Below are 115,343 nucleotides of genomic sequence, written 5' to 3'. Positions count from 1 at the left end.
ACCGAATTGCTTTTCGATCTGGCCCAGTGCTGCCGCCAACGCTTTCTGTTTGTTTTCGTCGATAGCCATTATTACTCCTGTCATGCCGGGAGAAGCAACTGCGCTTCACCATGGACTTCTGTTCTGTTGAGGCAATTATACTGTATAGTCATACAGTATCAAGTGTTTTGTAGAAATTGTTGCCAGAGCGTTTTTAACGCGTATTCCGTTGCCTGACGACGCACGCTTTCGCGATCGCCGCTGAAGCATTCCCGGCGGGTGATCCCTTCACCTTTTGAGGTGGCAAAGCCAAACCAGACGGTGCCGACAGGCTTCACGTCGCTGCCGCCGTCCGGCCCCGCGATACCGCTGATGGAGATAGCGTAATCTGCGCGCGCCTCTTTCAGCGCGCCAATCGCCATCTCGATCACCACCGGTTCGCTGACCGCGCCATGCTGCTCAAGCGTAGCTTCACGCACGCCAATCATCTGCGCTTTAGCCTCGTTACTGTAGGTCACAAAGCCGCGTTCAAACCAGGCGGAACTGCCAGCAATATCGGTAATTGCTTTCGCCACCCAGCCGCCGGTGCAGGATTCTGCGGTCGTGAGAGTCGCGCCGCGCTGTTTCAGCGCCAGCCCCACCACTTCGCTTAGCTGCATCAATTCATGGTCAGTCATTCTCGCTCCAGGCCTTAGAAAAACATGCAGCACAAGATAGCACTTTCTCATCAAATATGGGGATGCGCGTCGGGTTTTACGAGGGGGCTTCAGAAAAAAGCCGATGCGGGCGCACCGGCCAGAGAGACGCTTATTTCATGCTGTTAGCGAGGGTGTCCACATTGTGGCGAAACGCCTTGACGTAGGTGTCCGCCACGCCGCCCTTCGCGGACAGCGCTTCCGGGTAAAGTTCACCGCCCGGCTGGGCGCCCGTGGCGGTCGCAATCTGCTTCACCAGACGCGGGTCAAGCTGGTTTTCCATGAACCAGGTTTTCACGCCGTCAGCTTTAATCTGGTTGATGATCTCCGCTACCTGCGCCGCGCTGGCTTCACTCTCAGACGACAGCCCCTGCGGCGCCATAAACGTCACGCCGTAGGCGCGGCTGAAATAGCCGAAGGCGTCGTGGCTGGTCAGCACTTTGCGCTTCGCCTGTGGGATGTCGCTGAAACGCTTTTTAGCCCAACCGTCCAGCTGAGAGAGCTGCGCAATATAGGGTTTACCGGTAGCTTCAAGCGCCGCCGTATCTTCAGGATCGGCCTTCACCAGCCCTGAGAGAATATTTTGCGCATACAGCGCGCCGTTCGCCGCGCTGTTCCACGCGTGCGGATCGGTCACGGTTTTACCGCCCTCTTCCAGCGTGTGCGTTTTCACGCCGTCCGAGGCAACCACCAGCTGGCCTTTGAATCCAGAAGCTTTTACCAGACGATCGAGCCAACCCTCCAGCCCCAGCCCATTGACCACCACCACGTCAGCTTTACTCAGCGCCGCGCTGTCTTTGGGCGAGGGTTCGAAAGTATGGGGATCACCGTCCGGCCCCACCAGCGTCGTCACCTTCACACGATCGCCGCCAACCTGCTGCGTGATGTCTCCCAGGATGGAAAAGCTGGTCACCACATTAAGCGTTTTCGCCATTACGCCGTGCGTCATCATGCCGAGCGCGAGCGCCACGGCTAACCCTGTACGTTTCATCGTTTCCCCTTGCGTTAAAAAAGCGCCCGCAGGCTATCCGCCAGCCTGCTGCGCGTGCCAAATAAAACTGAAATAAAGAACAATGCGCTGGCGGTCAGCACAATGGAGGGCCCGGCGGGCAGACTCACTGCCCAGGAAAGACTTAAGCCCAGCCACGCGCAAAAAATACCGCTGATACCCGCCATCAAAAGTAACCCTGGCAGTGTGCGCACCCAGCAGCGTGCCGCCACGGCGGGTAACATCATCAGCCCGACGGCCATCAACGTGCCGAGTACCTGAAAACCGGCCACCAGGTTGAGAACCAGCAGCGCCAGAAACAGACCGTGTAACATCCCGGGCAGCCAGCGCGCGTTCACCTGCAACCACGCAGTATCGAACGCTTCGCTGACCAGCCCACGATAAAAAATCGCCAGCGTGAGGAGCGTGAACATGCAAACCCCCGTCACGAACAGGGCTGACGCGCTATCCACGGCGAGAATGGAGCCAAACAGAAGATGAAGCAGATCGACATTTGAACCGCGCAGCGACACCAGCGTGACGCCCAGCGCCAGGGAACCCAGGTAAAACCCCGCGAAGCTGGCATCCTCTTTAAGAGGTGTACGGCGGCTGACCAGCCCGGCCACCAGCGCAACGGCGATACCGGCAATAAACCCGCCGACAGTCATTGCCAGCAGCGACATTCCGCTGAGCAGATAGCCCACCGCGACACCCGGCAAAATGGCGTGAGAAAGGGCGTCCCCCATCAGGCTCATCCGACGCAGCTGAAGGAATACACCCAGCGCAGTGGTGCTGACGGAGAGCGCCAGGCAAACCACCAGCGCGCGCCGCATAAAGCCGTACTCAATAAACGGCTGGAAGAAGAGATGCCAGATCATGCCACCCTCACCCGCTCGGTTTTCCAGTGCGGCGTATCAGCGTCCAGCCGCAACGTTTGTGGGAAGTGGCGCGAGACGCGTTCGCTGTCGTGCAGTACCGCCAGCAGGGTCTGCCCCTGCATATACATCTCCAGCATCAGATCCATCAGCACGTTGCAGGTCGCTTCATCGACGCCAGTGAAGGGTTCGTCCAGCATCACCAGCGGTGCCTGCTGCACTAAAACGCGGGCAAACAGCATGCGCTGGAATTGCCCGCCGGAAAGTTCATCAATAGTGGAGAACGCCATGGACTCCAGCCCCACGCGCTCCAGCGCGCCTGCAATGCGCATGCGGGCATCCCGACGAAAACCGGCAAACAGAGAGATTGCTGGCCAGCAGCCCATGCTCACCACGTCCTGCACGGTCAGAGGAAATTGCGCCTCCAGCGCGTGACGCTGCGCCAGCCAGCCCACCACCGGACGTCTCCCCTGCCAGCGAAACGTACCGCTGACGGGCGGAAGAAAGCCGGCGAGCGTTTTCAGCAGCGTGGATTTGCCGCAGCCGTTGGCCCCGACGATGGCGGTCATGCTCCCGCGTTCAATCACGCCGGACAGCGCGCGCGTAACGGGCTGGCGATCGTAACCCGCCACCAGGTCGTTCATCACGATCATGGCAACGCCACCGCCCAGCGCACGGCCAGGCCGAGAAACAGAATGAGCACCAGCGCCAGCAGCAGCCGAAGCGAGGATGAGAGAGAAAACAGGGACATGGATATCTCAATTCAATAATGTTATAACATAACAATAATGAAAGGCGATTGAGATGTAAACGGCGGGAGTAAAATGGGAGTGTGGCGAAATGTTTCTGCGGGAAACAGGTGCGGGCGGGTGCCCTCACCCCAGCCCTCTCCCACAGGGAGAGGGAGGCATCAGGGGACTTACTGGCTAAACGGTGACGCTGCTGGCACACGCGCCTGAGACACCGCCAGCCCCAGCTGCCACACCGCCATCGCATAGTGCGTGCTGTGGTTGTAGCGGGTAATGGTGTAGAAGTTCGGCAGCCCGAACCAGTACTGATAACCGGTTCCGACATCCAGGCGCAGCAGGCTCACCTGGTCAACATTGCCCAGCGGCTGAGACGGCGTTAAGCCTGCCGCAGCCAGCTGCGCCACGCTGTATTTGGTTTTAAATCCGTTTTCCAGACCAAACGCTTCGCCGTTCGCCTGTACCGCCACCTGGCCGCCCGGCGTCCAGCCATGCGCTTTGAAGTAGTTGGCCACGCTGCCAATAGCGTCTTCGGGATCCCACAGGTTGATGTGACCATCCCCGTTAAAATCTACCGCGTACTGCTTATAGGAGGACGGCATAAACTGGCCGTAGCCCATCGCACCGGCGAACGACCCTTTCAGATCTAACGGATCGTCCTGTTCGTCTCGCGCCATCAGCAGGAAGGTTTCCAGCTCGGAAGAGAAATACTCCGCGCGACGCGGGTAGTTGAAGGAGAGCGTCGCCAGCGCATCGAGGATGCGGGTTTTACCCATAATGCGTCCCCAGCGGGTCTCAACCCCAATAATACCGACGATGATCTCCGGCGGCACGCCATAGACCTGCCACGCGCGGTTCAGGGCGTCTTCATACTGATTCCAGAACACCACGCCATTTTGCACGTTGTCCGGGGTAATAAACTGTTTGCGATAACGCAGCCACGCCCCGTTTGGCCCGGTCGGCACCTGGGCCGTCGGCGCCTGCCTGTCCATCAGGCGCAGCACGTAGTCCAGACGCTTCGCCTGAGACAAAATGGCATGAAGCTGCTGGCGATCAAAACCGTGCTTGCTCACCATTTTATCGATGAACTGTTCGGCCGCAGGGTTATTCGCGAAGTCGCCGCCCATCTGCATCATATTGTGCTGCGGCTCCAGCAGGAATCCTCCGGAAGGCGCGCCCGCCGTTGGCTGAACGGCTTCGGTCTTGGGTTTGCTACTACAGGCGGACAGGAGAATAAGCGCAGGCAACAGCGCTGCATAACGACGCTTGAACATGTGGCATCCATTTAACGAGTTCGGTAAGAACCCAGTATGGTAAAGCATCCCCAACTCCTCAAGGAAGCGGTACGCACCTCCCCAACGCAAATCCGTGCCTTTTTCCACCAAAAATTATTCACCTCACCAATAAACTTTCAAAATAATACATTTTTCTTTCATTGTGAGATCTAATTAACACTTTAAAACCTTTCAAAGTGATTATTATTAGCCGCAGATAGACAAAAACAAACGCCCTACAGGAGAGAAGAATGATAGAAACCATCACCCATGGCGCCGAGTGGTTCATCGGGCTGTTTCAGAAAGGCGGAGAAGTGTTTACTGGCATGGTGACCGGGATCCTGCCCCTGCTGATCAGCCTGCTGGTGATCATGAACGCGCTGATTAACTTTATCGGCCAGCAGCGCATTGAGCGCTTCGCCCAGCGCTGCGCCGGAAACCCGCTGTCCCGCTACCTGATACTGCCCTTCATCGGCACCTTTGTGTTCTGCAACCCGATGACCTTAAGCCTCGGCCGCTTTATGCCAGAGAAGTACAAGCCGAGCTATTACGCCGCCGCCTCCTACAGCTGCCATTCCATGAACGGCCTGTTCCCGCACATCAACCCCGGCGAACTGTTTGTCTATCTCGGGATCGCCAGCGGCCTGACCACGCTTGGCCTGCCGCTCGGCCCGCTGGCGGTGAGCTACCTGCTGGTCGGTCTGGTGACCAACTTCTTCCGCGGCTGGGTGACTGACCTCACCACCGCCATTTTCGAGAAAAAAATGGGCATCCAGCTTGAACAGAAAGTCCATCTTTCAGGAGCCACAGCATGAACCGGATCCGCATTGAGAAAGGCACGGGCGGCTGGGGCGGCCCGCTGGAGTTCGACGCCACCGAAGGCAAAAAGATTGTGTACATCACCGCGGGCACGCGCCCGGCGATCGTCGACAAGTTGCGCGAGCTGACCGGCTGGGAAGCGGTCGACGGCTTCAAGGAAGGCGAACCGCCGGAAGCGGAAATCGGCGTGGTGGTGATCGACTGCGGCGGCACGCTGCGCTGCGGCATCTATCCGAAGCGCCGCATTCCGACGGTAAATATTCACTCCACCGGGAAATCCGGCCCGCTGGCGCAGTACATCGTTGAAGATATTTATGTGTCAGGCGTGAAGGAAGACAACATCACGCTGGTGAATGGCACATCTGCGCCGCAAAAAGCGGCCCCGCGCGAGTACGACACCAGCAAAAAAATCACCGAGCAGAGCGATGGCCTGCTGGCGAAGGTCGGGATGGGGATGGGGTCCGCCGTGGCGGTGCTGTTCCAGTCCGGGCGCGACACCATCGACACGGTGCTGAAGACCATTCTGCCGTTTATGGCATTCGTCTCGGCGCTGATCGGCATCATCATGGCCTCAGGCCTGGGCGACTGGATTGCCCACGGCCTCGCCCCGCTTGCCAGCCACCCGCTCGGCCTGGTGACGCTGGCGCTGATCTGCTCCTTCCCGCTGCTGTCGCCGTTCCTCGGCCCGGGCGCGGTGATTGCTCAGGTTATCGGCGTGCTGATTGGCGTGCAGATTGGTCTGGGGAATATTCCTCCGCACCTCGCCCTGCCCGCCCTGTTTGCCATTAACGCCCAGGCAGCGTGCGACTTTATCCCCGTGGGGCTGTCGCTGGCGGAAGCACGCCAGGAGACCGTGCGCGTGGGCGTGCCGTCCGTGCTGGTCAGCCGCTTCCTGACGGGCGCGCCGACGGTGCTGATTGCCTGGTTTGTTTCCGGCTTTATTTATCAATAAGAGGTGCCTGCCATGACTGTGATTTACCAGACAACCATTACCCGCATCGGCCAGAGCGCGGCGGATGCGCTGAGCGACCAGATGCTGATCACCTTCCGCGAAGGCGCCCCGGCAGATATCGAAGAGTTTTGCTTTATCCACTGCCACGGCGAGCTGAACGGCGAGCTAAAGGCAGGGAGCCAGCTACAGCTGGGCGAGGCGCGCTATGCCGTGACCGCCGTCGGCGACGTCGCCGAGCAAAACCTGCGCGAGCTGGGGCATATCACCCTACGTTTCGACGGCCAGCCGCAGGCGGAGTATCCCGGTACGGTTCACGTAGTGGGCCCGGTTCCGCAGGCTGTCACCCCAGGCTGCACGTTAAAATTTATTTCGTAATAAAGGAGAGACACATGAGTCAGGTTGCCGTTGTCATTGGTGGGGGACAAACCTTAGGCGAGTTCCTCTGCCATGGGCTTGCCGCAGAGGGCTACCGCGTGGCGGTCGTGGATATTCAGAGTGAGAAAGCCGCCCGCGTAGCGGACGCCATCAACACCGAGTTTGGCGAAGGGATGGCGTACGGATTTGGTGCCGACGCCACCAGCGAGCAGAGCGTGATGGCGCTGGCCCGCGGCGTGGACGAGATATTTGGACGTATCGACCTGCTGGTCTACAGCGCGGGGATCGCGAAAGCGGCGTTTATCAGCGATTTCGAGCTGGGAGATTTTGACCGCTCGTTGCAGGTGAATCTGGTGGGCTATTTCCTCTGCGCCCGTGAGTTTTCCCGGCTGATGATCCGCGACGGTATTCAGGGTCGCATCATTCAGATCAACTCAAAATCGGGGAAAGTGGGCAGCAAGCACAACTCCGGCTACAGCGCGGCGAAGTTTGGCGGCGTCGGGCTGACACAGTCTCTGGCGCTGGATCTGGCCGAATACGGCATTACCGTTCACGCGCTGATGCTGGGTAACCTGCTGAAATCCCCGATGTTCCAGTCCCTGCTGCCGCAGTACGCCGCCAAACTTGGCATCAAAGCTGAAGAAGTGGAACAGTACTACATCGACAAAGTGCCGCTCAAGCGCGGGTGCGACTATCAGGACGTGCTGAACATGCTGCTGTTTTACGCCAGCCCGAAAGCCTCGTACTGCACCGGACAGTCGATTAACGTCACCGGTGGGCAGGTGATGTTCTGATCGAGCAGGGTGATGCCCTCACCCTCCCCCTCTCCCACCGGGAGAGGGAATATAACAAGGAGCCGATATGGTAACCGCACTCATCACCGTCGCCGCCCTCGCCTGGATCTGCCAGATGGCGTTTGGCGGCTGGCAGATCTACCAGTTTAACCGCGCCTTTGATGCGTTGTGTCAGAAGGGACGCGTCGGCGTCGGGCGTTCCGGGGGGCGCTTTAAGCCGCGCGTGGTGGTTGCCGTTGCGCTGGATGAACACAACCGGGTGAGGGATTCCCTCATCATGCGCGGCGTAACGGTGTTTGCCCGTCCGACCAAAATTCAGGCGATCAACGGCATTTCGCTGCATGAATTACAACCTGATGTGATCTTCCCCCATGATTCACTCTGTCAGAATGCACTATCATTAGCGCTTAATCTGAAACATGGATAATTTCGTTGTGAAAGTTATAAACTTGCGGAATTATCATTTCGCAACGTAAGGAACGAAGCGCCTATGAAACCACGTCAGCGGCAGGCGGCCATACTTGAGCATCTGCAAAAGCAGGGAAAGTGCTCGGTAGAAGATCTGGCCCACTACTTTGACACCACCGGCACGACAATACGCAAGGACCTGGTGTTGCTCGAAAACTCCGGCGCCGTCATTCGTACCTACGGCGGCGTGGTGCTCAATAAAGACGAAGCCGACCCGCCTATCGACCACAAAACGCTGATCAATACTCACCAGAAAGCGCTGATTGCCGAAGCCGCCGTCAAATTTATCCATGACGGCGATTCCATTATCCTCGACGCAGGCAGTACTGTCCTACAGATGATCCCGCTGCTCAGCCGCTTTAATAACATCACCGTGATGACCAACAGCCTGCACATCGTCAATGCCCTGTCAGAGTTCGACAGCGAGCAGACCATCCTGATGCCCGGTGGCACCTTCCGTAAAAAATCGGCGTCGTTTCACGGGCAGCTGGCGGAGAATGCCTTCGACCACTTCAGCTTCGATAAGCTGTTTATGGGCACCGACGGCATCGACCTCAACGCGGGCGTGACTACCTTCAACGAGGTGTTCAGCGTCAGCAAAGCGATGTGCAACGCCGCACGGGAAGTGATTTTGATGGCGGACTCGTCGAAGTTCGGCCGTAAAAGCCCCAACATTGTCTGTAGCCTTGAAAGCGTCGATAAGCTGATTACCGACGCAGGTATCGATCCGGCATTTAAAAAAGCGCTGGAAGCGAAGGGCATCGACGTGATCGTAACCGGAGAGAAAAATGAGTGATTTTCTGTTAAACGCAGGCCGTCAGACCCTGCTGCTGGAGCTACAGGAAGCCAGCCGCCTGCCGGAGCGTCTGGGTGAGGATTTTGTTCGTGCAGCCAACACCATTATCCACTGCGAGGGTAAAGTGATCGTGGCGGGTATCGGTAAATCCGGTCATATCGGCAAGAAGATTGCCGCGACGCTTGCCAGCACCGGCACCCCGGCGTTCTTTGTGCATCCTGCCGAAGCGCTGCACGGCGATCTGGGGATGATCGAAAGCCGCGACGTGATGCTGTTTATCTCCTACTCCGGTTCAGCCAAAGAGCTGGATCTCATCATCCCTCGCCTGCAAGAAAAATCGGTGGCCCTGTTAGCGATGACCGGCAAATCCCGATCGCCGCTGGCGCTGGCCGCGAAAGCAACGCTGGATATTTCCGTTGAGCGCGAAGCCTGTCCGATGCATCTGGCACCGACCTCCAGCACCGTCAACACCCTGATGATGGGCGACGCGCTGGCAATGGCGGTGATGCAGGCGCGCGGTTTTAATGAGGAAGATTTCGCCCGCTCCCATCCTGCGGGCGCGCTTGGGGCACGTCTGCTCAACAAGGTTCACCACCTGATGCGCACCGACGATGCCATTCCTCAGGTCAAACTCGACACCAGCGTGATGGACGCCATGCTGGAGCTGAGCCGCACCGGGCTGGGGCTGGTTGCGGTATGCGACAATGACCGCCAGGTGCAGGGCGTCTTCACCGACGGCGACCTGCGCCGCTGGCTGGTGGGCGGCGGCAAGCTGGAGGCGCGGGTATCCGAAGCAATGACCCAGGGCGGACTGACGCTGAATGCCGGCAGCCGCGCCATTGAAGCCAAAGAGGTGCTGATGAAGCGCAAAATCACCGCCGCGCCGGTGGTGGACGAGCACGGCAGGCTGTGCGGCGCGATCAACCTGCAAGACTTCTACCAGGCGGGGATTATTTAACCCTTCAGTCCCAGACGTTTCGCCAGCCTGTGGAGGTTGGCGACGTCCATCTCCAGCGCCCGCGCGCACGCCGCCCAGCTGCGGTTATTCTGCTCCAGCGCGCGGGCGATCATCTGACGCTGGAACGCATTCGTCGCCTCGCGCAGGTTTTCGTTCACGCTCTCAGGTATCACCGGCTTCACGGACGGCGTCGTTTCCTCATGCAGCGCGAAATGGCGCGCATGAATTACCACTTCATCCCCCGAACGCGTAGCCCGCGCCAGCACCACCGCGCGGTGAATCGCATGTTCCAGTTCACGCACGTTACCTGGCCAGCCGTAGCTCAGCAGGTGCGTCCTCGCACCGGGGCTTAGCACCACGCGGGAAAGCCCCATTTTGAGCCGACACTGTTCGCAGAAAAAGCCCGCCAGCAGCACCACATCCTCGCCCCGCTCGCGCAGCGGCGGCACCGTGAGCGGGAACACGCTCAGACGGTGGAACAGATCGGCGCGGAAATTCCCCGCCAGCACCTCTTCGCGCAGATCGCGGTTCGTCGCCGCCAGCACGCGCACATCCACGCGTAAGCTGCGATCGTCTCCCACGCGTTGAATATCGCCATACTGCAACACCCGCAGCAGTTTGGCCTGGAGCGAAAGGGAGAGTTCGCCAATTTCATCGAGGAACAGCGTGCCGTTATCGGCCATTTCGAACTTGCCGCTGCGGTTGCTGATCGCCCCGGTAAAGGCCCCTTTGACGTGTCCGAACAGCTCACTTTCCGCCACGCTTTCCGGCAGCGCCGCGCAGTTGAGATAGACCAGCGGATTCACCGCACGGGGCGAGGCTTCGTGGATCGCTTTCGCCACCAGCTCTTTACCGGTGCCGGTCTCCCCGAAGATCAGCACGTTCAAATCAGACGCGGCGACAATCTCAATCTCTTTTTTGAGCTGCGCCATGCCTGGCGAAAGGCCGATCATTTCGGTGTGCGCCACCTGCTCAAACGCCGTCGGGCTACCCGGAAGAATATTCTGGCTCTCCAGCTGTTCTATCAGCAGGGCGTTGTTCAGCGCCCCGGCCGCCAGCGCAGCAATCAGCCGTAGCTCTTCGTCGCTGAAGGTATCGAACTGATCCGGCGACATGCCGTCGAGGGTTAACGCACCAATCAGGTTCTGCCCGGCAAACAGCGGCAGGCCGATACAGGCGTGCACCTTCAGGCTCTCCTGCCCGGGGATCAGGCCGTCGTAAGGGTCGGGCAGATCGCTGTCCGCCGGGAAACGCACCACGTCACCCGCACGGGCGATGGTTTCCAGACGCGGGTGGCCCTCCAGGGTAAAGCGCCGCCCGAGTACGTCCTTCGCCAGACCGTCGATAGCCAGCGGAATAAACTGCCGCCCTTCGTAACGCAGCAACGCCGAGGCATCGCAATCCAGCACGTGACGCAACGTGGAGATCAGCCGCTGAAAGCGGTCCTGATGACCAATACCGGTTTGCAGTTCTATGGCGATCTTCGCCAGCACATCTACGGAAAAGCTCATCTCTGCCTCACTGTCATTTTGACAATGCATAGTGTCATATTGACAATTTTTAAGATAGTCAAAATGACTACCCATTTGGGAGCATCAAAATATAAATCCATTATTTTCAGTAATTTAAAAAGTTGGCACGCAACTTGATATATGACAGTCATCTTATTTGAGAACGCCGTATTAAGTTGAGGTTGCTATGTCTATTCTGGTTAAAAATAACATTCATTGGGTGGGTCAACGTGACTGGGAAGTACGTGATTTTCACGGGACGGAATACAAAACGCTGCGCGGCAGCAGCTACAACAGCTATCTCATTCGTGAAGGTAAAAACGTCCTGATCGATACCGTCGATCACAAATTCAGCCGCGAGTTCGTGCAGAACCTGCGCAGCGAAATCGATCTGAATGAGATCGACTACATTATCATCAACCACGCGGAAGAGGATCATGCCGGGGCGCTGACCGAGCTGATGTCCCACATTCCGGATACCCCGATCTACTGCACCACTAACGCCATTGACTCCATCAACGGCCACCACCACCATCCGGAGTGGAACTTCCACACTGTGAAAACCGGCGACACGCTGGATATCGGCAACGGCAAACAGCTGATCTTCGTGGAAACCCCAATGCTGCACTGGCCGGACAGCATGATGACCTACATGACCGGTGACGCGGTGCTGTTCAGTAACGACGCCTTCGGCCAGCACTACTGCGACGAACGTCTGTTCAACGACGAAGTGGATCAGACCGAGCTGTTCGAACAATGCCAACGCTACTACGCCAACATCCTGACCCCGTTCAGCCGTCTGGTCACGCCAAAAATCACCGAGATCCTCGGCTTCAACCTGCCGGTGGATATGATTGCCACCTCCCACGGCGTGGTATGGCGTGAAAATCCAACCCAGATTGTCGAACTGTACCTGAAGTGGGCGGCGGATTATCAGGAAGACCGCATTACGATCTTCTACGACACCATGTCCAACAACACCCGCATGATGGCGGACGCCATTGCCCAGGGCATCAACGAAGTTGACCCGAACGTGGCGGTGAAAATCTTCAACGTGGCGCGCAGCGATAAGAATGAGGTATTGACCAACGTCTTCCGCTCCAAAGGCGTGCTGGTGGGTACCTCCACCATGAATAACGTGATGATGCCGAAAATTGCCGGACTGGTGGAAGAGATGACCGGCCTGCGCTTCCGTAACAAACGCGCCAGCGCCTTTGGTTCACACGGCTGGAGCGGCGGCGCGGTAGACCGTCTCTCCACCCGTTTACAGGATGCCGGTTTTGAGATGTCCCTGAGCCTGAAGGCGAAATGGCGTCCGGATCTCGACGCGCTGGAAATCTGTCGACAGCACGGTCGCGACATTGCCCGCCAGTGGGCGCTTGCGCCACTGCCGGAAACCGCACCCGCCGCGGCTGTTGCGCCGGAAGCCGTAGCAGAAGCCGCTCCTGCCGCTGCCGACCTCGGCCCTTGCATGCAGTGCAGCGTCTGCCAGTGGATTTACGATCCTGAGCTGGGCGAGCCGTTGCAGGATGTCGCGCCGGGCACGCCATGGAGCGAGGTGCCGGACAACTTCCTCTGCCCGGAATGTTCCCTCGGGAAAGACGTCTTTGATGAACTGGCAACGGAGGCAAAATGAGCCACGGCATCGTCATTATCGGCTCGGGCTTTGCCGCCCGCCAGCTGGTGAAAAATATCCGCAAACAGGATGCTAACGTGCCGTTGACGGTAATCGCCGCCGACAGCATGGATGAGTACAACAAGCCTGATTTAAGCCACGTCATTAGCCAGAATCAGCGCGCCGACGATCTCACCCGCCAGACGGCGGGGGAGTTTGCAGAACAGTTTAACCTGCGTCTGTTTCCGTACACCTGGGTGACCGATATCGACGCCGACGCCCACGTGGTGAACGCGAAAGATAAAACCTGGCACTACGACAAGCTGGTGCTGGCGACGGGGGCATCGGCGTTTGTGCCGCCGGTTGAGGGCCGCGAACTGATGGTCACGCTCAACAGCCAGCAGGAGTATCAGGCCAGCGAGACCCTGTTACGAGACGCCACGCGGGTGATGATTGTCGGCGGCGGGCTGATTGGCACCGAGCTGGCGATGGACTTCTGCCGGGCGGGAAAATCCGTCACCCTGGTTGACCACGCGGCCAGCATTCTGTCAGCGCTGATGCCGGCAGAAGTAAGCAGTCGCTTACAGCATCGTCTGACCGACATGGGCGTGCATCTGCTGCTGAAATCGCAGTTGCAGAGCCTGAGCAAAACCGAAACCGGCATTTGTGCGACACTCGACCGCAACCGCAGCGTGGAGGTGGATGTGGTAATTGCGGCGACGGGGTTGCGCCCGGAAACCGCGCTGGCGCACCGCGCGGGCGCAGAGATCAATCGCGGCGTGAAGGTGGACAGCTACCTGCAAACCACCCAGCCGGATATTTATGCCCTGGGCGACTGCGCGGAAATTAACGGCCAGGTGCTGCCGTTCCTGCAACCGATTCAGTTAAGCGCCATGTTCCTGGCGAAAAACCTGCTCGGCGGCAACGCCCCGGTGAAATTACCCGCCATGCTGGTGAAGGTAAAAACGCCGGAACTACCGCTGCATCTCGCAGGTGAAACGCAGCGTCAGGATCTGGACTGGCAGATTGCCCTTTCGCCTCAGGGCATGGTGGCGCGCGGCACCGATACTGCCGGTCAGATGCGCGCCTTTGTCGTCAGCGAAGACAGAATGAAGGAGGCCTTCGCGCTGCTGAAATCGTTACCTGCTTAACCCTCGTCATGCCGGGCGGCGCTCCGCTTACCCGGCCTACAATACTGCCACGCTTACTTAACCTTTGGATTTTATTGTCCACCGCCCCGATGTCCCGGGGCTTTTTTTATGGCTACCCTTTCAGCGTCAGGAGCGCACCACCAGCGCGTCATAACCGCGCCAGCGGTAGTTCGCCATCGAGATCAGCCAGCAGGCGACAAACAGCCCGACCACCACAAATCCGGCATCGCCCAGGTTATCGTTCACCGCGCCAATCAGATCCCACACGCCGCCGCTGAGGGAGAACTTGTCCATCAACAGACCCAGCGCTTCCAGGCCGCCGATAAACAGCGCCACCACCACCGAAGTGCCGGTGATGGTCATGTTGTAGTACAGCTTGCGCTGCGGCTTGTTAAACGCCCAGCCGTAGGCACCCACCATCAGCAGGTTATCGAGCGTATCCACCAGCGCCATGCCGCTGGCGAAGAGCGCCGGGAAGATCATGATCGACCACACCGACATCCCGCTGGAGGCGCTGGCGGCGGAGATCCCCAGCACGCCGATTTCGGTGGCCGTGTCAAAGCCGAGGCCAAACAGGAAACCGACCAGGTACATCTGCCAGCTTTTATTGACGAGGCGGAAGGTTTTGCCGAACAGCCAGTTCATGACGCCACCCTGTACAGGCAGCGTGATGTCGCCCTGCACCGGCTTGCCGTGTTTCAGTGTCTGAAAACTGCGCCAGACGCCGCGCAGGATCACCATATTCACCAGCGCCATCGCCAGCAGGAAGGTGGCGGAGACGGCGGTGCCAATCAGGCTGCCGGTTTCGTGGAACCATGCCATGTTTTTCTGAAACGCCGTGGCGGTAGCGGCGATAGCAATGGAGGCCAGCACCACGATGGTGGAGTGTCCGAGGGAAAACCATGCGCCCACGCCGGACGGGCGCTTGCCCTGCTGCATCATCTTACGCGTCACGGTATCAATCGCGGCGATATGGTCGGCATCCACCGCATGACGCAGTCCGTAACACCAGGCCAGCAGGCTGGCCGCCATCAGCGCCGTACTGTCGCTAAAGGTGTGCCACGCCAGCCCCCAGGCCAGCAGGTTAGCCATCCCGAGAGCCAGCAGCAGGCACGCTGCACGAGGTTCATTGCGTAACAGTCGTAACATTTTAAGTCCTTTGTAAACATGATCGGGCGGCAGCAACCACCGCCTGCCCGAAGGAGATCGCTCCGTCACCTGCGGGCAGGCGCGAAGGAAAAAGAAGCGTGAAATCAGAAAGGTAATGACGAAGGCGCGCGCGCAGCAGGCGGTTGTGAAGGACGCCGCCGCTGAAGCACACCGTAGAGAGCGACCGTCGGCGGGCATGCGTTGCCGCCAGTTCGCTCAGCCCTTTTGCCAGCGCATCGTGAAAGGCCCAGGCGCGCTCGCCGGGCTCCGCCCGCCAGGCCAGCCACTGCTGCCAGAACAGCGCAAGGTTATCCGTCTGGAGCGTCACCGGATGATCAACCCCTGCACAGCGTTCGGCCAGCGCCTCCAGCCGGCACGCGGCTTCGCCCTCATAGCGTTGCGTTTCAATGCCCAGCGCACAGGCCACGGCGTCGAACAGACGACCACAGGAGGAGGCCCGCGGCGCATTGATACCGCGCGACACCGCCGTTGCCAGCAGCGGCCAGTTTTGACGCTGTACCACCTCAGTTTCCGGGTACTGCTGCCAGTCAGGTACGAACGCCAGACAGTGGGCGAGCAAATTGCGCCACGGCTGTTTTGCCGCCAGATCGCCCCCCGGTAGCGCAACGGCTGGCAGACCGCCCAGCCGTTCGCAGTCGCGATAGTTCACCCGCAGGCACTCGCCGCCCCACAGCGCGCCGTTCTCGCCCATGCCGATCCCGTCCAGCGTCAGGGCAATAACATCCCCGCCGTCGAGCGGCCAGCCGTTCTCCGCCAGACACGCTGCCGCATGCGCATGATGATGCAGCACGGTCTCAACGGGCAGCGCCTGCGTCCGGGCCCACTGTCGGGCGTGATATCCCGGATGGGCATCGCACACCACACGCTCTGGCTGGAAAGCGTAGATCTCCTGCATCGTCGAGAGCGCACTGCGCCACTGCGCCTCTACGCCCTCGTCGCTCAGATCGCCAAAATGCTGGCTCAGCACCGCCTGGTTGCCACGTACCAGGCAGAAGGTATTTTTCATCTCCGCGCCGGTGCATAACATGGGCGGGATGTCGCGGAATCCGGCGGGCAATGTGATGGCATCCGGCACAAAACCGCGTGCGCGACGCAACATCGTGCCCTCCTGGTCCATCACTGAATCATCCATCCGTTGCAGGATGTCGCGGTTGTGCAGCAGGAAGCCGTCAGCGATGTCACTGAGTTCTTCCAGCGCCTGCTGGTTGTTTATGACGGGTGGATGGCCACTTAGGTTGCCGGAGGTCATCACCAGCGGACGCTGACAGTCCAACATCAGCAAATGCTGGAGCGGGTTCGCAGGCAACATCACGCCGACCGTATTCAGCCCCGGCGCAATCTCCTCAGGAAACGCTGGAAGGCAGGCTTTTGGCGTCAGCATAATCGGCGCAGCGGGTGAGCGTAACAGCGTCTGGATGGTCTTCGGCAGATCGTTCGCATGCGGGATCATCACCGCCAGCGGCCTGGTCGGGCGCTGCTTGCGTGCCCGCAATTTCCGAATCGCCTGCGGGTTAAGCGCGTCGCAGACCAGGTGAAAACCGCCCAGCCCTTTGACCGCCACAATCCCGCCGCCTTCCAGCATCGCCACCGCCGCGCTTAACGCCGATTCGCGGGTGGCGGTAGCCTCCCCGGCTCGCCACTCCAGCTGCGGCCCGCAGTCAGGGCAGGCAACCGGCTGGGCGTGAAAACGCCGGTCAGCCGGGTTGCGGTACTCCGTTTCACAGGGCACACAGAGCGGGAATGGCGCCATTGACGTGGCCGGGCGATCATAGGGCATGGCGCGGATAATGGTAAACCGCGGCCCGCAGTGGGTGCAGTTGATAAACGGGTAGCGGTAGCGACGTTCGCGGGGATCGCGCATCTCCGCCAGGCACGCGGGACAGGTGGCGGCATCCGGGACGATTTGCGTGTCCATCGCCCCACTCTCGCTGTGGCGGATGACAAACTCGTCCGGCAGCGTATTCCAGCTGTACGGCTGCGTTTCAACGCGATCGATGCGCGCCAGCGGTGGGCAGTCCTGATGCAGCCTCGCGGTAAAGTCCCCCCCATTACCCGCGAGACGCACCAGGACACCCTCTCCGTCGTTGCAGACATCGCCCACAAGCTTCAGCCGGTGCGCCAGCTGCCAGACGAAGGGCCGAAACCCCACGCCCTGCACCTTGCCGCGCACCCGCAGCTGAACGCCGTTGCTGCTCATACGGTTCAGAACAGCAGTGATGACGAGGTGTCGAACGCCGCGCGGCGACGTTTTTCGGCACTCATCTGTTCGAGCTTGTCTCGATCGACGCAGACCAGCGCATGCGTCGGACAGGCTTCCATACACGCCGGACCGGCGTCGCGGTGGTAGCAGAGGTCACATTTATTGGCTTCGGCTTTCTCCGCGCGCACGCTCAGCCCGATACCGCTGTTGCGAACCACCGGGCGAACCACCACCTCCATCGCGCCATACGGACACGCCACCACACAGGTTTTGCACCCGATGCAGCGCTCCTGCATCACATGCACGAAGCCTTTCTCGCGCTTAATCGCCCCGTTCGGACAGACGTTGGCGCACGGCGCGTCTTCACACTGGCGACAGATAGCGGCGGTAGAAATATTCACGCCTTTAATGACGTGGATGCGCGGCAGAAAGGTATCAGGGGTGAGAGAGGCGCAATCCTGCTCTGCCTGATGGGACACCACGCACGCCACTTCACAGGTACGGCAACCAATGCATTTGCTGGCATCGGCCATAATAAAACGGTTCATCTGCTTCTCCGGCATAACTGTTATGCGCGAAGCTATTCATAAACCGTGCCAATATTTAATGCGTTGATTTTAAAGCGAAATAAAAAGAAGTAGTTCTGTCATCGTCATTAGTGACGATGACAGATGTCGACGTCAGCGATGCGGGCCGTCAATAACGGAGTCGCGCAGGATAAGCTCGCCGGAGAAGGTTTGCTGAAGCTTAAACTCACCGCCGTCGAGCATGAAAATCAGGCGGCTGATGGTCTCCTGGATCATCTCCGTTACCGGAATACGCACGCTGGAGAGGGACGGCACAATATAGGGCGCGATTGCCACGTCGTCAAAGCCGATGACGGACACCGCGCCCGGCGTGGCGACGCCGCTCTCGTGCAACTGCCTGATGGCGCCAATCGCCATATCGTCGTTACTCGCCACCAGCGCGGTAAACGCTTCGCCGCGGGTGAGCAGCTGAGAGACCGCCGCCGCGCCGCTGGCCGGGCTCCACTTCCCTTCGGCGATCAGCGCGTCACGAACTGCAATCCCGTGCTGCGCCAGCGCGTCCCTGTAACCGGAAAGACGCTCCACCCCGGTGGGTGAATCCAGCGAACCGGTGATAAACGCAATCTCCCGGTGGCCTTTCGCGATGAGCTGCGATACCGCGTCCTGACACGACGCTTTATGATCGGACCAGACGCTGTGGCTGCTGTTTTTCCGCAAACGGCGGTTGAGCACCATGATCGGCTGCTCGCATTTCTCAATGATCTCGTCCAGCGCTTCCACGCTCAGAAAACGCGGGTAGATGATCACCGCGTCGCAGCGCATGTCGAGCAGGTACTGGATCGCCTCGCGCTCCTCTTCGGCGCTGTGCTTGCCGTCCGCCAGGATCAGCTGGCGCCCCTTCTCTTCCGTCATCCGCGCGGCGTTAAACAGCAGCTCGCTAAAGTAGACCCCATGGTACAGGGTGTTCGTCACCACCAGCCCCAGGGTCTGGGTGCGTTTGGTCGCCAGGTTTCGCGCCAGCAGATTGGGGCGATACCCGCTTTCTTCGATGGCCTGAAACACGCGGTCTTTCGTCTCCTGGCTGACGTAACCGTTCCCCGACAGCACCCGGGAGACCGTCGCTTTCGACACGCCTGCCCGCTTCGCCACTTCCAGCATGGTGGTCATAGTGTTATTCCATTCAAAACCGATGAGCCGCAGTGTACTTCACCGCAGAAAAATTGTCGCAGCGGCGTTATCACGCTTTTTACGGCCACGAGTGATCGTCATCACGAAACGAAAAAATGCATAAAAAGCGATCTTGTTTCATTAAAAGAAACTCATGATGATTATGTGAAACCGGTTTCCTACACTTCTCACAACGATAACAGGATCACATCCGATGGCAAAAAATTACGCTGCGCTGGCAAACGACGTTGTTAGCGCGCTGGGCGGTAAAGAGAACATCGTCGCCGTCACCCACTGCATGACGCGCCTGCGCTTCGTTCTGAAAGACGAAAGCCTTACCGACACCGCGCGCCTGAAAAGCATCAGCGGCGTGCTCGGCGTGGTGCGCAACGACAACCAGTGCCAGGTGATCATCGGCAACACCGTGTCCCAGGCATACCGTGAAGTGGTGAGCCTGCTGCCCGCTAACCTGCAACCTGCCGTAGCGGAAGGTCCACAGAAGCTCACGCTGCGCCGGATTGGCGCCGGGATCCTCGACGCGCTGATCGGCACTATGTCTCCGCTGATCCCGGCGATCATCGGCGGGTCGATGGTCAAGCTGCTGGCGATGATCCTTGAGATGACCGGCGTGCTGGGCAAAGGCGACCCGACGCTGACGATCCTGACCGTTATCGGCGATGGCGCGTTCTTCTTCCTGCCGCTGATGGTGGCGGCGTCCGCGGCGGTGAAGTTCAAAACCAACATGTCCCTGGCAATCGCCATCGCGGGCGTGCTGGTTCACCCGAGCTTTATCGAGCTGATGGCCAAGGCCGCGCAGGGCGAGCACGTTGAGTTCGCGTTCATTCCGGTGACGGCGGTGAAATACACCTATACCGTTATCCCGGCGCTGGTGATGACCTGGTGCCTGTCGTACATCGAACGCTGGGTGGATCGCATTACCCCGGCGGTGACGAAAAACTTCCTCAAGCCGATGCTGATCGTGCTGATTGCCGCCCCGCTCGCCATCGTGCTGATTGGCCCGCTGGGGATCTGGATCGGCAGCGCCATCTCCGCGCTGGTCTACACCATTCACGGCTATCTGGGCTGGCTCTCCGTTGCCATTATGGGCGCGCTGTGGCCGCTGCTGGTGATGACCGGGATGCACCGCGTGTTTACGCCGACCATCATCCAGACCATTGCCGAAACGGGCAAAGAAGGGATGGTGATGCCGTCGGAAATCGGCGCCAACCTGTCGCTCGGCGGTTCATCGCTGGCGGTAGCGTGGAAAACCAAAAACCCGGAGCTGCGCCAGACGGCGCTGGCCGCGGCGGCCTCCGCCATCATGGCGGGGATCTCTGAACCGGCCCTGTACGGCGTGGCGGTACGCCTGAAGCGTCCGCTGATTGCGAGTCTGATCAGCGGCTTTATCTGCGGCGCGGTGGCAGGAATGGCCGGTCTTGCCAGCCATTCGATGGCGGCGCCGGGGCTGTTTACCAGCGTGCAGTTCTTCGACCCGGCCAACCCGATGACCATCGTCTGGGTGTTTGGCGTGATGGGTCTGGCAGTGGTGCTGTCGTTTGTGCTGACCCTGCTGTTAGGGTTTGAGGATATCCCGGTAGAAGACGAAGCCGAAAAAGCACGCGCCCTGCAAACCGCACCGGTACAGAACAAAGCAGCAGAAGCATAAACTGAAAGCGAGGTAAGAATGTCTGTTTTTCCACAAGGATTTTTATGGGGCGGCGCGCTTGCCGCCAACCAGAGTGAAGGGGCTTACCGTGAAGGCGGCAAAGGACTGACGACGGTCGATATGATCCCCCACGGCGCAAACCGCCTGGCGGTAAAAGTCGGCAAGGAAAAACGGTTTTCGTTGCGGGACGACGAATTCTACCCGAGCCACGAGGCGATTGATTTTTACCATCGCTACAAAGAAGACATCGCCCTGATGGCGGAGATGGGCTTTACGGTGTTCCGCACCTCGATTGCCTGGAGCCGCCTCTACCCGAACGGCGACGAACCGCTGCCGAATCAGGAAGGCATTGCCTTCTACCGCGCGGTGTTCGAGGAGTGCAAAAAGTACAACATCGAGCCGCTGGTGACCCTCTGCCACTTCGACGTGCCGATGCACCTGGTGACGGAGTACGGCTCCTGGCGCAACCGTAAGATGGTCGATTTCTTCGCCCGCTACGCCCGCACCTGCTTCGAAGAGTTTAACGAGCTGGTGAAATACTGGCTGACCTTCAACGAAATCAACATCATGCTGCACAGCCCGTTTTCCGGCGCGGGGCTGGTGTTTGAGGAAGGTGAAAACGAAGACCAGGTGAAATACCAGGCCGCGCACCACGAGCTGGTGGCGAGCGCGCTGGCGACCAAAATTGCCCACGAGGTAAACCCGGAAAACCAGGTCGGCTGCATGCTGGCGGGCGGTAACTTCTATCCCTACTCCTGCAAGCCGGAAGACGTGTGGATGGCGCTGGAGAAAGACCGCGAGAACCTGTTCTTTATCGACGTGCAGGCGCGCGGCAGCTATCCGGCCTACTCTGCCCGCGTATTCCGCGAAAAAGGCGTCGTGATTGTGAAAGACCCGGGCGATGACGAACTGCTGAAAAATACCGTCGACTTTGTCTCGTTCAGCTACTACGCCTCGCGCTGCGCGTCGGCGGACATGAACGCGGCCAACACCAGCGCGGCGAACATCGTGAAGTCCCTGCGCAACCCGCACATTCAGGTGAGCGAGTGGGGCTGGGGTATCGACCCGCTCGGCCTGCGCATCACTATGAACATGATGTACGACCGCTACCAGAAGCCGCTGTTCCTGGTGGAAAACGGTCTGGGGGCGAAAGATGTCGTTGATGAAAACGGTGAGATTAACGACGACTACCGCATCAGCTACCTGCGCGAGCACATCCGCGCGATGGGCGACGCGATTGAGGACGGCGTTCCGCTGCTGGGCTACACCACCTGGGGCTGCATTGACCTGGTCTCGGCCTCAACCGGGGAGATGAGCAAGCGCTATGGATTTGTCTACGTCGACCGCGACGACGCCGGGAACGGCACGCTGGAACGGAAACGCAAGAAATCGTTTGGATGGTATAAGAAGGTGATTGCGAGTAACGGGGGGGATCTCGAGTAGCCTGTTGCCCTCACCCCAGCCCTCTCCCACAGGGAGAGGGAGATGGGTTTGGTAGGCCGGGTAAGGCGAAGCCGCCACCCGGCACTGCTCAGAGCGGAGAAAAACCTCCATCCCCAACCCACCCGGCAAGCCGTGAATACACCCCCTCCACCGCCTCTTTCACCGGCGGCGTCATCGGGTAATAAAACCCGACAATATCCGGCTGAATGCCCAAAAACAGCACCTCGCCCACGTCGTCTTTGATCTGATCCACCAGGTAGTTCAGCGGCATATTGTGGGTGGTCATCATAAACATCTCGGCGATGTCGTCCGGGTCAATCAGGCGGATCTCGCCGGGGTTAAGCCCCATATCGGTGGCATCGACGATTAACAGCCTGTCCGGATGCAGTTCACGGATGGCGACCACGTCGTTTTCCGGCGCGCTGCCGCCGTCAATCACCACCCAGTTGCCCGGCGGGTTTGCGGCGCACAGTTCCGCCAGCAGCGGACCCGCGCCGTCGTCGCCCATCATGCTGTTGCCGACACACAGTAAAACGTCAGTCACGTAATCTCCTCACCATCAGGTAGATGGCGCTCTCCTGATGAATATCGTGCAGCATGCCGAGCAGCGTTTTGCTCCACGCCTGCTGCGCCGGGGTTTGTACGCTCAGCGCCGCGTCAAAGGCGTTAGCGAGCATCGCAATGTGGTTGGCGTCGATGACGATCTCGCCATACTTCGGCACGCCCTCCATCTTGCGCCGCGCCGTACTGCCCTCCTCCAGCGTGGCGATCCACGCCAGGTATTCCGGCCACGGGCAGGTTAACGCAGCCTCCAGGCAGTCGATCACCCCGAGGTGGTGCCCAATCGCCAGGCTGTAATAGACCACCTGCTGCGCCGCATCCGGCGTGGCATCGTTCTCATCAATAAACTTACGGCTCAACTGGCTGAACACCACCGTTTCACTCATCGGATACGCGCCTCATCCACAATGTTGTTCAGGTTCGCCACGATCTCATTGAGACGCGGATCGTTCTCGGCCTCCAGCCAGCGCGCTACCTGATGGTCGCCCTGGCTGAGCAGACGCAGATAATCGTCGGCAATCTGGCGTCCGTAGCGGTAGCCCGCCAGCCTGCGTGCCGTGCGGTCGATCTTCACCCGCAGCGGTTGCACCATATCCGGGTGCAGGATAGTGGCTGGCTGGTTGTCCAGCTCGCCTGGCTCGCGGGCGTGGATCTTCTGCTCCAGCAGGCCGAGCGCCATGGCAAAACCGTACAGCGTGGCGGCGGGCGTCGGCGGGCAGCCCGGAATGTAGACGTCCACCGGCACGATTTTGTCGGTACCGCCCCAGACGCAGTAAAGATCGTGGAAGATGCCGCCGCTGTTGCCGCAGGCACCGTAGGAGATGCAGATTTTCGGATCCGGTGCAGACTGCCAGGCGCGTAGCGCAGGCGAGCGCATCGCGCGGGTGACCGCGCCGGTGAACAGCAGGATATCCGCGTGGCGCGGGGACGGCACCACCTTGATGCCGAAGCGCTCGGCGTCAAACAGCGGCGACAGCGTAGCGAAGATCTCAATCTCGCAGCCGTTGCAGCCACCGCAGTCCACGCGATAGACGTAGGCCGAGCGTTTGATTTTTTTCAGCAGCGACGCCTTCATGCTGGCGATGGACTCCTCCACCGTCAGCGGCACCGGAATGCCGTTAGCGTCGCGCGGGCCGAGTAAGTTTTCCATCAGCTGGCCTCTCTCATATGGCGGGTTAAATCGATGCGGTCAGACGGCAGCAGGCATTTCTGACGCTTGCACTCCGGGCAGGTTTCGAAGCTTTCACGGTGATGCTCCGCGCGGACGTCGCCGTTGTGCTTCAGCAGCGCGATGGCGTAGTCGATCTCTTTTTGCACGGCGAACGGACGCTTGCAGACGCGGCAGTTGCACAGCGCAAAGCGCGATTGCTGGAGGAAGTCCTCTTTTTTCCACACCGCCAGCTCGTACTCCTGAGACAGGCGAATGGCGACCGTCGGGCAGACCTCCTCGCAGCGGCCGCAGAAGATGCAGCGCCCGAGGTTAAACTGCCAGGCCAGCTCGCCGGTTTTCAGGTCCGTTTCCACCGTTAAGGCATTCGACGGGCAGGCGTTGACGCAGGCCGCGCAGCCGATGCACTGCTGCGGGTTGTGCTCCGGCTTGCCGCGAAAGTTTTTATCAACCGGGATCGGCTCCAGCGGATAACTGCTGGTCTGCGCGCCGGTTTTGATCACTTTTTTGATAAAGGTAAACATGGCGAATCCTTATTTCAGCGGCGAGTTCTTACGTTCGATGCTGTAGCGCTCAAGCTCTTTGTACGGCACCACCTGGCTTTTCTTCTTGCGCACGTCCACGACGGTCATGCGGTCGGTGCAGGAGTAACACGGGTCGAGGCTGCCGATGATCAGCGGCGCGTCGGAGACCGTGTTGCCGCGAAGCATGTAGCGCAGGGTTGGCCAGTTGGCGTAGGTCGCCGCACGGCAGCGCCAGCGGTAGAGCTTCTGGTTGTCGCCGGTCATGCTCCAGTGGATGTCGTCCCCGCGCGGCGCTTCGGCAAAGCCGAGGGCAAAGCGGTTTGGAATGTAGGTGAAGCCTTCCACCATCAGCGGGCCGCCCGGCAGGTTATCGAGGCCGTAGTCGATCATGTTCAGCGCGGTGAATACCTCGTTGATGCGCACCTTCAGACGGGAGATGACGTCGCAGCCCTGCTCGCTGTGCACGGTCATCGGCAGCAGGCCGTAGCCGACGAACGGGTGATCGGCGCGGGTATCGCGGGCGTGGCCGCTGGCGCGCACCATCGGACCAACGTTACTGAAGTCGCGGGCGATTTCCGGGTCAAGACGACCAATCCCGACGGTGCGCTGCTCAATGTTGGGCGTGCTGAGCAGCATATCCACCAGCTCCTGCACGTCCCGGCGCATCTGCTGCGCCAGCTGGCGGGTCTGGATCATGTCGTCTTTCAGCAGGTCGCGGCGGATCCCGCCGATCAGGTTCAGGCCGTAGGTTTTACGCGCCCCGGTAAGGATCTCCGCCATCTTCATCGACGCCTCGCGCACGCGGAAGAACTGCATAAACCCGGAGTCAAATCCGACGAAATGGCAGGCCAGGCCGAGGTTCAGCAGGTGCGAGTGCAGGCGCTCCACCTCCAGCAGAATGGCGCGGATCATCTGCGCGCGTTCCGGCACCACGATCCCCATGCCGTTTTCCACCGAGGTGGTGTAGGCGGTGCTGTGGGCAAAGCCGCAGATGCCGCACACGCGGTCAGAAAGAAACGTGACTTCGTTGTAGCCCATGCGGGTCTCCGCCAGCTTCTCCATGCCGCGGTGGACGTAGAACAGGCGGTAGTCGGCGTCGATAATGTTCTCGCCGTCGACGAACAGGCGGAAGTGGCCCGGTTCGTCAGAGGTAACGTGCAGCGGGCCAATCGGCACCACGTTATTCTTCTTGCTGCCCAGCTCGTTGATGAACTCGTAGGTTTCGCTGTCGGTGGTTGGGGCCGGGCGCTGGCGGTAGTCCATGCTGTCCTTGCGCAGCGGATAGAGTTCATCCGGCCAGTCGTCCGGCAGCACCAGGCGACGCTCGTCAGGCAGGCCAACCGGCACCAGGCCGTACATGTCGCGCACTTCGCGCTCGCCCCAGACGGCGGCAGGCACGCGCGGCGTGACGGACGGGTATTCCGGTTTATTCGGGTCGACCTCGACGCGCACGGTGATCCAGCACTTCTCGCCCTGCTCCATCGACATCACGTAGTACACCGCGTAACTGCCGCACAGCTGGCGCTCGTCGTTACCGAACAACACCGACAGCCAGCCGCCCTGCTGGTAGTAGAGAAACTCCACCACTTCCGGCAGATAGTTCACCTTAATGGTGACGGTGATCTGGTCTTTGGTTTGCCAGGACTCCTCCAGCACCACGCCCGGGAAAGCCTGATGCAACGCGGCGAGATACTGCTGACCTTTCTTTTCTTCAGACATAAACACTCTCTTTAATCACGCCACCAGCAAGGAGACGAACGCTAAAAATGCAAAACCAAAACCAGCCCAGGTAATGCGTGACGTTTCGACAAAACGCAGGCGCGCCATGCTGTTTTCAAACAGGGCAATGACCAGCACGCCGATAAGCAGCTTGAGCACAGCCACCACCACGGCCAGCAGCAGGCCGCCCGCAGAGAAGTGCGTCATCTGCCCCCACGGGAAGAAAACGCCGACGAACATCTGCAACACCACCAGCTGCTTGAGGCTGATGCCCCACTTCAGCACCGCAAAGCCGTAGCCGCTGTACTCGGTGAGCGGCCCCTCCTGTAATTCCTGCTCCGCTTCCGCGAGATCGAACGGCAGCTTGCCCATCTCGATAAACGTGGCGAACGCGCAGGCGCAGAGCGCCAGCACCAGCGGGAGCGAACGTGAAACCGGCCAGTGGTAAACGGTGTCGGTGATAAAACTGATGTGGGTCGAGCCTGCAACCTGCGCGGCGACCCACAGCCCCAGCAGCAGAATTGGCTCAACCAGCACGCCGAGCATCGCCTCGCGGCTGGCGCCGATACCCGTAAACGGGCTGCCGGTGTCCAGGCCCGCAATCGCAAAGAAGAAACGCGCGATGGCGAAGAGGTAGATCAGCGTAATCAGATCGCCCAGCACCGGCAGCGGCGACGCCACCGTCACCACCGGCAGCGCGGTGGCGATGGTCAGCATCACGCCCACCATCACAAACGGCGTCAGGCGGAACACCCAGCCCGCGGCATCCGGCGCGACGCTCTGACGGGAGAGCAGTTTGAAGAGATCGCGGTACTCCTGGAGCACGCCAGGTCCGCGACGGTTGTGCAGCCGGGCGCGCGCCACGCGCGTGATGCCCGACAGCAGCGGCGCGGCGGCGAACAGCACCAGCGCCTGAAGAATTGCCAGTAACAGACTCATGTCAGGCTCCTCGTGAAATGACAATCACCACCAGCACCGCCAGCTCGATCAGCGCCAGGCGGCGGAACAGTACGGGCACGGCGGCCCCCTGCCAGCCCGGCACCCAGCCCACCGGGTTCAGCCAGTGGCGCAGCTTCAGCACGGCGGCAAAGTTCTCTTTCACCGGCATGGCGAAACCGTGGGCGGTGATGACCATCGACTGCTCGTGTTCGTAGCCGCAGGCCCACGCCGCGCCGCGCGAGCGGGAGGCGAGACGGTCGCGTCTGAAGAACAGCATCAGCACGAACGGCAGGAGCGGCGCGGCAATCAGCAGCAGCGCCATCATCGGCTGGGAAACGACGGTATGCGCCGTGACCAGCGGCAGCGGAATAGCGTGGCCCAGCAGCGGCAGCAGCCACGGCGCGGCAACCCCGCCCGCGATGCAGCACAGCGCCAGCGCGACCACGCTGGTGGTCATCAGTACCGGGGCGCAGCAGGCGTTTTCCGCTTCTCGGGTGCGCGGCGCGCCCAGGAAGGTGACACCGTAAACTTTAGCCATACACATCACCGCCAGCGCCCCGGTGATCGCCAGGCCCACCGCCAGCAGCGGGCCGAGTAAACGCCCGATAAACGCCTCGCTCTGGCCGAGGGCGAAGAAGGATTGATAAATCACCCACTCGCCGGCAAAGCCGTTCAGCGGCGGCAGCGCAGCCATCGCCATCAGCCCGACCAGCATCGCCAGCGAAATGACGGGCATTTTTTTGCCAATCCCGCCGAGCTTCTCAATATCGCGGTGCCCGGTGCGGAACCAGACGCTGCCCGCGCCGAGGAACAGGGTGCTTTTAAACAGGCTGTGGTTGATAAGGTGATACAGACCGCCAATAAACCCGGCGGCAATCAGCGCCGGCTGGTTGAGCGCCAGCCCGGTGACGCCTGCGCCCATGCCGAGCAGGATAATCCCGATGTTCTCCAGGGTGTGGTACGCCAGCAGACGCTGGATGTTGTGCTCCATCAGCGCGTAGAGGCCACCGACGAACGCGGTGATCATCCCCGCAATCAGCAACGCCACGCCCCACCACAGCGGCGGCTGATTGCCCGTCAGGGTTATCGTCAGGATGCCGAACAGACCGACCTTCATCACCACGGTGGAGAACAGCGCAGCGGCCGGGGCTGAGGCATTGGCATGCGCCTGCGGCACCCAGCCGTGCAGCGGGATTATCCCGGCCAGCAGGCCAAAACCGACTACGCCCAACAGCCAGACGTCGTTGCCCAGCGGCTGGCCGTTAAGCGCGGCGAAATCCAGCGTGCCAAAACGCTGCCACACCAGCCAGCAGGCCAGCGCCAGCAGCAGCGTGCCGAGACGTCCGAGCGCAAACCACAGCTTGCCGGAGGCGCTGCATCCGGTCAGGAACACGCCGCACAGGGCCATGATTTCAGCCATCACCACCAGTGCGCCGAAGTTGCTGGCGACAACGGTACAGACCGCGGCGGCCATCAACAGGTTAACCAGCAGGCCGTTGGCTTTGGTGTGCTGATGGCGGTGCCAGTCGATATTAAACAGGCTGATAAACAGCCCGCACAGGCCAAAGGTTATCAGCCAGATGGCGTTCAGCGGCGTAAGCTCAACGGCGTGGTGAATCAGCGGGATGAGGGTGTCGACGGATTGCCCGTCGATCAGGACAACCCCGCCCGCCGCCAGCGTCATCAGGCTGCCGACCGCCCCGCCGATACCAGCAATCACGCCGCTCAGCGTTTTATGGAAGGCGAGGAGCAGCGCCAGGACAGCGGCGGCGGCAAACCAGGCCACGCCGCTGGTCATCATAACTATCGCGTTCATTTCGCCCCCTCGTTAAGCGCCCGCAGCAGCGAAAGATCGCCGACGTCGGTATTGATGGTCAGCTCGCGCTTGCGTTTGCTGGTGCGAGCGATGTCGCGGATGTTGACCAGGACCAGCGCCCGGGTCGGGCAGGTCCGCACGCAGGCCGGACCCTGCTCATCGAAGCTGCACAGGTCGCACTTCACCGCAACGGCGCGAATGCCCGGCACCCAGTCCAGCAGCGTGCTCACGCGTGCCGGAGCCGGCGGCGCAGGCGGCGCTTTCGGGGTATTGGCATTCGCCGGAATATGCAGCGGACGGCTGCCGGAAAACTCAATGGCGCCGAACGGACAGGCGATGCCGCACAGCTTGCAGCTCACGCACAGGCTTTCGTTCAGCTGTACCGCGCCGTCAACGCGGGTGATGGCATTGACAGGACAAACGCCCGCGCACGGGGCGTCTTCACAGTGGTGACAGAGCTGCGGGGCAGACTCTTTCTCATTACGCATGACGCGCAGGCGCGGCATGGACTGTAGCCCGTGCAGGCGGTGCGTTTCCGAGCACGCCGCCTCACAGGTCCGACAGCCAATACAGACCGTCGAGTCAGCAATTACAAAACGGTTCACCGGGTCATCCTCTGGTGATGGTCATTTTTGACGAAAAAAAACTGTCTTATCGACACTTCTCGACACTCGCTTTTCAGGCCACGTTCGCGGAGGATTTTCCGTCGATCAGCTGTTTCAGGTTGATCGGCTGATCGTGCTCAACGGCGGCGTAGAGGCCGTTATAAACCGGCGCTATTTTCTCCAGATAGTGCTCCAGCACCTGCTGGCGATCGCGGTTGCTGACGTGACCGTCCACCATGCCGTCGGCCATCAGTTGAGCTTTCGCAATACACTGTTTTTCACCCTCTTTTGTCTCAACGTAATACTCAATGGTGTGGCTGTTGAAGCTCTCCGCCAGGGTGACAAAAATCGTGAAGTGACCAAACAACACAAAGCGCATGTCCCCCTGCGCCGCGCAGCTCATGGCATGGTGCAGACGGGCTTTTGACAGGGTGATCCCCTGAATCAGAGAGTTGCAGTAGAGGTGCCACTGATCCTGAAGCTGCTGATGACGTTGCGCGATGTAATCCGCTTTTTCGCTAATTTCCCAAATAGTCATAAAAGGTATCCGGTTAATGGAGTTAGCGGCTGTTAAGCAGTTTTCGTGCCAGTTTTTAATCTGTTGATTTAAATATCTTTTAACAAGAGACGTACTGTCACCGCCGCGGTGTCGACGTGTCATTTCGACAGCGTTGACATCGTCACGCCGTAACGCAAATCAAGCTGGCACTGTTATTGCATTGAAGGGGCAATTCATTAAGGAGGCGTCATGCACGAAATCACCCTCTGCCAGCGGGCACTGGAACTTATCGAACAGCAGGCTGTGCAGAACCATGCGAAGCGCGTGACCGGCGTCTGGCTGAAGGTCGGGGCGTTTTCCTGCGTCGAGACCAGCGCCCTCACCTTCTGTTTTGAGCTGGTGTGCCGCGGCACGCTGGCGGAAGGTTGCGCACTGCATATCGAGGAGCAGCAGGCGGAGTGCTGGTGCGAACAGTGTCAGGAGTACGTCACGCTGCTGTCATCGAAGGTACAGCGCTGTCCGCAGTGCCAGAGCAGCGGGCTGCGCATCGTGGCGGATGACGGTATGCAGATCCAACGCCTCGAAATCGAGAAGGAGTAAAGTATGTGTAGTACCTGCGGTTGCGCTGAAGGCAACCTGTATATCGAAGGGGATGAACACCGCCCCCACTCCGCGTTTCGCTCCGCGCCCTTTTCCCCTGCCCCGCGTCCCGCGGCGGCACTGACCGGCATCACCTTCGCGCCGCAGCGTTCCGACGCGGGTGACCTGCATTACGGCCGCGGCGAAGCGGGCACCCACGCGCCGGGCATCAGCCAGCGCCAGATGCTGGAGGTGGAGATTAACGTGCTGGATAAAAACAACCAGCTCGCCGTCCGCAATCGCGCCCGCTTTGCCGCGCGCGAACAGCTGGTGCTGAACCTGGTCTCCAGCCCCGGCTCCGGTAAAACCACCCTGCTGACCGAAACCCTCAAACGGCTGAATAAACGTGTCTCCTGCGCCGTTATTGAAGGCGATCAGCAAACCGTTAACGACGCCGCGCGCATCCGCGAAACCGGTACGCCTGCGATTCAGGTCAACACCGGGAAAGGGTGCCATCTGGACGCGCAGATGATTGCCGACGCCGCCCCGCGCCTGCCGCTGGCGAACAACGGCATCCTGTTCATTGAAAACGTTGGCAACCTGGTCTGCCCGGCAAGCTTCGACCTCGGCGAGCGGCATAAAGTGACGGTACTCTCCGTGACCGAAGGGGAAGACAAGCCGCTGAAATATCCGCATATGTTTGCCGCCGCCTCCCTCATGCTGCTGAACAAAGTCGACCTGCTGCCGTACCTGAATTTCGACGTAGATAAGTGCCTGGCTTACGCCCGCGAAGTGAACCCGGACATTGAGATCCTGCTGGTTTCCGCCACGCGCGGCGACGGGATGGACGCCTGGCTGAACTGGCTGGAGAACGAACGATGTGCATAGGCGTCCCCGGACAAATTCATTCCATCGACGGCAATCAGGCCAAAGTGGAGGTCTGCGGCATCCTGCGCGATGTCGACCTGACGCTGGTAGGCAGCCACGATGAGACCGGCGCATCGCGTCTCGGCCAGTGGGTGCTGGTCCACGTAGGTTTTGCCATGAGCGTGATTAATGAGGAAGAAGCCCGCGACACGCTGGACGCGCTACAGAATATGTTTGACGTCGAGCCGGACGTGGGCGCCCTGCTGTATGGGGAGGAACGATAACACATGCGTTACGTTGATGAATATCGTGCGCCTGAGCAGGTGTTGCAGCTTATCGATCGCCTGAAGTCCCGCGCGTCGCTGCTGGACTACACGAAAGAAAAACCGCTGCGGATCATGGAGGTGTGCGGCGGACACACCCACGCCATCTTTAAATTTGGCCTCGACCAGCTGCTGCCGGAGAACATCGAATTTATCCACGGCCCCGGCTGCCCGGTGTGCGTGCTGCCGATGGGGCGCATCGACAGCTGTCTCGACATCGCCAGCCGCCCCGGTGTGATTTTTTGCACCTTTGGCGACGCCATGCGTGTACCGGGAAAAAATGGCTCGCTGCTCCAGGCGAAGGCGCGCGGCGCGGACGTGCGGATCGTCTACTCACCGATGGATGCCCTGACGCTGGCGATGGCTAATCCAGAGCGTAAGTTCGTCTTTTTCGGGCTGGGTTTTGAAACCACCATGCCCGCCACCGCCATTACCCTCCAGCAGGCGAAAGCCCGCAACGTCACAAACTTTTACTTTTTCTGCCAGCACATCACGCTTATTCCCACGCTGCGCAGCCTGCTGGAAGCGCCAGATAACGGTATCGACGCGTTTCTGGCGCCGGGCCACGTCAGCATGGTGATCGGCACAGAAGCCTACGGTTTTATCGCTGAACAGTACAATCGTCCGTTAGTGGTGGCTGGTTTCGAGCCACTTGATCTACTGCAAGGCGTGACCATGCTGGTTGAGCAGAAAATAGCGGCCCTGAGTGCGGTGGAAAATCAGTATCGCCGCGTGGTGCCCGATGCAGGTAACAGACGGGCACAGCAGGCCATAGCCGACGTGTTTAGCGTCGAAGGCGACAGCGAATGGCGCGGACTGGGGCTGATTGCCGAATCCGGCGTGCACCTGACGCCCGCGTATCGCGCCTTCGACGCCGAAGCGCATTTCCGACCGCAGCCGCAGCAGGTGTGCGACGATCCCCGCGCCCGCTGTGGCGACGTACTCACCGGAAAATGCAAACCTTATCACTGCCCGTTATTTGGCAACACCTGTAACCCGCAAACCGCGTTTGGCGCGCTGATGGTCTCTTCAGAAGGGGCATGCGCCGCGTGGTATCACTATCGCAACCAGGAGTGTGAAGCATGAACACGGTGGAAATGGCGCACGGAAGCGGTGGACAGGCGATGCAGCAGCTGATTAACCGGCTGTTTATGGACGCCTTTAACAATCCCTGGCTCGCCGAGCAGGAAGATCAGTCGCGCATTGCGCTCTCAACCCTCACCGCACACGGTGACAGGCTGGCGTTCTCTACCGACAGCTATGTGATTGACCCGCTGTTCTTCCCGGGCGGCGATATCGGCAAGCTCGCCGTCTGCGGCACGGCAAACGACGTCGCCGTCAGCGGGGCGATCCCCCGCTACCTCTCCTGCGGGTTTATCCTCGAAGAAGGGTTACCGATGGAAACGCTCACGGCGGTGGTCAACAGCATGGCGCACACCGCCCGCGAGGCGGGGATCGCCATCGTCACCGGGGATACCAAGGTGGTGCAGCGCGGCGCGGCGGATAAGCTTTTTATCAACACCGCCGGGATGGGGGCGATCCCCGCCGATATTCACTGGGGCGCTCAACAGCTTTGCGCAGGCGACGTGCTGATTGTCAGCGGCACGCTGGGCTGCCACGGGGCAACCATCCTGAACCTGCGCGAAGGCCTGGGGCTGGACGGGGAACTGCGCAGTGACTGCGCGGTACTCACGCCGCTGATCCAGACGCTGCGCGACATGCCGGGCGTAAAAGCCCTGCGCGACGCCACGCGAGGCGGCGTGAATGCCGTGGTGCACGAATTTGCCGCAAGCAGCGGCTGCGGAATTGAGCTGACCGAGCGCGGCCTGCCTGTCAAAGGCGCCGTGCGCGGGCTATGCGAGCTATTAGGGCTAGACCCGCTTAACTTTGCCAACGAAGGCAAGCTGGTGATCGGCGTGGAACGCACGGCGGCGGAAGCCGTACTTGCACAGCTGCGCGCGCATCCATTAGGGAAAGACGCGGCCATCATCGGCGACGTGGTTGAGCGCAAAGGGGTGCGCCTGACCGGGCTTTACGGCGTGAAACGCACGCTGGATCTGCCGCACGCTGAACCGTTACCCCGTATTTGCTAGACCGCATCAATAGCGGTCAGCGCCGAACGTCTCTTTTTGCCAGTTTCTATTGGAAAGCAACAATGCCGTATACACCGATGAGCGATCTTGGACAGCAGGGCCTGTTTGACATCACGCGCACACTTTTACAACAGCCCGACCTCGGCGCACTGAGCGATGCCCTGACGCGGCTGGTCAGGCAATCTGCGCTGGCGGACAGCGCCGCCATTGTGCTCTGGCATAGCGCAACCCACCGCGCGAGCTATTTCTCAACGCGTGATAACGGCAAAATCTTCGAATATGAAGATGAAACGTTTCTTGCCCACGGCCCGGTGCGGCGTATTCTCTCCCGCCCGGAAGCGCTGCACTGCAATTTTGACCAGTTTCGCCAGGCCTGGCCGAAGCTGGCAGAGAGCAACCTTTACCACCCTTTCGGCCACTACAGCATGCTGCCGCTGGCGGTGGAAGGGCAAATTTTTGGCGGCTGCGAGTTTATCCGCGATACCGACCAGCCCTGGAGCGAGGCGGAGTACGAACGCCTGCACACCTTTACCCAGATTGTGGCCGTTGTCGCGGAGCAGATCCAAAGCCGCGTCACCAATAACGTGGACTACGACCTGCTGAGCCGCGAGCGCGATAACTTCCGCATTCTGGTTGCCATCACCAACGCCGTGCTCTCCCGCCTGGACATGGATGAGCTGGTCAGCGAAGTATCAAAAGAGATCCATCACTATTTTAAAATCGATGCCATCAGCATTGCGCTACGCGGCAACCGGAAAGGCAAGCTGAACATCTACTCCACCCACTACCTTGATGAAGCTAACCCGGCGCACGAGCAGAGCGAAGTGGACGAAGCGGGAACGCTGTCCGAGCGGGTATTTAAAAGCAAAGAGATCCTGCTGCTCAATCTCAATGAACAGGATCCGGTAGCCCCCTACGAGCGGATGCTCTTCAACACCTGGGGCAACAAGATCCAGACCCTGTGCCTGCTGCCGCTGATGTCCGGCAACACCATGCTCGGCGTGCTCAAACTGGCGCAGTGCGATGAAGCCGTATTTACCACCGCCAACCTGAAGCTGCTGCGCCAGATCGCCGAGCGCATCTCCATCGCGCTGGATAACGCCCTCGCCTATCAGGAGAACCACCGCCTGAAGGAGCGGCTGGTGGACGAAAACCTGGCGCTGACCGAGCAGCTCAACAACGTGGACAGCGAGTTTGGCGAAATCATCGGGCGCAGCGATGCCATGTACAGCGTGCTCAAGCAGGTGGAGATGGTGGCGCAAAGCGACAGCACGGTGCTGATCCTCGGTGAAACCGGTACCGGGAAAGAGCTGATTGCCCGGGCGATCCACAACCTGAGCAACCGCAACAGCCGCCGGATGGTGAAGATGAACTGCGCGGCGATGCCTGCTGGCTTACTGGAAAGCGACCTGTTCGGCCACGAGCGCGGCGCCTTTACCGGCGCCAGCAGCCAGCGGCTGGGCCGTTTTGAGCTGGCGGATAAAAGCTCTTTGTTCCTCGACGAAGTGGGCGATATGCCGCTGGAGCTCCAGCCCAAGCTGCTGCGCGTGCTGCAGGAGCAGGAGTTTGAGCGCCTCGGCAGCAACAAGCTGATCCAGACCGACGTGCGTCTGATTGCCGCCACCAACCGCGATCTGAAAAAAATGGTCGCCGACCGCGAGTTTCGCAGCGATCTTTACTATCGCCTGAACGTGTTCCCGATCTGCCTGCCGCCGCTGCGCGAGCGCCCGGAAGATATTCCGCTGCTGGTGAAAGCCTTTACCGCGAAGATTGCCCGCCGGATGGGGCGAAATATCGACAGTATTCCTGCCGAAACGCTACGCACACTCTCGGCGATGGAGTGGCCGGGGAACGTGCGCGAGCTGGAAAACGTCATCGAGCGCGCGGTGCTGCTGACGCGCGGGAACGTGCTTCAGCTGTCCCTGCCGGAGGTTTCTCTTGCGGAAACGACCGTGGCCGCAACCGAGGTTGCGAAGGATGGAGAGGATGAATATCAGCTCATTATGCGAGTGCTGAAGGAGACCAACGGCGTGGTAGCCGGGCCGAAAGGCGCGGCGCAACGGCTGGGGCTGAAGCGTACCACCCTGCTCTCGCGCATGAAGCGTCTGGGAATCGATAAAGAGAGCCTGAATTAACCCGTCATTCCGGCGCCGTATATGGCGCCGCCTTTCATCACTCTGCGTAATTGTCTCACATTGACACAATATATTTTCCTCTGTATAAAATTCCGCCTTAATAATGCGTTTCATTTGCATCAAAATAATTTTAATGAAGGTAGCGTTTAATGAAAAAGGTTCTCTGCGCGTTAGGCCTGGCGGTTGCATCAATGAGTACAGCTCTGGCTACCACGTACCCGCTCACGATAGAAAACTGCGGGTATAAAGAAACCTTCACCAAAGCGCCGGAACGCGTTGTGGCCCTGGGGCAGAATACCGTCGAGATCCTGCTTCTGCTGGGTCTGGAAGATAAGGTGAAAGCCAGCGCGTTCTGGCCGACCAAAGTATTGCCGCAGCTGGCTGAGCAGAATGCAAAAATCAAAACCCTGACCGTCGAAATTCCGACACTTGAATCCATTCTTGCGCAAAACCCTGATTTTGTTCCTGCACAGCTGCCGCTGCTGCTCGGGCCTGAAAGTAAGGTCGCAAAGCGTGAAGATCTGGCCACCGTTGGGGTAAACAGCTACTTGTCCCCGGGCATGTGCGCCACTAAAAAAGCCGCAGGGGACATGTACGGCAGCCGCCAGACGCTGTGGGACATGACCTACCTTTATCAAGAGATTGAGGATTTCGCCAAGATTTTCAACGTGGAAGCGCGCGGTCAGGCCGTTATCGCCGACTTCAAAAAACGTGAAGCCGACCTGCGCCAGGAGTTTGGCAAAAACAACAAAGACCTCTCCTTTGTTTTCTGGTTCTCAAGCTCCTCACCTTCGGCTGATGCCTATGTCGGCGGCAAAAACAGCGCCTCTGGCTTTATTGCTAACGTGCTGGGCGGCCATAACGCCATTACCTCTGAGACCGAATGGCCGACCGTGGGCTGGGAAAGTATTATTGCCGCTAATCCGGACGTGATTGTGGTCTCCAGCCTGGATCGTAACCGCTGGGCGCTGGACAACGCCGAAGAAAAAATCAAATTCCTGAAAAGCGATCCAGCCGTCAGCCAGATGGAGGCGGTGAAGAAGGGTCATATTGTGGTGATGGACGGCCAGGCCATGAACCCGACGATTCGCACGCTTTACGGTGCTGAGCAGGTCGGCGAACAGCTCAGAAAACTGGGACTGAACTGATGACCACCGCCGTACTTCAGATGCGGCAGGGGGTGCTCCTGACCACGTCATGCCTGCTCGCCTTCGTGCTGTTGTTTCTGGTGATCGCCCTTGGCGTCAGCATCGGTGAGTTGTCTATCCCGCTCAATAACGTGTTCTACGCCATCAGCAATAAGCTGGGGCTGACTGACGTTCCGCTCAACCGCATCTACGAGAGCGTCATCTGGGACTTTCGCCTCAGCCGCGCGCTGGTGGCGGCCTGCTGCGGAGCCGGGTTGGCCATCTGCGGGGCCGTATTGCAGAGCCTTTTGAAGAATGCGCTGGCGGAACCTTACGTGCTCGGCGTGTCGGCGGGAGCGTCAACCGGGGCGGTGTCAGTCGTCGTATTGGGTCTCGGCACCGGCGCAGTGTCGCTTTCTGCGGGCGCGTTTGCCGGAGCCTTCGCCGCCTTTGCCTTCGTCGCCTTCCTGACCAACGGCGCGCGCGGCGGCAATGAACGCACGATCCTGGCGGGCGTAGCGGCCTCTCAGCTGTTTAACGCCATTACCGCCTATACCATCAGCACCTCTGCCAGCGCGCAACAGGCGCGCGACGTGATGTTCTGGCTGCTGGGCAGCTTTAGCGGCGTACGCTGGCCGGAATTCCAGCTGGCGCTGGTAGTGGTACTGGCGGGGCTGGCCGTCTGTCTTTATTATTCCCGTGCGCTGGACGCCTTTACGTTCGGTGATGATGCCGCCGCCTCGTTGGGCATTGCCGTGCCCTGGGTGCGCCTGGCCTTGTTTACCACCACCGCCCTGATCACCGCGACCATCGTCAGCATGGCGGGCTCTATTGGTTTTGTCGGGCTGGTCGTGCCGCACGTTATGCGTTTCCTGTTCGGGCCGCTGCACCGCACGCTGCTGATAGCCAGCGCGCTGGCGGGGGCGATCCTGATGGTGCTGGCCGACATCGCCTCGCGGATGCTGATTGCTCCGCAAAGCCTGCCGGTTGGCGTCGTTACCGCACTGGTGGGCGTACCGTTCTTCGCCGTGATTATCTACCGCTCAAGGAATAAGTAATGAGCATCTGCGCCGAGAAAATCACCTGGAAGGTAGGTAAAAAGATCATTGTGAATCATGTTTCGCTGAAGGTTTCCCGGGGCGAAACGGTGGGCCTGCTTGGCCCTAACGGCTGCGGTAAATCCTCACTGTTGCGCATACTGGCAGGTCTGCGCCGCCCGGATGCCGGGTGCGTGACGCTGGACGGACAGGACATTGCCCGCATTGCCAAAAAGCAGCTGGCGCGGCGCGTGGCGTTTGTTGAACAGCACGGAATGACCGACGCCAATATGCGCGTGCGTGACGTCGTCAAACTGGGGCGAATTCCGCACCATTCTCCCTTCTCAAACTGGAGCGCGCAGGATGACGAAACCGTCACCGCCGCCCTGCAACGCGTGGATATGCTGGATCGCAGCGAACAGGGCTGGCTGAGCTTATCCGGCGGCGAGCGTCAGCGGGTACATATCGCCCGCGCGCTGGCGCAAACGCCCACCGAGATCCTGCTGGATGAACCGACCAACCATCTGGACATTCATCATCAGATGCAGCTCATGCAGCTTATCAGTGAGCTGCCGGTAACCAGCATCGTCGCCATTCACGATCTTAACCACGCATCCATGTTCTGCGATTCGCTGATTGTGATGCAGCAAGGGCAGATTGTGGCGACCGGAACGCCGCAGGAAATCTTATCCGAGGAGCTGCTCTGGGACGTCTTCAGGGTGAAAACCAGAATCGAGATCTCGCCGTACCACGGCAAAAAACACATCCATCTTATCGTGTAGGGGTGAGTTAAAACGATGCCTCTTCGCACTGCAAACACCCTCTGGCCGCCCGTTCTGCTGGGCAGCCAGTTTGTGTTTAATATCGGCTTTTACGCGGTCGTCCCCTTCCTGGCGATCTTCTTACGTGACGATATGCTGCTCTCCGGCGGGCTGATTGGGCTGGTGCTGGGGCTGCGCACCTTCTCCCAGCAGGGGATGTTTATTGTCGGCGGCGCGCTTTCAGACCGGTTTGGCGCGAAGAGCGTGATCCTCAGCGGCTGCATTGTTCGTGTGGCGGGTTATTTGCTGCTGGCCTTTGGACAATCCCTGTGGCCCGTCATTCTGGGGGCCTGTCTGACGGGCGTCGGCGGCGCGCTGTTCTCACCGTCGATAGAAGCCCTGCTGGCCAAAGCGGGAACGCAAAGCGAGGCGAAGGGTAAACGAAGCCGCGCGGAGTGGTTTGCGCTGTTTGCGGTGTGCGGTGAACTTGGCGCCGTTCTTGGCCCGGTAATGGGGGCCCTGCTGACGGGGCTGGGCTTTCGTCAGGTTGCGCTCGCAGGCGCAGGGATATTTATCGTTGCGCTGGTGGTGCTCTTTTTCAGCCTGCCTGCGGCACATCACAGCACGAAGCCGCTGAAAATTCTGCCCTGGTGGACGACGTTCCGTCAGCCGCGTTTCGTCGCCTTTATCATTGCCTACAGTTCATGGCTGTTAAGCTATAACCAGCTCTATCTGGCGCTGCCGGTGGAGATCCAGCGCGCCGGGGGGAACGAAAAAGATCTGGGACCGCTGTTTATGCTGGCATCGGTGCTGATCATTGTTCTGCAATTGCCCCTCGCCCGCTTCGCCCGAAAGGTTGGCGCGGTCCGGATCTTACCGGTGGGCTTTTTGCTGCTCTCCGCCGCGTTTGCCAGCGTGGCGCTTTTTGCCGCGACGGAGCCGCCGGAAGGCTGGCTGCGCCTGCTGCCCTCTGCAAGCTTTGTCACCCTTTTAACGCTTGGACAGATGCTGCTGGTGCCGTCGGCAAAAGATTTGATCCCACATTTTGCCGAGGAGTCGACGCTTGGGGCGCACTATGGCGCGCTCTCAACCGCCGGTGGCGTCGCGGTGCTGGCGGGGAATTTAGCGTCAGGCGGCCTGCTGGACAAGGCGCTGGTGCCCTCAACGCAAGCCATTTACCCCTGGCTGCTGCTGGCGGTATTTCCGCTGTGCAGCGCCGTCGCCCTGAGCGTGATTTGTCGTCCACTGCGGCGCTGAGTTGATTATTTTTTGGGCCGATACTTTTCGGGTAATTCCGGAACCGGACGGCGATCGTCGATCAGATGACGGATGGTCAGAATTGGATGACGCCATAACATACGTGGCCCTGCCCAGCGCATGACCTGCTTCATCTCTTCCCGTCGGGCGGGCTGATAACAGTGCACCGGGCACTGTTTGCAGGCGGGTTTTTCCTCACCAAACACGCATTTATCCAGCCGCTTATCGGCATAAGCCTTGAGCGCTGAATAGTGCCCCTCTTCTTTTATGGCGTGCGGACACCTGTTTTCATACAGGGCGATCATTCTGGCGATCGTCTTTTTTTCTCGTGAAATACGTTTACCGGACATAACGCCGTCCTCAACAATAAAGTGCATTTATAATACCCTTTTATCTGCACATTTTCAGTCATTGCATTCCGTTTTCTGAAGCGTCCTTCCAGAATTACCCCGCCCCCCGCCGCGTTTTACTGGTATTTTATACAGGCATAAATAACCACCTTTGACCGCATTCACCGGAGCGCTTATGCAAGAGATAGCGATCGCCAAACCCTATCGTCACTTGAAAGTGGGTTACTTCAGAAAACGTCATGAAGACCGTAAAACGAAAATTCCAAAACGCTACAGCGTACACGCAGCGCTGAGCCTGAAAGGCGACTGGCTTGAGCAAGCGGGATTTACCACCAACTCGCAGGTTAGGGTGGGCGTCGAGCATGGAAAAATCATCATTGAATTAATGGCGGAAGATGCCTCGTAAAGTCGTGACTTTTTTCTGCGCCGCACCTTTTTTTCATGCGACAATAGAAGGAACAATCGGCCATTGAGCCGCTCAAAGCGTAATATTTTCAAAGAAATGGATATCATAACTCCATGAGCACAATCGACAATTTCGACGCGCATACGCCAATGATGCAGCAGTACTTTCCTTCAACATCTTAACTATTGATATGATTGAATAATTCAATATTTAACCAAATTTGGTGTACATATGGGCTACATATCTTAGAAAAAAGCAATAATAGATAGCTTAGGGGAGTATACCAAGTCATCAAAAAATAATGGAACGATACTTCTTGTTCACACAGATTTAAGTTATATTCTGAATAAGTATAGGTCATCATCCTATTAAATAAAAAATAAATTTAATTCAGATGGAGAAAGAAATGATCAGTAGAGGCTCAGAATGGAATAAATGGGATCTTCATGTCCATACTCCTGCATCAGTTTTGAGAAACGAATATAGAGACGACTGGGATAAATATATTATTGATTTATTCACTAAAGCTATCGAAGAAAATGTAAAAGTAATAGGGATTACTGATTATTTTTTCATAGATGGATATAAAAAGATAAAAAATGACTACTTATCTAACCCTGAAAGAATGGAGCAATTATTAGGTGCTGAAAATTATGAGTTAGTTAAAGAAATAAAGGTATTACCAAACATCGAGTTCAGAATTGATAAATTAGTTATCGGAAAGGAATCAGATTTAAAGTGGAATAGAAAAGTAAATTACCACCTCTTATTATGTGATTCTGTTTCTCCAGAAACCATAGAAAAAGAAATTATAAACTGTCTGAAATTTGATTATTATTCAGAACCAGGTGCCAGAACAGACAGAAGAAACTTCACAAAAGAGAATATAATCGAATTTGGCGAAAAACTATGCCAACATCAACATAATTTTGCTGGACAAAATCCTTTATTTGTAGGGATGATAAATTCATGCTTCAATCTTGATGAACTCAAAGACATATTAAACACGAACGGAAAATTCAAAGGAAAATATATATTAGCTTTACCAGCAGATGAAGATCTAAGTAAAGTCAGTTGGAAGAGTCAAGGCCATGCCGTTCGGAAGCATCTCATAATGCAATCACACATGCTCTTCACTTCAAATAGTGGCACTATTGATTTTTGCAAAGGTGAAAAACACGAGACGATAAGAGATTATCTGAAAGAGTTTGGAAACATAAAACCTTGCGTTTGGGGTTCAGATGCACACTCCTCAGATAAAATGTTTAAACCTGACGATAACAGACACACCTGGATAAAATCTAATCTCAGTTTTGATGGGCTAAAACAAATAATATATGAGCCTGAGTCGAGAGTTAAAATCCAAGAATCTCACCCTCAGACAAAAGCTGGATATCAAACGATATTAAGAGCAAGATTTATATGTGAAGATAAAAAATTCCCCAAAAATTGGATATATTTAAATAAAGATTTGAATACAATAATAGGTGGAAAGTCTTCTGGAAAATCACTTTTACTTTACTTCATTGCAGCGGCTATAAATAAAAGTGCTGTTTTAGAAAACATAAACTTAGCTGACACCGATAACTATGATACACAAGGTGTTGACTTTGAGGTAGAGTGGGATGATGGAAGTATTAGTTTGCTCTCTGACTTAGAGGATACAAAACCTATAACTTACATACCTCAATTGTATATTAATAAACTTGCGGAAGTTGAAGGAAAAAATCAGCTCAAAAAACTTATCGAGTCAATTCTGAAGCAGAATAGAGATTTTTATGAATTCAGTGAAGTAAAAAACTCTGAAATTAAATTAAAAAATAAAGAGATAAAAGAAAAAATTGAACTTCATCAGACATTTTCAGATAATTACACAACATTATGTGATGAAAGAAATAAGATTGGTGATAAATCCTCTATTGAAAAGGAGATCAGTTCATTAGAAGAACAATGTAAAAAACTAAGAGAAAAATCAGGATTCAATCAGCAAGAAATAATAAAATACAATAAACTCAACACCATTCTAAAAAACTCTGAGAATAGACTAAGAGTAGTTGATAACTATCATTTAAACTCCACAAAGCTAATAACTGGCCTACACGAAAGGTTTCTAGATTACACTAATGCTTTAAAATCTGATTTAGCATCCTCATTAAGTGTTGCGGATACTGCTATTTTTTCCAGAAAATACTATTCTATTATTGAAAAAGGTATGGACAGTATTCGCTTAGAAACTCAAAAGCATTTTGAGTTGAAAACGAATAAAATACCAAAACTCATCGATAAAATCACACAAATAAAAGAAAAATCAGAGTTAGAGATCACTCCTTTATTATTAAAAGTTAAGGAAAAAGAAAGCCTCGACTTATTTACCAAAAAAATAAGTATCGAAAGAGAAAAACTAAGCAAAATAAATGGACTGCAACAAGTAATAGATAAATTATTAGTAGATGCAAAAGACAACCTTTCTAATTTACAAACAAACTATGCAGAATTAATGTCTTTATATCAAGACTATATTATTGAGTTATCATCAGAGCAATATAGTATTTCTGATGATATGAAAATAATCCCTAAACTGAGTTTCAATAAAGATGGATTTGATAAATTCATAGATAATTATGACATGAGAGGCAATCTACAACCTTTAATGGGTGATGCATATGATCCTAAAGAGATTTTTGCTTTTGATGTAGTAAACCATATAGAAAAAATAAATACCATTTTAGCAAATACAAAAAAAGAAACCTGTCCCAAAGTGAAAAAAGGGATTACTAAAAAGGATATCCTTTACACACTCTACGATGACTATTTCTTCATTGATTATGAAATTATCTATAATAATGATGAAATAATAAAAATGTCTCCGGGTAAAAGAGGGTTAGTTCTTTTGAATTTATTGTTGCACCTGAGCAATGCATCGCATCCAATACTCATAGATCAACCAGAAGATAACTTAGATAACAGAACTATTTATGAACAGTTGAACAGGTTTATTAAGCAACGCAAAAAAACGAGACAAATAATATTGGTTACTCATAACGCAAACCTTGTTGTTTCCGCTGATTCAGAATGTGTTATTGTTGCAAACCAAACTGGTCAAATTAAAGATGGTGAGAATGAAGAGTATCAGTTTGAATATATCAGTAATGCACTTGAAAATACTTTTGAAAAAATACAGGATACTTGTCTTCTCAAGAGTATGGGTATAAGGCAACATGTATGTGAAATTCTGGAAGGAGGCCAGGATGCATTTAAAGAAAGAGAAATAAAATATGGCCTAAGATTCTAAATGATATATAGGAATGTTAGCAAGGTATGACTAAGAGAAGCTCCGCTTCTCTTGTCCCTTGCTTTTTTCACCGTTCTGTTGAAAAAATCAAAATCTAAGCACGAAGATTGACCTACACTGAGCTTCTTAATACTAATCGTGGAAACAAAAGCAAGGCGAATGGCTTCGATTAACCTCTTTGATAGGCTTCCTCCTGTCGTTCCTGCTATCAATGTTGAAGCTTGGAAATCATAGTCTAACATATCCCAAAAGCTGAACCGCCTTATAAGCCATCTTGATGCAAAAAGTAGCAATAGTGAGTTAACTAAAACAGAGATCTTCGCAGTCAAGAAACAGATCAAAGAGCTTCGCTCGTGCCAGACAGCCTCTATGAGTAGGTATTCCTATGAAGTGAATGCAACGGCCCCTCCCCCCTCTAAAAAATGGTCATGAGAGCATGATTGTCAGGATTGCAATTAACCATCAAATTCTTTTTATGTTTTTAGCTTTATCTGAATTTTCTAATATGATTGAAGAAATTATTTTTTCTTCTTTTTTTGCAATTAGAGATTGGATATTAATAGTACCACAATCTAAATTATCTCCCCACCAGTACATGAATTCTTTTATTACGGGAGTCATATTGTCTATAACCTCTTGAGATCCTTCGTTATAAATAAAAGATAGTATTTTTAAATTTTCAACATCGATCTCTTGCACAATTATCCGAAACATATCATCAGTTGGATATAAATTCGTTTCATTTAATGATATATTTAATTTTTCAAGCATTTCATTCATAAGCAAGTCAACTTCATTGAAGGCCGTATTATATTCAGTCATTATTTAACCTCTTGTTTTAAATTTATACAACATTACCATTAATCACTTCAAGAAAGAATGTCAAGCGTTTTTGTGAAATAAATAATATTTATTATAAAAATAATTGCTTGAGTAAATAATTTTTTAATTATAAGCACCATACTGTGTCATCTATTCAACCGAAGCGGAAATTTATAGCATCTTCTGTGCTGCAAGAGAAGCTTTAAAACAAATGCAAGTTAAGCTGTATATCTTTATATAAAATATCAGGCACTGCGATTTTTTATTATTATAGCGAAATGAAGCAAGGGCTAACCCTGCGAAGCCGCTGCGCTTGCTTCTCCGGATTGCCCTTGCTTTTCTTCCCTTCGGTCAGAAAAGAAAAGAACTACCTATAATGCTGTTCATTCTACTGATACGTTTCTACTGTGCGCGCTATTTTGTTGGCGATGTGGATTCACCACCAAAGCTTCCCGACATTATTTCGCATATCAAACCACTATCAGAGAATACATGCAAAATCATGATTATTTCGGATACTAACTCGTGATTAATTGAGATACTACCTTGCAGGTATTATTCTATTTTTATTTATACCAGACAGCTAATCCTTATATTAATTTAAATGGCATTATACACTCGCATTAAAAACAATTAAAAATAAATTTGAAAAACAAAAATCCATTGATTATTGTTGTTTTACATTATAACCATGGAGATAAAATATGAACCAACAATCTTTAATCGATAATAACCTGAAACTTTTTAAAATAAAATCACCAGCAGAACTCATAAAATTATTAAAGACAGGAATTGACATAAACACGCTAAATTCATCGAACCAGAATGCGCTGTTCGGTTGCAGATACCCTGAGCTTATGGAAGCAATGATTAATGCCGGAATAAATATTAATCATACTGACATGTTTAACAGGAATGCGCTTTTCTATGCAACTTGTCCAGAAACCCTGTGTGTGTTGACTGAGAACGGGATTGATATCAATCATACGGACACGCTGGGCAGGAATGCGCTTTTCTACACCAGTGACGCTGAATCAGTTCAGTTACTGGTAAAAAATGGTATCAGCATAAACCACCCTGAACTTGAAGATAAAAATGCGCTTTTCTTTGCGACCAACGAAAGCTCAGCCAGAGAACTCATCGACAGTGGTATTGATATTAACCACACTGACAGCTATGGAAGAAATGCGCTTTTCTACGTCTGTGAGGCTGACGTTAAGCGTCTGCTGATTAAGAAAGGTATCAATGTTAACCAAAGGGATATATATGGTCATAATTCCATTAACATTTCCGGCATAGATGCTGACTTACTGGATGTTTATTTCGCTGCGGGCCTTGATCCTGACATACAGGATCGAAATGGGAACAGCTTAATTTTTCACCCTTATAAAAAACCAATTACAGACATTTTAATCAACAATGGCTGCGATATAAACCGTGTTAATAATAATGGAGAAACCGTCTTTGAATACATACAGACCATGTTGTTCAGCAACTATCAACTTGACCAGTGTCTCAGCGTGCTTACACCTTACATTAACCTTATTAAAGCAAGACCATTAATTTTCAATCGCCTTACTTATGGCTGCATTGAGCTAATTAAATTTTTGCAAAGCCAGAATATCGATTACAAAATTAATGACCGTTGCGTTGTTAGATACGCCAACAAAGATATTAAAAATTTTATTACTGAAGCTCAGAAAGTTATTGATCTCAGCAATATCACCCTTTGCTCATGGTATGACACCCCGCTGGTCAGCGTAAAAAACAAGGAGATCATTAAATGGTTCATAAGAAACAATGTAAATGTAAATATTAATGACATTGAAGATCAGGACATTCTCACTGAAATTCTTGCCTACCTTGCACTAAGGGAACATAAAACGCTTAAAACCGTAATTAAACCGGATATAAAACACACCGCCTGTAAAAGTAGGCTGTGAGGATTTTATTCTCATATCCAGTTTTGATGCACTCTCGATACTTACAGTAAAAAAATTATGTGTACGTCAATAAATATGGGCGCTGTATAGTGTGATATAGCTATCAGCGTCTCCCTGATTGACTACGTCATAGTAAAGGTTGTATGAATGACGATTCCGGCACTCTGACAGTAATAAATAATACCGCTTTCAACATAGTATAGGAAAACATCCTCACACGCTAAATGAACTTAAATCCTACTTTGATAATTAACTGAGGGGGGATAAATAACCTAAATTTTATTTTCATACACGTAATGATTTGACCCGATGGCTTAGCCATTGGGGAAATTATAGTTTCGGAAAATGGGCTATTGCACTGAAGGAAAATCCAGAAAGAATTATCGGTTTTGGAGGACTTAGCGTTATCAGTTATGACCGATACGCAGATAATTAACTTGGGGTATCGTTTCTCTATAAAGTGATGAGGAAAAGGTCTGGCAACAGAGTTAGCTAAATATGCGATCACCTATGGAATTAGTATTTTAAAACTGGCTGAAATTTCTGCGGTAGTAAGACCAAACCATCTGGCATCCCAAAGCTCCTGACTACAGCAGGTCTCCGGTATGCGCGTGATATTCATAATGTGAAAAATGAACCCGCAAGCATGCTTTTCACTCTGACTCTGGATGAGTGGAACAATACTCTAAGTTTGGATACTACCTCATCCATTAACCATTAAAGTTCGTGCGTAACGTCCACTCTTGACACAAAGCAGGCGTTCGTTACCTTAACGTAACTCTTCTTCATTTAACCCAGTCTTTCAGTACCAGACACGCAAACATATAAGTTGTCCAAGGGTTGCGGATTTATACATATTGATCAGGATGACGTCGGTTGATGACGCTTGAATGTTCGGGCAAGAAAAGCTTTGGCCTATATAAAAGTCATTACGTCAAATAGTGGCGACCTGAACTAACCAGGCATTCAGGGTAAGCGGTCAAGGGATAAAATAATATGCAGGTTACTACCGAAGGGAGTGAAGGCTCTTTTGGCGCCCGATTTTACCATGATAATGGTATTGTAAATCGGGCCGCAGGCTTTCAGATTAATGGAAAACAATAGCACCAATAGCAGCCGGCTCCAGATCTGTGCCGTCATTCATTGCCCAGCGGACAAAGCTGCTGCCTTCAAGGAGACTTAAAATCTGAAACGCTTTCTGCCGGGGTGTGCCTGTTGCCGCTAATTCACCAGCCGCAGTACCTTCCTCTATGGTTTTCTCAAGCCACTGCAGTTGCAGGGTAAAGTATTTCCGCGTAAGGCTTTGCATGGTCTCCGGCAGGGCTGCCATTTCAGCTGCCAGTGCCCCGCATAGCGGTAACATACCATCAGCCATTGCAGCCCGAAACAATGCAGCGAAAGCACAGAGCCGACCAAAAGCATTTGGAAAGTCATGATCGATTTTTTCGAAATCCACAGCCGAACGATTGATGTAGGTTTCAACAATTTCCACACCAAGATCTTCTTTTTTTGGGAAATAATGGTGAATACTGGCCTTTCTGATACCGACCATTTTTTCCAGATCAGCGTAACTGAAGGCAGCATAACCTCTGGAACGCAGCATAAACTCTGCAGAATTGATTAATGATTGTCGGGTATCCATAGACATAAAATCGACCTGTTTGAAAAATGACGAAGCAAGGGCAGACGCTTGCTCCTGTTTCAAATCAGGGCGTCTGCCATCATGCAACTTAGGTTATTGTGCAATGACGAGTTTCGGCTCCATCTTAATGGAACGCGAGAAATTCGCATAGTTTGGTGACGTCTTCAGTACGGCCTGATGAATTTCTTCAATTTCTGCCGGCTGAGCGTCAGCATCAATAAACGCGGTGTACTGGACTGAATCGTATCCGGGGTTAACATTTTCATCAAGCCCAAGGAAACCACGCAGATCCAGTTCGCCTGACGTTTCGATTTTCAGGGAATTAACCTTAATGCCCTTGCTGGCAGCTACCGCCACATACGCTACGGTCAGACAGGCATTCAGCGCAGCCATGAGCAGTTCCTGTGGGTTAGGTGCAGTATCGCTTCCAAGTATTTCTGATGGTTCATCAGCGGCGACATGGAAGGTACGCTCGATGCTGTCACCAAAGAGTTCATATGACTTCATGGTAGAAACTGAACGGGTCTGTCCTGCCCAGCGGGTCTCTACGTTAAACCTGGCTTTTGCTTTTTCCGGGTTTTGGGTCACTTTTTCGGCGAATTGCTGGAATGCAGCAACATCAATACCGTTCATTTTCTCTGTCATCTTGATATTCCTGTTCATTGAGATTTACCGGGCAGCCGGATTACAGAAGGCGCCCGGATTTGAGTCTGTCGGTAACTAACCGAGCCGGAATTACAGCTCGTCGTAGGCGTCCATTACGCGTGCTGAATAGACAAAAGCAGCACCGGCGTTAAGCGCAATCGCAGTCCCTACTGCAGCACCGATTTCATCTTTCGTTGCACCAGCTTTTTTGGCAGCGGCCACGTGTGCGGAAATACAACCGTCACAACGAGTAGTCACTGCCACAGCAATGGCAATCAGTTCGTGAGTTTTGGCATCCAGAACACTGTTTTCGCGCGTAGCGGTTTCAAGACCATGAAACGCGTTAGCAACAGGTTTATTTGTTTTGGCCAGATTACCGACGCTTTTGATCAGCGCGGAGAGACGATTGCCCCATTCTGCAGACATGATGATTTCCTCAGATTTGTAAAAAATTAATTGCCGAGTTTCCGGGCTGCCATTACACCGCCATCCACATCCCAGACTGCCCCGGTTACCCACGAAGCTTTATCTGAAAGCAGGAAAACAATAGTTTCCGCAACATCACGCGGTGTACCGTTCCGCCCCAGCGGATGGAAGTTATTGAAACTGGCCAGCGCACCATCCAGTTGTTCACCCGGAATAAAACGTTCGAAAATTCGGGTTTCAACAATACCAGGGCTTACTGCATTGACACGGATACCGTGCTCAGCCAGCTCTGCTGCGGCGTGGCGTGTCAGAGTATCCAGACCCGTTTTGGCCATGGAGTAAGCTGAAGCGGTGATGGTTTCTACTGCCTGGCGTGCAGCGACTGCAGTAACATTCACAATAGATCCAGCTTTCTTCTGATCTACAAGTGATGCAGCAACATGCTGTGTAATAAAGAAGAATGCCCGGTTCAGATCGAGGAAGTTGTTGTAATCCACGACTGAATGCTCAAGGAAACTTTTTGGATAGTAAATGCCGGCGGAATTGACCAGCATATCAATATCGCTGTGATCCTTTTTCAGGGCAGCGATGAGCTTTGCAACACTTTCCATACTGGATAAGTCAGCAGTCAGAGCGAATGCATTCTCCTCACCCGAAATAGCCACGAGTTCCTGGCGTGCGGCTTCTGCTTTTTCAGCACGGCTACCTACAATGACAGCCTTTCCGCCCTGCTCTAAAACCATCTTTGCTGTTTCAAGACCGATCCCACTGGTGCCACCAATGATCAGGACTTTATGATTCGTAAACTGTGTATCTTGCATAATGCCTCCGGTGAGGTAAGTTTCTGTAGTTGCCTATCAACTGGTAGGTAGTCTGGGCGAGAGTATTTTCTTTGTCAAGTTTACGTTTTATTTTTTTACTGACCGATGTTGGGTTCTGACATCTAAAACATCGTCAAAACCCAACGGATGGTATCGTCAGTGTACGTCTGCTTCGTGTTCGGTAATTGATGAAAAAATAGCTGCGTATTGCTCTGCAGTTTTCTGTCCTGTAAGACGTTTCATCAGCTGACCATTTCTGAACACCAGAACAGAAGGAAGCCCAAAAACCTCATACCGAGTTGATAAAACAGGTGATTTATCAACATTCACCACACCAACTTTGACATGTGGCCCCAGTTTTCTTGCGAATTGCAAATATTCCGCTTCACTCTCACGACAGGGTGGACACCACGGTGCAAAGAACCTGATTACGGCCAGTCCCTCACCCCATGCGATATCATGAAAGTTGTCTTCATTGTAGGTGCGTACATTTGTCATCGTTATCTCCGGCGTTGTACGTATCAGTCATTACGGCACGAAAAAACATATTTTCACTTGCCTACCTAGTAGTAGGTTGATATGGTACGCACACTTTCACTCGCTGACAAGATTGACCCGACATCCATGATTAATGCTGCGGGTGATTTTTGACGGAGTGACCAGAATGGTCGTTGTGGCCAGAAATTTCGTGACTCTTAAGATGAGGAATGCAATGAAGACGTTATTTACCCCTTACAACCTCGGTGGCGTTGAGCTGAAAAATCGCGTGGTTATGGCACCTATGACACGTACTCGCACGTTGAATGACATCGCTGATGACGTAGTTGCCTTGTATTACGCGCAGCGTGCTTCAGCCGGATTGCTGATCACTGAAGGGCTGCCTGTTTCCGAAGAAGGTCGCGGGTATCTCTATACGCCTGGTCTCTATAATGATGCGCATGTTGAGGGATGGCGTAAGGTAACGGATGCTGTCCATGCGAAAGGTGGCCGAATTTTCGCGCAGCTGTGGCATGTGGGGCGTATGTCTCATACCTCACTACAACCTGGTCATATTGCCCCCGTCTCTTCAGGCACCATTCCTGCGACTAATACAACAGTATTTGCCTGGGACGAAAGTGGTAAACCCGGCCCGGTTGCCCCAAGCATTCCGCGTGCACTCGAAACGCATGAAGTGAAGCGCGTTACCCGCGATTTTGTGAAGTCAGCACAACTGGCGGTGGAAGCCGGGTTTGATGGCGTTGAAATCATGGCGGCTAACGGTTTCATCTTTGACCAGTTCCTGAGCAGTGAGCTGAATACCCGTACCGATGAGTATGGTGGTTCGGTAGAAAATCGTCAGCGCTTCCTGCTGGAGACCATTGATGCCGTTTCCGATGCAATTGGCGGCAACAAAGTCGCAGTACGACTCTCTCCGTTCGGTCGCATCTATGATCTTGCCCCCTATGCCGGGGAAGAAGAAACCTGGTCAGAAATGGCAAAGGCTCTTAGCCAGCGCTCCCTGGCCTACGTGCACCTCTATTTCCAGCCGACCTACGTCACCGCACCGCAAGCCGCTGAGAAATTTAAAGCTGATTTCCGTGAATCATTTGGTGGGACGATCATTGCAGCAGGTGGATTCAGCCGTGATATTGCAGAAGAACGCCTGAATAACAACGAAGTTGACCTGGTTGCGTTTGGTGTGCCATTTATCGCCAACCCGGATCTGGTTGAAAGAATGAAAAATAACTGGCCTCTGGCGGAAAGCGATCGCACGACCTATTACGGTGTAAGCGGCTCTCCGGAAAAGGGCTATACCGATTACCCGGTATACAGCGAAAAATAATTAAGTCGGCCCGGATAATATAAATCCGGGCATTTTACTTTACCTGTCATATATCTTCAGAGTACAAAATGAAATCATTAATGCCCCGAATCTCAGTAGATGTCTGGTCTGATTATGTCTGTCCGTGGTGCTGGATCGCTAAAAAAAGATTTGAAAAGGGTCTGGAAGAGTTTGAATATTCTAAACAGGTCGATGTACGTCATCACAGCTATCGTATTGCAAATGACCACCCCCCTATTCCATTCAGATCGGCTTTGTATCAGAAGTTTGGTGGTGAGCATGGCGCAGAGTTAATGATGAACCAGATTGAAAGCACGGGGAAATCAGAGGGATTGATCTATAACTTTGACACTATGCTTTTTGGCGATACACGTGAAGCGCATACCCTTGCAGCTGCTGCGCGTGAGGCAGGGCTCGGAACACAGATGTCAGAAAAGTTGTTCTCTGCGGCCACAACTGAAGGGCGTTCTATTTTTGACAGGGATGTATTGATTGCTCTGGCAATTGAAGCCGGTATGACAGAGTCTCAGGCTGAAAGTGCCCTTGAAAACCCTGTATTCAGGGATTCTGTTGATGACGATGAGGCAAAGGCTCGTGCGATAGGTGCAAGTGGCGTACCTCTATTTGTGATCAATAATAAATATGCAATCAGTGGCGCACAGCCAGCCGCGAATTTTTTGAGCGCCTTGAGACAAGTCTGGGAAGAAACCAAAGATGAGTCCATGTTCATGGAGGGGATGGTCTGCGGAATAGATGGTTGTAAATAATGTCTACAGGCATTCGTGGCTAACCTGGCTTCCGTCAGTAATCTTCAGTCTGAAATTGTTCCGGAAGTCAGCTTAAATTCGCCAATTAATTTTTTCACTTTGCCCCTGTTTCCCGGTTATTTTGCGGGCATCTTCAGGCATTCACGATAATTCGATTTCTGAACATAAATTCAATCTATGCTTCCGTTTTCTATGGTTATTTCTGCCAACTCCCTGAATGGCTGTAATAGTACGGAGGGATCACGTGTCCGCCAGACAACTGCAATTTCTAATTCAGGTATCGGTGCTGCTATTTCAACAAATTCTAACCCTTCTGAAGGAATATCCTCTGTTCTGCCAGAGACGAATACTACGCCAAGACCAGCTCGTGCCAGTCCGACACACGTCTGGTTTTCTCCACATGAACGCAGGCGGGGACGAAATCCTGCCTCCTCACAAAGTCGGATAATTTCATCATAAACGGCAGGGAACTGCTCTTTGCAGGGGATAATAAACTCCTCATTTGCAAAAGCAGCCAACGGAAGCGGTTTATTTTTTCCTGCCAGAGCGGCTTGCGGGTGACGGCTGGATACCGCTAATCTGAGTCGCTCTTTATGCAGCGGAATGACTGTCAGCGCCTCATCTTCAACCGGCGTTAATACGAAGCCTACATCAATTTCGGCTGACAGCAGCGCTTCGACCTGAGCATGGGTGGTCATTTCCCTGACGTCCAACTCAATTTCAGGATACTTCTCGCTGAAAAGTCGCAGTAAATCAGGAGTGACCGTCTGCATAGCCAGAGTGGTATATCCCACCGTGAATTTACCGCTTTGTTCAGCCACAACATGACGAACCGTCTGCTGGACAGACTCAACATGTGCGATAAGAGGCCGGACTTCATTAAGCAGAACAGTTCCTGCGGGTGTCAATGAAACGCGGCGGGTGGTTCTGTCAAAAAGCCTGGTGCCAATCTCATGTTCGAGTTGGGCGATAACACGTGTCACTACGGGCTGTGATATGTTGAGCCGTTCAGAGGCGCGATTAAAACTGAGGGTCTCTGCGACTTGCAAAAAATAACGTAATGCTTTGATATCCATCTAACAACCTCAATAATAACATCAAAAAACACCGCCATAGCAGATAAACCATACCATCAATTAATGCAGAAATAGAATTAATATTGATTCGTTATTGCGAATTAACTCTTCCTGTCTTGCAACCTACAATGCAGTCATTCAAGAGCATTGCGAGAGGTATCCTATGTCAGTCAAGAGTGTTAATAAAGAGACGTTTTCACAGGAAGTACTGAACAACAACCTTCCTGTTTTGGTGGATTTCTGGGCGCCATGGTGTCCACCCTGTGTCTCAGTCGCACCAACCATCGAACAACTTTCAGGTGAGCATGAAACCCGGCTGAAAGTTGTGAAGGTCAATATCGATGAAAATGTCGAACTGGCCAGCATCTATGGTATTCGCTCGATACCCTCCTTCAAAGTATTTAATAAAGGGGAGATCGTTCTGGAATTTGGTGGTGCTTTGCCCAAAAAACAGATAGAAGAAAAACTGAATGATTACTTAACTACTGAAAAATAGTTATCGTTAAAAGCAATGAGGAAGATAAAGCAATTGTTTAATTTCATAGACGATAGCGTTATTAAACCATCTCATTAAACTGAAGCACATAAATGAAATTACCATGGGTTATTTTTAACCCGTCACATTTGTATCTTAACTTAGCAAAGTGTTATTAAATAACTGAGGAAATATCATGAAAGCCATTAATAAAGTTTTTATCATCACTGCTCTTTCACTGGTTTCGTTAACCAGCTTTGCACAGTCTGTCACCGCAACAGGCAGTACGCTCGATGAAGCCCATGCAAAGATCGCAGCAAAAGCAAAAGAAGCCGGAGCAGAATATTCCATCACTGAAGCATACAGCGGCAACAGAGTGCATATGACTGCAAAATTAACACACTGAACGGGTTTGTGGCAGGCAGTAGGTTTAAGTACTTAATACAAGGCCCTGCAGCGTACAGTTGAATGGCAAAAAGGGAAGTCCTGTTGGTATTTCCTTAAAGGATCTGTTCCTTAACATAGACTGTATCGCTGTTAAAAGCATGCGAAAACAACCCATACATAATGATCAGGGAAGTACGTATTTCTGAGACGAGCCCAACCCGTTCTGAATTCATCATTATTGATGCCGCTGACGGAACGTGCGTCACGTGATCAGGTAGGTAGCGGCGGTGTTTGATGTGCAGGTAATACAAGAAATCGAAACAGAGCATGGAGAGGATATCTCCTCACTACCGTTGGAACAGTACAGGATCTGTTTTGTGTCATCACATTCTGTGGTCACGATGATCCGTTTACTTGGCCAGTCTCAGGACACTGCAACGCATGATCCCTGGAGATAAACAGTCAAAGTCATGTTTTTTAATGTTTGACTTAAAACCAATGACTTAGTTGGGATAATATTTCTTATATTAAATCTACTGTTAAAGAACAAAGTATTGTTGTCGAGGGTGATTCACATACTTCCTCTCTAAGCCCATACTTGCCTTTATTTAATGCAATAGAAAAAGGCCATCAATAGATAGCCTTTTGAGTCAATTATTTCAATTTTAATTAGATGTGTGGAATGCAGGCATCAACGCGCGGTTATGTACAATAACTTCATCCAATGCTTTTTCAAGGGATGCTCCGCTCTTGATTAACGGATTTATTACTAATCCGCGCCATGCTGTATGTCGGTCTCCGGTCACGGCTGCTTCAATAGTCAACTGCTCAAAAGTTTTCATCAGCTGAATTTGGCACATAATATCGTCCGGGAAAGGTTCGACATTGAGCGGTATTGGACCTGAGCTGGTGATCATCGAACTCACTTCTACCGCACAATTATCAGGAAGACCTGATATAGCGCCATTGTTACGCGTATTAACGTGCATAATGATACGTTTATCATTGTAAATTGCGCTCATTAATTCGCAGGCGGCATCGGAGTAAAATTGCCCGCCGCGGCCCTCAAGAGCTTTGGGTTTTTCAGCAAGTTCTGGATTGCGGTAAATATCAAAAAGCTCTTTTTCGAGTTGCTTCACCACTTCACCACGCGTACCTTCTCCTTTTGCTTCACTGAGTTCCTGGCGATACATATCATCACTCATATAGTAGTAACGATGATAAGGACATGGAAGCATCCTCATGTTTTTGAGCATTCCTGCTGGCCATTTAAACGGAGGGATGTTTTTCGGAATAAGTGGATCATTTCCCTGCTCAATATTGCTGATTATGTCCGGAATAATATCTTTCCCTTTAAACCAGACATGTCGGGCAAAAATAAAGTGGTTCAGCCCCGCAACCTGCATGATAAATTCGTTGATATCCTCTACGCCGAACATACCGGCAATACCTTTCTGCATAATTACCGGCACATTACACAATCCCACTGTTTTCACCGAGGAATGCTTAAGTATCGCTTCCGTAACCATGCCTGAAGGATTTGTAAAGTTCAGCAACCATGCGTCTGGACAAAGTTTTTCCATCTCGGCTGCGATTTCCAGTGCAATTGGAATAGTTCGGCAGGCATTAGCAAAACCGCCCAGTCCGTTAGTTTCCTGACCAATCATGTTATATTTTAATGAAATACGCTCATCGCTTATGCGCGCTTCCAGGCACCCAGCCCTGAATTGCGAACAAACAAAGTTAGCCCCAGCCAGCGCCTTCTGGCGATCCAGCGTTTCATGGACGGTAATATCGAGACCATTTTTTTCCAACATTCTGCGTGTCAGCCCAGCGATGATGGCCATTTTTTCGCGCCCGTCTTCAATATCGACCAGCCAAATTTCACGCACCGGGAACTCATGCTGACGTTTAATAATTCCCTCCATCAGCTCAGGGGTATAACTTGAGCCAGCACCTATAACAGCAATCTTCAAACCTTCCATAGGGTCACCTCTTTTAAATGAGTATTAACGGTGCCATTTAAGGCCGTTCATTAGTAATTGACAAACGATCTTTAAGAGGGTATCCATTAGGTGGATTAATGCGTAAAGACGATTAAAGGTACTAAAGGCCTATGTTGGCACAACAAAACATACTGGCACTACTGCATACGTTTGAATGCGCGGCACTTCATATGAGTTTCACCAGGGCGGCTAATATCCTGAACCTTACCCAAGGAGCAGTCAGCCAGCGCATACGTCATCTTGAAGACATGCTAGGATTTCGGTTGTTTATTCGCTTGACGCGTAAATTGCAGTTGACGAACGAAGGTGCTCGGTTGCTGGGCATTTTGTCGTCTTCACTAAAGCGCATTGATGACGAAATCGAAGACATCCGCGTGCAAGGGCTACGCGGAACGTTATCGGTAGGATTACCACCAACATTTTCCTTTATCTGGCTAATGCCCCGTCTGGAAGAATTCGCCCTGCGTTGGCCAAATCTCAATATCAATTTTCGAGTTCGTGCTGGACTGATTAATTTCAACCATGAACGTGTGGATATAGCAATCTACTACGGCATGCAAAAATATCCTGATCTTTATTGCGAGCGGCTTGCTGATGAGTGGCTGGTACCCGTTTGCACCCCTGCTCTAAGTCAACGAATCAGACAGGATAACAATTGGTTTGAAAAAGTACGGTTTATTCATGCTTCTGAATCCGTTGATTCGCAGGATACATTCTCCGAATGGCGAGAATGGTGTTCCGCAACCCAAACTGAGCTACCTCTTGAAAAAAACTTCATGAGCTTCAATAACTGCCATATGTCGATTGAAGCAGCTCTTACAGGGAGCGGTATAGCGATGGGTAGAAAACAACTGGTTAAAAAGTACATTGCTGAGGGAAAACTTACCATTCCGTTTAACAAAGAGGTACAGGCTAAGCGCGGATATGATTTGATAATGCCTCGCGAGAACCGTTCAAGGCCGGGCGTTAAGGCATTAACTGAATGGGTACGAAGTATAATTAATGAATAATAACAGCATAAAAAAATGCAGCGATATTATGTAGATCATCCATTACGAGCGTGCAGAATATCTCATTACGCACCGTTGAGGTGCATTGAGCGATAATTATGGTAAGAATATAGGTTAAAAATATGGCAGATCTACTTAGTTAGTCTATTCACATTGGATCGATCCAGCTCTATGAAACCTCTCTGAATCATTTCCGAAAGATTTAAAAAGAAGTCTCACGTAGAGTTGAGGTAGCTATCTTTCAGCTATCGCTCTGGCCAGACGTGTAAAAGAATTCAGGGCTGGATTACTGTTATCTTGATGCCAGATGATAACCTGTTCTATAGCTGGGCTCTGCTCAAGTTCAAGATATTTTACGCCAGCATAATGTAATTTTTTTACTGATTCTGGAACAATTGCCACACCAATGCCTTCAGCAACCAGGCTGATAATAGTCTGTTGTAACTGCGTTTCTAGTCGGTAATAAGGCTCGATTCCCCCTTGGCGCAAGTAAAGATCGATCATATCTCTTAATACTGGTGCAACCGAGTGTGGAGTAGCGATAATTGGCTCGTTTTTTAATCGATCAACGCCAACCTTTTTTTCATCTGCAAGAGAGTGAGTTTCATTGACTGCCAGGCACAAGTTTTCACGATGCAATGTTAGACATTGTAGTAAACGAACCGGCCCCGGATTGAAAACCAGACCTACATCATATTTTGCTTCCAGCACGGCATCGACCAGGGTAGCCGGTGTGACTTCCTGCAATATAAGATGTAAATCGGGGAATTGCGTAATCACCTGTTTAGTGAGTTCAGGAAGTGTAGAGTACGCAGCGTGCATCATAAAACCTACTGACAGCTTACCCTTTTCGCCAGTAGCCATTTTTCTGACATTTCGGCAGGCAAGTTCATACGCACTGACGACCGCACGGGTATCGGCGTAGAACATCCTGCCGGCTTCAGTCAGTGAGACACCATAGTGATGGCGATTAAATAACTTCACACCGAGTTGATGCTCCAGTGAAGCAATCTGTCTACTTAAAGGTGGCTGCGAAATGTTAAGTACTTTTGCTGCCTTGCCGTAGTTGAGACATTCGGCAAGGGTCAAGAAATAGTTCAACTGTCTAAAATCGGACATCTGTTCATACCTTTTTTGCATGGATAACAATATAAAAAGGCATTGGAATATATAGGTCAATATCTCTAGAGTAGCTTTTTTCTCTTTTGAGTTCCGTACATGTTATCCACTTTAAACGTTGTCCTGCCTGTATTTGCTCTCATCCTGGTTGGCTGGCTAGCTCGTAAGCTAAAAATATTGGGCGAAACAGCCCTGACTGAACTTAACCGCTTTGTTGTATACCTGGCGTTACCTGCTTTGCTTTTCGATATCATTGCCAATGCAATGTGGGCAGATCTGGCTCAGCCTGCGTTTATCAGTGCCTTTTCGATAGGGATGATGGTGGTGTTTTTCCTGACCTTATTTGTTCAGCTGAGACGCACCCGCCACCTTGCAGATGCAGCTATCGATGCACTGAACGCGGGTTATGCTAATACAGGGTTTATCGGTTTCCCTCTTGTCATCGTTTTTTTAGGCCATGAAGCCCTGGCACCCACACTCATCGCCACAATTTTGACCGTCTCTGTGCTGTTTGGTATTGGTATTATCATTATCGAAACCGGGCTGCAGGGTGAAGTGAAACGGCGCATCATTTTTACGCGTGTAGCGAAGTCCTTGATTAAAAATCCGTTACTCGTATCTCCGGCTATCGCCATATGTATTCCGCTGTCGGGATTAACCGTGCCGGACTCAATAAATGTGTTCCTGAAGTTACTTGGTGGAGCCGCGTCGCCTTGCGCACTTATTGCACTGGGGTTATTCCTTGCCGGTCAGTCAGATAAAAAGACGAACAATGATAATTTTACGGTAACGCTATTAGTAGTACTTAAGTTATTGATTCAACCAGCTTTAACATGGTGGTTTGCTACAAAAGTGTTTCACCTGTCACCTCTTCTGGTTCACACCGCAGTGTTACTGGCGGCATTACCAACAGGTACAGGACCATTTATGCTGGCTGAGTTCTATCGTCGCGAGGCATCAACAACATCGAAATGTGTACTGGTTTCAACAGTGCTTTCTATGTTTACACTTTCTGCTTATCTGTACACCATCGGTTTATAATTAACGGCAGCCGGATCCGTTAGGTTAATCGCCCAGTGAGTGCAGACTGGAGCAAGAATCAAACAATGATCACACTTCTGAATGAAAGTGGGCTCATAAATTTACGCTTCCTTGACAGTTCATAAGTTTGAATTATATCTTCTTGAGATTATACAGCTTGTTACCGTTCGGCGGGCAAAACGTAAACGCAGCCACAGGGGTCTTCCCTGGCTGTACTTATGTTTTGCCCGTTTTGCGTTTCTGGAGTTGGCGATGATTATCAAACAGGTACTTAATAACAACGTCGTCAGCGTTTCCGATGCAAGCGGAGCTGAGTTTATCCTGACGGGCCGCGGTCTGGGCTTTAATGCCAGAGTAGGCGATATTGTTGATGAAAAAAACATTGAAAAGACCTTCAGTCTGGCAGAAGGATCAGTCTCGGATCGCTTTAAGGTTTTACTTAATGAAGTGCCGGTAGAAATCATTCAGTTGACGGATGACATCGTTACGCTGGCGAGAAACTCTCTTGGATACCCCCTGAGCGATACCTTGTATGTCTCGCTGGCAGACCATTTGAACTTTGCACTTAAGCGTTATTCTGAGGGCCTTGAAATTCAGAACCCACTGGAGTGGGAGGTCCGCCATTTATACCGTAAAGAATACCTGGTCGGACGGCAGGCTCTGGCGTTGATCGCTTCGCGTACCGGGCAACTGTTACCGGATGCGGAAGCCTGCAGCATCACCCTTCATATCGTGAATGCCTCCATGAATGTCCCGGATGGGCAGGTTATGGAGATGACCCGGCTAATCTTCCAGATCCAGAATATCGTAAAGTACTGGTTTGCGATAAGTATTGACGAACAAAGCCTGAATTATCAGCGATTTGTTACGCATTTAAAATTCTTTGCTCAGAGGGTAATGGCAGGCGAGATTCTTAATAATGATGATGCAGAACTGTTCGCGCAAATGCCCAAACGTTATGAAAAGACGCTGGAATGTGTTCAGGCGATTAGCGAATTTGTGGCGAAAAATTACAACCATTCCATGAGCAGTTCAGAAAAGTTATACCTGACGGTGCATATCGGCAACGTATTAAGCCGTCAGTAAAATTCCATTTAGGCTTGTTACTGTTAAATCAGGCAAACCCCAGAGGAAGCAAGGTGTCCGGTTAATACCGGCGTTTGTGAACGGGCAGCTGTTGCCCTAAATCTGGAGAGTATTTCTGTGGATTATCAACATACCGCGCGTAGGATTATTGCGCTTCTTGGTGGCGATGCAAACATCAATTCTGTTTTTCATTGCATCACGCGCCTGCGATTCAGTCTGAAAGATAATGATAAGCCCGATCGTGAAGCACTGATGCAACTCGATGGCGTTATGGGCGTTAATCTGTCAGGCGATCAGTTCCAGGTCATTATTGGCAATAAAGTGACGCAGGTACTCAGGGCAATTCAGGATGAGATCCCACGCCTTGTGGCGGAGGATAAGATGGATGAAAAGGTTGAGGAAAAGCGCCGCAATCCCGTGTCTCTGGCCTTCGAAGTCATTTCAGGCATTTTTTCTCCTATCATACCTGCGATTGCCGGGGCCGGTATTCTTAAGGGCGTTTTATCTCTTTTCGTCACCTTCGGCTGGGTGACAGCCACTAATCAGACCTATCAGATCATGACGGCCATCAGCGATGGTGTGTTCTACTTTATGCCAATGGTGCTGGCCTTCAGTGCCGGTCTGAAATTTGGTGCGAACCCGTATCTCTCCGTTGCACTGGCAGCCATTCTTTTTCACCCGACACTGACTACGTTACTGAAATCAGGCGATCCTGTTGCCTTTGCCGGGTTAACAGTCTCACCTGTTTCTTATGCTAACTCCGTCATCCCGATTTTGTTTTCAATCTGGCTACTGAGTTACGTTGAACGCTTCTTTAATCGTGTCATTCCCGCTTCCATTCGAATGATGTTTTCTCCACTGCTGAGCCTGATGATTGTCGCTCCGGTGATGCTTATATTCATTGGTCCGGCCGGAATTTTCATCGGCAACTCACTTTCTGGCGGAATCATCTGGCTTGTGGAGAATATGGGCCCGCTTGCCGGGATTGTGGTGGGCGGGACGTTATCCCTGATGATCATTACCGGTATGCATTATGTGCTCGTCCCCATCATGATCAATAACATCACACGCCTGGGCTTCGATCCCATCAAACCCCTCATGTTTGTCGCAAACTTTGGGCAGGCAGGTGCCGCTTTCGGGGTGTTCCTGCGCTCCCGCAACAAGAAGACCCGGACCCTGGCCTTGTCGACCTCTTTCAGTGCCCTGATGGGTGTATCTGAACCCGCAATGTACGGTATCAACATCCGTTTCAAAAAACCGTTCGCCGCAGCACTGATTGGCGGTGCGGCAGGCGGATGCCTGGCAATGACCATGGGCGTGAAGGCATATGCGTACGCCTTAAGTGGCTTGTCAGGTTTACCTGCACTTGCCGGCGAGGGATTCGGATGGGCGCTGGCCAGCATCGCATTAGCCTTCGCCGTTGCCGCTCTGGTGACGGTAGTGCTGGGCTTTGAGGAAGCGGCTGAAGTTCAGCCAGCTACAGCTACTGAAACTGATATCGTAGCAGCCCAGTCTAAAGATTTGCAGGCGGGTATTAGCCGTGTAAACGTTGCGGCAGGCGAACAACTGTATGCACCGGCAGAAGGGAAACTTATTCCGCTTTCGGAAGTGAGCGACCCTGTTTTTGCCGATGAGGTCTTTGGTAAAGGGATTGCTATCGTCCCGGTGAACGGTCAACTGGTCTCGCCGCTAAATGGCCGGGTAGGTTCTGTATTTGCGACCAACCATGCCATTACGCTGGAGAGCGAATCGGGGGCAGAAATTCTGATTCATATCGGCATCGATACCGTCAAGCTGAACGGGAAAGGTTTTACGCGTCATGTTGACGACGAGCAGCTTGTGAGAGTCGGTGAGCCACTTATCAGCTTCGACCTCGATGCATTACAGGCGGATAACATCGATCCGAGCATCATCATTATCGTGACCAATACAGAACGTTATAACGACATCAGCCTGATTTCACAAACTAAAGTGGAACCACGTGAAGCTTTTTTGAAACTGACAGCAGCAGCTGTGTAAGGGGGAACAAGTGACATTTTCTAAATCATTTCCTGATAATTTCCTTTGGGGTGGCGCAACGGCGGCTAATCAGCTGGAAGGCGCTCATGACGTAGATGGCAAAGGCTTATCAGCCTCCGATGTCTTTATCTTTGATATTAATGCGCCGAAAGAGACATGGCTTGATCAGTGGGCCGGAATGACGCATGCGCAGGTGGCGGAGGCTCAGAACCCGGCCAGCAAAAAGTACTACCCTAAGCGCAAAGGCAATGACTTCTATCACCATTATGAAGAGGACATCGCGCTCTTCGCCGAAATGGGATTCAAATGCTTCCGTATGTCGATTGCCTGGACTCGTATCTTCCCGCGTGGTGACGAATCTGAGCCAAATGAAGCCGGTCTGGCTTTCTATGACCGGGTGTTCGATACGTTGCGTAAGCATAACATTGAGCCAGTGGTTTCGCTTTCACATTACGAAATGCCTCTTACTCTGGTTACTGAATATAATGGCTGGCCAAACCGGAAGATCATTGATTTTTATCTGCAGTTTGCCACTACTGTCTTTAAGCGTTACCGCAACAAAGTTAAATACTGGATGACGTTTAATGAAATCAACTGCGTTAAACATCATCCGTACGTCAGCGTCGGTGTCATTGAAGAGAATCACCCGGCTCTTGAACAGGCCAAGTATCAGGGCGCACATCATCAGTTCGTAGCAAGCGCTCTTGCCACTAAGGCCTGCCACGAGATTATTCCTGAGTCTAAAGTGGGCTGCATGATCAGCTATCAGATCCTGTACCCACATACCTGCCATCCTGACGATATTCAGGCCTGCGAGGATGCGCAACGTGTTTCCCTGTTCTTCAGCGATGTACAGGCTCGCGGCGCTTACCCCGCCTGGACAGAGAGAATGTTTGCTGCGAAAGGTGTGGAGTTGCAAAAAGAACGCGGCGACGATGAAATATTGCGTCAGTACCCTGTCGATTTCGTATCCTTCAGTTATTACATGTCAAGCACCGTGAGTGCGCATCCTGAAAAACTGGAAGGTGTCAAAGGGAATCTGATCACCGGAGGGATTCGTAATCCGTATCTGCCTGAAAGTGACTGGGGATGGCAGATTGACCCGAAAGGGCTTCGCCTGGCGCTTAATCAGCTCTATGACCGTTACCAGAAGCCTCTGTTTGTAGCTGAAAATGGACTGGGTGCAGTGGATGTTCCCGACAGCAATGGCGAAGTTCAGGATGACTACCGCATTGATTACCTGCGACTGCACATTGAACAGATGCAGGAAGCCATAGCCGACGGAGTTAACCTTTTTGGTTACACCTGGTGGGGACCGATTGATATGATCAGTGCAAGTACATCACAAATGTCCAAGCGTTATGGCTTTATCCATGTTGATCAGGATGATATGGGTAACGGCACGCTTAAACGTACACGTAAAAAAAGCTTTGGCTGGTATAAGAAAGTAATCGCCTCGAACGGTAATGATTTGAGTTAAAACTTATTTCAGGGACAGTCATCGACTGTTCCTGAATACACATAGTTCGCATTAAAAGTATTGCTTAAAATATTCGCAGGGCCGGAGCATAACGTCCCTTATTGTTATCTACATCAAAGTTTCTTACTAATTAAGTGGTTCAAACGAAGTCACAATGAGGATATACACTGTATCCAGTGCTTTATCGGGTGCTTCCGTACCCGCAAACAGAACGGGCAACTTTGTACATACCAGAATGATGGCCTCAATATCTTCATCCTGATACATTCGCTTCATAACAACATTAAACGTATCACGCGTCTGTGGCCTTATAATACCTCTATTGAGTTCATCTTGGATTTTATTTGCGATACAATCAATCTCATCTACATAGCAATTGAATAGAAAACTCGGATGCAATTACACATCTGAAATAAAAATTCATTTCGTTCAGAAAATTGAGCGGCAGCACCTTATCATCGATAACAAAAAGCAATCCAATTGATCTTGATAATGAAGAAGATGCTAAAATCACTTCTGGCAATGATTATTTTATTGCTCATCTAAAGACCAGGGAGTTAACCCTACGAAATATATACACCCTGAAAATATAAAAACGTTTTGAACAGCCTTCAAAATGGGGAAAAGACGAAAGATTTCTTCCCATTAAAACCTTTATTTCAAACCTGACAGCCACCAACCGTTTTTACCATACAAAACAATCATCGATAGCGAATCAAGCCCCCTAATAAATAATGCACTAAATAACCCCCATCACCTTACAATCACAAAACAACAATCGATAATGTATTTAGTTTATAAATAGCACTTTTTGCTAAATGCGTATATTCTTCATCAAAAACATCCAGTTAAATTATTTTTATATTAAGGAAAACGTTTTCTTTTTTTCATTATTAAAAAATAAATTTGATTTGTATTTATTTAATAATATATATTCATTTCACCAAAATAATAAAGGAGAATAAAAAATGAAAAAACAAAATTACCCAACCCTGACAAACTACCTTGCCAAAACTAAAAAGAACGCAGATCTCTATAGATTATATAACCCACAATTTTCTATATTCGGAAAACCAGTAAGTGAGGAGCAGGATTTTTACTTTTGTTACTTCTCCAGACATATGATTACTGAGAGGAATATCTTAACCCTCTTTTCAATTCATACCTTTCTCTCTTACAACGTAAGCAAAAAAGAGACAATTAAATCATTTGTCCATTTTCTCAAAAAAGCAAACCATGACACCTTCAACAATGCATTCCAGTTTCGCGGGTGCAATATCATTTATCAAAATAAGAAGAGAGAATTTATGGAGATCTCATGGTTTTCTTTCTCACGGATCTATGACGATATCGTAAAAATCAAAGAGTATAGTGCTAACAATGAAATTTATAACAAATTCGTAGCTTAAAAAAGGAGAGCGCCATGACCAAACAAATTATAAATATATTAATCCAAAGTGAGACAAGAGAGGAAGTTATGAATTGCATAAATTCAGGAATAAATATTAATGCTTTTGATTATTGTGGTAGAAATGCCCTTTTCTATTGCGACCAATTAGACGCCGCCAAAGCACTGATTGAAGCAGGCATAGAACTAAACCATATAGACAATTATGGCAATAACGCACTGTTTTGTAACACTAATCCAACCGTTCTGGAATTATTAATCCATTCAGGCATTCATATTCAGCACAAGAATAATCAAGGCCAATCTTGCCTCCACCAACAACGCTATAATATAAAATGTGCAGAAATTCTTATTAATGCAGGTGCTGATATCCACAGTATTGATAATGAAGGCCAGACTGTACTCTACAACCTCTATTCCACAGATAGTTTTGACTACTGGATAAAAAAAGGCTGCAATATTAATCATACTGACCATAATGGTAAATCAGTACTCGATTTGTCTATGGACAATGGAAACTGGCATTACCGATCCAACGTCAGTGCTCTTATCCGGCATATAGAAAAAATTGATAGCACACCTGTTTTAATCAGGCATATCAACTATCACTCTTTAGATCTTATTAAATTACTTAAACATAATGGTGTTAATTTCCTGCTTGCAGAGCATTGTACAGTTGAACTATATGTTAAAGACATGAAATCAATCTTTAACAAACTCAAACAACATATCGAAATCAAGCACACTCAGTTTTATAATTGTCGCAATGAGCATATTGGTATCTACACCGGCATAGAGAGAGTGAAATGGTTTATTCGAAATGGTATCAGAATGGACGACGATATACTCAGACAGCGTTCCGACTCCGATAAGATTTTTTCTTATATCGCAGGAAGAGAGAAAAAAGACCTGTTAAAAGAAATGAAGCCAGAACACCCCCGTGCACCTGTGCGAAAAAGACTCTAAAGCGCTGAAGTAAACAACCCTTTTCTTAGTCTGAAAGGTTTTATTTCATGATCATTAATCTGATATATCCTCTTAGGTATACTATTTGTCAAATGGTATACCTTTTTTAACCCAACCAATTGTATTATTTACCACGTAACAGCTTGACTTATTCACGGCATCGGTTATCTGTAGTAATAAACATGCAATAAAAGGATAACTATGAACAGTGACATGAGTAATGATGATGATATAACCAGAGTATCAAAACGCGGTAAATTTCATACTGACAAACTTCCTGAGAATGAAATACGACATCACTGCATCAGTGTCAGATTAAATGCAGAAGAGTTAATTATTCTCGACAGTAAAAGAGGTCAGTTTAAAAAAGGAGAATGGCTCAGGATGGCTTCCCTGAATAAACTCCCGCCGGTTCTGCCAGAAATCAATCGTGAAGCATGGATTAAACTTGGCAGCCTTTCACAGGATTTAAACCACCTACTGAGTCATCTCGACAGCAAAAGCCCTGACAGCGAACTGACCCGTACAGAACTCTTTGCCCTACGTAGACAAATCAAAACTCTCAGAGATCACCTTATTCCTACAACCTTTCTGGAGTCAGGCCGATGAAAGGCATGCAGAAAATAAAAAGGGGTAAACAATTCACAGGTGTGGTTCTCTATAGCCTGAAGTCAGGGTCTCACCACAAAATCACGCCTTATGTTATCGGTGGAAACATGACGAGCAGCACTGCTACTGAGCTTATAAGTGAATTTAAAAGCACCCAGCTGCTGCGCCCCGATGTCGCCAAACCTGTATGGCATAATTCGCTTCGCCTGCCAAAGGGTGAGAGTCTGTCAACCAGACAGTGGGCGGCATTCGCTGACGATTATATGACCCGGATGGGATTCACTGACACACATCTTCGCTGTTATATCCTTCACGACGATGCCGACGGGCAGCATATCCATATCATTGCAAGTCGCATTAACATGGTCGGTGGAAAGCTGTACCTGGGGAAAAATGAAAATCTCGTCAGCACCCGAATTATCAGCGAACTGGAGCGAATACACGGACTCACTGAAACAACACCTGCAACCAGTAGTCGCCCTCAGGCTAAAAGAAAATCCTCACGCAATGAGCTGATGATGGCAGAACGAACAGCAGCTCCCTGCCCTAAGTCACAGTTGCAGGCCCTGATCGACAATGCATTAACCCGCCGCCCCGATTTACTAACATTTGTCCGTTTACTGGGACAGGAAGGCGTGAGCTGCAAACCCAATATCGCCACAACGGGTAAAATGAATGGTTTTTCATTTCAGTACCAGGGCATAGCCTTTAAAGCCTCTCAATTGGGTAAAAAATATGGCTGGTCTTCCCTGCAAGCACTGGTTGATTTTACGCCGGAACATCTGACTTTACTGAAAGAAGCACGGCAGCCAAAAAAACCTACAACTGCGTCAGTGCCAGTGCCAGTGCCAGTGCCAGTGCCATCATGCGAGTCTGAAGAACAGGCGGCAAACCGGGAAACGATTCTGGAGAAAATCCTTCAGCTTGAAGAAAAAATGCGTCAGGAAAGACAACAGGAAACAGTGAGTGTCATTAAACTCAGGAGCAAACTGCATAATACAGCTCGTCAGATACCCCGCCAGCGTCGTCTGTATTCGTGGCTTGTATTGCTCGGCCATATTGTGGCGCTTCTCAGGCGCAGGGGCATGTCTCTGTTACATGCCACTGCACATCCTTTCCACCAAATCCTGCACCTCCATCTTCTAACACACTGTCATTCCACAACAACAAATTCCATTAAAGAACAATTAGTTAAAAACAACCACCATCCTGCACCATAAGTTAACTAGTCCATAACAGAGTGATAGTCAACAAAATATTGATCGTTTATATAGATCGATAAACTAGTTATGATAGCTATAACCTATTAAGAGAGATCCATCGATCGGTACAAGCAATTTTACTAAAGCGGATCATTCATCGAAAATGTTCAAAAATACATCACCTTAAATCAGGCCACGGAGTCATGATGGATAATAAAACGATTAGCTGTCCCTTCTGCTTTACACAAAACCCGCACGGCGTGCGGATTTGCAAAGGCTGCCATGCAAAAGTGGCCTATGGTGAAAGTCCACTCAGTGTGGCATTCCTTTTTCAATTCGTGGCATTAGCTCTCGCCTGGTTAGTATTTTCATTGACCGGCAGTACTCCTGTCTCAGTCATTACGTTTTTTGCCAGCGTCATTATTCTTATCTGCATTATTAAAAAGAAATATGCAGACAGAGTTGTTTTTATACGGTGATATTAATTTCACACCATCGCAAACATAAAAAATTAATATGAGAGAACTTATGAACAGATTCATGATTTCTGTTTTTTTTATTTCTTCTTTACTTATTTCTGGCTGTTCAACATCAGGCAACCAGCATCTAAAAAAAGAAACATCACAAAGTCTGCAGTCGAAAATCATCAAAAATAAAACAACGAAATCAGAAATCATTACCGCATTCGGTCAGCCCGAAACCAAAACTACACTTGATAGTGGCAATGAAGAATGGACTTATTCGATGGACAACAATCAGTTTGATGCCACCACATTCATTCCCGTTGTTGGGCTGCTGACAGGGGGCTCACAGACGCAGGCCAAAACACTGGAAATCGAATTTAAAGGAGAAACGGTCAGCACGTGGTCGTTCTCTGAAAATAAAAGCAGGATGAATACGGGTCTGATTCAATAACTCACCTTACAGTCAGGGATCTATTTATGAAAACTTATGCCGTTATCACACTCATTACCGCAGCATCGTTGCTGAGTGGCTGTAACAGTGAACCCTCCGAACAGGATATTTACACGGCCATGAATAAGGTCGTGGAACAGACGAATGCTTTCGTGAAATCTATAGCGGGCAAGGATGTTCCAAAAGACGCACTGCGCGAATTAAAATCAGTCAAAAAGCATGACTGCGTAGAAGTATCTGATAAAAGCTATAAATGCAATGTGACGGCTATTGTCGATAACGAAAAGCGTACTGCTGCTATAACCCTTGTCAAAACGGAAGATGGCTGGCAGGTCGTTGATAAGTAAAGCCACTATAAAGCCATCGAGACAGGTGGGCCACCCATTCGGTGTCCCTCCTTTTCTATTGTATCTGGTGTCCTGCCGGATACGCCTGATCCATTTATCTCCAGTATCCCATGTCCTATCCACGCCGCTGTCGCTGTCACAGTCTTTTCCTGACCACTGAGCCTGGTGGAGTATAAGCCAGAGAGCCTGTAATGCGTTTCTTTTCATACTGGGCCAGTAAATCAGCATAAATATGCTCTGCTTCGTCCAGATTTCCTGAAATATAATTCACAAGTGAATTCAGGCAATGCAGCAACGTGTCGCTATTTGCAAGCTTTCTGAGCAGCGTTGTGTTCAGGGTCGAAACGACTCCTGTAAACATCTGCATAATATTATCAACGTGATAACATGAATTGCGGTACTGCGCCCGTGAATAAAAATACTTCAGATGATACCCTGCAAAGAGAACATAAAGTTTTTTACAAAAGGCATTGTTATTGACGCTGCTGTGATTATGGGTTATAAATTTATCAATAACATGTATAAATTTTTCCTCCTGAGATAATACATTAATAGCACTCATAATTCCCTCCATTTTTTGTTTTTATAATTAAGTACTATCATCTTAAAAATTAAAATCAATAGTAAAATAAAAATATTTCATTATTGATATATTTTTTCTTCTTCCATAAATAACCATAGCTTTTACTACGATAATTTTGTGTCTTCCTGATTGTATTGCTATTTCATAATTCAACTATCTGAGTTATTTCCCTATTGCAGATAAGAAACCCACAGGAATATTTTTTGAGAGCGTGCTACGCACTGGCTTACGCCCTACTACCGATAAATGTCAGTTATTTTTACCGAACAATTGAAAAACCGTAATTTTGTTTCCTTGGCAGCGCCGCTGAGTGCCCGCAGCACTCATTCGCTGAAGTAGAAAGGATTTTTCCGAAGGGTCCCGGCGTGAGCCGTAGTCAGCAAACGGGTAAATCATGTATTTGTGTTCGCTTTCCCGATCAACTCAGCCTCTTGTTTTTTTGCGCGAAGCGTATTTGTGCTGACAGCTAAGCCCATTTGTATGAACTTCTGCGCGAAGCGTATTTGTAATGACAGTTAACCTCAGCTCTATGAACTCGTGCGCGAAGCGTATTTATACTTACAGAAAACACTTTAGTAATGTTCTGAAGCCCAATGGCGCAACAAACTGTTGCGCTGGCTTCACTTAAGAAATGATATTATGTAAGAAAGACAAAAATAAAAGTTTAATTATCAGGCACACCAAGGCCTTGAGTATCGTTCTAATGCAAAACTGTGGTTTCTTATTTCTTTATCACTCTTTTATCTTGCAGTTTAGAATCGAAAATTAATCAATAAAATCATATAATTACACAGCCACTACTGTTATTAATATCAGCACTAAAAATTATCAATCACATAACTGGTGATGGTGAAATTTAGCACCCCTTGTTTTAAATTTTACAACCTATTATCTCCACCAAATAACACACGCAAAATTTCAAAGTAAATATAATTGAAATAATATAACCAACCCCGTTGACAAATAAATTAAATATGCCATATCTGTAATCACAACAATAAAAAGGAGCCATCATGTCAATCACAAGCGTTGTATTAACTAAAGAACAAAAGTCCATTATTGCAGAAGCATTAGAGGTTATGCCTGAAGATCTGGAAGAAATAAAGATTAAAGCAAACAGCTATAAAAAAACGTCATTCAGGGACGATTTCTCAATGGTCTTCAAAGGCAATATGGCCACACTCGCCAGGATGGATTTGACGCCCACAGCATTTAGAATTGTTCTTTATTTCTTTTCAACCATTGATTATGGAAATATTATTCCTGACTTTTCACAGTCTCGTACTGCCAGAGAGCTTGGACTGAATAAATCAAATGTTTCACGTGCATTCAAAGAATTATTTGTGCGTAAGATACTGATCCGTGACACCATAGACAATCAGGTATACCTGAATTCAAATTTGTGCGTTAAGGGAATTCCTCGTCGTTTCAATGAAGATCTGATGGACAAATTCAAGAAATCCAGACTGGAGACAGAAGACTTTGCCAATTCGTTTAACTTTTATCGTGCAGGGTGTAAAACAAAACCGGTTAAAAATCCCAAAAGAAGATATCCTGCAGACGGTATTCCATTTGATTAAAATAATAAATAATGCTGTTGAACAATTTATACTTCCGCAAATGACTATTTCCCAATACAAATTCAATTTTATATTGGGAATGAAATTAATCATAAAATATCATTAAGTATATGACGTTCTTGTTCAATTTCACATGATTTAACCATCCCACTTAGTACACTAACAAAAACGTCATTCCATTTCTGACGCTCTCTCGAAGCATGCCAGTTCTCAAACAATACTTTCTCAAGAGAGATCCAAATAACTTCTGCGCGAGAGGTATTTAATAGCTCCTTGAATACTTCGTCAGATATAGTAAGGGCATGAGAATAAATTTTATTATCAATAGTCCAGAAAGGCTCTGGCTTGGTAAAATCAGCCAAAGAAGCAAAAGCCAACCCACGGACCTGTGCTGCTTCCATTGTGCTGTTCACTTTATGATTATCCCGCCAGGTTTTTAAATCACCCAACAGATAATTTACGCGTTGATTTCTTGCTTTGCTATCTTCTGCCTGGTATTGAATATAAGTAGGGCCATTACCAGTCTGGCGATAACGAGCCAATGTTTTGACACTTACACCAAGATAAAGGGCCGAAACTTCAGCACTCAGGGTTGCATCATCTGGCATACTACCAAATAGCCGCCATACTTCGGCGTATTCCCTTAAAGTATCAATAGTACTCATTCCTTGTTCTCCTGATTTTCTGGCAATGGTGGGTACTTCGCCGAAGCCAAAAGTGTATTATACAATTCTGGTGACGTCATCAGCATATGAAGCTCAATCAGTTGAAGAGCCTCAAATACCCGCTCTTTATCAGGCTCAGCATATCTTTCAGTAGGGTCTGTGGTATTACGGTGGTTAAGCAATCTTTTCACCACTGCATACGAAGTAAGCCCTTCTGCAACTCGACCAAAGGTTCTTCGTAGATCGTGCATTCCCAGCTTCATTATTCCAGCATCCTGACAGATATACTCTCGTAAGCTTTTACTATCAGAATAGTGCCCAACCTTGCTTCGTGACGAACGAGCCGGAAAAACCCATTTGCGTTTATCTGTCCGTATTTCGGTGTCGTTGACGATATCTCGCCGGTCTTCCAGAATTCGCTTTGTCGCATCGCAGATTGGAAGCTCATGATCATTACGATTCTTCGTGTCGTAAAAGCGAATCACTCGATATTCGAGATCGACATAGCTGGTCGTTCTAGCCTCTTCTTGAGTCAGAGCCTCTCGCCAGCACAGTGCTGCTGTTTCTTCCTTCCTGGCTCCAGTCAGAATGGTCAGCAACAGATAATCACAACCCAAGCGATTAAAACTTCGCTTATTGTGTAATGCAGTTAAGAACCGTCCCAAAGTATCTTTTGGGGACAATGGATTTCGAACGCCCTTGGCACGATAGCTATCTTCCAGCTCAGATCGTGTTCTGAACTTCTTCTGTACCTTTAAAATTGAAAAAGGATTATAGGACAACGAAGGTTGTCGTTGCTGTGTCTGAGCATTACCAGCCTCAATTTCAATTGCATGTTTAACCGCAACATTAGCCCAACGAAATGTTTGCTCCGCTGCTGTTCTCGCTCTTGAAGCAATTTCGTCAAACTTCCGAAGGATTTCATTACCAGTGAGATCCTTGATTCGAAGGTTTTGCCACTCTTTCAACCGATTCTCAGCTTTGTCTAACACATTGAGAGTGTTTGGTTTAGCAGGTTTGGTTCTGCCAAGTAAGTGACTCCTGTATTGGGCAAAAGCTTCACTCACGGTCAATTCAGCCAGATCGAGTTCCCTTTTAATCTTGTTGGGATTTCTCTTTGTTGCAATCATTGTCTGAACCAACTGCCGAGCTGCCTCACGGGCCTGATCAAGACTTGGAAAATCAGACACATTTCCAACTTTTACTTTCAAGACAGAGCTTGGCTTCTTACCCTCACTGACATTACGATCTGACGAAGCTACTCTTCGCTGGATTACATAGGTTTTTTTCGTCAAACTGACCTTCACACCGAAGCCAACAGGCGAATCTCGATGATCGTCAAAAACTATGTAAGGTTTTTGGTCAGGGTTAGCATCGAAAACGACTTTTCCAGAGCTACTGAGCTCAGGCTTAACATTGATACTTAACTTGTTGATAATAAAAGCCTGATTGAGAGTTGTTTTCAAAGTATCACCACCATTTGTAGCCCAGAGAAGGAGTAAAACCAATCTATCACGTCTTGGGCTACAAGTGAGCTACAAATTTATGGGTTTATGTGGGTTTGAAAGGGTTTTACTTGGGGCCACATGAGCACTTGAAAGAATTAAAAAACGAGTAAAATCAATATGAATGAGTCTATTGACAAGGATCTATCAGACCACACGCCGATGATGCAGCAGTACCTGAAGCTGAAGGCACAGCATCCGGAAATTCTGCTGTTTTACCGTATGGGCGATTTTTACGAGCTTTTTTATGATGATGCGAAACGTGCGTCTCAGCTGCTCGACATTTCCCTGACGAAACGTGGCGCGTCGGCAGGCGAGCCCATCCCGATGGCGGGTATCCCGCATCACGCGGTTGAAAACTATCTGGCGAAGCTGGTGAACCAGGGCGAGTCTGTCGCTATCTGCGAACAAATTGGTGACCCGGCCACATCGAAAGGCCCCGTTGAGCGCAAGGTCGTACGCATCGTCACGCCGGGAACCATCAGCGATGAGGCCCTGCTTCAGGAGCGCCAGGATAACCTGCTGGCGGCGATCTGGCAGGATGGTAAAGGGTTTGGCTACGCCACGCTGGATATCAGCTCCGGTCGTTTTCGCCTGAGTGAACCGGCTGACCGTGAAACCATGGCGGCTGAACTACAGCGCACTAATCCGGCAGAACTGCTTTATGCAGAGGATTTCGCCGAGATGGCGCTGATTGAAGGTCGCCGCGGCCTGCGTCGTCGTCCACTGTGGGAGTTCGAAATTGATACCGCGCGCCAGCAGTTAAACCTGCAATTTGGCACGCGCGATTTGATTGGCTTTGGCGTGGAAAACGCCCCGCGCGGGCTGTGTGCCGCAGGCTGCCTGTTGCAGTACGTTAAGGATACGCAACGTACCGCCATGCCCCATATTCGTTCCATCACCATGGAGCGTCAGCAGGACAGCATCATCATGGATGCCGCCACGCGCCGCAACCTGGAGATCACGCAGAACCTCGCTGGCGGCATGGAAAATACGCTGGCGTCGGTTCTTGACAGCACGGTTACCCCCATGGGCAGCCGTATGCTCAAACGCTGGCTGCATATGCCGATCCGCAATACCGAAACGCTGGCTGGCCGCCAGCAAACCATTGCCGCATTGCAGGATCGTTACACCGAATTGCAGCCGGTGCTGCGTCAGGTGGGTGATCTTGAGCGTATCCTGGCGCGCCTGGCCTTGCGCACCGCGCGTCCACGCGATCTCGCCCGTATGCGGCACGCGTTCCAGCAGTTGCCGGAACTGCGCGCTCAGCTGGGAGAGATCGACAGCGCGCCAGTGCAAAAGCTGCGCGAAACCATGGGCGAATTTACCGAGCTTCGCGAACTGCTGGAACGCGCCATCATTGATGCGCCGCCTGTTCTGGTGCGGGATGGCGGGGTTATTGCTCCGGGTTACAACGAAGAGCTGGACGAATGGCGTGCGCTGGCCGATGGCGCGACGGATTATCTGGATAAGCTGGAAATCCGCGAGCGTGAACGTCTGGGGCTCGACACCCTGAAAGTCGGCTACAACGCGGTACACGGTTACTATATCCAGATCAGCCGTGGGCAGAGCCACCTGGCCCCGATTCACTACGTTCGCCGCCAGACGCTGAAAAATGCCGAGCGCTACATTATACCCGAGCTGAAAGAGTACGAAGACAAAGTGCTCACGTCGAAAGGTAAAGCGCTGGCGCTGGAGAAACAGCTGTATGACGAGCTGTTCGACATCCTGATGCCGCACCTGGCTGACCTGCAACTGAGCGCCGCTGCGCTGGCCGAGCTGGATGTCCTGGTAAACCTGGCTGAGCGCGCCGACACGCTGAATTACACCTGTCCGACCTTTACTGACAAACCCGGCATTCGCATTACCGAAGGCCGCCACCCGGTGGTTGAGCAGGTGCTGAACGAGCCGTTTATTGCCAACCCGTTGAACCTGTCACCGCAGCGAAGAATGCTGATCATTACCGGCCCCAACATGGGCGGTAAAAGTACCTATATGCGCCAGACAGCCCTTATCGCGCTGCTCGCCTACATCGGCAGCTACGTTCCAGCGCAGAAGGTTGAGATTGGCCCTATCGACCGTATCTTCACCCGTGTGGGTGCGGCGGACGATCTGGCGAGCGGTCGCTCTACCTTTATGGTCGAGATGACCGAAACCGCCAACATTCTGCATAACGCGACAGAGAACAGTCTGGTGTTGATGGACGAAGTAGGACGCGGTACCTCCACCTATGACGGCCTGTCTCTGGCCTGGGCGTGCGCGGAAAGTCTGGCAAATAAAATCAAGGCGCTGACGCTGTTCGCAACGCACTATTTCGAACTGACACAGCTGCCAGAGAAAATGGAAGGCGTGGCTAACGTCCACCTTGATGCGCTTGAGCACGGCGACACCATCGCCTTTATGCACACGGTGCAGGACGGCGCGGCAAGCAAGAGCTATGGCCTGGCCGTCGCCGCGCTGGCGGGCGTGCCAAAAGAGGTGATTAAGCGCGCGCGTCAGAAATTGCGTGAGCTGGAAAGTTTGTCACCGAATGCGGCAGCTACGCAGATAGATGGTACGCAGATGTCACTGCTGGCGGTGCCGGAAGAGACCTCTCCGGCGGTAGAAGCGCTGGAGAACCTCGACCCGGATTCACTGACGCCGCGTCAGGCGCTGGAGTGGATTTATCGGTTGAAGAGTCTGGTTTAGTTTTCTGCGGTCTTTTGCCGGGTGGCGGCTTCGCCTTACCCGGCCTACAAAACCCGTAGGACCGGTAAGCGTAGCGCCACCGGGCTTTTTTTACAGCAGCGGCGGGATCGTCGGCACCTGCGGTGCTTCATCAATATCCTTCTGCGTCATGCGGAACGCTTCCGGGTAATGCTCGCGGCTGGTACGGCGCAGCGGTTCGGTATCGCGCCAGGTATACAGACAGTGCTGACACTGATATACCGTCCAGACACCTTTCACCGGTGATGTTGCCATCACTTCAATATGTTCATCGGCACAACGTGGACAAATCATTTTTTCCTCCTTATTGACGTGCCGCCAGCATCGCGGTCAGTTTTTCGGCCCAGGCTTTGGTTTCAGGGAGATCCTGTACCGGCTGGCTGTAGTGACCACGGTTGTCCGGGGCAACCGGGGTGGTGGCATCAATGATCAGCTTGTCAGTGATCCCCGCCGGGCTGGAGCCGGGGTCAAGCTCGAGCACAGACATATTCGGTAGCTGCACCAGATCGCCTGCCGGATTGACCTTTGATGACAGCGCCCACATCACCTGCGGCAGGTTAAACGGATCGACGTCTTCATCCACCATAATCACCATTTTCACGTAACCCAGACCGTGTGGCGTGGTCATGGCGCGGAGGCCGACCGCACGGGCAAAACCGCCGTAACGCTTTTTAGTGGAGATAATCACCAGCAGACCGTGGGTGTACATGGCGTTTACCGCCTGCACTTCCGGGAATTCCGACTTTAGTTGCTGATAGAGCGGTACGCAGGTGGCGGGCCCCATCAGATAATCAATCTCGGTCCACGGCATGCCGAGGTAAAGGGATTCGAAAATGGGTTTGGTGCGGTAAGAGACTTTATCAATGCGTACAACCGTCATATTGCGTCCGCCGGAGTAGTGTCCGGTAAACTCACCGAATGGCCCTTCAATTCCACGTTTCCGGCCTTCAATCACCCCTTCGAGGATCACTTCCGACCCCCACGGCACATCGAAACCGGTCAGCGGAGCCGTCGCAATCGGATACGGGCTTTCGCGTAGCGCACCGGCCATCTCATACTCGGATTGATCGTATTTCAGCGGCGTGGCGCCCATCAGGGTGATGATCGGATCGTTACCCAGCGTAATGGCAATAGGCAGGTCTTCGCCGCGCTCTTCTGCCTTATGCAGATGCAGCGCGATATCATGCATCGGCACCGGTTGCAGGCCGAGCTTACGCTTGCCCTTCACTTCCATACGGTAGATCCCGACGTTCTGTTTGCCGAAGTGATCGGGGTCGAGCGGATCGCGGGAGACAACGCACGCTTTATCGAGATAAAAGCCTCCGTCACCGTCGTTCAGGCGGAACAGCGGCAGAATGTCGAACAGGTTGATGTCTTCCCCGTCCACCGTGTTCTGCGCCCAGGCCGGATTTGCACGACGCTCTGGCGAGACGGGGAATTTGTCCCAGCGACGAATAAACTCGTCGATCTGTTTTTTCACCGGGGTATTCGCTGGCAGCCCCATCGAAATAGCGTGGTTTTGCCACGAGCCGATAGTGTTCATCACCACACGGGCATCGGTGAAGCCGCGAATATTATCGAACCACAGCGCAGGCGCACCATCGCCAATGCGTCCGGTAGCGTTGGCGGCCGCCGCTAAATCCGGCTCAGCGTTTACCTCTTCCTCAATTTTCAGCAGTTGCCCTTGCTCATCGAGCGCCTGCAAGAAGCTTCTCAAATCATCAAATGCCATCTTTATTCTCCTGTGAAAAATGTTTCGCTGCCTGCAAACCTTCCCAGCGTCGGGCTTTTTTATGCTCCAGACCAAACTGGTCGAGAACACGGGTCACGATATGCTGGGTAATGTCATCGGCGGTTTGCGGGTGGTTGTAGTACGCAGGCATAGGCGGCACCATCGCCACGCCCATACGGGAAAGAGCAAGCATGTTCTCGAGATGGATGGTGCTGAGCGGCGTCTCACGGGGAACCAGCACCAGCTTGCGCCCCTCTTTCAACACTACGTCTGCCGCACGCCCTACCAGCCCTTCGGCGTAGCCCGCGCGGATACCCGCCAGCGTTTTCATGCTGCACGGGATGACGATCATGCCGTCGGTGCGAAACGAGCCGGAGGAGATGGTGGCAGCCTGATCGGCCGGGCTATGGACGACATCCGCCAGTGCAGCAACGTCATGCGCAGTGAAGGGCGTTTCCAGCTCAATGGTGGTTTTTGCCCACTTCGACATCACCAGGTGCGTTTCCACCTCCGGCATTTCCCGCAGCGCCTGTAACAACGCCACGCCTAATGGCGCACCCGTCGCGCCCGTCATTCCCACAATCAATCTCATTCAGCACCTCAATTAATTTGTTCGTATACGAACATATTAATTAAACTACGCCTTGATCCTGCTGCTGACAAGATCGTTCGCATACGATCACACTAATCGCTAAAAAACTCTCGCGTTAAAATTCAGCCCAAGAGCGGCTATCATAGAGGGAGTATTTTTCCGTCGGAGTGTCCATGGAGTTAAGACAAGAAGCTTTCCACCTGCTACGTCAGCTTTTTCAACAGCATACCGCCCAGTGGCAGCACGCATTGCCTGAACTGACCAAGCCACAATATGCGGTGATGCGGTCAATTGCTGAAAATCCTGGTATTGAGCAGGTTGCCCTGACTGAAGTCGCGGTGAGCACCAAAGCGACGCTGGCAGAAATGCTGAGCCGCATGGAAGCACGCGGCCTGGTCAGGCGCGAGCACGATCCGGCAGACAAACGCCGTCGGTTTGTCTTTCTGACTGCCGAAGGAGAGGCCCTGCTTGAGAGCAGTAAACCGATTGGAAATGAGGTGGATGAGGCATTTCTGGGGCGCCTTAACGGCGCGGAACGAGAGCAATTTTCAGCGCTCATTAAAAAAATGATGCAGGGTTAAGTCACCCTGACGCGCATAAAATCAATAAATGTTCGCACTTTCGCGGGCACATGCCGGGCATCGGGATAAACGGCATAGATGCCCTGCTGAGCAAACGTGTATGCCGGTAACAGCGAGACCAGTTCCCCCGCATCCAGTGCGTTACGCACCAGCCACTCCGGCAGCAGCGCCACTCCACATCCCGCGAGGGCAAAAGCCATCAGCGCCTGGGCGCTGTCTGCATACAGGCGCGGCGCTTTCTTGATCTCAAAGGAAACCGGATGTCCATCAACACCTCTCACCTGCCAGCGCAGCGGCGACGTTAAACGCTCGTGAATGATCCAGTCCGCTTCCGCCAGTTGTTCCAGCGAGTCAACCGGATGGTTTGCCAGCCAGCCTGGCGTTGCCACGGGCAGGATGGTGAAGGAGGTCATCAACGCGGCGTGGTAGCGCGAATCTGCAAGCGTGCCGAGCCGGATAGCGACATCGAAGCGCTCGGCGATAAGATCGGCATGCAAAGAGGACGAGACATGCCGCACGCGAAGGTCCGGGTGCAACTGGCTAAATTCAGCCAGCAAAGGCACCACCACCTGCGAGCCATATTCGGGCGTGGTGGTGATCCGCAGTTCTCCCGTCAGCCCGGCGTGGTTGGCGCGAACGTCATCCTGCAATCGCTCTGCATCCCGTAACAGCATCACGCTTCGTTGATGAAAGAGCTTCCCCGCCTCGGTCAGCGTCAGGCGTCGGGTGGTTCGCAGCAACAGGGTGACGCCCAGCTCCTCTTCAAGCTGACGAATATGAAAGCTGACCACCGCTTTTGTCAGCCCCATCGCCTCCGCCGCGGCGGTGAAACTGCCGGTGTCCGCTACGGCGATAAACATTGCCGTACGCTGTAAATTAAGCATCGCTTGCCTGGTTAACTGTCAAAATAATGTTGACAGTATATCGTGCTTTGTCGCGTTTATCCGTAACGTGCGGGCCGATACGATACGCCACCTCACCGGAGGAACTTCCATGACGTATCGCAGCAAAATCGCCGTCGTCTTTCTGCTCGGCTTTTTCCTTGATTTGATAAACATGTTTATTGCCAGCGTCGCCTTTCCGGCGATGGCTCGCGCTTTCAATACCACACCTTCCGCGCTTGCCTGGGTAAGTAACGGATACATTGCCGGGCTGACGCTAGTCATCCCTTTCAGCAGTATCCTGACGCGCCGCGTCGGGCCGAAGCGCGTTATCCTGCTCTCACTGCTTCTCTTTAGCGCGGCCTCCGTTGCGGCGGGTCTCTCATCTTCGCTGGAAAGTCTGATTGCCTGGCGAGTCGTGCAGGGCGCCGGAGGGGGTTTACTGATCCCGGTTGGTCAGGCGCTGACCTGGCAACAGTTTAAGCCTCATGAGCGGGCCAGACTCTCCTCGGCGGTGATGCTGGTCGCACTGCTTGCCCCCGCGTGCTCACCGGCTGTGGGCGGTATGCTGGTTCAAACATTCAGCTGGCGCTGGATATTTTTTGCCACCCTGCCCGTCGTCATTGTCACCTTTGCTTTGGCCTGCGCGTGGCTTAAAACAGAACCGTCGCCGATAACCCCCACCAGGACAGTAAACCTGTCTTTGCTGACGGATCCGCTGTTGCGCTTATCCATGCTTATCTATGTGTGCGTACCCGGCATTTTTATCGGCGTGAACGTAACGGGCATGTATTACCTCCAGAGCGAGGCCAATATGACACCCGCCGCAACGGGCATGCTTATGCTGCCGTGGTCTGTGGCTTCGTTTTTGGCTATCACCGCGACAGGACGCTATTTCAACCGTATCGGCCCCCGGCCGCTGGTGGTCATCGGTTGCCTTTTGCAGGCGACGGGCATTCTGCTTTTAGTTAACGTCGGCCCGGCAATGCTGCTACCTGCCGTTGCGTTTGCGCTGATGGGCGCGGGGGGAAGCCTTTGCAGCAGTACGGCTCAGAGCAGCGCGTTTTTGACGATGCGACCGGAAGATATGCCCGATGCCAGCGCGCTATGGAATCTCAATCGTCAGTTGAGCTTTTTTGCGGGCGCTCTGCTGCTGGCGCAGGCGCTGAGCTTCATGCAGGCTTATCTCTCGCCGCTGGCCGCCTGGCACGGGATGTTTGTTTTTGCCGCAGTCATCACTCTACTGCCCGTACTGTACGTCTACCGTCTTAACAACACGCAGTTACTTGCGCAACTGCAACAGGAGCAACCATGACCCATTTCGAACAAGAGATCCTCGACATTCACGTCGCCCTTGAAAACTGGTTAGGTGCAGGCGAAGGCAATCGGGACGCCCTGCTCGCCCGTTTCCGTCCGGATTTTCTGATGGTTCCACCGAGTGGCAACCCGTTAGATCATCACGCGCTTGCCCAATTTTTATATGCGCAGCGGGGAACCCGACCCGGGCTCAGGATCGGTATTGACGCGTTAACAACGCTTCAGACATGGGACAACGGCGCGGTGCTCCATTACCGGGAGACGCAAACCCGGCCAGGCCAGCCCGTCAACGTGCGCTGGTCAACCGCGGTGCTTAATCAGGAAGGGGATAACATCACCTGGCGTTTGCTGCACGAAACGGCGCAGCCGTAAGGCATAAAAAAGGCCCGTCTCACGACGGGCCTTTTCTGACGAATGGTTGCTTACTCGCGGAACAGCGCTTCGATATTCAGACCTTGCCCTTGCAGGATTTCACGCAGGCGGCGTAGGCCTTCAACCTGAATCTGACGAACACGTTCACGGGTCAGGCCAATCTCACGGCCGACATCTTCCAGTGTCGCAGCTTCATACCCCAGTAAACCGAAACGACGTGCCAGCACCTCACGCTGTTTGGCGTTCAGTTCGAACAGCCATTTGACGATGCTCTGTTTCATGTCATCGTCCTGCGTGGTGTCTTCCGGGCCGTTGTCTTTTTCATCGGCCAGGATGTCCAGCAGCGCTTTTTCGGAGTCGCCACCCAGCGGGGTGTCAACCGAGGTAATGCGCTCGTTGAGACGCAGCATACGGCTTACGTCATCAACCGGTTTGTCGAGTTGCTCTGCGATCTCTTCCGCACTTGGCTCGTGGTCCAGTTTATGGGACAACTCGCGCGCGGTACGCAGATAAACATTCAACTCTTTGACGATGTGGATCGGCAGTCGAATCGTACGGGTCTGGTTCATAATAGCCCGTTCGATGGTCTGACGAATCCACCAGGTCGCGTAGGTTGAGAAACGGAACCCGCGTTCCGGGTCAAACTTCTCAACTGCGCGGATGAGACCTAAGTTGCCCTCTTCAATCAGATCCAGCAGAGCCAGACCACGATTGCCGTAACGGCGGGCAATTTTCACGACCAGTCGCAGGTTACTTTCGATCATGCGACGACGCGAGGCAACATCACCACGCAAAGCACGACGTGCGAAATAGACTTCTTCTTCGGCCGTTAGCAGTGGGGAGTAACCAATCTCCCCAAGGTAAAGCTGAGTCGCGTCCAGCACACGCTGTGTGGCACCCTGCGATAACAGCTCTTCTTCAGCCAAATCGTTATCACTGGGTTCCTCTTCTACTAAGGCTTTTTCGTCAAAAGCCTCTGCTCCGTTCTCATCAAATTCCGCATCTTCATTTAAATCATGAACTTTCAGCGTATTCTGACTCATAAGGTGGCTCCTACCCGTGATCCCTGGACGAGACACCCTGGCTGGCATGCCCCGTCAATTTATCGCTGCGGTAAATATTGCAGCGGGTTTACGGATTTCCCCTTGTAACGAATTTCAAAATGCAAGCGTGTAGAACTGGTTCCGGTGCTACCCATGGTAGCGATTTTTTGCCCCGCCTTAACTTCTTGTTGTTCCCGGACCAGCATTGTGTCGTTATGGGCGTAGGCACTCAGGTAATCATCATTATGTTTGATGATAATAAGATTACCGTAACCGCGCAGTGCGTTACCGGCATAGACAACGCGTCCGTCTGCGGTCGCGATGATTGCCTGTCCTTTACTGCCTGCGATATCGATCCCTTTGTTGCCCCCCTCAGAGGTAGCGAAGTTCTCGATGATCTTGCCGTCAGTTGGCCAACGCCAGGTGGTAATTGACGAGCTGGCATTCTGACTGCTTGCAGTCGGTACAGTAGAGCTAACCACAGGTGCCGTAGTCGGTGCTGTGACAACAGTCGCAGTACCTTTATTATTCGGCAACATTTTGTTAGCACTCTGATCACCTGAATCCTCAGAATACGTAATTACAGGTTGTGAAGCAACCACCGTGGTGGTTTTTTGTGCAGGGGTGACGCTGTTATTTTGCGCAGTTACGTCGGCTGCTGAAACGGTGTTGCCTGGCGTAAGCGGTGTCCCCGTCGCGTTGCCAACCTGAAGCGTTTGCCCGACTTCCAGAGCATACGGGGCCTGGACGTTGTTTCGCTGTGCCAGATCGCGGAAATCGTTCCCGGTGATCCAGGCAATATAGAACAGCGTATCGCCGCGCTTCACGGTATAGGTGCTGCCGCCGGTATAGCTACCTTTCGGAATGTTCCCATACTTACGGTTATACACTATGCGGCCATTTTCAGTCTGAACAGGCTGTTCCACTGGCTGTATCTGCGTAGGCTGCGTAACTGGACGCTGAACCGGCTGGATCTGCGGCGTTTGCTGCGCCGTTGAGGTGCCCATTTTAGGCGGAGGGGTGATCAACATTCCGCTGGACGTGTTACCCGAGCCGCTGGTTCCATTAACGGAACTGACGGGCGCAGGCGCGTTATTTGAACTTGTACAGCCTGCCAGCCAGAGCGAAACCAGTGATAATGCCGCAACACGGCTGATGGTGAATTTTGGGCTTCCCGCGCTCATTTATCCCCCAGGAATGTGTTAACTACCAGTGACTTAAAAATAACCGTGATGGCACGAACCTATCGCGCCACACCATACGCTGAATTTGCCTTAATAACCCTGGAAAAATCCGAGTCTCAGGCCAGCTCGCCCTTAACCAGGGGCACAAAGCGTACGGCTTCCACGGTATCGATAATAAACTCGCCGCCGCGTCGACGAACGCGCTTTAAAAGCTGCTGCTCATCGCCGACGGGCAAAACAAGAATGCCGCCCTCGTCCAGCTGCGAGAGAAGTGCAGCGGGGATTTCAGGTGGCGCTGCCGTGACAATGATGGCGTCAAACGGGGCGCGAGCCTGCCAACCCTGCCATCCATCGCCGTGGCGCGTCGATACATTATGTAAATCAAGCTGTTTCAGGCGACGGCGCGCCTGCCACTGCAACCCTTTAATCCGTTCCACGGAACAGACATGGTGCACAAGGTGGGCCAGGATCGCGGTCTGATACCCTGAACCGGTGCCAATTTCCAGCACCCGGGAGTCTGGCGTTAACTCCAGAAGCTCCGTCATACGCGCCACCATGTAGGGCTGCGAAATCGTCTGGCCTTGCCCGATGGGCAGCGCCACGTTTTCCCACGCTTTGTGTTCAAACGCCTCATCTACAAACTTCTCACGGGGAACCTGGGCAAGCGCATCCAGCACCTGCTCGTTGGCAATCCCCTGTGCGCGTAATTGTTCCAGAAGAGTTTGTACACGTTTACTTACCATTGCGCGTTCACTCCGACCCGATCTAACCAGTCCGACACCACATCATGCGCGCTATAAGCGGTTAAATCTACGTGCAACGGCGTAACGGAAACGTAACCCTCATCCACCGCAGCAAAGTCGGTGTCTGGCCCGGCATCGCATTTATCTCCCGGCGGGCCGATCCAGTACAGGGTATTGCCGCGGGGATCCTGCTGGGGAATAACCTGATCGGCCGGGTGGCGACTGCCGCAGCGCGTCACGCGGATCCCTTTAATCTCGTCCAGTGGGAGATCCGGCACGTTAATATTAAGGATACGTCCGGTACGCAGTGGCTCGCGGCCAAGCGCACGGAGAATGGAGCAGGTCACCGCGGCGGCAGTGTCATAGTGGGTGTGGCCGTTTAACGAGACCGCCAGCGCCGGGAAACCCAGGTGACGCCCTTCCATCGCCGCGGCCACGGTGCCGGAGTAAATCACATCATCGCCAAGATTTGGCCCGGCATTGATGCCGGAGACCACAACATCCGGCCGAGGGCGCATCAGCGCATTTACGCCCAAAAACACGCAGTCGGTCGGCGTCCCCATCTGGACGGCAATATCGCCATTCTCAAAGGTAAAGGTGCGAAGTGAAGACTCCAGCGTCAATGAGTTAGACGCGCCACTGCGGTTACGATCGGGAGCCACGACCTGCACATCCGCAAATTCGCGGAGGTGTTTCGCCAGCGTCTGAATACCTGGCGCATGGATCCCGTCATCGTTACTCAGCAATATTCGCATAATCACCCGACGTGTTGATAAGTTCCCTGACAACACTGGTGGCAAAGCTACCTGCCGGCAGCCAGAAGCGTAACTCGACGGTTACGTCATCCCACCAGTTCCAGCTCAACTGTTGCGGGTAGAGGAGCATCGCACGGCGCGCCGCCTCGACCTTTTCCCGCACCAGCAACGATTGTAATTCTGGCGCATCCGCCACCGCTGACTGCTCAGCGGCCAGCGCCTCGCCCTGGGTTCCCCAGTCGCCTGAACCCGGCAAGGCGGCGGTAATCATCAGCGTTTTAGCGTCCACGCGCGACTGGACATCGGCCATCTCATCGGCCGTTGCCACAAACCAGCTTCCGCGTCCCGCTAATTGTAGCGCATCGCCGACAACAACTTGATTCGCGTCCGGTTTTTTCAGCCGTTCGCTCACAATCTGATTAAACAACGCACTGCGGGCCGCCGACAACCAAAAACTGCGTTTATTACGATCGCGCACCGGTGCACCGCTTTGCGCCCAGCGCAGCGCGCCCAGCAGGTTGCTGCCACCAATGCCAAAGCGCTGTGCGCCGAAATAGTTTGGCACGCCGCGTTCGTTAATGGCCTTCAGGCGTTTTTCAACGTCTTCGCGTTCGGTCACTTCGCGCAGCACCAGCGTAAACGCGTTGCCTTTTAACGCTCCCAGACGCAATTTGCGTTTATGGCGGGCGTATTCCAGTACCTTACAGCCCTCAAGCTCAAATTTGCTTAAATCGGGCATGGCATTGCCGGGCACGCGGGCGCAAAGCCACTGTTCGGTCACGGCATGTTTATCTTTTTGACCGGCAAAGCTCACTTCGCGGGCGTGAATATTGAGGAATTTTGCCAGCGCGTCCGCCACGAAGCGGGTGTTGCAGCCGTTTTTCAGAATGCGCACCAGGATGTGCTCGCCTTCGCCGTCCGGCTCAAAACCGAGATCTTCCACTACCACGAAATCTTCAGGGTTGGCTTTCAGCAGCCCCTTGCCCTGCGGTTCACCGTGCAGATACGTCAGGTTGTCGAAATCCGTCATTTGGCCGCCTTCACCAGCAGCGCCACGGCTTCACAGGCAATGCCTTCGCCACGACCGGTAAAGCCCAGTTTCTCCGTGGTGGTCGCTTTGACGTTGACGTCGTCCATATGGCAACCCAGATCTTCAGCGATAAACACGCGCATCTGAGGGATGTGCGGCAGCATCTTCGGTGCCTGAGCAATGATCGTCACATCAACGTTGCCAAGGGTGTAGCCTTTGGCCTGAATACGACGCCAGGCTTCGCGCAGCAGTTCGCGGCTGTCTGCGCCTTTAAAAGCAGGATCGGTGTCCGGGAACAGTTTGCCAATGTCGCCCAGCGCGGCGGCACCCAGCAGCGCGTCGGTCAGCGCATGCAGCGCCACGTCGCCATCAGAATGCGCCAGCAGACCTTTTTCGTATGGAATGCGCACGCCGCCAATGATAATTGGGCCAACGCCGCCAAAGGCGTGTACATCAAAACCGTGTCCAATACGCATTATGCCTTCTCCTGAGGGGTCGTACGGGTAAGATAAAATTCCGCGAGCTGTAAGTCTTCCGGGCGCGTCACTTTTATATTATCAGCGCGCCCTTCAACAAGCGTGGGGTGGAAACCGCAATACTCCAGCGCCGAGGCTTCGTCCGTAATGGTCGCACCTTCTTTAAGCGCACGCGTTAAGCAGTCGTGGAGTAATTCGCGGGGAAAAAATTGTGGCGTCAGCGCGTGCCAGAGATCGACGCGCTCGACGGTGTGGGCAATCGCCGGTTTACCCGGTTCGGCACGCTTCATGGTGTCACGCACCGGGGCGGCCAGAATGCCGCCCACGTTACTGGTTTCACTCAGAGCCAGCAGACGTGACAGATCGTCGTGATGCAGACAGGGACGCGCGGCATCGTGCACCAGCACCCACTGCGCGTTCCCGGCAGCCTGAATGCCCGCCAGAACGGAGTCAGCCCGCTCTGCGCCGCCGTCAACGACGGTAATCTGAGGGTGATTCGCCAGCGGGAGCTGAGCAAAACGTGCATCGCCGGGGCTGATGGCAATAACAACGCGTTTCACCCGAGAATGCGCCAGCAGCGCCGCCACGGCGTGCTCGAGGATCGTTTTATCGCCAATTGAGAGGTACTGCTTAGGACATTCTGTCTGCATGCGCCGGCCAAAACCTGCGGCCGGCACCACGGCACAGACGTCCGAAAAAGTTGCTGCCATGTCGTAATCCTGGGCCTGATTATCGATTGTTTTGTGCGGAGCCCTGATTGCGTTTAGACGCATCCGGAACCAGGCGATAAAACGTTTCGCCCGGCTTAGTCATACTGAGTTCATTGCGTGCGCGCTCCTCAATCGCCTCCTGGCCGCCATTGAGGTCATCAATTTCAGCAAAAAGTTGATCGTTACGCGCTTTAAGTTTGGCGTTTGTCGCCTGCTGTGCCGCGACGTCATCGCTCACCCGGCTGTAGTCGTGCAGTCCGTTTTTGCCGAACCACAGCGAATATTGCAGCCAGACCAGCAAAGCCAGCAACAGCAGCGTTAGTTTACCCATCCTGCCCCCTGAAAAAACGGCATCATCATCCCATAACTTTCCGCTGGACTCTACTGCGGGGTTTTAATTATGCCGTAAGTTAGCCCATCAGCCATAAAAACAGCAGGCCAAAGATGACCACAACGGTGGCGATAGTGATGAGCGTACTATACAGGAGCTTGCCGTTGAAAAGGGAGTGCAGCGCCACGCCCACAACCACCGCAACGGGCATCAGCGCCAAAAAGAAAGGCCAGGTATAGAGGAAGAAAAAGAGGGTGTTACCACCGTAGATCAAAAACGGGATACCCAGCGCCAGTAGCCACGACACAAAGCCGACTATCGCCCCAGGGAAGGACCAGGTCGTCTCGTCGTCGGTCGTTAACGGTTCCGACCCGGTGGTAATCATGTAGTTTTCACTGTTGCGCATAGCTAATCCTGTGACCGTGACTCATCGCTCGGGAAGACAGCTCCCGAACGATACCGTCTCAGGATCTGATAATATCGTCCCGTCTGAGCAGGTCTAATAATTGGCTTACTAAATTTGTTACCAATTGTTGACCTTCCAGCTGAATCTCAGGGGATTCAGGCGCTTCGTAAACGGAGTCAATGCCGGTGAAGTTTCGCAGCTCTCCCGCGCGGGCTTTTTTGTACAGCCCTTTAGGATCGCGCGCTTCGCAGATTGCCAGCGGGGTATCCACAAACACTTCAATAAAGCGATTCTGCCCCACGCGCTCACGCACCATCTGACGTTCGGCGCGGTGCGGTGAGATAAACGCCGTCAGCACCACCAGCCCGGCATCCGCCATCAGGCTGGCGACTTCCCCCACCCGACGAATGTTCTCTTTACGATCTTCATCGCTGAACCCTAAATCGCTGCACAGGCCGTGACGCACGTTGTCGCCGTCCAGCAGGTAGGTGCTCACCCCCTGCTGATGCAGCGCCTCTTCCAGTGCGCCTGCCACCGTGGATTTACCGGAGCCAGACAGCCCGGTAAACCACAGCACAACCCCACGGTGACCGTGGAGCTGTTCGCGCTGGGCGACGGTGACCGGATGAGGATGCCACACGACGTTCTCATCATGGGCGGCCATCACTTGCCTCCCAGCAGATCGCGTGCGCCCCAGTGCGGGAAGTGCTTACGCACCAGCGCGTTCAGTTCCAGCTCGAAGGCGCTGAACTCAGACGTCACGCTCGCCTGCGCGTCAGGCTCGCGCACCATGCCGGCACCGACGGTAACGTTCGTCAGGCGGTCAATGAAGATGAGCCCGCCCGTAACAGGATTCTGCTGATACGGATCCAGCACCAGCGGCTCGTCGAAGGTCATATCCACCAGACCGATGCCGTTCAGCGGCAGCTCGCTCACGTCACGGTGGGTCAGGTTGTTGATGTCCACCTGGAACTGAATGCCGTCCACGCGGGCGCGGGTTTTCTTGCCGGCGATTTTAATGTCATAGCTCTGGCCTGCGGTCAGCGGCTGTTCCGCCATCCACACCACGTCCACGGATGCGCCCTGCACCGCCGCCAGCGTTTCCTGCGCGTCGACCAGCAGGTCGCCGCGGCTGATATCAATTTCGTCTTTCAGTACCAGGGTTACCGCTTCACCTGCTCCGGCTTCCTCCAGATCGCCATCAAAGGTGACGATTCGGGCAATGGCCGATTCCACACCGGACGGCAGCACCTTCACGCGCTGGCCCACTTTGACCGAGCCGGACGCAATGGTGCCCGAGAAGCCGCGGAAATCGAGGTTCGGACGGTTCACGTATTGCACCGGGAAGCGCATCGGCTGGGTATCAACCACGCGCTGAATTTCAACGGTTTCCAGCACTTCCAGCAGCGTCGGGCCGCTGTACCACGGCATGTTCCCGCTCTGAGAGGCGACGTTATCCCCTTCCAGCGCCGACAGCGGCACAAAGCGAATATCGAGGTTGCCCGGCAGCTGTTCAGCAAAGGTCAGGTAGCTCTGACGGAGCTCGTCGAATCGCGCTTCGCTGTAGTCCACCAGATCCATTTTGTTCACCGCCACCACCAGATGTTTGATCCCCAGCAGCGTAGAGATAAAGCTGTGACGACGAGTCTGATCCAGCACACCTTTACGGGCGTCAATCAGCAGGATCGCCAGATCACAGGTGGACGCGCCGGTCGCCATGTTACGAGTGTACTGCTCGTGCCCCGGGGTGTCGGCGATAATAAATTTGCGCTTTTCGGTAGAGAAGTAGCGATAGGCGACATCAATGGTAATGCCCTGCTCGCGCTCCGCCTGCAAGCCGTCTACCAGCAGCGCCAGGTCGAGTTTTTCGCCCTGGGTGCCGTGGCGTTTACTGTCATTGTGCAGGGAAGAGAGCTGATCTTCGTAGATCTGGCGCGTGTCGTGCAGCAGACGTCCTATCAGGGTGCTTTTCCCGTCATCAACGCTGCCGCAGGTCAGGAAACGCAGCAGACTTTTGTACTGCTGGGCGTGCAGATAAGCTTCTACGCCGCCTTCATCGGCAATTTGTTGGGCAATAGTCGTATTCATGGCGGCTCCTTAGAAATAACCCTGACGTTTCTTCAGCTCCATGGAGCCTGCCTGGTCGCGGTCAATCACGCGGCCCTGTCGCTCACTGGTGGTCGACACCAGCATCTCCTCGATGATCTCCGGCAGCGTCTGCGCACTGGATTCCACCGCGCCGGTCAACGGCCAGCAGCCGAGAGTACGGAAACGGACCATCTGTTTTTTGATCACTTCGCCCGGCTGTAAATCAATGCGATCGTCGTCGATCATCATCAGCATGCCGTCGCGCTCCAGCACCGGGCGCTCGGCCGCCAGATACAGCGGAACGATCTCAATATTTTCCAGATAGATGTACTGCCAGATATCCAGCTCGGTCCAGTTGGAGAGCGGGAAGACGCGAATACTTTCGCCCTTGTTGATCTGGCCGTTGTAGTTGTGCCACAGCTCCGGACGCTGGTTTTTCGGGTCCCAGCGGTGGAAGCGGTCGCGGAAAGAGTAGATACGCTCTTTGGCGCGGGATTTCTCTTCGTCACGGCGCGCGCCGCCGAAGGCCGCATCAAAACCGTATTTATTCAGCGCCTGCTTCAGCCCTTCGGTTTTCATGATGTCGGTATGCTTGGCGCTGCCGTGCACGAACGGGTTGATACCCATCGCCACCCCTTCCGGGTTTTTGTGCACCAGCAGCTCGCAGCCGTAGGCTTTGGCGGTACGGTCACGAAACTCGTACATCTCGCGGAATTTCCAGCCGGTATCCACGTGCAGCAGCGGGAACGGCAGCGTACCCGGATAAAACGCTTTACGCGCCAGGTGCAGCATGACGCTGGAATCTTTACCGATGGAGTACATCATCACCGGGTTAGAAAACTCGGCGGCCACTTCGCGGATAATGTGGATACTTTCCGCTTCGAGCTGCCGCAGGTGAGTAAGTCGTTTTTGGTCCATAACCGTTCCTTAAGCCAAATTTATAACAGAAGCGCCAAAGCCTTCTGTGTCGGTTGTGTGTTGGAACCAGGCGAGCGTGCTGTGCAGCTGCACCACTTCTCCCACCACAATCAGGGCGGGCATTGGGGCGTCTTTCGCCAGGGTTGCAAGGTCTTGTAAAGTGCCGATGGCGACATGCTGATCGACGCGTGTCCCGCGGGAGATCACCGCTACCGGCGTCGCCGCATCGCGACCGTGCTGAATAAGCTGTTCGCTGATGTCTGCCGCTTTCATCGTGCCCATATAAATCGCCAGCGTTTGCCGGCTCTGGGCGAGATGCGACCAGTCAAACGGCGTACTGTCGGCTTTATAGTGCCCGGTCACAAAGGTCACGCTCTGGGCGTAATCGCGATGGGTCAGCGGAATACCGGCGTAGGCCGTGACGGCAGACGCCGCCGTAATGCCGGGAACCACCTGGAACGGGACGCCCGCTTCGGCTGCCGCCTGCAACTCCTCGCCACCACGACCGAAGATAAACGGATCGCCCCCTTTCAGGCGCACCACGGTTTTGCCCGCTTTCGCAGCGGCAATCAGCATTTGATTGGTGTCGTGCTGCGGCACGGAGTGCTCGCCGGCACGTTTGCCGACGCAGATTTGCTCCGCGTCACGGCGGATCAGCTCGCGAATACCGTCGGTGACCAGGTGGTCGTAGAACACGACATCCGCATCCTGAAGAACCTGGAGGCCACGCAGCGTGAGCAGCCCGGCATCGCCCGGCCCGGCGCCCACCAGAATGATCTCCCCGCCCGTACTGCCGGGGTTATCCAGTTCGTCTTCGAGGATTTGTTGCGCCGCCGTCTCGTTACCGGCCTGCATCAGGCTGGCAAAGCGGCCGCGAAACACACGCTCCCAGAAGCGACGGCGTTCCGTCACGCTGGTCAGACGCGTTTTCAGATGGTTGCGCCAGTAGCTGGCCTTCTCCGCCATGCGTCCGAGGCTGGTCGGCAGCAGCGCTTCGATTTTTTCTCTCAGCACGCGCGCCAGCACCGGGGCGGTGCCGCCGGAGGAGATCGCCACCAGCAGCGGCGAGCGGTCGACAATCGACGGGAAGATAAATGAACATAACGGCTGGTCGTCTACCACGTTCACCAGGCGGTGACGGGCCTGGGCTGCGTCGGAGATTCGGCTGTTGAGCGCCCGATCTTCGGTTGCCGCAATCACCAGTACCACGCTGTCGATCTGAGACTCTGCAAAATCCGCCTCTGCAACGATCTGCACCTGCGCCCCGGCGCGTTGCAGGAAGGCGATTTTGCGATCGGCAATTTCACCCGTCCCGACAACCAATACCGGTCGGTCTTTTAAGGCAGCAAAAAGGGGGAGATAGTCCACAGGCAACAACTCACTAACAACCACGAATAAAGGGACTATAGGGGGCGGCTTAGATCGAATGAAATTACGAATTGGAATGAGTAGTTACTCAATGGAATAACGCCGTGGAAAAGCAAATATCAAAAAGTGCTTAACACGCGAAATTTCCGGCATTTAAGAGCAATTCAAATTGTGTCTACCCGATCACAGTTTCATACTATGCGGGTTAAAATTTTGCTCTGTTTTTAAGGACTCACTATGTTTTCCGCAATGCGCCACCGATTCGTTACCCTGGCGCTCGGCGTTTGCTTTATCCTTCCGGCTCAGGCAAAAAATCCATCTTACGGTGAAATAGCCAGTATGCAGGCGCGGCATATTGCGACGGTCTTTCCGGGCCGTATGACCGGAACCCCAGCCGAGATGCTCTCGGCAGACTATATTCGTCAGCAGTTTGCGGATATGGGCTATGAAAGCGACATTCGCGCTTTCCACAGCCGCTACATCTATACCACTCGCAATAAAACGCAAAACTGGCATAACGTAACTGGCAGCACGGTTATTGCGGCGCACGAAGGAAAGGCGGCTGAGCAGATTATTATTATGGCGCACCTTGATACCTACACGCCGTTGAGCGATGCCGATGTCGATAATAATCTCGGCGGGCTGACGCTTCAGGGACTGGATGATAATGCGGCGGGTCTGGGCGTGATGCTTGAGCTGGCCGAACGCCTGAAGAATATTCCGACGAAATACAGCATTCGCTTTGTTGCGACCAGCGGCGAAGAAGAAGGAAAACTCGGCGCTGAGAATCTCCTTAAGCGCATGAGCGCTGAGGAGAAGAAAAATACGTTGCTGGTGATTAACCTCGATAATCTGATCGTGGGGGATAAGCTCTATTTTAATAGCGGACAGAGCACGCCGAGCAGCGTACGTAAACTCACCCGCGACCGCGCGCTGGCGCTTGCCCGCACGCATGGCGTCTATGCCGCGACAAATCCGGGCGGTAACCCGGAGTATCCTAAAGGCACAGGCTGCTGTAATGACGGTGAAGTGTTTGATAAGGCGGGCATTCCGGTGCTGTACGTCGAGGCGACGAACTGGGCGCTGGGCAAAAAAGATGGCTATCAGCAGCGCAGCAAATCGAAAGCGTTCCCGGACGGGACCAGCTGGCATGATGTGCGGCTGGATAATCAGCAGCACATTGATAAAGCGCTGCCGCAGCGGATTGAGCACCGCAGCCGAGATGTCGTGAAAGTGATGCTGCCGCTGGTGAAGGAGCTGGCGAAAGCGGAGAAAGCCTGAGGCCGTTAAGCATAGTGCGGCCTTATGCCCTCACCCCACCCCTCTCCCACGGGGCTGAGGGTTCCCCACAAAATAATGCCTGCACAGACGGCCCCCTCTCCCTTGAGGGAGAGGGCTGGGGTGAGGGGGAACATACGGCTCTGGTGGTCATTCCGTTCACTTTATGTTCCTTGCTACTCTGTCACGACATGACCGGTGAACGTGCCAGGGTGGCTCAGTCGCCACCACCCTGGCGACCCGGGCTTCCGGCGGAAAATCGCCGCTTCGCGGTGCCTTCGGCTTATTCATTCCGGCTTATCGGGGACGGGCGGAGGTAACATCCCTGTAAAGCCCGCCCTCTCGGCGCATCCCTGCGCCTCGCCCCGGCCTACAGGAAACGCCTCAGCGATTTACAGCCGGACCGAAGCATCGCTGAAAGCCCTCAGTTATTCTGAGGCAACGTTATCGCTTTTGCTTTCGAATTACTGGGGAACCACCCACGGGGAGAGGGAGAATTAAGCCTTTGTAGGCCCGGTAAGCGCAGCGCCACCGGGCAAAAAGGTTATCACCCTTCGTGCAATCCGCACTCGCGCTTCAGCCCGAAGAATCGCGTCTCTTCTTCCGCCATTCCCGGTTCCCATTTACGCGTGGTGTGGGTGTCGCCTACCGACAGGTAGCCTTGATCCCACAGCGGATGGTACTTCAGCCCGTGCTTTTGCAGATACTGGTACACCGTGCGGTTATCCCAGTCGATGATCGGCAGCACTTTGAACACGCCGCGCTGCACCGCCAGCACCGGCAGCGTTGCCCGGCTCCCGGACTGCTCGCGGCGCAGGCCCGCAAACCAGGTCTGAGCGTTCAGTTCTTTTAGCGCCCGGTTCATCGGCTCGACCTTGTTGATCTCATTGTATTTCTCAATGCCCTCAACGCCCTGCTCCCACAGCTTGCCGTAACGCGCCTCCTGCCAGGCCGCGCTTTCCGTCGCACGGTAGACTTTCAGGTTCAGCCTGAGCTTATCCGTCAGCTCGTCGATAAACTGATAGGTCTCCGGGAACAGATAGCCGGTATCGGTGAGGATCACCGGAATGTCCGGACGGATCTGATTCACCAGATGCAGACTGACCGCCGCCTGAATGCCAAAGCTCGACGAAAGCACATAGTCTCCCGGCAGGTTTTCCAGCGCCCACGCCACGCGCCCTTCGGCGTCCAGCTTTTCCAGTTGGGCGTTAGTTTCTGCGAGTGCCAGAATGCGTTCGACTTTTGGCAATGCGTTAAGCGCGTTTAGATCGAGTACGGACATAATTACCTCTCGTGGTTACTCCCAGAAATCCCTTGCGGGATCGAGCACCGGGCGAATGATGCCCGCACGTACCGTAAAGTCGCCGAAGCCTTCACCCGCTTCGCGCTCTTTCGCCCAGCATCCGATAAGCACGTCGAGGGAATCGAGAATTTCCGGCTCGGTGATGTTCTCGCGGAACATACGCGGAATACGCGTCCCGATACGGTTACCGCCCAGGTGCAGGTTATAGCGACCCGGCGCTTTCCCTACCAGACCGAGTTCGGCCAGCATCGCGCGACCGCAGCCGTTCGGGCAGCCCGTCACGCGCATAACAATATGCTCGTCCGGAATACCATGTTTTTCCAGAATCGCTTCCACTTTATCAGTGAAGGACGGCAGGAAACGCTCGGCTTCGGCCATCGCCAGCGGACAGGTCGGGAACGACACGCAGGCCATCGAGTTTTCACGCTGCGCGCTCACCGCATTCATCAACCCGTGCTCGCGGGCCAGCTCTTCAATTCTCGCCTTTTCGCTTTCCGGCACGCTGGCGACGATCAGGTTCTGGTTAGCGGTGATACGGAACTCGCCTTTGTGGATCTTCGCGATTTCCAGCAGGCCGGTTTTCAGCGGACGGCCCGGATAATCAAGAATACGGCCGTTTTCGATAAACAGCGTCAGGTGCCATTTATTATCGATACCTTTAACCCAGCCGATGCGATCGCCGCGACCGGTAAATTCGTAAGGGCGGATCGGCTCAAACTTGATGCCCGCGCGACGCTCCACTTCTTCTTTGAACGTCTCGACGCCTACGCGCTCCAGAGTGTATTTGGTTTTCGCGTTTTTACGATCGGTACGGTTACCCCAGTCGCGCTGGGTAGTAACCACCGCCTCAGCCACAGCCAGCGTGTGCTCCAGCGGCAGGAAGCCGAACTCGCTCGCGGTGCGGGCGTAGGTTTTCTTGTTCCCATGCTCAATGGACAAACCGCCGCCCACCAGCAGGTTAAAGCCGACCAGCTTGCCGTTTTCGGCAATCGCCACGAAGTTCATGTCGTTGGCGTGCAGGTCGATATCGTTCTGCGGCGGGATCACCACCGTGGTTTTGAACTTACGCGGCAAGTAGGTCTGACCGAGGATCGGCTCTTCATCGGTGGTGGCGACTTTCTCCTGATCGAGCCAGATCTCCGCATAGGCACGCGTGCGTGGCAGCAGATGTTCGGAGATTTTTTTCGCCCACTCGTACGCTTCGGCGTGCAGTTCGGACTCGTACGGATTCGAGGTGCAGAGCACGTTACGGTTCATGTCGTTGGCGGTCGCCAGCGCGTCCAGACCCACGGAGTGCAGCATCTGGTGAACCGGCTTGACGTTCTTCTTCAGAATGCCGTGGAACTGGAAGGTCTGACGGTTGGTCAGACGAATGCTGCCGTAAATCGTGTTGTCATGGGCAAACTTGTCGATCGCCTGCCACTGTTTGGTGGTGATGATGCCACCCGGCAGACGACAGCGCAGCAGCATCGCGTGACGCGGCTCCAGCTTCTGCTCGGCACGTTCGGCGCGGATATCGCGGTCGTCCTGCTGGTACATACCGTGGAAACGGATCAGCAGGAAGTTGTCGCCTTTGAAACCGCCGGTCAGGCCGTCATTTAAATCTTCGGCAATGGTACCGCGCAGGTAGTTGCTCTCTACCTTCATGCGCTCGGCATCAGACAGTTTGCCTTCGACCACCAGTGGGCCAGGATGTTTTTCGCTCATTAGTAGACATCTCGCTGATAACGGCGCTCTACGCGCAGCTCACTTAAAAATTCATCCGCCGTTTCGGCATCCATACCGCCGAATTCGGCAATCACTTCCAGCAGTGCCTGCTCAACGTCTTTCGCCATGCGATTGGCGTCGCCGCAGACATAAATGTGGGCACCGTCATTGATCCAGCGCCACAGCTCTGCGCCCTGTTCGCGCAGTTTGTCTTGTACGTATACTTTTTCTTTCTGGTCACGAGACCAGGCCAGATCGATGCGGGTCAGCACGCCCTCTTTGACGTAGCGCTGCCATTCAACCTGGTAGAGGAAATCCTCGGTAAAATGCGGGTTGCCGAAGAACAGCCAGTTTTTACCCGGTGCCTCGTCCGCTGCACGCTGCTGCATAAAGGCGCGGAACGGTGCGATGCCGGTGCCCGGGCCAATCATGATCACCGGCGTTTCCGGGTTCGCCGGCAGACGGAAGTTGTCGTTGTGCTCGATAAAGACGCGCACCTCGCCCTCTTCTTCCACGCGGTCGGCCAGGAAGCCCGAGGCCCCGCCCGCCCGCGCGCGGCCTTCGATGTCGTAACGCACCACGCCAACGGTGATGTGGACTTCGTTTTCCACTTCCGCCTGTGAGGAGGCGATGGAGTAAAGACGCGGCGTCAGTGGACGCAGCAGGCCGATCAGCGCGTCGGCATCCAGCTGTGCCGGTGAGAAACGCACCATATCGACAATCGGCGTTGTCGCCGCGTATTGCTGTAACTTCGCCTTATCCCCGACCAGCGGAAGGAGCGATTCGCTGCGGGTTAAGGTGGCGTAGTTTTCAACGATGTTGGCGGTGTTCACCGTCAGCTCGAAATGCCACTGAAGCGCCTCAGAGAGCGGTAAGGTTTTACCCTCCACCTGGACCGGCTCCGTGCCTTTCAGCCACAGCAGTTCGACCAGCTCTTTCACCAGCGCCGGATCGTTCTGATACCAGACGCCCAGCGCATCGCCAGGCTGATAACGCAGGCCGGAGTCACCGAGATCGATTTCGATATGGCGCACGTCTTTTTCCGAATCACGGCCCGTGATTTTCTGGTTTACCGACAGGGTCGCCGTCAGCGGCGCCTCTTTCGTGTAAGGGCTGGTGTGGATTTCGTTGACGGTGCCCGCTGCGGTAACGGCGGCCTGCGCTGGCGTCTCTTTCGGGACGCGGGCCTTCAGCACCTCAACGATGCGCGCCCGCCATTCGGCGGCGGCGGCCTGGTATTCGACATCAGCGTCTACGCGATCCAGCAGGCGCTCTGCACCCAGCTCCGCCAGCTTGCTGTCGAAATCTTTACCGGACTGGCAGAAAAATTCATAGGACGTGTCACCGAGGCCGAAGACGGCAAAGGCGGTGCCCTCGAGCTTTGGCGCTTTTTTCGAGAACAGGAACTTATGCAGCGCGACGGCTTCTTCCGCAGGCTCGCCTTCGCCCTGCGTTGACGCCACCACCACCAGCAGTTTTTCTGACGCGATCTGTTTGAATTTATAATCCCCGGCGTTGACCAGGTTAACGTTCAGCTTCGCGGCGAGCAGGTCATCACGCAGCGCTTCGGCCACACGACGGGCATTACCCGTTTGCGAAGCGGAGATAAGCGTGATGGCAGGAATTTCAACGGCCGTTGGCGGGACGCCAGCCACAGCACCCGGCTGCTGGTTCAGCATTCCCCAGAAATAGCCGGAGACCCAGGCGAGCTGGGTGGGTGAAAAATCGGAAGTCGCGGCCTGGAGGCGCGCCAGTTGCTCCGGGTTAAGGGGAAGCAAATTTGAAGGTGGGGCCTGTGTTGTCATGCGTCGTTATGTTCCAGTAGCAAAGCGGACTTTAAGCGAATAAATCCAAACTGAAGATAAGGTTAACGGCGGGGATAATAACAATTAAAGAAGGGATGGAAATAATAAATAACCAAATGGACTAACCTGTTTTAGTTATCGTTCTTAACGATAAAAGCGATTAAACAACTGTCTGAAATAAAACAAAAAAAGTCGATAAACACCATGAATACGAGGCGGCGACAGTTCAGAGCCGTTTTAGTTAATGATAAAAATTGTGCTTTCCGGTACTATGCGGCGGTTTTTTCCGCATTCCTGAGAGCTATGATGTCCACCACACTGTTTAAAGATTTCACCTTCGAAGCCGCACACCACCTTCCACACGTTCCTGCCGGGCACAAATGTGGCCGCCTGCATGGACACTCGTTTATGGTGCGTCTTGAAATCACCGGTGAAGTCGATCCCCATACGGGCTGGATCATGGACTTTGCCGAACTGAAGGCCGCGTTTAAGCCGACCTACGATCGTCTCGATCACTACTATCTGAATGATATTCCGGGCCTTGAAAACCCGACCAGCGAGGTGCTGGCGAAATGGATTTGGGATCAGATGAAACCGCTGGTCCCGCTGCTGAGTGCGGTGATGATCAAAGAGACCTGCACGGCAGGCTGCGTCTACCGCGGGGAGTGAATCTCCTCCGTTTCGGCCTCACGAGGCACGAGCGGCGTAAACTCGTAGAGCACCAGCGCATTACTCTCCAGTGATTCACTCAGTTGCCAGCCGTCATAAAGGCGTTCATCGCGTACGGAAAGCGTTGGACGCGCTTTATGCGCTATCCAGCGCCACATTTCTTCATCAGGGCCGCTTTCGCTGCCAACCCCTTCAAGCAACGGATAGAGCGCGCCGTTGTGCTGATCAAACAGATGGCATTTAATTCGCCATTTACCGCGCATTCCCTTCAGGTGTAAATGATACTGCTGGCGAAAACGCTGGATGAAGGCTTCTTCACTGGATAGGAGCGGATTAAAAACCACCACATTACGCAGTAACAGCTGATAACCATTGCGATGGCGCGTAAGCAGGACACGCTTATCATTGACCAGCACCTCGCCCCGCAGACGTTGCCAGAGCCAGAGTACCCAATAAACCGGACGCGGCAGACCATGGTTATACTGTAGCGCAAGGCTTGAGGTATCGATGGTGTTGTTCGCACGGGCTTCTCCCTGAAGGCCCGAATTGAGCCAGAATCCCGCCAGCCAGACCTGCTCCGAAAGCCCGAGCAGGTTCTGCATCAGCAGCGCCCCACGAAAAAACCAACCGTTTGTCGCCCGCGTGTTGCCGGTGAGGGTATTCCAGGAGAGAAGCCAGACGGGAAGCGAACATTTTCGCAGGCGAAGGGCAGCGAGGATCTGGCGGACCTTCAGTATCGGATAATTTTCCGTTGAGTAGAGAGGGGTTACCTCCAGCTGCGCGGGATCGAGAAGTTCATTGGCATCGGCAGAACAGGCAAGAAAATCGGCCTGCATCAGGATGGCTGAACTGAACAGGGTATCGTCGCTTACGCCCGCGCTGACGGGGGCAAATCGGTGCCATAAACCAAACTTTGCCTGCGGAAGATAAGTTCGTATTGCCTTTTGCTGGGCCAGCCAGACCTGCTCCCGGGTCTCCTCACTCGCCTGTGTTGACCAGTGCATGACGAAGTGCCAGCCCGCGGTGATCTCTGGCGCAAAATGATTAACCGACTGTTGTAAAAAGCGGGTGAGAAGATCGCGGCGGGTCGTTACGCCGGTGTGCAGTAGCACCGTCCACTGCTTTTTTGCCAGCCAGGTGAAGAGCTGATGCAGATTGTACCAGCAGGCGTAGCCTGCCATCTGGGGGTCATCCCACCCGGTAGCAAACAGACGACTGCTGAGAAAAGGTTCGGCGATATCAATTCCCTCAATGGGAATAGCCTCATTTATCGCCTCCAGATTTTGTCGAACGTCCTCACGGAGCAAATCGTCGAGCTCACGCAGGGTAATGACCACCCGCATACGGCGCAGCGAGGCAGAAAGAGGATTGAGCTGCTCAAGATCCAGTCTCTGCTCCTGCTGCGGGTGAACGACGAGCGGCGAGGCTCCCCAACCGCGCGCCACCGGTTCATTGAGCAGGCTAAACAGCTTGTCCACGGCGACCGGATAGCGCTGCTCACGCCTGTCCGTCCGAATACGTGCCGCCTCCGGGTGCTGGCGTCGGGCCTTACGAAACTCACCCGGAGACATATTGTGAACACGCCTGAACCGATCGCTCATCATGCGCGTGCTGGCGAAACCCTGCTCAAGCGCAATCTGATGCAGCGGTCGGTTCGTCAGCCGGAGAGCGTTGGCCGCCTTTTCCAGCCGCAGGCGGGTGATGTACTGCATGAAACTGATCCCCACCTCCTTGCGAAAGAGACGAGAGAGCCAGGCTTCAGAAACATATTCACTCGCGGCGATTTCCGCAAGCGTAATACGGCGGGAATAACTGGCATTGATTCGCTCTATCACCCGGGCGATGCGTTTGCTGTGCGCTGAGGAAAGTTCCCGGGACAGCATACGGGCGGGCTGTTGAAAGCGGCTGGTCAGCAACAGCAATATCTCGCTCAGCCAGCGGTACGCCTCCAGCCGGTAGCGGTGCGGGTCGTTGATGAGGGTGACCACAAGAAGCTGGCGCAGCAGATCGCGAAGCGCATCGCACTGGGGCCAGACGCCTCCGGCTTCTGCCGGTACAGCATAATCATGGGCAAAAAAATCATTGCAGAGCTGGACGACCCAGCGCCCGGAAAGGGTTACGCGCAGGGTGACATTTGCCGTTTCGCTCGTGAACTGCCAGCGCCGATGACGGTTTATGATGGCAAGGGTATTGGCCTCCAGGATGTCACGTCCCGCATCGGTGTTCAGCTCTGCCCGCCCTTCCAGCACCCAGAGCAACGTTAGCGTATCGCCTTCATCCTCCACGCAGTGGCGAATGTCCTGAATCTCTATCCAAAATTCATCTCCCCGTTGCGCCATCTTACCCCTCATCAAAGACAAATAATGACCTGCTCTTTTTTGTCATAACTGAATTGTATGAAAAACAATCAAAATAAAGCCGTCGCTTTACAACAAAAAAATGCATTTTCAGGCGGGACGATCGTCATAGACTCGAAATTATCATCGTTTGGCAGAAAAAGGATAACAAAAATGACACATCCAATTATCGAAGCTCTGCGTGGCAACGAAGCTCGGTTCACTGAATTACGGCGCTATTTTCATCAGCATCCTGAAATTGGTTTTGAGGAGCACAACACGAGCGATCGCGTTGCTGCGCTGCTTCAGGAATGGGGATATGAGGTTCATCGCGGGCTGGCGAAAACCGGTGTGGTCGGCACACTGAAGGTGGGTAACGGGCATAAACGCCTGGGTCTGCGCACCGATATGGATGCGCTGCCAATGCAGGAAAACAACGGCAAGGCGTGGAGCAGTACCGTTGAGGGTAAATTCCACGGCTGCGGTCATGACGGCCACACCACAACGCTCCTGTATGCAGCGGAGTACCTGGCACGCACCCGCAATTTTAACGGCACGCTGCACCTTATTTTTCAGCCCGCGGAAGAACTTCTGTATGGCGGACGCGTTATGGTAGAGGACGGTTTGTTTGACCTGTTCCCCTGCGACCACATCTTTGGTCTGCACAATATGCCGTCACAGCCCCTCGGAAAAATTGGTCTGCGCGATGGTGCCATGATGGCCTCTTCCGACACTCTTCATATTGAGGTTAACGGCGTGGGGGGTCACGGTGCGGTGCCAGAACATACCGTTGACGCCACCCTGGTTGCCTGTCATATCACTATCGCTTTACAGTCCATTATTTCGCGCAACATTACCCCCTTCCAGCCTGCCGTCGTTACCGTAGGCAGCATTCAGGCCGGACATGCCCCCAACATTATCAACGACAAAGTATTGATGAAACTTACCGTGCGCACGCTGGATGAACGCGTGCGGCAAACCGTGCTACAGCGTATCCATGATATCGCCGTTGCACAGGCGGAAAGTTTCAATGCGACGGCCACCATTCGACACATTAACGGCAGCCCGGTACTGAAAAACAATCCGCAAGCCAACGAGATGGTGCGCAGCGTCGCCACCGATCTGTTCGGTCAGGATTCCGTCGCGGAGGTGAATGCGTTTATGGGCAGCGAAGACTTTGCTTTCATGCTCGAGAAAAATCCCAATGGATGCTATTTCACCCTTGGCGCCGGCGATGAGCCTGACCGCTGCATGGTACATAACCCGGGTTACGACTTTAACGACAACATTCTCCTCACCGGCGCGGCGCTGTGGGCCGCACTGACCGAACACTATCTGCGCTGATTCGCACCTTCCCGGGAGGGCTGCACTATGAGTACCGTTTCCCTGACAGGCGCATCCGCCTACGCCGGTAACGATCGGCTGCTGGCGGGTATCGTCATGAGCGTTCTGACATTCTGGCTGTTTGCCCAGTCGGTTATCAACGTGGTTCCGGCCATGCAGAATAGCCTCGATATTGCCCTCGAAACCCTTACGCTGGCCGTCAGCCTGAGCGCATTGTTCAGCGGCTGTTTTGTCGTTGCCTGCGGTGGGTTTGCCGATAAGTTTGGGCGCATGCGACTGACCATGATTGGCCTGATCCTGAGCATGATCGGGAGTGGTCTGCTGTTCATTTCATGGGAGCCCGTCCTGTTTCTGTTGGGAAGAGCGATACAGGGGCTATCAGCGGCCTGCATCATGCCCGCCACGCTGGCGCTGATTAAGACCTGGTATGACGGTAAAGCACGCCAGCGGGCCATCAGCTTTTGGGTTATCGGCTCCTGGGGCGGCAGTGGCCTGAGCTCGTTTGTGGGAGGCGCCATCGCTACCACGCTGGGCTGGCGCTGGATATTTATTTTCTCCATGGTGGTGGCTCTGGCCGCGCTATTGCTTATCCGCGCCACCCCGGAAAGCCGCAGCCCTGATGCGTGTCGACACAAACTGGATATCAGCGGCCTGGTGAGTTTTGTCCTTATGCTGGTGCTGTTCAATCTGTTTATCAGCAAAGGACACAGCTGGGGCTGGAGCAGCAGTTTATCGCTTCTTGTACTGTGTGGAGCCGTGATTGCACTGATGTGCTTTGTCGTTACCGGGCGACGGAAAGGCGATGCGGCACTGATCGATTTCGCCCTGTTTAAAAACCGGGCCTATAGCGCCTCGGTATTCTCAAATTTCCTGCTCAACGGCTGCATTGGCACCATGATGATCGCCAGCATCTGGTTGCAGCAAGGCCATCATCTGTCACCGCTACAGACCGGCATGATGACGCTGGGGTATCTGGTTACCGTACTGGCGATGATCCGGGTGGGTGAAAAACTGCTTCAGCGCTATGGCGCCAGGCTGCCGATGATGACCGGCCCGCTGCTGACCGCAACAGGTATTACGCTGATTTCATGCACCTTCTTAAGCAAAGAGGTCTACATTGTCACCGTCTTTCTGAGCAATATTTTATTCGGGCTGGGGCTCGGATGTTACGCCACGCCCTCAACGGACACGGCGGTAATGAATGCCCCTGAAAACAAAGTGGGGGTGGCTTCAGGGATCTATAAGATGGGCAGTTCCCTGGGCGGCGCAATGGGGATCGCGGTCACCGCATCGCTGTACGCGCTATGGCTGCCGATGGGAACGGCCAGTGCCGCGCAGTATGCCTTGCTTTTCAACAGTGCGATTTGCCTTGGGTCAGCCGTAGTGACCTGGGCATTACTGCCAACAACAAAAGCCCCGCGTTAAGCGGGGCCACAAAAGTATCAGGCAATGTTCAGATATTTGTGCGTCTGCATCGACAGGCGCCAGTTGCGGGCGATACAGGTTTCAATGCACAGACGGGTCGCATCGTCTTTCTGGCTGATAGGCTGTAGCGCGATCACGCGCTGCTTTTCGTCCGTCAGCGTCGCCAGCAGTTCATCCAGCGCTTCGATGTCACGCACGCGCCCCACCGGATGTTTGATCTCATCAGCACGCTCAAGCGCCTGCGACAGTACGTCATACCCGCCGCGCATATTCACTTTCGGTGAAACCGTTACCCACGTTGAATGGGAGCAGCGCACTTCATGGGTACCGCTGGTTTCAATCTGACAGCTATAGCCGTTCTTTTCGAGCAGTTCGGTGAGCGGCATCAGATCGTGAATGCAGGGTTCCCCGCCGGTGATCACCACGTGCCGCGCCGTCCAGCCCTGACGACCAATAATGGCAAGCAGATCTTCCGCGCTGCCCGCGCCCCATTTATCGCTCTCTTTGGTTTTCGCCAGAATGCTGAACAGCGACACTTCCCGATCTGCGAGCTTATCCCACGTATGTTTGGTATCACACCAGGCGCAGCCAACCGGGCATCCCTGTAAACGAATAAAGATAGCGGGAACGCCGGTAAAGTAACCCTCGCCTTGAAGGGTCTGGAACATCTCGTTAATCGGGTACTGCATAGTCAACTCTGTTAAGGGGATAAACGATAAGTATCGCAGATCCCCGTCAGATGATCATGCTCCATCGGTGCTTTGCGCGCCAATTGCCGCCATAAACCGTTCCGTAATTTGCTGCGGTCGGGTGATCGCCCCGCCGACGACAACCGTGTGCGCCCCCAGCGCCAGACACCTGGCCGCGCGATCGGGGGTATCCACGTTACCTTCGGCTATCACGGGGATCGTGACGGCAGACAGCACCTCTTTCAAAAACGCGCAGTCATTTTCCGGTAGCGAATGGCCCGCGGTCTCCGCCGTATAACCGTAAAGGGTGGTTCCGACACAATCAAATCCCAGCGCCTGCGCGGTCACGGCCTCCTGCACGGTGGCAATATCCGCCATCAGCAGCAGCGAAGGGTAACGGGTGCGGATCTGCGCGATCAGCATGTCCAGCGATACGCCACCGGGCCGTTTCCGGGCGGTCGCATCCAGCGCAACGATCTCCGGGGCGACCGCCATCAGCTCATCCACTTCTTTGAGCGTCGCGGTGATGAACACCTCGCTGTCCGGATAGTCTCGTTTGATGATGCCGATGACCGGCAGTGAGACCAGCCCTTTGATAGCCTCGATATCCACCACGCTATTGGCGCGAATGGCGCTGGCACCGCCCTGGGCCGCCGCCAGCGCCATTCGCGACATAATAAACGGGCTGTGCAGCGGTTCGTTTTCCAGCGCCTGGCAGGAGACGACCAGTTTTCCTTTCAGGTTATCCAGTACAGTTTTCATTACGATAAGATCTCTTCCACTTCGTTTTTGATAATGGTGACGTGCGGGCCAAAGATGACCTGAACCCCGTTACCGCGCACGATGACGCCGCGCGCGCCGGTCGCTTTCAGTGCAGATTCATTGACTTTGCTACCGTCTTTCACCGTGACGCGAAGGCGCGTGGCGCAGCAGTCAACGTCATCCAGATTGTCTTTTCCTCCCAGCCCGGCGATCACCGCCGCGGCGCGCTCGCTTTGCGGCAGGGTAGCCTCGTCAGCCAACGCCTCCTTTTCACGGCCCGGCGTGGCAAAATCAAAACGTTTGATCAGATAGCGGAAGGTACAGTAGTAAAGGAAGAACCACGGTACGCCCACCAGCGGGACGAACATCCAGTTAGTTTTCGCTTCCCCCTGCAAAATGCCGAACAGCACGAAATCAATAAACCCGCCGGAGAAAGTTTGTCCGATGGTGATGTGCAGAATGTGCGCGAGCATGAACGCCAGCCCGTCAAACAGCGCATGAATGACGTACAGCACCGGGGCAATAAACAGGAATGAGAACTCTATGGGCTCGGTAATTCCCGTCAGGAATGAGGTTAACGCCGCAGAGAGCAGCAGCCCGGCAACCCGCTTTTTGTTCTCCGGCCTGGCCGTGTGGTACATCGCAAGGCAGGCGCCGAGCAGACCAAACATCATGGTAATAAAGCGCCCGGACATGAAGCGCGACGTGCCCTCATAGAAATGCTGCGTGTTCGGGTCGGCGAGCTGGGCGAAGAAGATCCGCTGCGTGCCCTCAACCAGGTGACCGTTAACAATTTCACTGCCGCCAAGCGCGGTGGTCCAGAACGGAAGATAGAAGATGTGGTGCAAACCAAACGGGCCAAGCATGCGCAGGATGAAGCCGTACAGCAAAGTCCCCAGATAGCCGGTGGCATCCACCAGCCCGCCGAGGCCAAAGATCAGCTTCTGGAAGTGCGGCCAAACAACGGTCATGAGCGCCCCGACGAGTATCGCCGCCAGCGAGCTGATAATCGGAACAAAGCGCGAGCCGCCAAAAAAGCCCAGGAATTGCGGAAGCGCGATTTTGTTAAACCGATGGTGCAGCGCGCAGGTCACCAGACCAATAACCACGCCGCCAAACACGCCGGTTTCCAGCGTCTGAATGCCCAGCGTCATGCCCTGCCCTGCGGCCCCCGGATTTTCAAGGGCCAGCTTTCCGGTCAGGATCAGCAGGGCATTGATAGTGGCATTCATCACCAGATAAGCGAGTAATGCCGCCAGCCCTGCCGTGCCTTTATCATTTTTTGCCAGCCCAACGGCGACCCCAACAGCGAACAGTACCGACAGGTTTGCGAACACAATCGAGCCTGCGCTGCTCATGATGGTAAAGATGGCCTGTAGCCAGCCAACGTCTAAAAATGGATACGCGGTAAGCGTATTCGGATTCGATAGCGCCCCGCCGATCCCCAGCAACAGACCTGCTGCGGGCAGTATGGCGATGGGTAACATAAAGGATTTGCCAAAGCGCTGCGCTTTTTCAAACCATCCGCCGGAAGACGCTCCGCTGAACATTTGCATCATTTTTTTATCCCCCTGGTTGTTGATGAAAATTTTTACCACATATATTTTCAATTGTGAAAATTACCACCAAAAACCAGGACGCCGATCATACTTTTTCGAAATGACTGGCATCTCTCCCCCGCTTTCCGCCACACTAGTTGGCAGAGAAACGCATTAAGGATCTAGCATGTCGGACCATGAAAACCTGCTGCTGAAGCTACGCCAGGAGGCTTCCGGGTACAGCCCAACGCAACAAAAACTGGGGGATTTTGTTCTCAACGATCCTGCCAGGGTGCTCTACCTGACGATCACCGAGCTGGCGCGTGAAAGCGGCACCAGCGAGGCCAGCGTCACACGCCTTTGCCGCACGCTGGGCTGTAAGGGGTATAACGAATTTAAAATGGCGCTTGCGCTGGATATTCAGCAGGGTTTGCCTGAGCGTCAGGCAGGAGATGCAATAGATAACGTGGTGGATGAGTCTGTCCAGGCGCTGCAAGATACCGCAAAACTCCTCGACCGGGCCCAGCTTGAACAGGCGACACTGGCCCTGCATCAGGCGCAGTCAGTGCAAATTTACGGAGTGGCGGCCAGCGCGATTCTGGGGGAATATTTGCATTACAAGCTCCTGCGGCTGGGCAAACCCGCGCAGCTGTTTAGCGATATGCATCGCGCGGCCATGAATGCGGCAACGCTGTCTGACGAGACGCTGGTGGTCGCTATCTCAAGTTCGGGATCGACCCGCGATTTACTCCACGTCGTGAAGCTAGCCCGCAAGCGGGGCGTTAAGGTACTGGCGCTCAGCAATACGCCTCGCAGCCCGCTGGCCTCCCTGAGCGATTTACAGCTGGTTGCAGCCAAACCCGAGGGACCGCTGAGCGCGGGTGCGCTCAATGCCAAGGTTGGCGTGATGCTGCTGGTTGAACTGCTAACCACTTCCCTTATTGCAGTAGACAGCCATTACGGTGACGTTAGCCAGCAAACGGCAAGCGCCACGTTGCCGCTTCTGCTATAGAAAACAAAAAACCCGCCGAAGCGGGTTTTTTCATAAGAACGAAGGTTCAGGCTTATGCCTGGCCTTTGATCTCTTTACGACCGTTGTAAGGTGCTTTTTCGCCCAGCGCTTCTTCGATACGAATCAGCTGGTTGTATTTAGCAACACGGTCAGAACGGCTCATAGAACCGGTTTTGATCTGGCCAGCAGCGGTACCCACAGCCAGGTCAGCGATGGTAGCGTCTTCAGTTTCGCCAGAACGGTGAGAGATAACCGCGGTGTAGCCAGCGTCTTTCGCCATTTTAATCGCAGCCAGCGTTTCGGTCAGGGAACCGATCTGGTTGAATTTGATCAGGATGGAGTTAACGATGCCTTTCTCGATACCTTCTTTCAGGATCTTGGTGTTGGTTACGAACAGGTCGTCACCCACCAGCTGGATTTTGTCGCCCAGTACTTTAGTCTGGTATGCGAAGCCAGCCCAGTCAGACTCATCCAGACCGTCTTCGATAGACACGATTGGGTACTGTTTGGTCAGGTCTTCCAGGAAGTGGGTGAACTCTTCGGAGGTGAACGCTTTGTTGCCTTCGCCAGCCAGAACGTATTTACCGTCTTTGTAGAATTCAGATGCTGCACAGTCCATCGCCAGGGTGATGTCTTTGCCCAGCTCGTAGCCCGCTGCTTTTACCGCTTCAGCGATAACAGCCAGTGCTTCTGCGTTAGAACCCAGGTTTGGCGCATAGCCACCTTCGTCACCCACAGCCGTGTTCATACCTTTAGCTTTCAGAACTTTAGCCAGGTTGTGGAACACTTCAGAACCCATACGTACTGCTTCTTTCAGGGATTTCGCGCCAACTGGCTGAATCATGAATTCCTGAATATCAACGTTGTTGTCTGCGTGCTCACCACCGTTGATGATGTTCATCATTGGTACAGGCATGGAGTATTTGCCTGGGGTGCCGTTCAGTTCAGCGATGTGCTCGAACAGTGGCATACCTTTAGCCGCCGCAGCCGCTTTGGCGTTCGCCAGGGAAACGGCCAAGATTGCGTTCGCACCGAAGTTAGATTTGTTTTCAGTACCGTCCAGATCGATCATGATCTTGTCGATGCCAGCCTGATCTTTAGCATCTTTGCCAACGATAGCCTGAGCAATAGGACCGTTAACAGCGCCAACCGCTTTCAGTACGCCTTTGCCCATGAAACGGGATTTGTCGCCATCACGCAGTTCCAGCGCTTCGCGGGAACCTGTAGAAGCACCTGATGGAGCCGCTGCCATACCGACGAAACCACCTTCCAGATGAACTTCAGCTTCAACGGTCGGGTTACCACGGGAGTCGATGATTTCACGACCGATGACTTTAACGATTTTGGACATTAGATTTTCCTCAGTACAAGTTAAACTAAAACTCCAGACAAACAACGCGTACCAAAGGTACGCGTTGCCGTTCTAACTTTTTTTACTTCGCCTGACGCTTCTGGTACTCGCTGGCGGCTTTCACGAAGCCTGCAAACAGCGGATGCCCGTCACGCGGCGTTGAAGTAAATTCCGGGTGGAATTGGCAGGCCACGAACCACGGATGGTTAGGCACTTCGATGATCTCGACTAACTGATCATCCCCGGAACGGCCCGCAACACGCAGACCCGCAGCTTCAATTTGTTTCAACAACATGTTGTTGACTTCATAGCGGTGACGATGGCGCTCGGTGATGACCGGCTCGCCGTACAGCTTGCGTACCACGCTATCGTCGGACAGCTGGCAGGCCTGTGCGCCAAGACGCATGGTGCCACCCAGATCGCTCTTCTCGGTACGGACTTCGACGTTACCGTCTTCGTCGCGCCATTCCGTAATCAGCGCCACAACAGGGTACTTACAGTCTGGCACAAATTCCGTAGAGTTCGCGTTTTCCATTCCCGCTACGTTGCGCGCAAATTCAATCAGCGCAACCTGCATACCCAGGCAGATACCGAGGTATGGAATATTGTTTTCACGCGCATAGCGTGCAGTGGCGATCTTGCCTTCAACACCACGGTAGCCGAAGCCGCCAGGGATGAGAATCGCATCCAGATCTTTGAGAATTTCGACGCCGCGCGTCTCCACATCCTGCGAATCAATCAGCTTGATGTTCACAGAGACGCGATTCTTCAGACCACCGTGTTTCAGCGCTTCGATAACTGACTTATAGGCATCTGGCAGTTCGATGTACTTGCCGACCATACCGATAGTCACTTCGCCGCCCGGATTGGCTTCTTCGTAAATCACCTGCTCCCATTCAGACAGGTTAGCTTCCGGACAGTTCAAGCTGAATCGTTTACAAATATAATCGTCCAGACCCTGTGATTTCAACAGGCCCGGAATTTTATAAATGGAATCGACATCTTTCATTGAAATAACGGCTTTTTCAGGCACGTTACAGAACAATGCAATTTTCGCACGTTCGTTCGCCGGAATCGCGCGATCGGAACGGCAAACCAGGATGTCAGGCTGAATACCGATGGAGAGCAGCTCTTTAACAGAGTGCTGAGTCGGTTTGGTTTTCACTTCACCTGCTGCCGCCATGTAAGGCACCAGCGTCAGGTGCATGAACAGCGCGTGCTCACGACCAATATCTACCGCCAGCTGACGAATCGCTTCGAGGAATGGCAGGGATTCGATATCCCCCACGGTACCGCCGATTTCAACCAGCACAACGTCATGCCCTTCGCCACCGGCAAGGACACGCTCTTTAATGGCGTTAGTGATGTGTGGGATGACCTGCACGGTCGCGCCCAGGTAGTCACCACGGCGCTCTTTACGCAGAACGTCAGAGTAGATACGACCAGTCGTAAAGTTGTTACGACGGGTCATTTTGGTACGGATGAAACGCTCGTAGTGGCCAAGATCCAGATCGGTTTCAGCGCCGTCTTCAGTAACGAACACTTCCCCGTGTTGGGTTGGGCTCATGGTGCCAGGATCGACGTTGATGTACGGATCCAGTTTCATCATGGTCACATTGAGGCCACGGGCTTCAAGAATGGCTGCGAGGGAGGCTGCGGCAATGCCTTTACCCAGAGAGGATACGACCCCGCCGGTCACAAAAATATAGTTCGTTGTCATGCTGAACCTGAGAAGTTAGGGTGAAACGATGGAATAACCAGGACGGGAAAGTAGTATACCCGAACACGACGAGCGCCACAAACTTTCATTCTCCGTCTCCATTCCAGGCCATGACAAACATAAGGAGTGAGAAAATAGCCCCTTTTGGGTAAATGTTTTTGACGCAAATCAAGCGCTTGTCATTTAAAAAATCACACAAATTGCGCTTGATCGCAAAATCTCGTTAGAGATCATGTTCCTGGCGTTTTACTTCCTGCCAGACTTCTTCCATCGCGTCGAGGTCAATCCCGCTCATTTCCAGGCCGCGCGAGGCCACAATCCGCTCAACTTCGCGAAAGCGTCGTTCGAATTTAATGTTCGCTTTTTGCAGGGCGGTTTCCGCTTTTACACCGAGGTGGCGTGAAAGGTTGACGGTTGCAAACAGCAGATCGCCCATCTCCTCTTCCAGCTTTGCTTCATCCACAACGGCCTGCTGCGCTTCATGCATCACTTCGTCGATCTCTTCGTGTACTTTTTCCAGCACCGGGCCGAGAGAGGTCCAGTCAAACCCTACCGCCGAGCAGCGCTTTTGAATTTTGTGCGCGCGCATCAGCGCGGGAAGGTTCAGGGGAATGTCGTCCAGCGCCGAGTGCTGGGATTTTTCAGCGCGTTCAGCGCTTTTTATCTGCTCCCAGCGCGCCAGCACTTCCGCACTGTTGCCTGCGGAGGCATCACCAAAGATATGCGGATGACGACGCTCCAGCTTGTCGCTGATAGCGGCGCAGATATCGTCAAAGTTAAAGCGCCCCTCTTCCTGCGCCATCTGCGCGTAGAACACCACCTGGAACAGCAGGTCGCCCAGCTCACCGCGCAGATCGTCGAAATCCTCGCGTGAAATGGCGTCCAGCACTTCGTAGGTCTCTTCCAGCGTGTAAGGCGCAATGGTGGCGAAAGTCTGCTCTTTATCCCACGGGCAGCCGTTTTCCGGATCGCGCAGGCGTTTCATGATGCCAAGCAGGCGGTCGATTTGAGTCATAACAGATTCCATTAAATGCCTGAGCCGGGTGGCGGCGTTGCCTTACCCGGCCTACAGAAGAGGATGTTTAGCCACCGTGCAGACGACGCGCGTCAATCACATCCGGCACCTGATTCAGTTTGCCGAGTACGCGGCCCAGCACCTGAAGGTTATAGATTTCGATAGTCATATCGATGGTGGCAAGCTGCTCGCGGGTATCGCTGCGGCTGGCAACGCCCAGCACGTTGACCTTCTCGTTGGCGAGAATGGTGGTGATGTCGCGCAGCAGGCCGCTGCGGTCGTTGGCAGTGACGCGCACCACCAGCGAGTAACCCGCCGAGTAGCTCTCCCCCCAGACGGCTTCCACGATACGTTCCGGCGCATGCGATTGCAGCTCTGCAAGCTGATCGCAGTCGGAGCGGTGAATCGAGATCCCACGCCCCTGGGTGATAAAGCCGACAATATCGTCTCCCGGGATCGGCTGGCAGCAGCGGGCAATATGGTGCATGAGGTTACCCACCCCTTCAACCACCACGCGGCCATTGTCCTTGCTGCGCTGCTGCGGAGCGTAGGTTTTCTGCTGGAGCTGTTTCAGCGCCGCCGCATCCTGCTCCGCTGCGCTTGGCTTGTTGAACTGCGCTTGCAGGAAGTTCACCATCTGGTTCAGGCGGATATCGCCGCCACCAATCGCCGCTAACAGTTCGTCGAGCTCGTTGAAGTTGTAGCGTGGCAGCAGGAACTTCTCCGCCTCTTTCAGGCTTATCCCGATATGTTCCAGCTCGTCGTCCAGGATCTGACGACCGGCAAGGATGTTCTTGTCACGATCCTGCTTGCGGAACCAGGCGTGGATTTTAGAGCGCCCACGGCTGGTGGTAACGTAACCGAGGTTCGGATTCAGCCAGTCGCGGCTTGGGTTTGGCTGCTTCTGGGTGATGATTTCAATCTGATCGCCCATCTGGAGCTGGTAGGTAAACGGTACGATACGTCCGCCGATCTTCGCCCCGATGCAACGGTGCCCCACATCGCTGTGGATGTGGTAGGCGAAATCGAGCGGCGTGGAGCCTGCCGGCAAATCAACCACGTCCCCTTTCGGGGTAAAGACGTAGACGCGATCGTCGAAGACCTGACTGCGCACTTCGTCGAGCATTTCGCCGGAGTCGGCCATCTCTTCCTGCCACGCAATCAGCTTACGCAGCCAGGCGATACGGTCCTCGTGACCGGAGCGACCTCCACCGGAGGTACCCTCTTTGTATTTCCAGTGCGCCGCCACGCCCAGCTCGGCGTCTTCGTGCATCTGTTTGGTACGGATCTGAATTTCCACCGTTTTGCCGCCAGGGCCGAGCACCACGGTATGGATAGACTGATAGCCATTCGGTTTCGGGTTCGCGACGTAGTCATCGAACTCATCCGGCAGATGGCGGAAATGAGTATGCACTATCCCCAGCGCGGCATAGCAGTCCTGAAGACGCTCCGCCACGATACGCACCGCGCGCACGTCAAACAGCTCGTCAAAGGCGAGGTGTTTCTTCTGCATTTTGCGCCAGATGCTGTAGATGTGCTTTGGACGCCCGTAGACCTCGGCG

General features: G+C 53.4%; 112 protein-coding genes and 1 pseudogene (2 of these 113 cut by a window edge). 52 read left to right on the top strand and 61 right to left on the bottom strand.

The genetic code is table 11. The features are described from left to right. The 6 genes from recA to mltB form a co-directional block, all read right to left on the bottom strand. A protein-coding gene (gene recA / locus CU081_RS09330; protein ID WP_015571667.1) for a recombinase RecA crosses the window boundary here: on the bottom strand, positions 1–69 show its start. The gene continues 990 nt to the left of window position 1, outside the view; only the first 69 of its 1,059 coding nucleotides appear in the window; it begins with the start codon at positions 67–69; its stop codon lies beyond the left edge, outside the window. An 89-nt stretch (positions 70–158) separates the two neighbouring features. After that, positions 159–656, bottom strand: a complete 498-nt coding sequence (gene pncC, locus CU081_RS09325; protein ID WP_003862172.1) for a nicotinamide-nucleotide amidase — start codon at positions 654–656, stop codon at positions 159–161. Between the two features lie 130 nt (positions 657–786). Then, the gene (locus CU081_RS09320) at positions 787–1,665 is read right to left on the bottom strand and encodes a metal ABC transporter substrate-binding protein (protein WP_022651725.1); all 879 of its coding nucleotides are present in this window, start codon (positions 1,663–1,665) and stop codon (positions 787–789) included. Between the two features lie 14 nt (positions 1,666–1,679). Further along, the gene (locus CU081_RS09315) at positions 1,680–2,540 is read right to left on the bottom strand and encodes a metal ABC transporter permease (RefSeq protein WP_015571669.1); all 861 of its coding nucleotides are present in this window, start codon (positions 2,538–2,540) and stop codon (positions 1,680–1,682) included. Continuing rightward, positions 2,537–3,190, bottom strand: coding sequence for a metal ABC transporter ATP-binding protein (locus tag CU081_RS09310; RefSeq protein ID WP_022651726.1), 654 nt, complete (start codon positions 3,188–3,190; stop codon positions 2,537–2,539). The genes CU081_RS09315 and CU081_RS09310 overlap by 4 nt, the downstream gene beginning before the upstream one ends. A gap of 266 nt (positions 3,191–3,456) precedes the next feature. Next, entirely contained in the window at positions 3,457–4,557 is a 1,101-nt protein-coding gene (gene mltB / locus CU081_RS09305; protein ID WP_057979986.1) for a lytic murein transglycosylase B, read from the bottom strand. Positions 4,558–4,808: 251 nt separating this feature from the next. Between mltB and srlA the strand changes: the two genes are divergently transcribed. From srlA to gutQ, 7 genes are all read left to right on the top strand, one after another. Further along, positions 4,809–5,372 carry a PTS glucitol/sorbitol transporter subunit IIC gene (srlA, locus tag CU081_RS09300; RefSeq protein ID WP_003862164.1) on the top strand — a complete coding sequence of 188 codons (564 nt, stop codon included), beginning with the start codon at positions 4,809–4,811 and terminating at the stop codon, positions 5,370–5,372. Then, on the top strand, positions 5,369–6,328 hold the full coding sequence (gene srlE, locus CU081_RS09295; protein WP_022651729.1) for a PTS glucitol/sorbitol transporter subunit IIB: 960 nt from the start codon (positions 5,369–5,371) through the stop codon (positions 6,326–6,328). The genes srlA and srlE overlap by 4 nt, the downstream gene beginning before the upstream one ends. 12 nt (positions 6,329–6,340) lie before the next feature. Continuing rightward, positions 6,341–6,703, top strand: a complete 363-nt coding sequence (gene srlB, locus CU081_RS09290) for a PTS glucitol/sorbitol transporter subunit IIA (RefSeq protein ID WP_022651730.1) — start codon at positions 6,341–6,343, stop codon at positions 6,701–6,703. Positions 6,704–6,717: 14 nt separating this feature from the next. Continuing rightward, positions 6,718–7,497: a sorbitol-6-phosphate dehydrogenase gene (gene srlD / locus CU081_RS09285; protein WP_003862162.1), complete on the top strand. Its 780-nt coding sequence runs from the start codon at positions 6,718–6,720 to the stop codon at positions 7,495–7,497. A gap of 67 nt (positions 7,498–7,564) precedes the next feature. Next, positions 7,565–7,924, top strand: a complete 360-nt coding sequence (gutM, locus tag CU081_RS09280; RefSeq protein ID WP_003862160.1) for a transcriptional regulator GutM — start codon at positions 7,565–7,567, stop codon at positions 7,922–7,924. Between the two features lie 63 nt (positions 7,925–7,987). After that, a complete protein-coding gene (gene srlR / locus CU081_RS09275; RefSeq protein WP_022651731.1) occupies positions 7,988–8,761 on the top strand; it encodes a glucitol operon DNA-binding transcriptional repressor SrlR in 774 nt (257 codons plus the stop codon). Further along, on the top strand, positions 8,754–9,719 hold the full coding sequence (gutQ, locus tag CU081_RS09270; RefSeq protein WP_022651732.1) for an arabinose-5-phosphate isomerase GutQ: 966 nt from the start codon (positions 8,754–8,756) through the stop codon (positions 9,717–9,719). The genes srlR and gutQ overlap by 8 nt, the downstream gene beginning before the upstream one ends. Here gutQ and norR read toward each other — a convergent pair. Continuing rightward, entirely contained in the window at positions 9,716–11,230 is a 1,515-nt protein-coding gene (gene norR, locus CU081_RS09265; RefSeq protein ID WP_022651733.1) for a nitric oxide reductase transcriptional regulator NorR, read from the bottom strand. The two genes, gutQ and norR, sit on opposite strands and share 4 nt — an antisense overlap. 187 nt (positions 11,231–11,417) lie before the next feature. Between norR and norV the strand changes: the two genes are divergently transcribed. Together norV and norW are read left to right on the top strand one after the other, a co-directional pair. Then, on the top strand, positions 11,418–12,866 hold the full coding sequence (gene norV / locus CU081_RS09260; protein WP_022651734.1) for an anaerobic nitric oxide reductase flavorubredoxin: 1,449 nt from the start codon (positions 11,418–11,420) through the stop codon (positions 12,864–12,866). Then, positions 12,863–13,996 (top strand): NADH:flavorubredoxin reductase NorW, encoded by a 1,134-nt coding sequence (norW, locus tag CU081_RS09255; RefSeq protein ID WP_022651735.1) that lies wholly within the window; start codon positions 12,863–12,865, stop codon positions 13,994–13,996. The genes norV and norW overlap by 4 nt, the downstream gene beginning before the upstream one ends. Positions 13,997–14,122: 126 nt before the next feature. On the opposite strand, the gene CU081_RS09250 is transcribed toward norW, so the two are convergent. The 4 genes from CU081_RS09250 to CU081_RS09235 form a co-directional block, all read right to left on the bottom strand. Then, a complete protein-coding gene (locus CU081_RS09250; RefSeq protein WP_022651736.1) occupies positions 14,123–15,145 on the bottom strand; it encodes a HoxN/HupN/NixA family nickel/cobalt transporter in 1,023 nt (340 codons plus the stop codon). 1 nt (position 15,146) lies between these two features. Beyond that, on the bottom strand, positions 15,147–17,363 hold the full coding sequence (gene hypF / locus CU081_RS09245) for a carbamoyltransferase HypF (protein WP_039269078.1): 2,217 nt from the start codon (positions 17,361–17,363) through the stop codon (positions 15,147–15,149). Between the two features lie 5 nt (positions 17,364–17,368). Then, complete coding sequence (gene hydN / locus CU081_RS09240) at positions 17,369–17,914, bottom strand: electron transport protein HydN (RefSeq protein WP_017382793.1); 546 nt, start codon at positions 17,912–17,914, stop codon at positions 17,369–17,371. Positions 17,915–18,046: 132 nt separating this feature from the next. Continuing rightward, positions 18,047–19,060, bottom strand: coding sequence for a LacI family DNA-binding transcriptional regulator (locus CU081_RS09235; RefSeq protein WP_022651738.1), 1,014 nt, complete (start codon positions 19,058–19,060; stop codon positions 18,047–18,049). 214 nt (positions 19,061–19,274) lie between these two features. Between CU081_RS09235 and ascF the strand changes: the two genes are divergently transcribed. Further along, the gene (gene ascF, locus CU081_RS09230) at positions 19,275–20,726 is read left to right on the top strand and encodes a PTS cellobiose/arbutin/salicin transporter subunit IIBC (RefSeq protein WP_023314719.1); all 1,452 of its coding nucleotides are present in this window, start codon (positions 19,275–19,277) and stop codon (positions 20,724–20,726) included. Positions 20,727–20,744: 18 nt separating this feature from the next. Continuing rightward, positions 20,745–22,169, top strand: coding sequence for a 6-phospho-beta-glucosidase (locus CU081_RS09225; protein ID WP_022651740.1), 1,425 nt, complete (start codon positions 20,745–20,747; stop codon positions 22,167–22,169). Between the two features lie 88 nt (positions 22,170–22,257). On the opposite strand, the gene hycI is transcribed toward CU081_RS09225, so the two are convergent. From hycI to hycA, 9 genes are all read right to left on the bottom strand, one after another. Further along, positions 22,258–22,713: a hydrogenase maturation peptidase HycI gene (hycI, locus tag CU081_RS09220; RefSeq protein WP_003862145.1), complete on the bottom strand. Its 456-nt coding sequence runs from the start codon at positions 22,711–22,713 to the stop codon at positions 22,258–22,260. Then, positions 22,706–23,116: a formate hydrogenlyase maturation HycH family protein gene (locus tag CU081_RS09215; RefSeq protein WP_003862143.1), complete on the bottom strand. Its 411-nt coding sequence runs from the start codon at positions 23,114–23,116 to the stop codon at positions 22,706–22,708. Before CU081_RS09215 ends, hycI begins: the two co-directional genes overlap by 8 nt. Further along, positions 23,113–23,880: an NADH-quinone oxidoreductase subunit B family protein gene (locus tag CU081_RS09210; RefSeq protein WP_003862141.1), complete on the bottom strand. Its 768-nt coding sequence runs from the start codon at positions 23,878–23,880 to the stop codon at positions 23,113–23,115. The genes CU081_RS09215 and CU081_RS09210 overlap by 4 nt, the downstream gene beginning before the upstream one ends. Then, on the bottom strand, positions 23,880–24,422 hold the full coding sequence (locus CU081_RS09205; RefSeq protein ID WP_003862138.1) for a formate hydrogenlyase complex iron-sulfur subunit: 543 nt from the start codon (positions 24,420–24,422) through the stop codon (positions 23,880–23,882). The genes CU081_RS09210 and CU081_RS09205 overlap by 1 nt, the downstream gene beginning before the upstream one ends. 9 nt (positions 24,423–24,431) lie before the next feature. Next, positions 24,432–26,141 carry a formate hydrogenlyase subunit HycE gene (gene hycE / locus CU081_RS09200; protein WP_022651741.1) on the bottom strand — a complete coding sequence of 570 codons (1,710 nt, stop codon included), beginning with the start codon at positions 26,139–26,141 and terminating at the stop codon, positions 24,432–24,434. A gap of 15 nt (positions 26,142–26,156) precedes the next feature. Beyond that, entirely contained in the window at positions 26,157–27,080 is a 924-nt protein-coding gene (locus CU081_RS09195) for a respiratory chain complex I subunit 1 family protein (protein WP_022651742.1), read from the bottom strand. 1 nt (position 27,081) lies between these two features. Next, positions 27,082–28,896: a formate hydrogenlyase subunit 3 gene (gene hycC, locus CU081_RS09190; RefSeq protein WP_022651743.1), complete on the bottom strand. Its 1,815-nt coding sequence runs from the start codon at positions 28,894–28,896 to the stop codon at positions 27,082–27,084. Continuing rightward, positions 28,893–29,501 carry a 4Fe-4S dicluster domain-containing protein gene (locus CU081_RS09185; RefSeq protein WP_017692772.1) on the bottom strand — a complete coding sequence of 203 codons (609 nt, stop codon included), beginning with the start codon at positions 29,499–29,501 and terminating at the stop codon, positions 28,893–28,895. Before CU081_RS09185 ends, hycC begins: the two co-directional genes overlap by 4 nt. A 73-nt stretch (positions 29,502–29,574) precedes the next feature. Then, complete coding sequence (gene hycA / locus CU081_RS09180) at positions 29,575–30,039, bottom strand: formate hydrogenlyase regulator HycA (RefSeq protein WP_022651744.1); 465 nt, start codon at positions 30,037–30,039, stop codon at positions 29,575–29,577. 210 nt (positions 30,040–30,249) lie between these two features. Here hycA and hypA point away from each other — a divergent pair, with 210 nt between their 5' ends. The 10 genes from hypA (at position 30,250) to CU081_RS09125 (ending at position 40,179) form a co-directional block, all read left to right on the top strand. After that, positions 30,250–30,600: a hydrogenase maturation nickel metallochaperone HypA gene (hypA, locus tag CU081_RS09170; RefSeq protein ID WP_022651745.1), complete on the top strand. Its 351-nt coding sequence runs from the start codon at positions 30,250–30,252 to the stop codon at positions 30,598–30,600. 3 nt (positions 30,601–30,603) lie between these two features. Continuing rightward, positions 30,604–31,467, top strand: coding sequence for a hydrogenase nickel incorporation protein HypB (gene hypB / locus CU081_RS09165; RefSeq protein WP_022651746.1), 864 nt, complete (start codon positions 30,604–30,606; stop codon positions 31,465–31,467). Then, positions 31,458–31,730, top strand: coding sequence for a HypC/HybG/HupF family hydrogenase formation chaperone (locus tag CU081_RS09160; protein WP_003862132.1), 273 nt, complete (start codon positions 31,458–31,460; stop codon positions 31,728–31,730). Before hypB ends, CU081_RS09160 begins: the two co-directional genes overlap by 10 nt. Before the next feature lie 3 nt (positions 31,731–31,733). After that, complete coding sequence (gene hypD / locus CU081_RS09155; RefSeq protein ID WP_022651747.1) at positions 31,734–32,855, top strand: hydrogenase formation protein HypD; 1,122 nt, start codon at positions 31,734–31,736, stop codon at positions 32,853–32,855. Then, positions 32,852–33,862, top strand: coding sequence for a hydrogenase expression/formation protein HypE (hypE, locus tag CU081_RS09150; protein WP_100185461.1), 1,011 nt, complete (start codon positions 32,852–32,854; stop codon positions 33,860–33,862). Before hypD ends, hypE begins: the two co-directional genes overlap by 4 nt. A 62-nt stretch (positions 33,863–33,924) precedes the next feature. Further along, positions 33,925–35,997 carry a formate hydrogenlyase transcriptional activator FlhA gene (gene flhA / locus CU081_RS09145; protein ID WP_058647342.1) on the top strand — a complete coding sequence of 691 codons (2,073 nt, stop codon included), beginning with the start codon at positions 33,925–33,927 and terminating at the stop codon, positions 35,995–35,997. Between the two features lie 149 nt (positions 35,998–36,146). Continuing rightward, positions 36,147–37,145 carry an ABC transporter substrate-binding protein gene (locus tag CU081_RS09140; RefSeq protein WP_022651749.1) on the top strand — a complete coding sequence of 333 codons (999 nt, stop codon included), beginning with the start codon at positions 36,147–36,149 and terminating at the stop codon, positions 37,143–37,145. Continuing rightward, a complete protein-coding gene (locus CU081_RS09135; RefSeq protein ID WP_022651750.1) occupies positions 37,145–38,182 on the top strand; it encodes a FecCD family ABC transporter permease in 1,038 nt (345 codons plus the stop codon). Before CU081_RS09140 ends, CU081_RS09135 begins: the two co-directional genes overlap by 1 nt. Then, a complete protein-coding gene (locus tag CU081_RS09130; protein WP_039269079.1) occupies positions 38,182–38,943 on the top strand; it encodes an ABC transporter ATP-binding protein in 762 nt (253 codons plus the stop codon). The genes CU081_RS09135 and CU081_RS09130 overlap by 1 nt, the downstream gene beginning before the upstream one ends. A gap of 15 nt (positions 38,944–38,958) precedes the next feature. Then, positions 38,959–40,179 carry an MDR family MFS transporter gene (locus tag CU081_RS09125; protein ID WP_022651752.1) on the top strand — a complete coding sequence of 407 codons (1,221 nt, stop codon included), beginning with the start codon at positions 38,959–38,961 and terminating at the stop codon, positions 40,177–40,179. A gap of 5 nt (positions 40,180–40,184) precedes the next feature. Here the strand turns inward: CU081_RS09125 and CU081_RS09120 are convergent, their stop codons facing one another. After that, positions 40,185–40,529, bottom strand: coding sequence for a nitrous oxide-stimulated promoter family protein (locus tag CU081_RS09120; RefSeq protein ID WP_022649174.1), 345 nt, complete (start codon positions 40,527–40,529; stop codon positions 40,185–40,187). Positions 40,530–40,704: 175 nt separating this feature from the next. Between CU081_RS09120 and CU081_RS09115 the strand changes: the two genes are divergently transcribed. From CU081_RS09115 to CU081_RS26475, 3 genes and pseudogenes are all read left to right on the top strand, one after another. Next, positions 40,705–40,935 carry a SymE family type I addiction module toxin gene (locus tag CU081_RS09115; protein WP_003862120.1) on the top strand — a complete coding sequence of 77 codons (231 nt, stop codon included), beginning with the start codon at positions 40,705–40,707 and terminating at the stop codon, positions 40,933–40,935. 406 nt (positions 40,936–41,341) lie between these two features. Next, a complete protein-coding gene (locus CU081_RS09110) occupies positions 41,342–44,227 on the top strand; it encodes a TrlF family AAA-like ATPase (RefSeq protein WP_032720408.1) in 2,886 nt (961 codons plus the stop codon). 119 nt (positions 44,228–44,346) lie between these two features. Beyond that, positions 44,347–44,659, top strand: a pseudogene (locus tag CU081_RS26475) (hypothetical protein); the annotation flags it as partial. Between the two features lie 30 nt (positions 44,660–44,689). On the opposite strand, the gene CU081_RS09100 reads toward CU081_RS26475, so the two are convergent. Next, positions 44,690–45,049, bottom strand: a complete 360-nt coding sequence (locus tag CU081_RS09100; RefSeq protein ID WP_058647343.1) for a hypothetical protein — start codon at positions 45,047–45,049, stop codon at positions 44,690–44,692. A gap of 704 nt (positions 45,050–45,753) precedes the next feature. On the opposite strand from CU081_RS09100, the gene CU081_RS09095 reads away from it, so the two are divergent. Beyond that, on the top strand, positions 45,754–46,992 hold the full coding sequence (locus CU081_RS09095) for an ankyrin repeat domain-containing protein (protein WP_032720406.1): 1,239 nt from the start codon (positions 45,754–45,756) through the stop codon (positions 46,990–46,992). A gap of 1,087 nt (positions 46,993–48,079) precedes the next feature. Here the strand turns inward: CU081_RS09095 and CU081_RS09085 are convergent. The 5 genes from CU081_RS09085 to CU081_RS09065 form a co-directional block, all read right to left on the bottom strand. Further along, positions 48,080–48,640 carry a TetR/AcrR family transcriptional regulator gene (locus CU081_RS09085; RefSeq protein ID WP_032721143.1) on the bottom strand — a complete coding sequence of 187 codons (561 nt, stop codon included), beginning with the start codon at positions 48,638–48,640 and terminating at the stop codon, positions 48,080–48,082. An 87-nt stretch (positions 48,641–48,727) separates the two neighbouring features. Further along, entirely contained in the window at positions 48,728–49,279 is a 552-nt protein-coding gene (locus CU081_RS09080) for an OsmC family protein (protein ID WP_003863469.1), read from the bottom strand. A gap of 90 nt (positions 49,280–49,369) precedes the next feature. Next, complete coding sequence (locus CU081_RS09075) at positions 49,370–49,705, bottom strand: carboxymuconolactone decarboxylase family protein (protein WP_003863470.1); 336 nt, start codon at positions 49,703–49,705, stop codon at positions 49,370–49,372. Between the two features lie 26 nt (positions 49,706–49,731). Then, positions 49,732–50,526 carry an SDR family NAD(P)-dependent oxidoreductase gene (locus CU081_RS09070; RefSeq protein WP_032445063.1) on the bottom strand — a complete coding sequence of 265 codons (795 nt, stop codon included), beginning with the start codon at positions 50,524–50,526 and terminating at the stop codon, positions 49,732–49,734. Between the two features lie 156 nt (positions 50,527–50,682). Further along, positions 50,683–51,024 carry a thioredoxin family protein gene (locus CU081_RS09065; RefSeq protein ID WP_003863472.1) on the bottom strand — a complete coding sequence of 114 codons (342 nt, stop codon included), beginning with the start codon at positions 51,022–51,024 and terminating at the stop codon, positions 50,683–50,685. A gap of 214 nt (positions 51,025–51,238) precedes the next feature. Between CU081_RS09065 and CU081_RS09060 the strand changes: the two genes are divergently transcribed. Then, a complete protein-coding gene (locus CU081_RS09060) occupies positions 51,239–52,348 on the top strand; it encodes an alkene reductase (protein ID WP_003863473.1) in 1,110 nt (369 codons plus the stop codon). Positions 52,349–52,416: 68 nt separating this feature from the next. Continuing rightward, positions 52,417–53,115, top strand: a complete 699-nt coding sequence (locus CU081_RS09055; RefSeq protein WP_032721142.1) for a DsbA family oxidoreductase — start codon at positions 52,417–52,419, stop codon at positions 53,113–53,115. Between the two features lie 170 nt (positions 53,116–53,285). Here the strand turns inward: CU081_RS09055 and CU081_RS09050 are convergent, their stop codons facing one another. Next, complete coding sequence (locus CU081_RS09050; RefSeq protein ID WP_032445060.1) at positions 53,286–54,191, bottom strand: LysR family transcriptional regulator; 906 nt, start codon at positions 54,189–54,191, stop codon at positions 53,286–53,288. 163 nt (positions 54,192–54,354) lie between these two features. Here CU081_RS09050 and trxA point away from each other — a divergent pair, with 163 nt between their 5' ends. Continuing rightward, the gene (trxA, locus tag CU081_RS09045) at positions 54,355–54,687 is read left to right on the top strand and encodes a thioredoxin (protein ID WP_003863476.1); all 333 of its coding nucleotides are present in this window, start codon (positions 54,355–54,357) and stop codon (positions 54,685–54,687) included. Positions 54,688–54,862: 175 nt separating this feature from the next. After that, positions 54,863–55,072 (top strand): YdgH/BhsA/McbA-like domain containing protein, encoded by a 210-nt coding sequence (locus CU081_RS09040; protein WP_003863479.1) that lies wholly within the window; start codon positions 54,863–54,865, stop codon positions 55,070–55,072. Between the two features lie 646 nt (positions 55,073–55,718). Here the strand turns inward: CU081_RS09040 and CU081_RS09030 are convergent. Then, positions 55,719–57,038 carry a 6-phospho-beta-glucosidase gene (locus tag CU081_RS09030; RefSeq protein WP_058647344.1) on the bottom strand — a complete coding sequence of 440 codons (1,320 nt, stop codon included), beginning with the start codon at positions 57,036–57,038 and terminating at the stop codon, positions 55,719–55,721. Between the two features lie 131 nt (positions 57,039–57,169). Here CU081_RS09030 and CU081_RS09025 point away from each other — a divergent pair, with 131 nt between their 5' ends. Continuing rightward, the gene (locus tag CU081_RS09025) at positions 57,170–58,069 is read left to right on the top strand and encodes a LysR substrate-binding domain-containing protein (RefSeq protein WP_003863484.1); all 900 of its coding nucleotides are present in this window, start codon (positions 57,170–57,172) and stop codon (positions 58,067–58,069) included. 234 nt (positions 58,070–58,303) lie between these two features. On the opposite strand, the gene CU081_RS09020 is transcribed toward CU081_RS09025, so the two are convergent. Then, on the bottom strand, positions 58,304–59,188 hold the full coding sequence (locus CU081_RS09020) for a LysR substrate-binding domain-containing protein (RefSeq protein ID WP_003863485.1): 885 nt from the start codon (positions 59,186–59,188) through the stop codon (positions 58,304–58,306). A 99-nt stretch (positions 59,189–59,287) separates the two neighbouring features. Here CU081_RS09020 and CU081_RS09015 point away from each other — a divergent pair, with 99 nt between their 5' ends. The 11 genes from CU081_RS09015 to CU081_RS08960 all read left to right on the top strand — a co-directional run bounded on the left by CU081_RS09015 (position 59,288) and on the right by CU081_RS08960 (position 70,261). Further along, entirely contained in the window at positions 59,288–60,229 is a 942-nt protein-coding gene (locus CU081_RS09015; RefSeq protein WP_003863487.1) for an AEC family transporter, read from the top strand. A gap of 252 nt (positions 60,230–60,481) precedes the next feature. Further along, a complete protein-coding gene (gene licT, locus CU081_RS09010) occupies positions 60,482–61,315 on the top strand; it encodes a BglG family transcription antiterminator LicT (RefSeq protein WP_003863488.1) in 834 nt (277 codons plus the stop codon). Positions 61,316–61,432: 117 nt separating this feature from the next. After that, positions 61,433–63,334, top strand: a complete 1,902-nt coding sequence (locus CU081_RS09005) for a beta-glucoside-specific PTS transporter subunit IIABC (protein WP_003863490.1) — start codon at positions 61,433–61,435, stop codon at positions 63,332–63,334. A 10-nt stretch (positions 63,335–63,344) separates the two neighbouring features. Next, a complete protein-coding gene (locus tag CU081_RS09000; RefSeq protein ID WP_032720467.1) occupies positions 63,345–64,814 on the top strand; it encodes a glycoside hydrolase family 1 protein in 1,470 nt (489 codons plus the stop codon). Positions 64,815–65,782: 968 nt separating this feature from the next. Continuing rightward, complete coding sequence (locus CU081_RS08990) at positions 65,783–66,223, top strand: hypothetical protein (RefSeq protein WP_032720469.1); 441 nt, start codon at positions 65,783–65,785, stop codon at positions 66,221–66,223. 14 nt (positions 66,224–66,237) lie between these two features. Continuing rightward, complete coding sequence (locus CU081_RS08985; RefSeq protein ID WP_045346837.1) at positions 66,238–67,188, top strand: ankyrin repeat domain-containing protein; 951 nt, start codon at positions 66,238–66,240, stop codon at positions 67,186–67,188. Positions 67,189–67,389: 201 nt separating this feature from the next. Next, entirely contained in the window at positions 67,390–67,797 is a 408-nt protein-coding gene (locus tag CU081_RS08980; protein WP_077255180.1) for an ATP-binding protein, read from the top strand. Next, positions 67,794–69,017: a relaxase/mobilization nuclease domain-containing protein gene (locus CU081_RS08975; protein ID WP_058647346.1), complete on the top strand. Its 1,224-nt coding sequence runs from the start codon at positions 67,794–67,796 to the stop codon at positions 69,015–69,017. The genes CU081_RS08980 and CU081_RS08975 overlap by 4 nt, the downstream gene beginning before the upstream one ends. Positions 69,018–69,205: 188 nt before the next feature. Next, the gene (locus CU081_RS08970; protein WP_058691571.1) at positions 69,206–69,478 is read left to right on the top strand and encodes a hypothetical protein; all 273 of its coding nucleotides are present in this window, start codon (positions 69,206–69,208) and stop codon (positions 69,476–69,478) included. Positions 69,479–69,527: 49 nt separating this feature from the next. Then, positions 69,528–69,914 carry a hypothetical protein gene (locus CU081_RS08965; protein ID WP_032720472.1) on the top strand — a complete coding sequence of 129 codons (387 nt, stop codon included), beginning with the start codon at positions 69,528–69,530 and terminating at the stop codon, positions 69,912–69,914. A 26-nt stretch (positions 69,915–69,940) separates the two neighbouring features. Beyond that, a complete protein-coding gene (locus CU081_RS08960) occupies positions 69,941–70,261 on the top strand; it encodes a hypothetical protein (RefSeq protein WP_032720473.1) in 321 nt (106 codons plus the stop codon). Between the two features lie 136 nt (positions 70,262–70,397). Here CU081_RS08960 and CU081_RS08955 read toward each other — a convergent pair whose 3' ends face one another. Beyond that, complete coding sequence (locus CU081_RS08955; protein ID WP_032720474.1) at positions 70,398–70,823, bottom strand: hypothetical protein; 426 nt, start codon at positions 70,821–70,823, stop codon at positions 70,398–70,400. Between the two features lie 1,034 nt (positions 70,824–71,857). Between CU081_RS08955 and CU081_RS08950 the strand changes: the two genes are divergently transcribed. Then, positions 71,858–72,424, top strand: a complete 567-nt coding sequence (locus CU081_RS08950) for a hypothetical protein (RefSeq protein ID WP_032720475.1) — start codon at positions 71,858–71,860, stop codon at positions 72,422–72,424. A gap of 89 nt (positions 72,425–72,513) precedes the next feature. Here the strand turns inward: CU081_RS08950 and CU081_RS08945 are convergent, their stop codons facing one another. After that, on the bottom strand, positions 72,514–73,089 hold the full coding sequence (locus tag CU081_RS08945; RefSeq protein ID WP_032720477.1) for a hypothetical protein: 576 nt from the start codon (positions 73,087–73,089) through the stop codon (positions 72,514–72,516). After that, on the bottom strand, positions 73,086–74,555 hold the full coding sequence (locus CU081_RS08940) for a tyrosine-type recombinase/integrase (protein WP_058647348.1): 1,470 nt from the start codon (positions 74,553–74,555) through the stop codon (positions 73,086–73,088). The genes CU081_RS08945 and CU081_RS08940 overlap by 4 nt, the downstream gene beginning before the upstream one ends. 159 nt (positions 74,556–74,714) lie before the next feature. Between CU081_RS08940 and mutS the strand changes: the two genes are divergently transcribed. After that, complete coding sequence (gene mutS, locus CU081_RS08935) at positions 74,715–77,282, top strand: DNA mismatch repair protein MutS (protein WP_058647347.1); 2,568 nt, start codon at positions 74,715–74,717, stop codon at positions 77,280–77,282. Between the two features lie 90 nt (positions 77,283–77,372). On the opposite strand, the gene CU081_RS08925 is transcribed toward mutS, so the two are convergent. The 3 genes from CU081_RS08925 to CU081_RS08915 are packed head-to-tail and all read right to left on the bottom strand — an operon-like array spanning position 77,373 to position 79,624. After that, on the bottom strand, positions 77,373–77,594 hold the full coding sequence (locus CU081_RS08925) for a non-oxidative hydroxyarylic acid decarboxylases subunit D (RefSeq protein WP_003862116.1): 222 nt from the start codon (positions 77,592–77,594) through the stop codon (positions 77,373–77,375). A gap of 10 nt (positions 77,595–77,604) precedes the next feature. Then, positions 77,605–79,032 (bottom strand): non-oxidative hydroxyarylic acid decarboxylases subunit C, encoded by a 1,428-nt coding sequence (locus CU081_RS08920; protein WP_003862113.1) that lies wholly within the window; start codon positions 79,030–79,032, stop codon positions 77,605–77,607. Next, entirely contained in the window at positions 79,022–79,624 is a 603-nt protein-coding gene (locus CU081_RS08915) for a non-oxidative hydroxyarylic acid decarboxylases subunit B (protein ID WP_003862111.1), read from the bottom strand. Before CU081_RS08915 ends, CU081_RS08920 begins: the two co-directional genes overlap by 11 nt. Before the next feature lie 173 nt (positions 79,625–79,797). Between CU081_RS08915 and CU081_RS08910 the strand changes: the two genes are divergently transcribed. After that, a complete protein-coding gene (locus CU081_RS08910; protein ID WP_022651767.1) occupies positions 79,798–80,205 on the top strand; it encodes a MarR family winged helix-turn-helix transcriptional regulator in 408 nt (135 codons plus the stop codon). Here CU081_RS08910 and CU081_RS08905 read toward each other — a convergent pair. Then, positions 80,202–81,089: a LysR family transcriptional regulator gene (locus tag CU081_RS08905; protein WP_003862107.1), complete on the bottom strand. Its 888-nt coding sequence runs from the start codon at positions 81,087–81,089 to the stop codon at positions 80,202–80,204. The two genes, CU081_RS08910 and CU081_RS08905, sit on opposite strands and share 4 nt — an antisense overlap. Positions 81,090–81,198: 109 nt before the next feature. On the opposite strand from CU081_RS08905, the gene CU081_RS08900 reads away from it, so the two are divergent. Next, positions 81,199–82,401: an MFS transporter gene (locus CU081_RS08900; RefSeq protein ID WP_039269081.1), complete on the top strand. Its 1,203-nt coding sequence runs from the start codon at positions 81,199–81,201 to the stop codon at positions 82,399–82,401. After that, positions 82,398–82,775: a DUF4440 domain-containing protein gene (locus tag CU081_RS08895; protein ID WP_022651771.1), complete on the top strand. Its 378-nt coding sequence runs from the start codon at positions 82,398–82,400 to the stop codon at positions 82,773–82,775. The genes CU081_RS08900 and CU081_RS08895 overlap by 4 nt, the downstream gene beginning before the upstream one ends. Before the next feature lie 50 nt (positions 82,776–82,825). Here the strand turns inward: CU081_RS08895 and rpoS are convergent, their stop codons facing one another. Both rpoS and nlpD read right to left on the bottom strand, forming a co-directional pair. Further along, positions 82,826–83,818, bottom strand: coding sequence for an RNA polymerase sigma factor RpoS (rpoS, locus tag CU081_RS08890; protein WP_013098493.1), 993 nt, complete (start codon positions 83,816–83,818; stop codon positions 82,826–82,828). A 59-nt stretch (positions 83,819–83,877) separates the two neighbouring features. Continuing rightward, complete coding sequence (nlpD, locus tag CU081_RS08885) at positions 83,878–84,951, bottom strand: murein hydrolase activator NlpD (protein WP_306173475.1); 1,074 nt, start codon at positions 84,949–84,951, stop codon at positions 83,878–83,880. Here nlpD and CU081_RS26765 point away from each other — a divergent pair. After that, complete coding sequence (locus CU081_RS26765) at positions 84,893–85,024, top strand: peptidase (protein ID WP_306173474.1); 132 nt, start codon at positions 84,893–84,895, stop codon at positions 85,022–85,024. The genes nlpD and CU081_RS26765 overlap by 59 nt on opposite strands. A gap of 94 nt (positions 85,025–85,118) precedes the next feature. Here the strand turns inward: CU081_RS26765 and CU081_RS08880 are convergent, their stop codons facing one another. From CU081_RS08880 to cysG, 11 genes are all read right to left on the bottom strand, one after another. Continuing rightward, positions 85,119–85,745: a protein-L-isoaspartate(D-aspartate) O-methyltransferase gene (locus CU081_RS08880; protein WP_015571709.1), complete on the bottom strand. Its 627-nt coding sequence runs from the start codon at positions 85,743–85,745 to the stop codon at positions 85,119–85,121. Next, positions 85,739–86,500, bottom strand: a complete 762-nt coding sequence (gene surE / locus CU081_RS08875) for a 5'/3'-nucleotidase SurE (RefSeq protein WP_017382816.1) — start codon at positions 86,498–86,500, stop codon at positions 85,739–85,741. The genes CU081_RS08880 and surE overlap by 7 nt, the downstream gene beginning before the upstream one ends. Continuing rightward, the gene (truD, locus tag CU081_RS08870) at positions 86,481–87,530 is read right to left on the bottom strand and encodes a tRNA pseudouridine(13) synthase TruD (RefSeq protein ID WP_022651773.1); all 1,050 of its coding nucleotides are present in this window, start codon (positions 87,528–87,530) and stop codon (positions 86,481–86,483) included. Before truD ends, surE begins: the two co-directional genes overlap by 20 nt. Next, on the bottom strand, positions 87,527–88,006 hold the full coding sequence (gene ispF / locus CU081_RS08865; protein WP_003862097.1) for a 2-C-methyl-D-erythritol 2,4-cyclodiphosphate synthase: 480 nt from the start codon (positions 88,004–88,006) through the stop codon (positions 87,527–87,529). Before ispF ends, truD begins: the two co-directional genes overlap by 4 nt. Continuing rightward, complete coding sequence (gene ispD, locus CU081_RS08860; protein ID WP_022651774.1) at positions 88,006–88,716, bottom strand: 2-C-methyl-D-erythritol 4-phosphate cytidylyltransferase; 711 nt, start codon at positions 88,714–88,716, stop codon at positions 88,006–88,008. Before ispD ends, ispF begins: the two co-directional genes overlap by 1 nt. A gap of 19 nt (positions 88,717–88,735) precedes the next feature. Then, the gene (ftsB, locus tag CU081_RS08855) at positions 88,736–89,047 is read right to left on the bottom strand and encodes a cell division protein FtsB (protein WP_003862095.1); all 312 of its coding nucleotides are present in this window, start codon (positions 89,045–89,047) and stop codon (positions 88,736–88,738) included. A 79-nt stretch (positions 89,048–89,126) separates the two neighbouring features. Then, positions 89,127–89,453: a DUF3561 family protein gene (locus tag CU081_RS08850; protein ID WP_006811767.1), complete on the bottom strand. Its 327-nt coding sequence runs from the start codon at positions 89,451–89,453 to the stop codon at positions 89,127–89,129. A gap of 58 nt (positions 89,454–89,511) precedes the next feature. Next, positions 89,512–90,117 (bottom strand): adenylyl-sulfate kinase, encoded by a 606-nt coding sequence (gene cysC / locus CU081_RS08845; RefSeq protein WP_022651775.1) that lies wholly within the window; start codon positions 90,115–90,117, stop codon positions 89,512–89,514. Continuing rightward, positions 90,117–91,541: a sulfate adenylyltransferase subunit CysN gene (gene cysN / locus CU081_RS08840; protein ID WP_022651776.1), complete on the bottom strand. Its 1,425-nt coding sequence runs from the start codon at positions 91,539–91,541 to the stop codon at positions 90,117–90,119. Before cysN ends, cysC begins: the two co-directional genes overlap by 1 nt. Before the next feature lie 9 nt (positions 91,542–91,550). Then, entirely contained in the window at positions 91,551–92,459 is a 909-nt protein-coding gene (gene cysD, locus CU081_RS08835; protein WP_006811770.1) for a sulfate adenylyltransferase subunit CysD, read from the bottom strand. Positions 92,460–92,468: 9 nt separating this feature from the next. Beyond that, a complete protein-coding gene (gene cysG / locus CU081_RS08830) occupies positions 92,469–93,827 on the bottom strand; it encodes a siroheme synthase CysG (RefSeq protein WP_022651777.1) in 1,359 nt (452 codons plus the stop codon). A 237-nt stretch (positions 93,828–94,064) separates the two neighbouring features. Here cysG and CU081_RS08825 point away from each other — a divergent pair, with 237 nt between their 5' ends. After that, positions 94,065–95,108, top strand: coding sequence for an aminopeptidase (locus CU081_RS08825; RefSeq protein ID WP_022651778.1), 1,044 nt, complete (start codon positions 94,065–94,067; stop codon positions 95,106–95,108). 544 nt (positions 95,109–95,652) lie between these two features. Here CU081_RS08825 and cysH read toward each other — a convergent pair. The 3 genes from cysH to cysJ are packed head-to-tail and all read right to left on the bottom strand — an operon-like array spanning position 95,653 to position 99,920. Further along, a complete protein-coding gene (cysH, locus tag CU081_RS08820) occupies positions 95,653–96,387 on the bottom strand; it encodes a phosphoadenosine phosphosulfate reductase (protein WP_003862694.1) in 735 nt (244 codons plus the stop codon). A gap of 15 nt (positions 96,388–96,402) precedes the next feature. After that, positions 96,403–98,115 carry an assimilatory sulfite reductase (NADPH) hemoprotein subunit gene (gene cysI / locus CU081_RS08815; protein WP_022651779.1) on the bottom strand — a complete coding sequence of 571 codons (1,713 nt, stop codon included), beginning with the start codon at positions 98,113–98,115 and terminating at the stop codon, positions 96,403–96,405. After that, a complete protein-coding gene (gene cysJ, locus CU081_RS08810; RefSeq protein WP_003862698.1) occupies positions 98,115–99,920 on the bottom strand; it encodes an NADPH-dependent assimilatory sulfite reductase flavoprotein subunit in 1,806 nt (601 codons plus the stop codon). Before cysJ ends, cysI begins: the two co-directional genes overlap by 1 nt. A gap of 303 nt (positions 99,921–100,223) precedes the next feature. Here cysJ and queD point away from each other — a divergent pair, with 303 nt between their 5' ends. Beyond that, positions 100,224–100,589 (top strand): 6-carboxytetrahydropterin synthase QueD, encoded by a 366-nt coding sequence (gene queD / locus CU081_RS08805; protein ID WP_006811776.1) that lies wholly within the window; start codon positions 100,224–100,226, stop codon positions 100,587–100,589. Here queD and CU081_RS08800 read toward each other — a convergent pair. Then, positions 100,574–102,928 carry a helix-turn-helix domain-containing protein gene (locus tag CU081_RS08800; protein ID WP_022651780.1) on the bottom strand — a complete coding sequence of 785 codons (2,355 nt, stop codon included), beginning with the start codon at positions 102,926–102,928 and terminating at the stop codon, positions 100,574–100,576. The genes queD and CU081_RS08800 overlap by 16 nt on opposite strands. 171 nt (positions 102,929–103,099) lie before the next feature. Between CU081_RS08800 and CU081_RS08795 the strand changes: the two genes are divergently transcribed. Together CU081_RS08795 and CU081_RS08790 are read left to right on the top strand one after the other, a co-directional pair. Next, complete coding sequence (locus CU081_RS08795; protein WP_003862704.1) at positions 103,100–104,269, top strand: M20 aminoacylase family protein; 1,170 nt, start codon at positions 103,100–103,102, stop codon at positions 104,267–104,269. A 27-nt stretch (positions 104,270–104,296) separates the two neighbouring features. Further along, positions 104,297–105,694, top strand: a complete 1,398-nt coding sequence (locus CU081_RS08790; protein WP_023323679.1) for an MFS transporter — start codon at positions 104,297–104,299, stop codon at positions 105,692–105,694. Positions 105,695–105,711: 17 nt separating this feature from the next. Here the strand turns inward: CU081_RS08790 and queE are convergent, their stop codons facing one another. From queE to CU081_RS08775, 3 genes are read right to left on the bottom strand one after another with little or no spacing between them, the layout of a single operon-like run. Continuing rightward, a complete protein-coding gene (gene queE, locus CU081_RS08785) occupies positions 105,712–106,383 on the bottom strand; it encodes a 7-carboxy-7-deazaguanine synthase QueE (protein ID WP_006811780.1) in 672 nt (223 codons plus the stop codon). A gap of 54 nt (positions 106,384–106,437) precedes the next feature. Beyond that, on the bottom strand, positions 106,438–107,145 hold the full coding sequence (locus CU081_RS08780) for an N-acetylmannosamine-6-phosphate 2-epimerase (protein ID WP_003862709.1): 708 nt from the start codon (positions 107,143–107,145) through the stop codon (positions 106,438–106,440). After that, positions 107,145–108,704 (bottom strand): maltose/glucose-specific PTS transporter subunit IIC, encoded by a 1,560-nt coding sequence (locus tag CU081_RS08775; protein WP_022651783.1) that lies wholly within the window; start codon positions 108,702–108,704, stop codon positions 107,145–107,147. Before CU081_RS08775 ends, CU081_RS08780 begins: the two co-directional genes overlap by 1 nt. A gap of 166 nt (positions 108,705–108,870) precedes the next feature. On the opposite strand from CU081_RS08775, the gene CU081_RS08770 reads away from it, so the two are divergent. Beyond that, positions 108,871–109,695 (top strand): MurR/RpiR family transcriptional regulator, encoded by an 825-nt coding sequence (locus CU081_RS08770; RefSeq protein WP_003862713.1) that lies wholly within the window; start codon positions 108,871–108,873, stop codon positions 109,693–109,695. A 52-nt stretch (positions 109,696–109,747) separates the two neighbouring features. On the opposite strand, the gene eno is transcribed toward CU081_RS08770, so the two are convergent. From eno to relA, 4 genes are all read right to left on the bottom strand, one after another. After that, the gene (eno, locus tag CU081_RS08765) at positions 109,748–111,046 is read right to left on the bottom strand and encodes a phosphopyruvate hydratase (protein WP_003862715.1); all 1,299 of its coding nucleotides are present in this window, start codon (positions 111,044–111,046) and stop codon (positions 109,748–109,750) included. Between the two features lie 82 nt (positions 111,047–111,128). Beyond that, the gene (gene pyrG, locus CU081_RS08760) at positions 111,129–112,766 is read right to left on the bottom strand and encodes a glutamine hydrolyzing CTP synthase (protein ID WP_003862718.1); all 1,638 of its coding nucleotides are present in this window, start codon (positions 112,764–112,766) and stop codon (positions 111,129–111,131) included. 223 nt (positions 112,767–112,989) lie between these two features. After that, the gene (gene mazG, locus CU081_RS08755; RefSeq protein WP_003862720.1) at positions 112,990–113,781 is read right to left on the bottom strand and encodes a nucleoside triphosphate pyrophosphohydrolase; all 792 of its coding nucleotides are present in this window, start codon (positions 113,779–113,781) and stop codon (positions 112,990–112,992) included. 67 nt (positions 113,782–113,848) lie between these two features. Further along, positions 113,849–115,343, bottom strand: partial view of a GTP diphosphokinase gene (relA, locus tag CU081_RS08750; RefSeq protein ID WP_003862722.1) — the 3' portion only. Its footprint extends 737 nt past the window's final position; only the last 1,495 of its 2,232 coding nucleotides appear in the window; the start codon falls outside the window, past its right edge; the stop codon is at positions 113,849–113,851.

This window comes from Enterobacter sp. CRENT-193, assembly GCF_002787395.1.
Classification (GTDB): domain Bacteria; phylum Pseudomonadota; class Gammaproteobacteria; order Enterobacterales; family Enterobacteriaceae; genus Enterobacter; species Enterobacter hormaechei_C.
The sequence above is the reverse complement of the archived record's forward strand: the minus strand, read 5'-3'. Positions and strand labels throughout refer to the sequence as shown.

Coding starts and splice junctions, on each gene's coding strand:
- pncC (WP_003862172.1), bottom strand. CDS start 656: ATGACTGACCATGAATTGATGCAGCTAAGCGAAGTGGTGGGGCTGGCG.
- CU081_RS09320 (WP_022651725.1), bottom strand. CDS start 1,665: ATGAAACGTACAGGGTTAGCCGTGGCGCTCGCGCTCGGCATGATGACG.
- CU081_RS09315 (WP_015571669.1), bottom strand. CDS start 2,540: ATGATCTGGCATCTCTTCTTCCAGCCGTTTATTGAGTACGGCTTTATG.
- CU081_RS09310 (WP_022651726.1), bottom strand. CDS start 3,190: ATGATCGTGATGAACGACCTGGTGGCGGGTTACGATCGCCAGCCCGTT.
- mltB (WP_057979986.1), bottom strand. CDS start 4,557: ATGTTCAAGCGTCGTTATGCAGCGCTGTTGCCTGCGCTTATTCTCCTG.
- srlA (WP_003862164.1), top strand. CDS start 4,809: ATGATAGAAACCATCACCCATGGCGCCGAGTGGTTCATCGGGCTGTTT.
- srlE (WP_022651729.1), top strand. CDS start 5,369: ATGAACCGGATCCGCATTGAGAAAGGCACGGGCGGCTGGGGCGGCCCG.
- srlB (WP_022651730.1), top strand. CDS start 6,341: ATGACTGTGATTTACCAGACAACCATTACCCGCATCGGCCAGAGCGCG.
- srlD (WP_003862162.1), top strand. CDS start 6,718: ATGAGTCAGGTTGCCGTTGTCATTGGTGGGGGACAAACCTTAGGCGAG.
- gutM (WP_003862160.1), top strand. CDS start 7,565: ATGGTAACCGCACTCATCACCGTCGCCGCCCTCGCCTGGATCTGCCAG.
- srlR (WP_022651731.1), top strand. CDS start 7,988: ATGAAACCACGTCAGCGGCAGGCGGCCATACTTGAGCATCTGCAAAAG.
- gutQ (WP_022651732.1), top strand. CDS start 8,754: ATGAGTGATTTTCTGTTAAACGCAGGCCGTCAGACCCTGCTGCTGGAG.
- norR (WP_022651733.1), bottom strand. CDS start 11,230: ATGAGCTTTTCCGTAGATGTGCTGGCGAAGATCGCCATAGAACTGCAA.
- norV (WP_022651734.1), top strand. CDS start 11,418: ATGTCTATTCTGGTTAAAAATAACATTCATTGGGTGGGTCAACGTGAC.
- norW (WP_022651735.1), top strand. CDS start 12,863: ATGAGCCACGGCATCGTCATTATCGGCTCGGGCTTTGCCGCCCGCCAG.
- CU081_RS09250 (WP_022651736.1), bottom strand. CDS start 15,145: ATGTTACGACTGTTACGCAATGAACCTCGTGCAGCGTGCCTGCTGCTG.
- hypF (WP_039269078.1), bottom strand. CDS start 17,363: ATGAGCAGCAACGGCGTTCAGCTGCGGGTGCGCGGCAAGGTGCAGGGC.
- hydN (WP_017382793.1), bottom strand. CDS start 17,914: ATGAACCGTTTTATTATGGCCGATGCCAGCAAATGCATTGGTTGCCGT.
- CU081_RS09235 (WP_022651738.1), bottom strand. CDS start 19,060: ATGACCACCATGCTGGAAGTGGCGAAGCGGGCAGGCGTGTCGAAAGCG.
- ascF (WP_023314719.1), top strand. CDS start 19,275: ATGGCAAAAAATTACGCTGCGCTGGCAAACGACGTTGTTAGCGCGCTG.
- CU081_RS09225 (WP_022651740.1), top strand. CDS start 20,745: ATGTCTGTTTTTCCACAAGGATTTTTATGGGGCGGCGCGCTTGCCGCC.
- CU081_RS09215 (WP_003862143.1), bottom strand. CDS start 23,116: ATGAGTGAAACGGTGGTGTTCAGCCAGTTGAGCCGTAAGTTTATTGAT.
- CU081_RS09210 (WP_003862141.1), bottom strand. CDS start 23,880: ATGGAAAACTTACTCGGCCCGCGCGACGCTAACGGCATTCCGGTGCCG.
- CU081_RS09205 (WP_003862138.1), bottom strand. CDS start 24,422: ATGTTTACCTTTATCAAAAAAGTGATCAAAACCGGCGCGCAGACCAGC.
- hycE (WP_022651741.1), bottom strand. CDS start 26,141: ATGTCTGAAGAAAAGAAAGGTCAGCAGTATCTCGCCGCGTTGCATCAG.
- CU081_RS09195 (WP_022651742.1), bottom strand. CDS start 27,080: ATGAGTCTGTTACTGGCAATTCTTCAGGCGCTGGTGCTGTTCGCCGCC.
- hycC (WP_022651743.1), bottom strand. CDS start 28,896: ATGAACGCGATAGTTATGATGACCAGCGGCGTGGCCTGGTTTGCCGCC.
- hycA (WP_022651744.1), bottom strand. CDS start 30,039: ATGACTATTTGGGAAATTAGCGAAAAAGCGGATTACATCGCGCAACGT.
- hypA (WP_022651745.1), top strand. CDS start 30,250: ATGCACGAAATCACCCTCTGCCAGCGGGCACTGGAACTTATCGAACAG.
- hypB (WP_022651746.1), top strand. CDS start 30,604: ATGTGTAGTACCTGCGGTTGCGCTGAAGGCAACCTGTATATCGAAGGG.
- CU081_RS09160 (WP_003862132.1), top strand. CDS start 31,458: ATGTGCATAGGCGTCCCCGGACAAATTCATTCCATCGACGGCAATCAG.
- hypD (WP_022651747.1), top strand. CDS start 31,734: ATGCGTTACGTTGATGAATATCGTGCGCCTGAGCAGGTGTTGCAGCTT.
- hypE (WP_100185461.1), top strand. CDS start 32,852: ATGAACACGGTGGAAATGGCGCACGGAAGCGGTGGACAGGCGATGCAG.
- flhA (WP_058647342.1), top strand. CDS start 33,925: ATGCCGTATACACCGATGAGCGATCTTGGACAGCAGGGCCTGTTTGAC.
- CU081_RS09140 (WP_022651749.1), top strand. CDS start 36,147: ATGAAAAAGGTTCTCTGCGCGTTAGGCCTGGCGGTTGCATCAATGAGT.
- CU081_RS09135 (WP_022651750.1), top strand. CDS start 37,145: ATGACCACCGCCGTACTTCAGATGCGGCAGGGGGTGCTCCTGACCACG.
- CU081_RS09130 (WP_039269079.1), top strand. CDS start 38,182: ATGAGCATCTGCGCCGAGAAAATCACCTGGAAGGTAGGTAAAAAGATC.
- CU081_RS09125 (WP_022651752.1), top strand. CDS start 38,959: ATGCCTCTTCGCACTGCAAACACCCTCTGGCCGCCCGTTCTGCTGGGC.
- CU081_RS09120 (WP_022649174.1), bottom strand. CDS start 40,529: ATGTCCGGTAAACGTATTTCACGAGAAAAAAAGACGATCGCCAGAATG.
- CU081_RS09115 (WP_003862120.1), top strand. CDS start 40,705: ATGCAAGAGATAGCGATCGCCAAACCCTATCGTCACTTGAAAGTGGGT.
- CU081_RS09110 (WP_032720408.1), top strand. CDS start 41,342: ATGATCAGTAGAGGCTCAGAATGGAATAAATGGGATCTTCATGTCCAT.
- CU081_RS09100 (WP_058647343.1), bottom strand. CDS start 45,049: ATGACTGAATATAATACGGCCTTCAATGAAGTTGACTTGCTTATGAAT.
- CU081_RS09095 (WP_032720406.1), top strand. CDS start 45,754: ATGAACCAACAATCTTTAATCGATAATAACCTGAAACTTTTTAAAATA.
- CU081_RS09085 (WP_032721143.1), bottom strand. CDS start 48,640: ATGTCTATGGATACCCGACAATCATTAATCAATTCTGCAGAGTTTATG.
- CU081_RS09080 (WP_003863469.1), bottom strand. CDS start 49,279: ATGACAGAGAAAATGAACGGTATTGATGTTGCTGCATTCCAGCAATTC.
- CU081_RS09075 (WP_003863470.1), bottom strand. CDS start 49,705: ATGTCTGCAGAATGGGGCAATCGTCTCTCCGCGCTGATCAAAAGCGTC.
- CU081_RS09070 (WP_032445063.1), bottom strand. CDS start 50,526: ATGCAAGATACACAGTTTACGAATCATAAAGTCCTGATCATTGGTGGC.
- CU081_RS09065 (WP_003863472.1), bottom strand. CDS start 51,024: ATGACAAATGTACGCACCTACAATGAAGACAACTTTCATGATATCGCA.
- CU081_RS09060 (WP_003863473.1), top strand. CDS start 51,239: ATGAAGACGTTATTTACCCCTTACAACCTCGGTGGCGTTGAGCTGAAA.
- CU081_RS09055 (WP_032721142.1), top strand. CDS start 52,417: ATGAAATCATTAATGCCCCGAATCTCAGTAGATGTCTGGTCTGATTAT.
- CU081_RS09050 (WP_032445060.1), bottom strand. CDS start 54,191: ATGGATATCAAAGCATTACGTTATTTTTTGCAAGTCGCAGAGACCCTC.
- trxA (WP_003863476.1), top strand. CDS start 54,355: ATGTCAGTCAAGAGTGTTAATAAAGAGACGTTTTCACAGGAAGTACTG.
- CU081_RS09040 (WP_003863479.1), top strand. CDS start 54,863: ATGAAAGCCATTAATAAAGTTTTTATCATCACTGCTCTTTCACTGGTT.
- CU081_RS09030 (WP_058647344.1), bottom strand. CDS start 57,038: ATGGAAGGTTTGAAGATTGCTGTTATAGGTGCTGGCTCAAGTTATACC.
- CU081_RS09025 (WP_003863484.1), top strand. CDS start 57,170: ATGTTGGCACAACAAAACATACTGGCACTACTGCATACGTTTGAATGC.
- CU081_RS09020 (WP_003863485.1), bottom strand. CDS start 59,188: ATGTCCGATTTTAGACAGTTGAACTATTTCTTGACCCTTGCCGAATGT.
- CU081_RS09015 (WP_003863487.1), top strand. CDS start 59,288: ATGTTATCCACTTTAAACGTTGTCCTGCCTGTATTTGCTCTCATCCTG.
- licT (WP_003863488.1), top strand. CDS start 60,482: ATGATTATCAAACAGGTACTTAATAACAACGTCGTCAGCGTTTCCGAT.
- CU081_RS08990 (WP_032720469.1), top strand. CDS start 65,783: ATGAAAAAACAAAATTACCCAACCCTGACAAACTACCTTGCCAAAACT.
- CU081_RS08985 (WP_045346837.1), top strand. CDS start 66,238: ATGACCAAACAAATTATAAATATATTAATCCAAAGTGAGACAAGAGAG.
- CU081_RS08980 (WP_077255180.1), top strand. CDS start 67,390: ATGAACAGTGACATGAGTAATGATGATGATATAACCAGAGTATCAAAA.
- CU081_RS08975 (WP_058647346.1), top strand. CDS start 67,794: ATGAAAGGCATGCAGAAAATAAAAAGGGGTAAACAATTCACAGGTGTG.
- CU081_RS08970 (WP_058691571.1), top strand. CDS start 69,206: ATGGATAATAAAACGATTAGCTGTCCCTTCTGCTTTACACAAAACCCG.
- CU081_RS08965 (WP_032720472.1), top strand. CDS start 69,528: ATGAACAGATTCATGATTTCTGTTTTTTTTATTTCTTCTTTACTTATT.
- CU081_RS08960 (WP_032720473.1), top strand. CDS start 69,941: ATGAAAACTTATGCCGTTATCACACTCATTACCGCAGCATCGTTGCTG.
- CU081_RS08955 (WP_032720474.1), bottom strand. CDS start 70,823: ATGAGTGCTATTAATGTATTATCTCAGGAGGAAAAATTTATACATGTT.
- CU081_RS08950 (WP_032720475.1), top strand. CDS start 71,858: ATGTCAATCACAAGCGTTGTATTAACTAAAGAACAAAAGTCCATTATT.
- CU081_RS08945 (WP_032720477.1), bottom strand. CDS start 73,089: ATGAGTACTATTGATACTTTAAGGGAATACGCCGAAGTATGGCGGCTA.
- mutS (WP_058647347.1), top strand. CDS start 74,715: ATGAATGAGTCTATTGACAAGGATCTATCAGACCACACGCCGATGATG.
- CU081_RS08925 (WP_003862116.1), bottom strand. CDS start 77,594: ATGATTTGTCCACGTTGTGCCGATGAACATATTGAAGTGATGGCAACA.
- CU081_RS08920 (WP_003862113.1), bottom strand. CDS start 79,032: ATGGCATTTGATGATTTGAGAAGCTTCTTGCAGGCGCTCGATGAGCAA.
- CU081_RS08915 (WP_003862111.1), bottom strand. CDS start 79,624: ATGAGATTGATTGTGGGAATGACGGGCGCGACGGGTGCGCCATTAGGC.
- CU081_RS08910 (WP_022651767.1), top strand. CDS start 79,798: ATGGAGTTAAGACAAGAAGCTTTCCACCTGCTACGTCAGCTTTTTCAA.
- CU081_RS08905 (WP_003862107.1), bottom strand. CDS start 81,089: ATGCTTAATTTACAGCGTACGGCAATGTTTATCGCCGTAGCGGACACC.
- CU081_RS08900 (WP_039269081.1), top strand. CDS start 81,199: ATGACGTATCGCAGCAAAATCGCCGTCGTCTTTCTGCTCGGCTTTTTC.
- CU081_RS08895 (WP_022651771.1), top strand. CDS start 82,398: ATGACCCATTTCGAACAAGAGATCCTCGACATTCACGTCGCCCTTGAA.
- rpoS (WP_013098493.1), bottom strand. CDS start 83,818: ATGAGTCAGAATACGCTGAAAGTTCATGATTTAAATGAAGATGCGGAA.
- CU081_RS08880 (WP_015571709.1), bottom strand. CDS start 85,745: ATGGTAAGTAAACGTGTACAAACTCTTCTGGAACAATTACGCGCACAG.
- surE (WP_017382816.1), bottom strand. CDS start 86,500: ATGCGAATATTGCTGAGTAACGATGACGGGATCCATGCGCCAGGTATT.
- truD (WP_022651773.1), bottom strand. CDS start 87,530: ATGACGGATTTCGACAACCTGACGTATCTGCACGGTGAACCGCAGGGC.
- ispF (WP_003862097.1), bottom strand. CDS start 88,006: ATGCGTATTGGACACGGTTTTGATGTACACGCCTTTGGCGGCGTTGGC.
- ispD (WP_022651774.1), bottom strand. CDS start 88,716: ATGGCAGCAACTTTTTCGGACGTCTGTGCCGTGGTGCCGGCCGCAGGT.
- ftsB (WP_003862095.1), bottom strand. CDS start 89,047: ATGGGTAAACTAACGCTGCTGTTGCTGGCTTTGCTGGTCTGGCTGCAA.
- CU081_RS08850 (WP_006811767.1), bottom strand. CDS start 89,453: ATGCGCAACAGTGAAAACTACATGATTACCACCGGGTCGGAACCGTTA.
- cysC (WP_022651775.1), bottom strand. CDS start 90,117: ATGGCCGCCCATGATGAGAACGTCGTGTGGCATCCTCATCCGGTCACC.
- cysN (WP_022651776.1), bottom strand. CDS start 91,541: ATGAATACGACTATTGCCCAACAAATTGCCGATGAAGGCGGCGTAGAA.
- cysD (WP_006811770.1), bottom strand. CDS start 92,459: ATGGACCAAAAACGACTTACTCACCTGCGGCAGCTCGAAGCGGAAAGT.
- CU081_RS08825 (WP_022651778.1), top strand. CDS start 94,065: ATGTTTTCCGCAATGCGCCACCGATTCGTTACCCTGGCGCTCGGCGTT.
- cysH (WP_003862694.1), bottom strand. CDS start 96,387: ATGTCCGTACTCGATCTAAACGCGCTTAACGCATTGCCAAAAGTCGAA.
- cysI (WP_022651779.1), bottom strand. CDS start 98,115: ATGAGCGAAAAACATCCTGGCCCACTGGTGGTCGAAGGCAAACTGTCT.
- cysJ (WP_003862698.1), bottom strand. CDS start 99,920: ATGACAACACAGGCCCCACCTTCAAATTTGCTTCCCCTTAACCCGGAG.
- queD (WP_006811776.1), top strand. CDS start 100,224: ATGATGTCCACCACACTGTTTAAAGATTTCACCTTCGAAGCCGCACAC.
- CU081_RS08800 (WP_022651780.1), bottom strand. CDS start 102,928: ATGGCGCAACGGGGAGATGAATTTTGGATAGAGATTCAGGACATTCGC.
- CU081_RS08795 (WP_003862704.1), top strand. CDS start 103,100: ATGACACATCCAATTATCGAAGCTCTGCGTGGCAACGAAGCTCGGTTC.
- CU081_RS08790 (WP_023323679.1), top strand. CDS start 104,297: ATGAGTACCGTTTCCCTGACAGGCGCATCCGCCTACGCCGGTAACGAT.
- queE (WP_006811780.1), bottom strand. CDS start 106,383: ATGCAGTACCCGATTAACGAGATGTTCCAGACCCTTCAAGGCGAGGGT.
- CU081_RS08780 (WP_003862709.1), bottom strand. CDS start 107,145: ATGAAAACTGTACTGGATAACCTGAAAGGAAAACTGGTCGTCTCCTGC.
- CU081_RS08775 (WP_022651783.1), bottom strand. CDS start 108,704: ATGATGCAAATGTTCAGCGGAGCGTCTTCCGGCGGATGGTTTGAAAAA.
- CU081_RS08770 (WP_003862713.1), top strand. CDS start 108,871: ATGTCGGACCATGAAAACCTGCTGCTGAAGCTACGCCAGGAGGCTTCC.
- eno (WP_003862715.1), bottom strand. CDS start 111,046: ATGTCCAAAATCGTTAAAGTCATCGGTCGTGAAATCATCGACTCCCGT.
- pyrG (WP_003862718.1), bottom strand. CDS start 112,766: ATGACAACGAACTATATTTTTGTGACCGGCGGGGTCGTATCCTCTCTG.
- mazG (WP_003862720.1), bottom strand. CDS start 113,781: ATGACTCAAATCGACCGCCTGCTTGGCATCATGAAACGCCTGCGCGAT.